The sequence below is a fragment of the Acinetobacter gyllenbergii CIP 110306 = MTCC 11365 genome, from assembly GCF_000413855.1.
Classification (GTDB): Bacteria; Pseudomonadota; Gammaproteobacteria; order Pseudomonadales; family Moraxellaceae; genus Acinetobacter; species Acinetobacter gyllenbergii.
Genome location: NZ_ATGG01000020.1, coordinates 57,672 through 173,014, shown reverse-complemented (window position 1 = coordinate 173,014; position 115,343 = coordinate 57,672). Strand labels below are relative to the sequence as shown.

Annotated in this window: 97 protein-coding genes and 2 pseudogenes (1 of these 99 only partly in view); 60 read left to right on the top strand and 39 right to left on the bottom strand. The window is 41.3% G+C overall.

Annotated features, from left to right (window positions below; genetic code table 11):
* Window positions 1–135: 135 nt before the first annotated feature.
* Window positions 136–1,623: a nicotinate phosphoribosyltransferase gene (locus tag F957_RS07185; RefSeq protein WP_016541612.1), complete on the bottom strand. Its 1,488-nt coding sequence runs from the start codon at window positions 1,621–1,623 to the stop codon at window positions 136–138.
* 26 nt (window positions 1,624–1,649) lie between these two features.
* The gene (locus tag F957_RS07190) at window positions 1,650–2,528 is read right to left on the bottom strand and encodes a phosphoribosyltransferase family protein (RefSeq protein ID WP_016541613.1); all 879 of its coding nucleotides are present in this window, start codon (window positions 2,526–2,528) and stop codon (window positions 1,650–1,652) included.
* Between the two features lie 355 nt (window positions 2,529–2,883).
* Between F957_RS07190 and F957_RS07195 the strand changes: the two genes are divergently transcribed.
* Window positions 2,884–4,059 (top strand): zinc-binding dehydrogenase, encoded by a 1,176-nt coding sequence (locus tag F957_RS07195; RefSeq protein ID WP_016541614.1) that lies wholly within the window; start codon window positions 2,884–2,886, stop codon window positions 4,057–4,059.
* Between the two features lie 72 nt (window positions 4,060–4,131).
* On the opposite strand, the gene F957_RS07200 is transcribed toward F957_RS07195, so the two are convergent.
* From F957_RS07200 to betI, 4 genes are all read right to left on the bottom strand, one after another.
* On the bottom strand, window positions 4,132–4,914 hold the full coding sequence (locus tag F957_RS07200) for a TorF family putative porin (RefSeq protein ID WP_004655495.1): 783 nt from the start codon (window positions 4,912–4,914) through the stop codon (window positions 4,132–4,134).
* Between the two features lie 65 nt (window positions 4,915–4,979).
* Window positions 4,980–6,674, bottom strand: a complete 1,695-nt coding sequence (betA, locus tag F957_RS07205; protein WP_016541615.1) for a choline dehydrogenase — start codon at window positions 6,672–6,674, stop codon at window positions 4,980–4,982.
* Window positions 6,675–6,765: 91 nt separating this feature from the next.
* On the bottom strand, window positions 6,766–8,238 hold the full coding sequence (gene betB, locus F957_RS07210) for a betaine-aldehyde dehydrogenase (RefSeq protein WP_016541616.1): 1,473 nt from the start codon (window positions 8,236–8,238) through the stop codon (window positions 6,766–6,768).
* Entirely contained in the window at window positions 8,231–8,857 is a 627-nt protein-coding gene (gene betI, locus F957_RS07215; protein WP_005239515.1) for a transcriptional regulator BetI, read from the bottom strand. Before betI ends, betB begins: the two co-directional genes overlap by 8 nt.
* Before the next feature lie 265 nt (window positions 8,858–9,122).
* Here betI and F957_RS07220 point away from each other — a divergent pair, with 265 nt between their 5' ends.
* Together F957_RS07220 and F957_RS07225 are read left to right on the top strand one after the other, a co-directional pair.
* The gene (locus F957_RS07220; protein ID WP_016541617.1) at window positions 9,123–10,733 is read left to right on the top strand and encodes a BCCT family transporter; all 1,611 of its coding nucleotides are present in this window, start codon (window positions 9,123–9,125) and stop codon (window positions 10,731–10,733) included.
* Window positions 10,734–10,850: 117 nt separating this feature from the next.
* Complete coding sequence (locus F957_RS07225) at window positions 10,851–12,911, top strand: choline transporter (RefSeq protein WP_004655484.1); 2,061 nt, start codon at window positions 10,851–10,853, stop codon at window positions 12,909–12,911.
* 51 nt (window positions 12,912–12,962) lie between these two features.
* Here the strand turns inward: F957_RS07225 and F957_RS07230 are convergent, their stop codons facing one another.
* The 3 genes from F957_RS07230 to mqo all read right to left on the bottom strand — a co-directional run bounded on the left by F957_RS07230 (window position 12,963) and on the right by mqo (window position 16,418).
* Window positions 12,963–13,418: a hypothetical protein gene (locus F957_RS07230; RefSeq protein ID WP_016660445.1), complete on the bottom strand. Its 456-nt coding sequence runs from the start codon at window positions 13,416–13,418 to the stop codon at window positions 12,963–12,965.
* Between the two features lie 38 nt (window positions 13,419–13,456).
* Window positions 13,457–14,698 (bottom strand): MFS transporter, encoded by a 1,242-nt coding sequence (locus tag F957_RS07235; RefSeq protein ID WP_016541619.1) that lies wholly within the window; start codon window positions 14,696–14,698, stop codon window positions 13,457–13,459.
* Between the two features lie 79 nt (window positions 14,699–14,777).
* Window positions 14,778–16,418, bottom strand: a complete 1,641-nt coding sequence (gene mqo / locus F957_RS07240) for a malate dehydrogenase (quinone) (protein WP_016541620.1) — start codon at window positions 16,416–16,418, stop codon at window positions 14,778–14,780.
* A gap of 332 nt (window positions 16,419–16,750) precedes the next feature.
* On the opposite strand from mqo, the gene F957_RS07245 reads away from it, so the two are divergent.
* The gene (locus F957_RS07245; protein WP_016660444.1) at window positions 16,751–18,418 is read left to right on the top strand and encodes a sialidase family protein; all 1,668 of its coding nucleotides are present in this window, start codon (window positions 16,751–16,753) and stop codon (window positions 18,416–18,418) included.
* Window positions 18,419–18,473: 55 nt separating this feature from the next.
* Here F957_RS07245 and F957_RS20865 read toward each other — a convergent pair.
* Window positions 18,474–20,703, bottom strand: a pseudogene (locus F957_RS20865) (TonB-dependent receptor).
* 412 nt (window positions 20,704–21,115) lie between these two features.
* On the opposite strand from F957_RS20865, the gene F957_RS07250 reads away from it, so the two are divergent.
* The 4 genes from F957_RS07250 to F957_RS07265 all read left to right on the top strand — a co-directional run bounded on the left by F957_RS07250 (window position 21,116) and on the right by F957_RS07265 (window position 24,922).
* Window positions 21,116–22,129 (top strand): DUF1852 domain-containing protein, encoded by a 1,014-nt coding sequence (locus tag F957_RS07250; protein WP_016541622.1) that lies wholly within the window; start codon window positions 21,116–21,118, stop codon window positions 22,127–22,129.
* Window positions 22,130–22,156: 27 nt separating this feature from the next.
* Window positions 22,157–23,185, top strand: a complete 1,029-nt coding sequence (locus F957_RS07255) for a methionine synthase (RefSeq protein WP_016541623.1) — start codon at window positions 22,157–22,159, stop codon at window positions 23,183–23,185.
* Window positions 23,186–23,272: 87 nt separating this feature from the next.
* Window positions 23,273–23,764, top strand: coding sequence for a flavin reductase (locus tag F957_RS07260; RefSeq protein WP_016541624.1), 492 nt, complete (start codon window positions 23,273–23,275; stop codon window positions 23,762–23,764).
* Window positions 23,765–24,373: 609 nt separating this feature from the next.
* Window positions 24,374–24,922, top strand: coding sequence for a TetR/AcrR family transcriptional regulator (locus F957_RS07265; RefSeq protein ID WP_016541625.1), 549 nt, complete (start codon window positions 24,374–24,376; stop codon window positions 24,920–24,922).
* An 82-nt stretch (window positions 24,923–25,004) separates the two neighbouring features.
* Here the strand turns inward: F957_RS07265 and F957_RS07270 are convergent, their stop codons facing one another.
* Window positions 25,005–25,682 carry a hypothetical protein gene (locus tag F957_RS07270; protein ID WP_016541626.1) on the bottom strand — a complete coding sequence of 226 codons (678 nt, stop codon included), beginning with the start codon at window positions 25,680–25,682 and terminating at the stop codon, window positions 25,005–25,007.
* Window positions 25,683–25,917: 235 nt separating this feature from the next.
* On the opposite strand from F957_RS07270, the gene F957_RS07275 reads away from it, so the two are divergent.
* A complete protein-coding gene (locus F957_RS07275; protein ID WP_016541627.1) occupies window positions 25,918–26,772 on the top strand; it encodes a hypothetical protein in 855 nt (284 codons plus the stop codon).
* Window positions 26,773–26,852: 80 nt separating this feature from the next.
* A pseudogene (locus tag F957_RS21935) lies at window positions 26,853–27,073 on the top strand (helix-turn-helix domain-containing protein).
* A gap of 38 nt (window positions 27,074–27,111) precedes the next feature.
* Here the strand turns inward: F957_RS21935 and F957_RS07280 are convergent.
* The 4 genes from F957_RS07280 to F957_RS07290 all read right to left on the bottom strand — a co-directional run bounded on the left by F957_RS07280 (window position 27,112) and on the right by F957_RS07290 (window position 35,658).
* A complete protein-coding gene (locus F957_RS07280; RefSeq protein ID WP_016541629.1) occupies window positions 27,112–30,873 on the bottom strand; it encodes a YobI family P-loop NTPase in 3,762 nt (1,253 codons plus the stop codon).
* 290 nt (window positions 30,874–31,163) lie between these two features.
* A complete protein-coding gene (locus tag F957_RS07285; protein ID WP_016660440.1) occupies window positions 31,164–32,447 on the bottom strand; it encodes a ribonucleotide-diphosphate reductase subunit beta in 1,284 nt (427 codons plus the stop codon).
* A 142-nt stretch (window positions 32,448–32,589) separates the two neighbouring features.
* On the bottom strand, window positions 32,590–32,721 hold the full coding sequence (locus F957_RS21240) for a hypothetical protein (RefSeq protein ID WP_004655460.1): 132 nt from the start codon (window positions 32,719–32,721) through the stop codon (window positions 32,590–32,592).
* Window positions 32,722–32,814: 93 nt separating this feature from the next.
* A complete protein-coding gene (locus F957_RS07290; protein WP_016541632.1) occupies window positions 32,815–35,658 on the bottom strand; it encodes a ribonucleoside-diphosphate reductase subunit alpha in 2,844 nt (947 codons plus the stop codon).
* Between the two features lie 544 nt (window positions 35,659–36,202).
* Here F957_RS07290 and bfmR point away from each other — a divergent pair.
* Entirely contained in the window at window positions 36,203–36,919 is a 717-nt protein-coding gene (gene bfmR / locus F957_RS07295; RefSeq protein ID WP_004655457.1) for a response regulator transcription factor BfmR, read from the top strand.
* A 105-nt stretch (window positions 36,920–37,024) separates the two neighbouring features.
* Window positions 37,025–38,665, top strand: coding sequence for a sensor histidine kinase BfmS (gene bfmS, locus F957_RS07300; protein WP_016541633.1), 1,641 nt, complete (start codon window positions 37,025–37,027; stop codon window positions 38,663–38,665).
* Between the two features lie 116 nt (window positions 38,666–38,781).
* Here bfmS and F957_RS07305 read toward each other — a convergent pair whose 3' ends face one another.
* Together F957_RS07305 and F957_RS07310 are read right to left on the bottom strand one after the other, a co-directional pair.
* A complete protein-coding gene (locus tag F957_RS07305; protein WP_004655454.1) occupies window positions 38,782–39,138 on the bottom strand; it encodes a hypothetical protein in 357 nt (118 codons plus the stop codon).
* 92 nt (window positions 39,139–39,230) lie between these two features.
* Entirely contained in the window at window positions 39,231–40,649 is a 1,419-nt protein-coding gene (locus F957_RS07310; RefSeq protein WP_016541634.1) for a GGDEF domain-containing protein, read from the bottom strand.
* A 398-nt stretch (window positions 40,650–41,047) separates the two neighbouring features.
* On the opposite strand from F957_RS07310, the gene ndhC reads away from it, so the two are divergent.
* The 17 genes from ndhC to F957_RS07395 all read left to right on the top strand — a co-directional run bounded on the left by ndhC (window position 41,048) and on the right by F957_RS07395 (window position 60,450).
* Window positions 41,048–41,599, top strand: coding sequence for an NADH-quinone oxidoreductase subunit A (gene ndhC, locus F957_RS07315; RefSeq protein ID WP_016541635.1), 552 nt, complete (start codon window positions 41,048–41,050; stop codon window positions 41,597–41,599).
* A gap of 6 nt (window positions 41,600–41,605) precedes the next feature.
* Window positions 41,606–42,283 (top strand): NuoB/complex I 20 kDa subunit family protein, encoded by a 678-nt coding sequence (locus tag F957_RS07320; RefSeq protein ID WP_004638049.1) that lies wholly within the window; start codon window positions 41,606–41,608, stop codon window positions 42,281–42,283.
* A gap of 88 nt (window positions 42,284–42,371) precedes the next feature.
* Window positions 42,372–44,159, top strand: a complete 1,788-nt coding sequence (gene nuoC, locus F957_RS07325; protein ID WP_004655448.1) for an NADH-quinone oxidoreductase subunit C/D — start codon at window positions 42,372–42,374, stop codon at window positions 44,157–44,159.
* 12 nt (window positions 44,160–44,171) lie between these two features.
* Window positions 44,172–44,681, top strand: coding sequence for an NADH-quinone oxidoreductase subunit NuoE (gene nuoE / locus F957_RS07330; RefSeq protein ID WP_016541636.1), 510 nt, complete (start codon window positions 44,172–44,174; stop codon window positions 44,679–44,681).
* On the top strand, window positions 44,678–46,003 hold the full coding sequence (gene nuoF, locus F957_RS07335) for an NADH-quinone oxidoreductase subunit NuoF (RefSeq protein WP_016541637.1): 1,326 nt from the start codon (window positions 44,678–44,680) through the stop codon (window positions 46,001–46,003). The genes nuoE and nuoF overlap by 4 nt, the downstream gene beginning before the upstream one ends.
* Window positions 46,004–46,014: 11 nt before the next feature.
* Window positions 46,015–48,699: an NADH-quinone oxidoreductase subunit NuoG gene (gene nuoG, locus F957_RS07340; protein WP_016541638.1), complete on the top strand. Its 2,685-nt coding sequence runs from the start codon at window positions 46,015–46,017 to the stop codon at window positions 48,697–48,699.
* A gap of 3 nt (window positions 48,700–48,702) precedes the next feature.
* Window positions 48,703–49,719, top strand: coding sequence for an NADH-quinone oxidoreductase subunit NuoH (gene nuoH, locus F957_RS07345; protein WP_004655440.1), 1,017 nt, complete (start codon window positions 48,703–48,705; stop codon window positions 49,717–49,719).
* 18 nt (window positions 49,720–49,737) lie between these two features.
* Window positions 49,738–50,280 carry an NADH-quinone oxidoreductase subunit NuoI gene (gene nuoI / locus F957_RS07350; RefSeq protein ID WP_016541639.1) on the top strand — a complete coding sequence of 181 codons (543 nt, stop codon included), beginning with the start codon at window positions 49,738–49,740 and terminating at the stop codon, window positions 50,278–50,280.
* On the top strand, window positions 50,280–50,798 hold the full coding sequence (gene nuoJ / locus F957_RS07355; protein ID WP_171068305.1) for an NADH-quinone oxidoreductase subunit J: 519 nt from the start codon (window positions 50,280–50,282) through the stop codon (window positions 50,796–50,798). The genes nuoI and nuoJ overlap by 1 nt, the downstream gene beginning before the upstream one ends.
* Complete coding sequence (gene nuoK / locus F957_RS07360) at window positions 50,798–51,106, top strand: NADH-quinone oxidoreductase subunit NuoK (RefSeq protein ID WP_004655436.1); 309 nt, start codon at window positions 50,798–50,800, stop codon at window positions 51,104–51,106. Before nuoJ ends, nuoK begins: the two co-directional genes overlap by 1 nt.
* A complete protein-coding gene (nuoL, locus tag F957_RS07365) occupies window positions 51,103–52,998 on the top strand; it encodes an NADH-quinone oxidoreductase subunit L (RefSeq protein WP_016541641.1) in 1,896 nt (631 codons plus the stop codon). Before nuoK ends, nuoL begins: the two co-directional genes overlap by 4 nt.
* Before the next feature lies 1 nt (window position 52,999).
* On the top strand, window positions 53,000–54,607 hold the full coding sequence (nuoM, locus tag F957_RS07370) for an NADH-quinone oxidoreductase subunit M (protein WP_016541642.1): 1,608 nt from the start codon (window positions 53,000–53,002) through the stop codon (window positions 54,605–54,607).
* Window positions 54,608–54,610: 3 nt separating this feature from the next.
* Entirely contained in the window at window positions 54,611–56,155 is a 1,545-nt protein-coding gene (nuoN, locus tag F957_RS07375; protein ID WP_016541643.1) for an NADH-quinone oxidoreductase subunit NuoN, read from the top strand.
* A 107-nt stretch (window positions 56,156–56,262) separates the two neighbouring features.
* Window positions 56,263–56,898: a uracil phosphoribosyltransferase gene (gene upp / locus F957_RS07380; protein WP_004655430.1), complete on the top strand. Its 636-nt coding sequence runs from the start codon at window positions 56,263–56,265 to the stop codon at window positions 56,896–56,898.
* A gap of 120 nt (window positions 56,899–57,018) precedes the next feature.
* Window positions 57,019–57,312, top strand: a complete 294-nt coding sequence (locus tag F957_RS07385) for a cold shock domain-containing protein (RefSeq protein ID WP_016541644.1) — start codon at window positions 57,019–57,021, stop codon at window positions 57,310–57,312.
* 113 nt (window positions 57,313–57,425) lie between these two features.
* The gene (locus F957_RS07390) at window positions 57,426–58,103 is read left to right on the top strand and encodes a cold shock domain-containing protein (RefSeq protein ID WP_016660439.1); all 678 of its coding nucleotides are present in this window, start codon (window positions 57,426–57,428) and stop codon (window positions 58,101–58,103) included.
* A gap of 211 nt (window positions 58,104–58,314) precedes the next feature.
* Window positions 58,315–60,450 carry a TonB-dependent receptor gene (locus F957_RS07395; protein ID WP_016660438.1) on the top strand — a complete coding sequence of 712 codons (2,136 nt, stop codon included), beginning with the start codon at window positions 58,315–58,317 and terminating at the stop codon, window positions 60,448–60,450.
* Between the two features lie 56 nt (window positions 60,451–60,506).
* Here the strand turns inward: F957_RS07395 and gigC are convergent, their stop codons facing one another.
* On the bottom strand, window positions 60,507–61,391 hold the full coding sequence (gene gigC, locus F957_RS07400; RefSeq protein ID WP_016541647.1) for a LysR family transcriptional regulator GigC: 885 nt from the start codon (window positions 61,389–61,391) through the stop codon (window positions 60,507–60,509).
* An 84-nt stretch (window positions 61,392–61,475) separates the two neighbouring features.
* Here gigC and F957_RS07405 point away from each other — a divergent pair, with 84 nt between their 5' ends.
* Window positions 61,476–62,237, top strand: a complete 762-nt coding sequence (locus F957_RS07405; protein WP_016541648.1) for a ferredoxin--NADP reductase — start codon at window positions 61,476–61,478, stop codon at window positions 62,235–62,237.
* Between the two features lie 55 nt (window positions 62,238–62,292).
* Window positions 62,293–62,619 (top strand): hypothetical protein, encoded by a 327-nt coding sequence (locus F957_RS07410; RefSeq protein WP_016541649.1) that lies wholly within the window; start codon window positions 62,293–62,295, stop codon window positions 62,617–62,619.
* A gap of 33 nt (window positions 62,620–62,652) precedes the next feature.
* Here F957_RS07410 and F957_RS07415 read toward each other — a convergent pair whose 3' ends face one another.
* Window positions 62,653–63,075 (bottom strand): hypothetical protein, encoded by a 423-nt coding sequence (locus F957_RS07415; protein ID WP_004655415.1) that lies wholly within the window; start codon window positions 63,073–63,075, stop codon window positions 62,653–62,655.
* Between the two features lie 204 nt (window positions 63,076–63,279).
* On the opposite strand from F957_RS07415, the gene F957_RS07420 reads away from it, so the two are divergent.
* The 3 genes from F957_RS07420 (at window position 63,280) to F957_RS07430 (ending at window position 65,696) form a co-directional block, all read left to right on the top strand.
* On the top strand, window positions 63,280–63,480 hold the full coding sequence (locus tag F957_RS07420; RefSeq protein ID WP_016541650.1) for a hypothetical protein: 201 nt from the start codon (window positions 63,280–63,282) through the stop codon (window positions 63,478–63,480).
* 228 nt (window positions 63,481–63,708) lie between these two features.
* Window positions 63,709–65,304: a mechanosensitive ion channel gene (locus F957_RS07425; RefSeq protein WP_016541651.1), complete on the top strand. Its 1,596-nt coding sequence runs from the start codon at window positions 63,709–63,711 to the stop codon at window positions 65,302–65,304.
* A 212-nt stretch (window positions 65,305–65,516) separates the two neighbouring features.
* Window positions 65,517–65,696, top strand: coding sequence for a hypothetical protein (locus F957_RS07430; protein ID WP_016541652.1), 180 nt, complete (start codon window positions 65,517–65,519; stop codon window positions 65,694–65,696).
* Between the two features lie 40 nt (window positions 65,697–65,736).
* Here F957_RS07430 and F957_RS07435 read toward each other — a convergent pair whose 3' ends face one another.
* Window positions 65,737–66,933, bottom strand: coding sequence for a BaiN/RdsA family NAD(P)/FAD-dependent oxidoreductase (locus F957_RS07435; protein ID WP_016541653.1), 1,197 nt, complete (start codon window positions 66,931–66,933; stop codon window positions 65,737–65,739).
* A gap of 140 nt (window positions 66,934–67,073) precedes the next feature.
* Between F957_RS07435 and F957_RS07440 the strand changes: the two genes are divergently transcribed.
* Entirely contained in the window at window positions 67,074–67,439 is a 366-nt protein-coding gene (locus F957_RS07440; RefSeq protein ID WP_016541654.1) for a DUF4870 family protein, read from the top strand.
* Between the two features lie 45 nt (window positions 67,440–67,484).
* Here the strand turns inward: F957_RS07440 and F957_RS07445 are convergent, their stop codons facing one another.
* From F957_RS07445 to F957_RS07460, 4 genes are all read right to left on the bottom strand, one after another.
* The gene (locus tag F957_RS07445) at window positions 67,485–68,351 is read right to left on the bottom strand and encodes a 1-aminocyclopropane-1-carboxylate deaminase/D-cysteine desulfhydrase (protein ID WP_016541655.1); all 867 of its coding nucleotides are present in this window, start codon (window positions 68,349–68,351) and stop codon (window positions 67,485–67,487) included.
* A gap of 66 nt (window positions 68,352–68,417) precedes the next feature.
* On the bottom strand, window positions 68,418–69,584 hold the full coding sequence (locus tag F957_RS07450) for an HlyD family secretion protein (protein WP_016541656.1): 1,167 nt from the start codon (window positions 69,582–69,584) through the stop codon (window positions 68,418–68,420).
* Between the two features lie 20 nt (window positions 69,585–69,604).
* Window positions 69,605–71,251, bottom strand: a complete 1,647-nt coding sequence (locus F957_RS07455; RefSeq protein ID WP_016541657.1) for an MFS transporter — start codon at window positions 71,249–71,251, stop codon at window positions 69,605–69,607.
* Window positions 71,252–71,264: 13 nt separating this feature from the next.
* Window positions 71,265–71,813, bottom strand: coding sequence for a TetR/AcrR family transcriptional regulator (locus F957_RS07460; RefSeq protein WP_016541658.1), 549 nt, complete (start codon window positions 71,811–71,813; stop codon window positions 71,265–71,267).
* A 186-nt stretch (window positions 71,814–71,999) separates the two neighbouring features.
* Here F957_RS07460 and F957_RS07465 point away from each other — a divergent pair, with 186 nt between their 5' ends.
* The 4 genes from F957_RS07465 (at window position 72,000) to F957_RS07480 (ending at window position 74,783) form a co-directional block, all read left to right on the top strand.
* Entirely contained in the window at window positions 72,000–72,677 is a 678-nt protein-coding gene (locus tag F957_RS07465; RefSeq protein ID WP_016541659.1) for a DUF1345 domain-containing protein, read from the top strand.
* Window positions 72,678–72,777: 100 nt separating this feature from the next.
* On the top strand, window positions 72,778–73,545 hold the full coding sequence (locus F957_RS07470; protein WP_016541660.1) for a class I SAM-dependent methyltransferase: 768 nt from the start codon (window positions 72,778–72,780) through the stop codon (window positions 73,543–73,545).
* Window positions 73,546–73,648: 103 nt separating this feature from the next.
* On the top strand, window positions 73,649–74,257 hold the full coding sequence (locus F957_RS07475; RefSeq protein WP_016541661.1) for a hypothetical protein: 609 nt from the start codon (window positions 73,649–73,651) through the stop codon (window positions 74,255–74,257).
* A 7-nt stretch (window positions 74,258–74,264) separates the two neighbouring features.
* Complete coding sequence (locus F957_RS07480; protein WP_016541662.1) at window positions 74,265–74,783, top strand: hypothetical protein; 519 nt, start codon at window positions 74,265–74,267, stop codon at window positions 74,781–74,783.
* A gap of 110 nt (window positions 74,784–74,893) precedes the next feature.
* Here the strand turns inward: F957_RS07480 and F957_RS07485 are convergent, their stop codons facing one another.
* On the bottom strand, window positions 74,894–76,516 hold the full coding sequence (locus F957_RS07485) for an oleate hydratase (RefSeq protein ID WP_016541663.1): 1,623 nt from the start codon (window positions 76,514–76,516) through the stop codon (window positions 74,894–74,896).
* A 400-nt stretch (window positions 76,517–76,916) separates the two neighbouring features.
* Here F957_RS07485 and F957_RS07490 point away from each other — a divergent pair, with 400 nt between their 5' ends.
* The gene (locus tag F957_RS07490) at window positions 76,917–77,498 is read left to right on the top strand and encodes a LysE family translocator (protein WP_171068304.1); all 582 of its coding nucleotides are present in this window, start codon (window positions 76,917–76,919) and stop codon (window positions 77,496–77,498) included.
* Between the two features lie 62 nt (window positions 77,499–77,560).
* Here F957_RS07490 and F957_RS07495 read toward each other — a convergent pair whose 3' ends face one another.
* The 4 genes from F957_RS07495 to metG all read right to left on the bottom strand — a co-directional run bounded on the left by F957_RS07495 (window position 77,561) and on the right by metG (window position 82,104).
* On the bottom strand, window positions 77,561–78,538 hold the full coding sequence (locus F957_RS07495; RefSeq protein ID WP_016660436.1) for an MBL fold metallo-hydrolase: 978 nt from the start codon (window positions 78,536–78,538) through the stop codon (window positions 77,561–77,563).
* A gap of 129 nt (window positions 78,539–78,667) precedes the next feature.
* Entirely contained in the window at window positions 78,668–79,357 is a 690-nt protein-coding gene (locus F957_RS07500; protein ID WP_016541665.1) for an SEL1-like repeat protein, read from the bottom strand.
* Between the two features lie 119 nt (window positions 79,358–79,476).
* Complete coding sequence (locus F957_RS07505; protein ID WP_016660435.1) at window positions 79,477–79,911, bottom strand: hypothetical protein; 435 nt, start codon at window positions 79,909–79,911, stop codon at window positions 79,477–79,479.
* Between the two features lie 135 nt (window positions 79,912–80,046).
* On the bottom strand, window positions 80,047–82,104 hold the full coding sequence (gene metG / locus F957_RS07510; RefSeq protein WP_016541666.1) for a methionine--tRNA ligase: 2,058 nt from the start codon (window positions 82,102–82,104) through the stop codon (window positions 80,047–80,049).
* A 202-nt stretch (window positions 82,105–82,306) separates the two neighbouring features.
* Here metG and F957_RS07515 point away from each other — a divergent pair, with 202 nt between their 5' ends.
* On the top strand, window positions 82,307–82,762 hold the full coding sequence (locus tag F957_RS07515; protein ID WP_016541667.1) for a hypothetical protein: 456 nt from the start codon (window positions 82,307–82,309) through the stop codon (window positions 82,760–82,762).
* Here F957_RS07515 and F957_RS07520 read toward each other — a convergent pair.
* Window positions 82,759–83,217, bottom strand: coding sequence for a hypothetical protein (locus F957_RS07520; protein WP_016660434.1), 459 nt, complete (start codon window positions 83,215–83,217; stop codon window positions 82,759–82,761). The genes F957_RS07515 and F957_RS07520 overlap by 4 nt on opposite strands.
* A gap of 73 nt (window positions 83,218–83,290) precedes the next feature.
* Window positions 83,291–83,788 (bottom strand): hypothetical protein, encoded by a 498-nt coding sequence (locus F957_RS07525; RefSeq protein WP_016541668.1) that lies wholly within the window; start codon window positions 83,786–83,788, stop codon window positions 83,291–83,293.
* Between the two features lie 109 nt (window positions 83,789–83,897).
* Here F957_RS07525 and F957_RS07530 point away from each other — a divergent pair, with 109 nt between their 5' ends.
* Window positions 83,898–84,434, top strand: coding sequence for a GNAT family N-acetyltransferase (locus tag F957_RS07530; protein ID WP_016541669.1), 537 nt, complete (start codon window positions 83,898–83,900; stop codon window positions 84,432–84,434).
* Window positions 84,435–84,623: 189 nt separating this feature from the next.
* Window positions 84,624–85,073, top strand: a complete 450-nt coding sequence (locus F957_RS07535; protein WP_016541670.1) for a hypothetical protein — start codon at window positions 84,624–84,626, stop codon at window positions 85,071–85,073.
* 94 nt (window positions 85,074–85,167) lie between these two features.
* On the opposite strand, the gene F957_RS07540 is transcribed toward F957_RS07535, so the two are convergent.
* On the bottom strand, window positions 85,168–85,848 hold the full coding sequence (locus F957_RS07540) for a hypothetical protein (RefSeq protein ID WP_016541671.1): 681 nt from the start codon (window positions 85,846–85,848) through the stop codon (window positions 85,168–85,170).
* A 265-nt stretch (window positions 85,849–86,113) separates the two neighbouring features.
* On the opposite strand from F957_RS07540, the gene apbC reads away from it, so the two are divergent.
* Both apbC and F957_RS07550 read left to right on the top strand, forming a co-directional pair.
* Window positions 86,114–87,343, top strand: a complete 1,230-nt coding sequence (apbC, locus tag F957_RS07545) for an iron-sulfur cluster carrier protein ApbC (protein WP_016541672.1) — start codon at window positions 86,114–86,116, stop codon at window positions 87,341–87,343.
* Between the two features lie 145 nt (window positions 87,344–87,488).
* Window positions 87,489–88,364 (top strand): 5'-methylthioadenosine/S-adenosylhomocysteine nucleosidase, encoded by an 876-nt coding sequence (locus F957_RS07550; protein ID WP_171068300.1) that lies wholly within the window; start codon window positions 87,489–87,491, stop codon window positions 88,362–88,364.
* Window positions 88,365–88,388: 24 nt separating this feature from the next.
* Here the strand turns inward: F957_RS07550 and F957_RS07555 are convergent, their stop codons facing one another.
* The gene (locus F957_RS07555) at window positions 88,389–88,946 is read right to left on the bottom strand and encodes a DUF2062 domain-containing protein (RefSeq protein ID WP_016541674.1); all 558 of its coding nucleotides are present in this window, start codon (window positions 88,944–88,946) and stop codon (window positions 88,389–88,391) included.
* Window positions 88,947–89,263: 317 nt separating this feature from the next.
* On the opposite strand from F957_RS07555, the gene F957_RS07560 reads away from it, so the two are divergent.
* From F957_RS07560 to F957_RS07605, 10 genes are all read left to right on the top strand, one after another.
* Window positions 89,264–89,857, top strand: a complete 594-nt coding sequence (locus tag F957_RS07560) for a LysE family translocator (protein ID WP_016541675.1) — start codon at window positions 89,264–89,266, stop codon at window positions 89,855–89,857.
* A gap of 106 nt (window positions 89,858–89,963) precedes the next feature.
* Window positions 89,964–90,533, top strand: coding sequence for a dCTP deaminase (dcd, locus tag F957_RS07565; RefSeq protein ID WP_003653416.1), 570 nt, complete (start codon window positions 89,964–89,966; stop codon window positions 90,531–90,533).
* Between the two features lie 259 nt (window positions 90,534–90,792).
* Window positions 90,793–92,184: a hypothetical protein gene (locus F957_RS07570; RefSeq protein WP_016660432.1), complete on the top strand. Its 1,392-nt coding sequence runs from the start codon at window positions 90,793–90,795 to the stop codon at window positions 92,182–92,184.
* A gap of 577 nt (window positions 92,185–92,761) precedes the next feature.
* Complete coding sequence (locus F957_RS07575; RefSeq protein ID WP_016541677.1) at window positions 92,762–94,150, top strand: hypothetical protein; 1,389 nt, start codon at window positions 92,762–92,764, stop codon at window positions 94,148–94,150.
* Window positions 94,151–94,412: 262 nt separating this feature from the next.
* A complete protein-coding gene (locus F957_RS07580; RefSeq protein WP_016541678.1) occupies window positions 94,413–95,822 on the top strand; it encodes a hypothetical protein in 1,410 nt (469 codons plus the stop codon).
* 267 nt (window positions 95,823–96,089) lie between these two features.
* Entirely contained in the window at window positions 96,090–97,499 is a 1,410-nt protein-coding gene (locus F957_RS07585; protein WP_016660431.1) for a hypothetical protein, read from the top strand.
* 247 nt (window positions 97,500–97,746) lie between these two features.
* Window positions 97,747–99,888, top strand: a complete 2,142-nt coding sequence (locus tag F957_RS07590) for a hypothetical protein (RefSeq protein WP_016660430.1) — start codon at window positions 97,747–97,749, stop codon at window positions 99,886–99,888.
* Window positions 99,889–99,901: 13 nt separating this feature from the next.
* Window positions 99,902–100,630 (top strand): DUF6160 family protein, encoded by a 729-nt coding sequence (locus F957_RS07595; RefSeq protein WP_016541681.1) that lies wholly within the window; start codon window positions 99,902–99,904, stop codon window positions 100,628–100,630.
* Window positions 100,631–100,659: 29 nt separating this feature from the next.
* On the top strand, window positions 100,660–103,083 hold the full coding sequence (locus F957_RS07600; RefSeq protein WP_016541682.1) for a DUF6160 family protein: 2,424 nt from the start codon (window positions 100,660–100,662) through the stop codon (window positions 103,081–103,083).
* 123 nt (window positions 103,084–103,206) lie between these two features.
* On the top strand, window positions 103,207–104,226 hold the full coding sequence (locus tag F957_RS07605; protein ID WP_016541683.1) for a DUF6160 family protein: 1,020 nt from the start codon (window positions 103,207–103,209) through the stop codon (window positions 104,224–104,226).
* 62 nt (window positions 104,227–104,288) lie between these two features.
* Here F957_RS07605 and F957_RS07610 read toward each other — a convergent pair whose 3' ends face one another.
* Together F957_RS07610 and F957_RS07615 are read right to left on the bottom strand one after the other, a co-directional pair.
* Window positions 104,289–105,218 (bottom strand): tRNA dihydrouridine synthase, encoded by a 930-nt coding sequence (locus F957_RS07610; RefSeq protein ID WP_016541684.1) that lies wholly within the window; start codon window positions 105,216–105,218, stop codon window positions 104,289–104,291.
* 79 nt (window positions 105,219–105,297) lie between these two features.
* On the bottom strand, window positions 105,298–106,107 hold the full coding sequence (locus F957_RS07615; protein WP_005205568.1) for a cytochrome C assembly family protein: 810 nt from the start codon (window positions 106,105–106,107) through the stop codon (window positions 105,298–105,300).
* A gap of 147 nt (window positions 106,108–106,254) precedes the next feature.
* Between F957_RS07615 and ffh the strand changes: the two genes are divergently transcribed.
* On the top strand, window positions 106,255–107,664 hold the full coding sequence (ffh, locus tag F957_RS07620) for a signal recognition particle protein (RefSeq protein ID WP_004655358.1): 1,410 nt from the start codon (window positions 106,255–106,257) through the stop codon (window positions 107,662–107,664).
* A 150-nt stretch (window positions 107,665–107,814) separates the two neighbouring features.
* Window positions 107,815–108,402, top strand: a complete 588-nt coding sequence (locus F957_RS07625) for an RBBP9/YdeN family alpha/beta hydrolase (protein ID WP_016541685.1) — start codon at window positions 107,815–107,817, stop codon at window positions 108,400–108,402.
* On the opposite strand, the gene F957_RS07630 is transcribed toward F957_RS07625, so the two are convergent.
* Together F957_RS07630 and F957_RS07635 are read right to left on the bottom strand one after the other, a co-directional pair.
* Window positions 108,372–109,115 (bottom strand): pantothenate kinase, encoded by a 744-nt coding sequence (locus tag F957_RS07630; RefSeq protein ID WP_016541686.1) that lies wholly within the window; start codon window positions 109,113–109,115, stop codon window positions 108,372–108,374. The two genes, F957_RS07625 and F957_RS07630, sit on opposite strands and share 31 nt — an antisense overlap.
* A 15-nt stretch (window positions 109,116–109,130) precedes the next feature.
* Entirely contained in the window at window positions 109,131–109,907 is a 777-nt protein-coding gene (locus F957_RS07635) for a biotin--[acetyl-CoA-carboxylase] ligase (protein ID WP_016660429.1), read from the bottom strand.
* A 6-nt stretch (window positions 109,908–109,913) separates the two neighbouring features.
* Here F957_RS07635 and F957_RS07640 point away from each other — a divergent pair, with 6 nt between their 5' ends.
* Complete coding sequence (locus F957_RS07640; protein WP_016660428.1) at window positions 109,914–110,714, top strand: sulfite exporter TauE/SafE family protein; 801 nt, start codon at window positions 109,914–109,916, stop codon at window positions 110,712–110,714.
* 6 nt (window positions 110,715–110,720) lie between these two features.
* Here the strand turns inward: F957_RS07640 and F957_RS07645 are convergent, their stop codons facing one another.
* Window positions 110,721–111,263 carry a GTP-binding protein gene (locus F957_RS07645; RefSeq protein WP_016541689.1) on the bottom strand — a complete coding sequence of 181 codons (543 nt, stop codon included), beginning with the start codon at window positions 111,261–111,263 and terminating at the stop codon, window positions 110,721–110,723.
* 14 nt (window positions 111,264–111,277) lie between these two features.
* The gene (locus F957_RS07650) at window positions 111,278–112,243 is read right to left on the bottom strand and encodes a hypothetical protein (protein WP_016541690.1); all 966 of its coding nucleotides are present in this window, start codon (window positions 112,241–112,243) and stop codon (window positions 111,278–111,280) included.
* A 353-nt stretch (window positions 112,244–112,596) separates the two neighbouring features.
* Here F957_RS07650 and F957_RS07655 point away from each other — a divergent pair, with 353 nt between their 5' ends.
* Both F957_RS07655 and smc read left to right on the top strand, forming a co-directional pair.
* Window positions 112,597–113,292, top strand: a complete 696-nt coding sequence (locus F957_RS07655) for a GntR family transcriptional regulator (protein WP_016541691.1) — start codon at window positions 112,597–112,599, stop codon at window positions 113,290–113,292.
* A gap of 10 nt (window positions 113,293–113,302) precedes the next feature.
* Window positions 113,303–115,343, top strand: partial view of a chromosome segregation protein SMC gene (gene smc / locus F957_RS07660; protein ID WP_016541692.1) — the 5' portion only. It continues 1,409 nt past the right edge of the window; the window shows 2,041 of its 3,450 coding nt (coding positions 1–2,041); the start codon lies at window positions 113,303–113,305; the stop codon falls past the right edge of the window.

The following is a 115,343-nucleotide window of genomic DNA, read 5'->3' as shown; positions in this document are numbered from 1 at the left end:
GATGGTACATCCTGAGCGAAGTTCAAAGTAATACTTTGAACTTCGTGCAAGACCGTTAAAGAGGCAGCATCCATGCCGTCTATCAATGTAGCGTAGCTGAATTTCAAATTTGAAATGAGTGATCTTGATATCGCTTTAGACCAATCTCTCCCGAATTTGATCAAGTGAGCATTCGCTTAACAATTGACCATTTTCAAATACTGTTTGTAGTGCGCCCATTTTCTCCTGTTCAAAGCTTTGTTGATCAAAGAGCTCAAAACCATTTTCAGTTTGTTCAACCCGTAACAAGCCTTTGGCTGACTTTTTAACACCTGAATCCGTTACAGGGTCTTTAAACAGTTCACGACCGACACCGTTAACCTGACCCCAAGTGGCTTTGACTGCAAAACCAAAGCTATCACGAGTCAAATAGTTATAAGTATAACTGCCGATTCCAAAGACCAGATTATTTGAAGCAAAGCCTTTGGCCTCCAAACCTTTTAAGATATTTTGGGCACGTTCTAGGGTAATCGAGTCACCATAAATCAAGCCAACTCGTTCATTCAATACCTTATAGCCTTGAACGGTTTCTGTGCCGCCGAAAATTTCCCATAAACATTGCACTGCACCTTTATAAGCAGGACTATCTCGCTCTGCATCAGGATCGCCGCAGATAATTTTCACGGGATCACCTGAGTCAGGGCGAAACACCACTTTGGCGAGTCCGAGGGCATTCGGTTGGCGTTTTAAAATCTCTGCTTTTAATTCCACGCTAAACTCGGTAATCACACGCCAAAAATCCCAAGTATCTGAAACGATACTGACTACACCGGCAGGATAAAGCTCACAGATCAGACGTCTAAAGGTCTCGATTTCACTTTCTTCACTACCCATACACATCACACTGTGTTCTGTTGCAGGTACTGAAACACCGACGACACCTGTTGCGTTGTAATATTCTTCTGCATAATCAATGGAAGCAACTGAATCTGTCCCAATAAAACTGGTTAAGTGACCCACACCCGATTGGGCAGCATCATAGATCCCACTCATTCCTCGGCTACTAAAATCATGGCCTTGAACAGCAACAAAGTCTAAAGCTGCACCTGTTTTTTCTGCATATTGAGTCAACAAACGTTTGTATTCGTAGGCAATGCTGGCGGTGGTACAGCTTTTCCATAATTCGGCACTGAGCACGGTTTCGATATAGTTGGTTAGCCAAAAGAAATTCGGGTCAGTATTGATAATCGTCAATACTGGCACTTTGATATTGACGCGGCTACCTTCTGGCAAGGCTTTAATTTTTAATGGTAAATAGCCGAGATCATGTAAAGCTTCGATGTGCTCGACAGGCACTGCACCTTCACCTAAAGCATTGTCCATACGGCGTTTATAGGCTGCGACCACTTTGGCTTTAGGTTGATTGAAGAAGCCTTCATTCCAGGTCTCAATCAAAAAGTGTTTGATAAAGCCTTGTAGGCCAAAGAACACAATCTTGTCATCAAAATCAGGCAGCATTTTGGCTAAACGTGATGAACGCGGGGTAAAGTTGGCATAGACGTATTCAGTTCCCACTGGATACTGGCGACGGTGGTCGGCTTTATAGAAATCAATTGCATTGAGTGGGTTAATTTTAATACTCATTTTTATTGGCCTCGTGCTTTAAAATCTTAATTTTGAAAATTGATAATGTTGAGTTTGATTGCTTCTGTTTGTGGCAGGCTATTGCTGGTAAAGACCTGATCGACCAAGCCATCAAATACCGCGAGACCTTTGCTAAAAATGCCATGCGTGACATATAAAATAATGTTTTGGCAGTTTAGGCCGCGTAATTGTTTGGCAATACCAATAAAGGTTGCACCACCATCGCAAATATCATCGGTGATCACAGCTGTTTTTCCTGTCAAATCAGGGCTATCCACCGCCGTTGTTCTAATTTTGCCAGTGCTTGGATCACGTTTCTTTTCACAGTGAATCACTTCAATGGCCTGTTGGCGTTGCGGATTAATACCGTTTGCAATCGCTTGGGTGCGCTGTATTGCGCCTGCATCAGGACAGATCAATACGCTATTGTCGGCGCTTAAAATCTGCATCAATGCTGGGCTTTGCTGGATAATCTCAATTGGTTCGATATTGATCACTTGTTGGAAGCGGGTATTTTTTCGTAGCAGCTCCAGAGTCACCTGACTATGGCAATCCCACACCACAATTTTCTGACGTTGCCCTGCAAAGTTTTCGCTATTGCTATTTAATAACTTGGTCATTAAATCCAATGAGAAGGCCTGACCTTGTGCACAGATACGGTCTTGACGTGCATAGGGAAAATAAGGGATTTCTACCGAAAGGTGAGTGTCTTGTTGCAACAACACATTTTCTAATAGCAGATAATCCATCACATCTGCACTGTTCTGTAGTGAAGCTTTGATCTGAGTGTCGGCTGTTAATTGGTTTAATAATTCAGGTTGTAGTTGAATATGACGCTCACCACCTGAAAACTGCAAAAACTCGATGGGAACATTCGCTTGAGCTGTCATAAGTTGAATCGTCATTTTTAGCTTCTCTTTTATAGTGGCTTAAAGCCAGTAAATATATATTGGCATAATGACACTATTGAATGCAAGGTTTAAATTTGATCGTTTTGATAAAAATCGGGCAACAATTTAGAAAAATAGACTCATCTATTTGAAGTTAAAAGAGAATAATTTTTAATCTTTTTTCAATCAATCGAGCTATCCTAAAATACATCATTTGCTGACTTTATTGCTTTGATATATTGATATTTCGGTCATAGTTTTTGACAATTATCCTTGTCAGGATTGAGTCATGTGTTGTTTGCTTGGTACAGCAACGGGTTAAAGTGCTGAAGGTGAACAATGGGAATAAAACAAAAAAGGAAAGCATTCTATGAAATCTCTGGTTTGTCATAACGCTGAGCTGAAACTGGAAGACAGTGTTCAATTGGTCCCTGCTAAAGGACAAGTCCTGCTTGAAGTGGTGCGTTGCGGTATCTGTGGTTCGGATTTACATATGCAACATCACTGTGACCATATGCATGATTTGGCAGCACGCGTCGGCTTTAATGGGGTGGCAAAATCCTCAGATAAATTGGTTTTCGGGCATGAGTTCTGTGGCAAAGTCTTGGACTATGGTCCAAAAACACGGCGTAAATTGAAAGCAGATACGTTGGTTTGTGCCATGCCATTGTTAAATGTTGATCCGCAAGGCTATGTTCCTACAGGCTTGTCACCGAGTGCTTCCGGTGGTTATGCAGAGCAAGTCTTGGTGCAATCCAGTCTGATGTTTGAAGTGCCGAATGGTCTAGATGCGGACAGTGCAGCATTGACTGAGCCAATGGCTGTTGCACTGCATGCAGTACGTCGTAGTCGAATCAAGAAAAATGAGCCAGCGATTGTGATTGGTTGTGGTCCTGTCGGTTTGGGCGTGATTATTATGCTGAAAGCGGCTGGCGTCAAAACCGTAGTGGCCAGTGATTTTTCACCGAACCGCCGTCGCTTGGCTGAGCAATGTGGTGCAGATATCTTGATTGATCCTAAACAACAGTCTCCATTTGGTAGTTGGAAAGAGCTTGGATTATTGGGCAATGTCTCTGAAGCAGTGAATATGGGGATGGGGATTTTTGACAAGGTTCAGACCTACTCATTACCTTGGGTCAATGCCATGCGCGTCGGTGATAAACTTGGAATATTGCCAAAGCGTCCAGTGATTTTTGAGTGCGTGGGTGTGGCTGGGATTATGCAGCAGATTTTGGAAGGTGCGCCGCTGTTCTCACGTATTGTTGGGGTGGGCGTGTGTATGCAAAGTGATAAAATCGAGCCTGCCTTGGCGATTAATAAGGAATTGGAAATCCAATATGTATTGGGTTATACCCCACTTGAATTCCGTGACACGCTGCATATGATTGCAGAAGGTAAAGTCGATTGTTCACCATTGATCACAGGTGTGGTCGGTTTGGAAGGGGTCGGCAATGCCTTTGAGGCGCTGCGCGATCCAGAGCAACATGCCAAGATTCTGATTGATCCAAAACGTGCAGGTACAACGATTGAACTGATCAAGCCTTAATATCCAAGATTTTTAAAAGCCGCTTTCAATGAAGCGGCTTTTTTTATGCCAGAAGACTTGATTCAGCTTGGATTAGAAGCTTTTGGTCAGTGACAAAGTTACGGTTGAATCAATTGGATTGGAGACTTTGGCGTTGGGATTGCCATTGCTGTATTGCTGATAAAAACCGTCTTTATCCCATGCTTTGCTATAGGTCAAACTGCTGGAAAGGTTATAGGGTAGCTCTTTGTTGACGGCAAAACTGGCATCTTGGAAGCTGGCAGCAGAAAAGTTTTTAATGCGTTGGTTGCCATAATGGGCATCGACTGACCAACCTTGTGTAATTGGTTGATGCCAATTGACATCCAAATACCCCGAGCCACGTGAATGCTTATTGTTGCCGACGCCTAAGGTATCCGAATTATTGCCGAAATAATCTTGGGTATAGGTAATCGCATATTTCACGCTGAGCGGGCCGTAACTGATTTCAGGAATAATTTCCCCATAATCAAAACGGGTATTGCCTGTATCCGCAGTGGTTTTTGCCCCAGGATAATAGTAATAGGCGACTTTAGTGCCGACGGTTAAATCACCAAAACTGCGGCTATAGCCAGTATATACATCCCATTCGACTGAAGCATCGCGAATAAAATGATCGCTTACGGTCGATGCCCATGTACCCGCATAAAAACCGCTGGCATGATTGTAGTCCAGTCCCCCTTGCAAGGCAGGTTTGCCCCAAGTTTGTTGAAAACCGCGTGAAACGTATTGGCTGGCCGCAGTGATATTGGCTGAGTAGGGGGAAGTGGTTTCAGTGGCGTGGGTGCTTTGAAAATAAAAAGCCAAAGGTGCAATTAAGAATAAAGTTTTTTTCATCATTTCTCCCTGAATGAAGTGGAACCCGAAGCTGAGCTTCGGGTATCCCCTGAGGAATATCTTCCTTATAGTATTGGACGTAACGGCGCTTGACGTACAGGTGCTGTACCCGCTTTGTAATAAGCCGCTTCAGAACGAGGGAGTTTTTTGCCACGGATTTGATCGGCAATTTTTTCTGCGATCATAATGGTGGTGGCATTTAAGTTGCCGGTAATGATTAGTGGCATGATGGAAGCATCGACCACACGTAAGCCTTGTACGCCATGCACTCGACCTTGGCCATCGACCACCGCCATGTCATCTTCGCCCATCTTACAGCTACATGATGGGTGGAACGCCGTTTCTGCATGGCTACGTACGAACTCATCCAGTTCTGCATCGGTCTGGATATGTTTACCTGGACTGATTTCTTCACCACGATACGGATCAAGCGCAGGCTGCGCCATGATTTCACGGGTGATACGGATTGCATCACGGAATTCACGCCAGTCCTGTTCTGTTGACATGTAGTTGAACAGAATACTTGGATGTTCAAACGGATCTTTGGATTTGAGCTTGATCCGACCACGCGAAGGCGAGCGCATTGAACCGACATGGGCTTGGAAGCCATGCTCTTTTACTGCATTACTGCCGTTGTAGTTAATCGCAACAGGTAAGAAATGATACTGGATATTCGGCCAGTCGAACTCTTCCGAACTGCGGATAAAGCCACCCGCTTCGAACTGATTGCTTGCGCCCACACCTGTGCCATTGAATAACCATTCAGCGCCAATGGCAGGCTGGTTATACCATTGCAGTGCAGGGTAGAGTGATACAGGTTGCGTGCATTGATATTGCAAATACATTTCCAAGTGGTCTTGCAGGTTCTCACCGACACCCGGCAGGTCATGTACCACATCAATATCCATCGATTTCAGGAAGGTACTTTCACCTACACCTGAGCGTTGCAAGATTTGTGGTGAGGCAATTGCTCCTGCACAGAGCAATACTTCACGTTTGGCTTGTGCCTGTTTCATATTGGCTTGGTCAGCACCAATAATATATTCCACACCGACTGCCTGTTTTTGATTAAACAAGATTTTATTGGTGGTGGCATGCGTGACGATGGTCAAATTCGGACGACCTTTGGCCATATCCAAATAACCACGCGCGGTACTTGAACGACGACCTTTTGGGGTCACGGTACGATCCATTGGGCCGAAACCTTCTTGTTGATAACCATTTAAGTCATCGGTACGTGGATAACCTGCCTGTACGCCTGCTTCAACCATGGCATGGAACAGCACATTATTGCCATTTTTAGGGGTTGCCACGGATACAGGACCTTTATCGCCATGATAGTCATTGCCGCCAATATCACGGGTTTCGGCTTTTTTATAGTAAGGTAAGCAGTCGGCGTAGCTCCAGTCTTCCAGACCTTTCATGCTTGCCCATTGGTCCAGGTCCATGGCATTACCACGGATATAGCACATGCCATTAATTAGTGAAGAACCACCGAGGCCCTTACCACGACCACATTCCATACGGCGATTGTTCATGTGGGGTTCAGGATCGGTTTCATAGGCCCAGTTATAGCGACGACCTTGTAAAGGAAAGGCCAAAGCGGCTGGCATTTGAGTCCGGAAATCTAAACGGTAGTCTGGACCACCAGCTTCCAAAAGTAAAACAGTCACGTCTTTATCTTCAGTCAGACGTGTTGCGAGCACATTTCCGGCAGATCCTGCGCCAATGATAATGTAGTCATATGCTTGAGTATTCATCGTTATCCCTTTTTCTATTCTTGAGGATGCCGAGGCAATCATGGGATTGCTCGGCATTGAGGATTAATTTTGAGGGTGAAAGCTGAGGGCATTAGAAAATGCTGTGATACTCACCCAACTCAACTTGAACGGATTTGATACGGGTGTAATGACCCAAAGTGGTTAAGCCATTTTCACGGCCAACACCAGATTGCTTGTAGCCGCCCACTGGCATTTCCGCAGGTGATTCACCCCAGGTATTGATCCAGCAGATACCAGCTTCAAGTTGATGAATCATACGATGCGCTTTAGTGATGTCTTGGGTCACCACACCTGCAGCTAAGCCAAAGGTGGTGTCATTGGCACGACGAATCACTTCTTCCTCAGTTTCATAGCTGAGAATGCTCATCACAGGACCGAAGATCTCTTCTTGCACAATCGCCATATCATCTTGGCAGTTGCTGAATACCGTCGGGAGCACATAAGCACCTTTGGCGAGATCACCTTCTGTGGCACGACCACCACCAATCAATAGTTTTGCACCTTGCTGTTTGCCTGACTCAATGAAAGACAACACTTTTTCCATATGCGGGAAGCTGGTGAGTGGACCGAAATTGGTTTGCTCAGCCATCGGATCGCCAATACGAATGCGTTTTACCCGTTCTACAACGGCGGCTTCAAAAGCCGCAAGCAGGGCTTTCGGTACAAACACGCGAGTACCATTGGTACAGACTTGGCCTGAGCTAAAGAAGTTTGCCATCACTGCGATATCCGCAGCACGGTCGAGGTTGGCATCATCACAAATAATCAGCGGTGATTTACCACCCAACTCCATGGTGACTTCTTTCAAGGTTGAACCCGCAGCGCTGGCCATCACTTTCTTGCCAGTTTCGACACCACCCGTGAACGAAATTTTTTCAATCACAGGATGTTCAGTCAGCCATTGACCGATATCACGACCCGCACCTTGAACCACGTTGAAGACGCCGTCTGGAACGCCCGCTTCCGTATAGATTTCAGCAAGTTTGAATGCGGTTAGCGGCGTAGTTTCGCTTGGTTTGAAAATCATGGCATTACCCGCAGCAAGGGCAGGGGCAGATTTCCACATTGCGATTTGAATTGGGTAGTTCCATGCCCCGATCCCAGCCACTACACCAAGGGGTTCACGACGGGTATAGAAGAAGCTTGATTCACGAAGTGGTACTTGCTCGCCTTGAATGGCAGTTGCAAGACCTGCGTAGTATTCGATGACATCGGCACCTGTCACAATATCAACAGTCGATGTTTCGCTGTAGGCCTTACCAGTATCGAGGGTTTCGAGCTGGGCAAGTTCATCATTACGTTCACGTAGGATATCAACCGCACGGCGTAGGATGCGAGAACGCTCCATCGCAGTCATGGCTGCCCAGACTTTCTGGCCTTGTTGTGCGCTTTGAACAGCCACTTCAATGTCTTGTTGTGAGGCTTGTTGAAGTGTTGCGATCACTTCACCGTTGGCAGGGTTAATGCTGTTAAATGTTTGACCACTGGTTGCTGCGACATAACGTCCGTGGATATATAACTGGTGAACTTGTGCATCACTCATTCTGTTTCTCCTGCAAAGGTTTGTTCGCAAATTGCAATTGCGTTTTTACATAATCGTAAGCAATGGAACGTGCCAACTGGCTGTCAAACTCATCATGACTGCTCAAACTGCCACGTAACCATAATCCGTCAATCAAAGCCGCCAATCCGCGGGCGGCAATGCTGGCCTGTTGTTTATCCTCTACCAACATCAAAAAATAATGCTTCAGGTTGGAGTACAGGCGTTGATCATTAATTCGTTGTAAACGTCCAAGCTCGGGCAAGTGCATACTGGCTGACCAGAAGTCTAACCAGACCCGCATGGCTTGTTTGTTGACCTGACTGATATCAAAGTTGGAATCAATAATGGCCTTGATCTGGCTTTCTGGATGCGCATCTGCTTCAGCTTTGTATTGGTCAGTTTTTTGACGCAAAACGTTGAGCATTTCCTGCATACAGGTATTGATTAGACCCTGTTTGTCACCAAAATAGTGACTCACGATACCGGTCGATAGTTCGGCCTTTTTTGCAATCTGTGCAATGGTGGTATTGGATAACCCCACTTCAGAAATTACATAAAATGCGGCGTTAATAATTTCTTCACGTCGCACATGCTCTGGTTTTACTCTACGCTTTGTCATGCTTATCCATTTCAAGCCCGGCCAAGGTGCTTTTTATTCAACATTTCTCGATGTAGAGCATCATAACATTTTTTTATCATACTTTTTATTGATTGAACGTTCAATCAATAAAAAGTATAATCTGTAAAAATCAATGAATTTTTGATTGGCAAGAATAGAAGTAGCGTAATAAATCAAAGATTCTTATGGATAAGGCGATAAGCAGAATTGAACACTTATCACATTATTTTTTAAGAAAAAAACACCAATTGCAAGGAGCAAGAACATGGTGTCAGAAAGTAATGAAGGGTCCCCATCTGAACCTATACGTTTAAATTTGTTTGTTTTTTGGAGCTCCGCAATCAGTATCGGCATTTTTGGCCTATTGTTTGTGTTGTTTCCACAGCGCAGCCAGTTCTGGTTGACCTATATACAAGGGCAGGCCAATCAATTGTTTGGTTGGTACTACATGCTGGTGATTGTGGTTTGTTTAGGTTTTGTTGCTTGGCTGGCTTTTTCACGGGTTGGGCAGATTCCATTAGGCAAAGATGACGATAAACCTGAGTTTGGCTATCTGGCTTGGGTCTCAATGCTGTTTTCGGCAGGGATCGGGATTGCACTGTTGTATTACGGTGTAGCTGAGCCTGTTGATCATTTCCTGCGACCGCCTGAAGGTCAGGGTGGCACCATACAAGCTGCGCGTGATGCCATGATGTATAGCTTTCTGCATTGGGGCATTCATGGTTGGGTGCTGTATGCCTTGCTAGGTGTGACATTGGGTTATTTTGCCTTCCGTCGAGATTTGCCGTTGGCCTTACGTTCTGCGCTGTATCCGATCTTTGGTGAGCGGATTCATGGTCTGATCGGTGACTTTGTCGATGGTTTCGGGATTTTAGCCACGGTGATTTCTCTGGTGACTAACTTGGGCATCGGGGCTTTGGTACTGGTCTCGGGTCTACATTATCTGCTTCCAGAAATTCCCAATAACCAAACCACACTGATTGCGGTGGTGTTGTTGATGATGTCAGTGGCGACCATCACCACCGTGGTCGGGATTGAAAAAGGTCTGGCGTGGTTATCTCGTATTAATCTACGATTACTCTATGCCTTATTGCTATTCGTGTTCCTGACAGGTCCAACCAATCATTTGCTCAATGGTTTGGTGCAGAACATGGGCGATTACCTCGATCATTTTCTGGCGAAAAGCTTTGACATGTATCTCTATAACAGCAAGGCGGGTGAGTGGTTAGGTTCGTGGACGGTGTTTTATTGGGCATGGTGGATCGCATGGGCACCATTCGTGGGTATGTTTATTGCGCGAATTTCCAAAGGCCGTACCATTCGCGAAGTGGTGTTGGGTGTCTGCCTGATTCCACTCGGTTTTACCTTGGCTTGGATCTCGATTTTTGGCAATACTGCAATCTATTTTATTCTGGAACAGAAGCAAAAAATCCTCGGTGACTTGGTGTTGACTGACCCTGCGTTGTCCTTATTTAAGCTTCTCGAATTTTTACCGTTCAATCCTTATATTGCTGGGATTGTTGTTGTGATTTGTTTCGTATTGTTTTTGACCCCTGTGGGTTCTGGTACACTCATGATCGCAAATCTGTCCTCGAAAGGGGGTAGCAATGAAAGTGATTCGCCGATTTGGTTGAGAATTTTCTGGTCTGTGGTGATTACCATTGTCAGTATTGGTCTGCTGTTGGCAGGGAGTTTTCACTCCATGCAAAGTGCCGTGGTGCTGTGTGGTTTACCATTTTCCGTTATTATTTTGCTGTATATGTTTGGCTTGGCCAAAGCACTAAAACAGGATCAGTTTCGTCCTACACCGCCGCAAGTGATAACGCAGGTAACTCAGTCATCACAAGCTATAACTGAAAAATCAGAAACATTGTAATTCGGGTAAATGACTTTTATTTTTCATTTTTTATTCAGACATGTCTTTTCATTGATGCAAAGGTGGAAAGACGTAGATGAATATTTTCTTTTTGTTCTCTAACTCCCTGAGGATTGTATGGCAACAGATAATCCAAGAGCGGTTGATGATTCTACATTAGCGAATAAAGACCATTTAAATCGTGTGGTCTTTTATGTTTCAGCTCTACTTATTTTAACATTTGCACTGGTTACGATTTTTTTTAATGACTTTGCCAACCACTTACTTAATGTGGTGCTGGCTTGGGTCAGTGATAAATTCAGCTGGTATTACTTGCTGGCAGCAACGCTATATCTGATCTTCGTGATCTTTATTGCCTGCTCGCGTTATGGTGATATTAAGCTCGGTCCGAAGCACTCCAAACCTGAGTTTAGCTTGCTGAGTTGGTCGGCCATGCTGTTCGCAGCGGGCATCGGCACAGACTTGATGTTCTTCTCGGTGGCTGAGCCGCTGTCTCATTATATGAATCCTCCCGTGGGCGAGGGACAGACCTATGAAGCTGCGCGTCAGGGCATGGTCTGGACGCTGTTCCACTATGGCTTAACGGGTTGGGGCATGTATGCGCTGGTCGGGATGGCCTTGGGCTATTTTAGTTATCGTTATAACTTGCCGCTGACCATTCGTTCTGCCTTATACCCAATCTTTGGGAATAAAATTGACGGACCGATTGGGCATACCGTCGATACAGCCGCAGTCATTGGTACGATCTTTGGTATCGCCACCACCTGTGGTATTGCGGTGGTGCAGATCAATTATGGTTTGCATGTACTGTTTGATGTACCTGAAAATCTATGGATTCAGATCGCCCTGATTGGTCTTGCTGTGATTGTCACGATTATTTCGGTGACGGCAGGGGTCAATAAAGGCATTAAGGTTTTATCCGAAATCAATATTTATGCCGCGATTGGCTTGATGTTGTTCGTCCTATTCCTTGGCAATACCGAATTCCTGCTCAATGCCTTGGTACAAAACTTTGGTGACTATATCAGTCGTTTCCCAAGTTTGGCCTTGGAAAGCTTTGCCTTTGACCGACCAAAAGACTGGATGAACAGTTGGACCTTGTTCTTCTGGGCATGGTGGGTCGCATGGTCGCCATTTGTGGGACTGTTCTTGGCACGTATTTCACGTGGTCGTACCATTCGTGAATTTGTCTGTGGCACCTTGATCATTCCTTTATTGTTCACGATTACGTGGTTGTCTATTTTTGGGAATAGCGCTTTATATAACGTAATTTTTGAAGGCAATACGGCACTGGCACAAACCGTTCTGACTGATCCTGCACATGGTTTTTATGACCTGTTGGCGCAATATCCAGGCTTTGCCTTTATTGCGGGGATCGCCACCATTACGGGTCTATTGTTCTATGTGACGTCTGCCGATTCAGGGGCTTTGGTACTCGGTAACTTTACTACCAAGTTCTCCAATGTCGATAATGATGCACCACGTTGGCTGAGAATCTTCTGGGCAACTGCCATTGGTTTGCTTACCGTGGCGATGTTGATGGCCAACGGGATTACTGCACTGCAAAGTGCCACCGTCATTATGGGCTTGCCGTTTAGCTTTGTGATGCTATTGGTGATGGCGGGCTTATATAAATCCTTGCGCTTAGAAGATTATCGTAAAGCCAGCCGTAGCCTGAATGCTGCACCTGTGGTCGGAAACGTGGATATTTTGAACTGGAAACAGCGTTTATCCCGTGTCATGCATCATCCAGGTAGTAGCGAGACTCAACGCATGCTCGATAGCGTGTGTAAACCTGCGGTACAAACCGTGGCGGATGAGTTGGTGAAGCGTGGCATGAATGTCGAAGTGACGCAGGGTGAAGTCGAAGAAAGCGAAAGTCTGTATCATCTTGATCTCACCATTTACATCGAAGAAGAACATAACTTCGTGTACCAGATCTGGCCGGTACGTTATATCGCGCCGACCTTTAGTGAGCGTGGTAAACGCGGCAAACAGTTCTATTACCGCTTGGAAACTTTCTTATATGAAGGTTCTCAAGACAATGACTTGGTTGGATATACCAAAGAACAGGTGATTAATGACATCTTGGATAAGTACGAGCGGCATATGACCTTCTTGCATATCAATCGTATTAGTCCTGGTAATCGTCCTTTGTACCCTGATTCGCAAGATTAATCGAGTCAATGAAAAAACCTCACGTCATGTGAGGTTTTTTTATGGGTGGACTTATAAAGCACCATATTTTTGCCATGTTTCACCAGTTTCATAGGGAGCATAATGGCTTTTCAGTTCATGCAGAGATTGGCTTTGGTAAATTGCAAAGATGATCATAATCAAAAACAGGCTGATCAACTTAATGGCGCGTTTATGTTTATATTCGCCCGCATATAAATAGAAAATACAGTAAAAAGCGATGATCAAATAGGTGCAAAATAAAGAGTGAAAGGCCAGATAGAGCAACAGTAGTGCTGTAATTGCCAGAGCAATTCGGTTTTTTAAGATGTTGGGGCGCAAGCTGAGTAGGTTCAGAATCAACAGACCCAAAGAAGTCCAGAACAGATAGGCTTGACCCCCGATAATGACAATATAGGTCGACTGTAGCCACAACAGCACTAGCCATACAAAGACGGAAAAAATAATAAATTTAGAGAGGCCTGAAGATGCGGGCAAAGTGTGTTTCATATGATATTGGTTTTTTAAATAGCTGTTTGTTTGGGGGATTAAAAACGAAACTTCAATAAATCTTTGGTTTTGATCTTGGTCAGTAGCACACAGAACAAAGACAGTGAACCGCCAATCAACATGGCTGGCACCACGCTAAAAAAGCGTGTCATCACACTGGACTGCAATGCACCCAGCTCATTGCTGGACGTGACAAAGATGCCATTAATGGCAGCGACACGACCAAGCATGTCTTTGGGTGGAATCAATTGCAGTATGGTTTGACGAATAATTATGTTGATGCTGTCACATGCCCCCATGATAATGAGAACTGCGATGGAAAAATAGAGGTGTCTGGTAACAGCAAATAACAAAGTACACAGACCAAAGCCAGTGACCGCAATGAGCATCATCTGCCACGGTCTGGATTTAGGTGGATAACGTACCAAAATCAGCAGCATGATCAAGCCACCAAATGCAGGTGCGGCGCGTAATAGACCAAAACCATCGGCACCGACATGCAAAATATCTTGGGCAAAAATGGGTAGCAGCGCGATGATGCCACCAAAGAAAACCGAGCCGAGATCGAGAAACATCGCCCAAAAAATAATTTTGGTTTTAAAAATAAATTGTAGTGCGTCTTTTAGACTTTGAGTCACCGACTCCGTTTGGATTTGAGGAAACGTGCGCTTCTGTAAGCACCATAGGGCCATACTGCCCGTAAGAAAAAGCGCCACAATCACGGCAAAGGTAATATCCAAATCCAGATGCGCCAACAGAAAACCGCCAACCACAGGTGCAAGTATACCGCAAGCTTGCCAGCACATACTGGTCCATGTCGCTGCATTGGTATACAGATGCTCGGGTACGACAAAAGGACGTAAGGAGTTAAAGCAGGGGCTATAAATACCGCGAATACAGCCAAATAAAAACAGGATACTGAAAGTCGCAATCAGTAGGACATTGGCACTGAACGTCTGGGTGTTATACAGATCAAAGCAGATCCATAAGCCAACCGATAGGGGAATGGCAAGGCTAAAACTGATTTGTAAAATACGCTGCCGATTAAAACGGTCAGCAATATAACCGCCCCATAAAGACAGAGCGAGAAAAGGTAAGAAATCCATGATCCCAACTAGGCCGAGAATGAGCGGATTTTTGGTGATTTGATAGAGATGAAAAGCCACCAGCACTTCTTGAATGAGCACCGCAAACGTTAGGCAGCATTGATTGAGGGTCAATAACCTAAAGTCACGACTGGCAAATGCAGCAAAAGCAGAGTGGGGTGCAGCAGCGGGCATAAGGTGTTATGTATAAAAGAGAGATAAAGAAAAAGGGAGGAGCGAAAACTCCTCCCATTTTCAATGGGCTAGGCGTTGCTTATTGCGCAACAGCTTCCGCTTTTTCGACTTTCTTGGCAGGAACCAAGTTTGCAGGAGTCTTATAGTTCAAGCCTAAAGTTGAACTTGAGTACTGACGGATTTGATCTAACAACGCTGGATCAGTTGAAAGGTCTTTACCATAAGAACGCACGATTTCATGTAACTTGCCATTCCATTCACCTTTAGTTTGCTCAGGGAAGGCTTTTTCAAGCAAGTTGAGCATGATGTAAGGTGAAGTTGAAGCACCCGGAGAAGCACCTAACAATGCGGTTACAGACTTGTCTTTAGACGCAAAGATTTCTGTACCAAATTGCAATTTAGCAGGTTTACCCGGCTCTTTTTTGATGATCTGAACACGTTGACCACCTTGTTGTAAATGCCAGTCTTTTGGATCAGCTTCAGGGTAGTATTTTTTCAACTCGTTGAAACGATCAGCATCAGACATTAACACTTGGCTGACCAGATACTTAACGAGATCGGCATTTTGTAGACCAATTGCAGTCATAGGCAAGACGTTGTTTTTGTTGGTCGATGCAAGCAAATCAAATTGTGAACCATTTTTCAGGAACTTGTTTGAATAGGTTGCGAATGGGCCAAACAACACATATTTTTTACCATCAATATAACGGGTATCAATATGTGGAACAGACATCGGAGGCGCACCAAGATCAGCACGGCCATAGACTTTGGCTGTATGTTTTGCAGTGATTGCTGGGTTGTCAGTTACTAGGAACTCACCGCCTACAGGGAAGCCCGCATATTGTTGTGCTTCTGGTAAGCCAGTCATTTGCAATAATTTAATTGCAGCACCGCCCGCACCAATAAATACGAAACGTGTTTTGACATGATCAACTTTGCCCGATTTCAAATCTTTGAAAGCAACAGACCAAGTGTTGTCGTCATTCTTGCTGATGCCCGTCACTTCAGTTGAAGTGCTGAGTTTAAAGTTAGGACTCTTTTCGAGGTTGTTGATCAACTGGGTCGTGATGGCACCGTAGTTCACGTCAGAACCAACGTCCATACGGGTTGCAGCCACTTTTTGTTGAGGATCACGACCGTCCATCACCAATGGTGCCCATTGTTGAATTTCAGCTTTGTCTTCACTCAATTTCATGCCCGCGAATAACGGATTTTGAACCATGGCAGCATAACGCTTTTCCATGAAGTTCACGTTATCGCCCCACACAAATGCAATGTGTGGTACAGGGTTAATGAAAGTGTTTGGTGTTTCGAGTACACCTTGTTTGACTTGGTATGCCCAGAATTGCTTGGCAATTTCAAACTGACCCGCCACATTCACAGCTTTAGAAATGTCCATTTTACCGTCTTTTTCTTCGGTATAGTTCATTTCCATAAAGCCTGAGTGACCTGTGCCCGCATTGTTAAAACCGTTTGAACTTTCTTGTGCAACAGCATCAAGACGTTCATACATGCGGATGTTCCAGTCAGGTTGTAATTCGTTGAGATAAGTACCTAACGTGGCACTCATAATCCCGCCACCGATGAGTACGACATCGACAGTAGGTTCGTTGTTGGTGGTTTTAATTGCCTTAGACGCAACTGGTCTAAAAAGAAAGGCAATTGCAATAATAATTAGTACCACGAGCAGTACTAATAAATATTTCCAAAATTTTTTCATTCAATTTACCTTAAAAATTAAATGACGCTCTATATGACAAACCAGATAGAGAGAAAGAATTTAAATGATGATACAGGCGCAATAAAGGCACATCAGCAGGGCAAGGGATTGCCTTAACACTGATGTTGAAGAAGTTAGTTCATGAATTTTACTTTAATTTAGACGGTGTTTTAGTTGTACTAGTGTTTCAAAATGTATCAATCAAGTTGATTATGATTATATTTAAGATGGTTTATTGTTAATAATTCTAGTAATGTTCACCTTTATTGGGTAGGGCGAGAGTTTTCTCATCCTTGATACATGTTGTTTCTGACATTTAAATGATTAAGTAAATGAATAAACTAAATTTAATATTGAAAAGTGGGGTGGTTTTCACCATTTGTTTGTTACTCCAGGCATGTGCTACAACGCCGCAATCAAGAGAAATGAATGCAGTGGCAAAAGATGTGTTCGCACCTGAGCAACAAGAAGAGAAATTATATCCTGTGGTCTTAAGTATCGGTTTTAATAATGGGATGAATTTTCCGTTTTTACTCGTAGAAAGTCTTACAGAAAAAACCATGATCCGGAAAAATAATAAGACCTATAAAATTGATGTTATTAATTCAGGAGTTTCACGTTCTACACTGATTTATAGTGGGAAATTACCTGCGGGGGAATATCGTGTTGTTGAGCTGAACAGCTTTATGCCGAGTGCAAATCCGATGCTGGCAGGGGCAACAAAATTTATCAATTTGGTGGATAATGAGCAAGCCAGTCAAGCCCGTACATTTAAAGTGGTTGAGAATACAACCACTGATCTTGGACGTATATTTTTGACGCATGCCAATGGTGCATATTTTTTTTCAAGATCTGAAAACTATCCATCTAATAAAAATCTAATCAATAAATTTGGAGATAAGTATCTGCAAGCGATTTATAAAGACAAGGTTTTAACAGGCTGGACTCAACCCATTACTGAGATAGAAAAACATTTTGGTAATGAAAATAAATTATTACCTTTTGGAATGCAGTGTTTTAAGGAAACACCAGACAATAGGGTGGTTGCAGCAAGTAAAATTGGTTCTATTTTTTCTTTTTCCTTAAACGATGATATCCAAGATAAAAAAGAAAAAGCCAAAATACTTCAAAGCCAAGAAGCTCTGTCTTTTGACTGCATAACCGTAAAAGAAAATCGTCATTTTGATTTTTTAGCTTATGGTGAGATGAATAATTTCTATAAGCATCAAAAAGATAGTGATACGCTAAGTCCTGTTGATACGGGTAATTTGCCTATAGGAATCATTGCCTATGTTGTGGGTAACGATCAACAAGGTTGGTATTTAGCACATATTGTGGGAACTGATCTGACTATTTATCGTAGTGATCGTTTAGAAAAGGGGGATTGGAAACCAATTTCAACAAAAAAAATATTTAATGCTTGGTTAGGGCTGAATGGTTTCTGGATGTGGGAGGATGAGCGCGGTTTTGATTATGCTGATATGTATGGAAATATTAATCGCTATGAGTATGCAAGCAAAGCATGGAGCCAAAATAAGGTACCCGATAACGCCAATATTACGCAGCTGTTTGTTAACCCAGACCAGTCCTTTAGTTTGATTACTTCTAAAGGTGGTTTTGCAGGTGTTTTTGCCAAGCAATTTAATTCAAAAGATCATGGTGCGACATGGCAAAAAATTGATAGCCCATTTAAAGTCAATATTTGGCCAGCGCAATTTTCAAAGCAAGGCGATATTTATATTGCTTCTGGACCATTTAGCTGGGGTGAGTTAGCGGTTAAAGAAGAAGCAACCCCCACATGGGAAAAACGTAAAATAATCCCGCAGAGCTATATCACGGTGCTTGATTCAGGGGCTCTTTTAAATACTTATTTTTCACCTTACTATGCCCTTGTTAATTTTTCTAAAGACAAAGGCAAGACGTGGAATCCCGTCTATTCAACCTATAGCAAAAAATTACATGAGCTACAGCAGAAACAAAATGCTTCAGCTCAAAAATAATGAATGAGCTTGAGAAAGAAACCGTCATTTATGACGGTTTCTCATTGATTCGAATTTACCATTTATGGCTATAAGACACTTTCAGCGTAATGCCATTTGCGAGTAAATGACTGGTATTGTTGCTGTTTCTCATCAGTTGGCTATACAGCGGGTAATATTGCTTGTTAAACATATTTTCGATACCGATGGTCATCGTATCTTTCTTGTTCAGTGCAAAGCTACTGAGTAAATCAGCGGTGGTATAAGATTTGACATCATAACGTCCAAAGCTATTTACGCCATTCAAACGATAATCCTCTGCGCCAAAATAAGTGGCTTGAATGCGGTTGGTCCAAGTATCTGTCGGACTATAAGAAATATAGCCTGTGACTTTTAATGGTGGGATACGGTAACCAGTCATATCTTGCTCAGTATGGGTATTTTGAGGGGTTTCGCGTCCTTTCATCCACGTCACACTCCCACCAGCACCCCAGACTTTGGCATCTTCAAGATAATCAAGGGTCGCTTCTACACCAGTCACTTTTTCTTTGGTTCGCGCAAGCACCAGTCCATTATTAAAGGATTGCACCCCCCCCCAGATCAGAAGTGGAGTGGAATACCGCTAAACTAGAACTAAAATGATTAAAATGACCATTCCAGCCAAGCTCATAATTATCCACTTTGACAGGTTCTAAGAAAGAAGAACCTAAGTCGAAACCTACCCCTGCATTACGGATGATGACACCAACATCGGGGAGTTGGAAACCCTGATTAAAGGAGGCATAAATCGAGTGTGCATCTGTAGGTGCAAAGCTGACATTGGCATTGTAAAGCCATGCGTCTGCTTTGACTTTACCGCCTTGAACCGTATAAGGATTGGCTTTGCCGAGTTGAGACAAGGGAATAAAGCTGTCAATTTTGGCATAACTGTCTTCATAACGTGTGCCGATTTCTGCTGACCATTGCTCATTGAAATGGTGCTTCAATTGCGCAAATCCACCGATACTTTGCGTGGTGAGCTCAGGTAAGTAAATCAGTTTGCCATTTTTGACAAATTCCAGACCACCTGACTGGTCATAAATTTTCGGGTCGAAGGTATCTAAGGGCATTTCACTTTTTTCACGGCTGAAATCACCGCCCCAAACCAGCGAAGTGTCGCCTAAAAACGCAAGCGGTGTATTCACGGTTAAACGGCTGCCCAGCACATTATTTTCTTGATAGACCTGATCGACTTGTCCGCCACGGGTTGCGACTTTACGCGCATCAAAGGGTGCAAAGCGGGTAAAAAAGTCACGATAATACAGTTGCGCATCGACTTTATTGCCGAAGAAATCTTGATGGCTATAGGTCAAATTGTAGATCTGATTTTCGTTTTTATTTTGGTCTTTTAATTTCAGACCTTTGATTGCCTTCGCAGGCACAGTCCCCGCTGGCAGTTGAGCCACACTTGGATCAGAGGCATAGTCCGAGTCTTGTTCAGCATTATAATAATTTGCTGCAAACTGAAGATATTGATTGTCATCCAGATGATAGCCAAATTTGCTACCGATGCTATAGGCATCGGCATCAAATAGGTCACCTTGACTGGGTTCAGGCGCAACCCGTCTGCCACGTGCATCGTATGGACTGCCAATACGTTGATAACCAAAGTCTAAGGCATAGTCGAAGTTATTCAGGCTGCCAGAGAAATATTGATGGATGTCACCACTTAAGGCATCAGTACGAAGATTGGTTAAGCCGCTTTGTAAACCAATGACTGTTTTCGCGCTCGGTTCGCCACCAGCCGCTTTGGTTGTAATCGAAATGGTCCCCCCAGCTGCACCACTGCCATAAATCGCATTACTGCCACGAATCACTTCGATACTGCTAATACTTTCAGGATCAATCGCAGAAAGCCCCCTTGAGGTATCACGGGTAAGATTCATCGGAACACCATCGACCAAGATCAGCGCATTACGACCGCGTAGGGTTTGTCCATAATCGGTAATGGTGCGACTGGAATCGGATAATCCCGGAACGACTTTTGCTAATACGGTGGCGATGTTGCCTGATGAGGCATTTTTTAACAGCTCGATTTGTTTTTCATCGAGCTTGGTGACTTGTTTGGCCGAAGAGGACAATTCATCTGCACGCGATGCCGTAATGCTAATGGTCGGCAGCACTTCGGAGGGCTGATCTTGATTGGCAACTTCAGCAGGCGTTGCTGCAAAAGATGAGTTTGAAAATAAGATAAATCCACCGATAGAGAGAAGGGGAATAAGAGGTCTGGCTTGTTTTTTTCGATTAAATACACGATCTTTTTTCATCTTCTGTCCTTTGATCTCAGCCTGAGATTGCTTTTTAATTGGTCTGAATTATAGTTGAGAATGAGAGCTATTCACAGTTTGATCAATTAATACAGCTTGCTTGTTATGTCCAGTCGATTGATTCAGCCCTTATGTAATTTTTATTGGTATCGTATTGATTTTTAATTAATTGAACTGGAGTTTTTGTCCTATGGTTTGTCTATATCCGCCCAAAATCCCCTAAGTGATATTCATCTGCAAAATTACCATCAATCGAGGATACTGAGCCATTTTCATCTCAGCAAATTTCTTAACGTGAATTTCATTCATTTTGGACTTAGATTAAATCATTTTTATTCAGCTAATGATTACGGTATAAATCACTCTATACAGAAATTCAGATTTATCTCAGAAATTAGGGTGGCGGATTAAAATGAGTAGCGCATTTAATTTTACGATCAAGAGTATTCGTTTTGATGAGAACTATTACCCATCAGAAAATACCCGTATTACAACCAACTTTGCCAATTTGGCTCGTGGTCAAAGCCGCCAAGAGAATCTGCGTAATACCCTAAAAATGATCGACAATCGTTTCAATACCTTGGCGCATTGGGATAATCCAGAAGGCGATCGTTATGCGGTCGAGCTTGAGATTATTTCTGTTGAGATGAAGGTTGAAGCGGGTACTGATAGCAATGCATTGCCTTTGATTGAAATTTTAAAAACCAATATTGTTGATCAAAAAAACAATGAGCGTATTGAAGGTATTGTGGGCAATAACTTCTCTTCTTATGTACGTGATTATGATTTCAGTGTGTTATTGCTTGAGCATAATAAAAACCAGTCTGGATTTAGCACACCAGAGAATTTCGGCGACTTACATGGCAACTTATTTAAGAGCTTTATTGAGTCAGAGACTTATAAGGCAAACTTTAAAAAACCGCCTGTGATCTGCCTCAGTGTTTCCAGCAGCAAGGTCTATCAACGTACTGAAAACCAACATCCAGTATTGGGTACGGAATATCTGCAAGATGAATATTCATTAACGGATGAGTATTTCCAGAAAATGGGCTTAAAAGTGCGTTATTTCATGCCGCCAAATAGTGTTGCGCCGTTGGCCTTCTATTTCTCTGGGGATTTATTGGCGGACTACAGCAATTTGGAATTGATCAGCACCATCAGCACCATGGAAAGTTTCCAGAAGATTTACCGTCCTGAAATTTACAATGCCAATTCAGTGGCAGGTAAATCCTATCAACCAAGTTTGAGCAACCAAGATTATTCACTGACTCGCATCGTCTATGACCGAGAAGAACGTAGTCGTTTGGCGATTGAACAAGGCAAATTTGTTGAAGAACAATTTATCAAACCTTATCAAACCATTCTGGAACAGTGGTCTGCCAGTTATGCAGCACAAAGCAACTCGCAAAAAAGTTACGCGCACTAATTTATTGAAAATATAAGGTTATTGATGATGAAAATATTATTACCAACGTCGACTGCGGGTAGCTTACCGAAACCGTCTTGGCTGGCAGAGCCTGAAAAACTTTGGTCGCCGTGGAAACTGCAAGAGCAAGGTTTGATTGAAGGTAAACAGGATGCATTGCGTTTGTCTTTGCATGAACAGCAAGTGGCAGGGATTGATATTGTCAGCGACGGCGAGCAAACCCGTCAGCACTTTGTGACAACATTTATTGAGCATTTGACAGGTGTTGATTTTGAGAAACGTGAAACGGTGCGTATCCGTAATCGTTATGATGCTAGTGTTCCGACTGTGGTCGGTGCGGTATCGCGTCAAAAGCCAGTTTTTGTGGAAGATGCCAAGTTCTTACGTCAGCAGACCAATCAACCAATCAAATGGGCGTTGCCAGGACCAATGACCATGATTGATACGTTGTATGATGCACATTATAAAAGTCGTGAAAAACTGGCGTGGGAATTTGCCAAAATCTTGAATGAAGAAGCCAAAGAGTTAGAAGCGGCGGGCGTGGATATTATCCAGTTCGATGAGCCTGCATTTAACGTGTTCTTTGATGAAGTGAATGACTGGGGTGTGGCGACTTTAGAGCGTGCGCTTGAGGGTTTGAAGTGTGAAACTGCGGTGCACATTTGCTATGGTTATGGCATTAAAGCCAATACCGACTGGAAAAAGACCCTCGGTTCAGAATGGCGTCAATATGAAGAGGCTTTTCCAAAGCTACAGCAGTCAAAACTTGATATCATCTCACTCGAATGTCACAACTCACGTGTGCCGATGGATCTAATTGAATTGATTCGCGGTAAAAAGGTGATGGTAGGTGCGATTGATGTGGCCAGCAACACGGTAGAAACACCAGAAGAAGTTGCCGATACCTTACGTAAAGCACTGCAATTTGTCGATGCTGATAAACTGTATCCATCAACCAACTGCGGTATGGCACCTTTGGCGCGTGATGTTGCGCGTGGCAAGCTGAATGCATTGAGTGCAGGTGCAGAAATTATTCGTCGAGAACTGCAAGGCTAAAATGCACTGAGGTCGAGAGGTGGAAAGGGCGAGTAGGTGCGCCCTTTGCACTATCCCCAAGCTCGGGTTTAATTGAGGAGTAGAGTGATGGTTGAAGCAACAGATTTTAGAGATGCAATGTCTTTACTTACCAGTGCGGTCAGTGTGATTACCACCACAGGTATGTCTGGTCGTTACGGCTTTACTGCATCTGCTGTATGTAGCGTCACCGATACGCCTCCGACTTTATTGGTATGCATGAATCGAGCTTCGAGTTCGCATGTGCATTTTGTCGACAATAAAATCCTGAGCGTGAATGTGTTAAGCGCAGATCATCAGCATATTTCGAAAGCCTTTTCCTCTAAATTGAGTCCAGAAGAACGTTTTAAACACGGTGCTTGGTCAGCGTTGGAAACAGGTGCGCCAGTTTTGGATGATGCCTTGGTGAATTTCGATTGCGAGATTGATCAGATTCAGGACGTGGGAACGCATACCATTTTTATTTGTCGTATTGTGGCGGTTCAACAAAGTGGACATGATCAAAGCTTGGTGTATTTTAACCGTGCTTATCACCAAGTTGGGCAGACCGAAGTCGCTTAAACCAGAGTGCTTTAAGCCGACTGGCTGATTATTAAAATACATTTATATGATAATTTAAAAATAATAAATAATTTAATTGATTGAAAAATAATAAGAAAATTAATTTGGCCCAAAGTGTAGCATTGACACCCTTAGACCCACTGATTATTCTTTAAGCGCTGGCCTACATCGCCAGCCGGTTTTGACAGACCGTTTCCTAAGTGCATTGAAAAACCTAGTTTTTTTGATGTAGACTTGTTCGTCCCTCTTTTGTAGCGGTAGGGCGAAAGGGGGACGCCTTCGGGCGTGCTGATTCTTAGGTTCAGTCTGTCAACCCTCTTTCTCCCTGCCACCATAATCTTTATGTCTTGGCAGTATTCCGAATGATTTAGGAGTTGGCCATGCACTGTCTTTATATTCTTCTCAATTAGTCTTTGACACCGTTTGATTGCCCTTAGGTTTTCAAGCGTAACTTCGTCACGACTAAAAAATCATATCAACAATAAAACTTGAGATGCGCTCAGGCCGTCTTATCGGGTCTTTGCACGCCTTTTTTTTGCTTATTGCAGCATAAATGGCCGCTTGATCTGTTTGAGCAACAACAAAAAATTATTCAATCATGGAAATGATATGCCACCTTTTGCTTTGACTTATCGTGCTTTAAAAGTCTTGGATACTTCACAAGCGTTGTTTAGCCAAGATGGTTTTCATCAGGTCGGGGTCGATCTGATTATTGATGCGTCACAAATTGCCAAAGGCACCTTTTATAAATATTTTCACTCCAAAGAGCATTTGGTTGAAATGACGTTGAGCTTGCAGAGGACGGCACTGAAGAAAGAAGTCCGTTCAATTCTCTATGCCAATAAAAACTTATCGGGGCGTGAAAGGCTGAAACGGATTTTCTTTTTACATGCCGATGTAGAAGGGATGTACCATTTATTGTTTCGGGCAGTTTTTGAAATTAAAACCCGTTATCCAAAGGCGTATGACATCGTGGTAGAGTACCGAAACTGGTTGATTCGTGAAATTTATATGTTGTTGGCAAGGACGGATATCCATACTGGAAAAGCAGATGCACAGATGTTTTTGTTTCTGGTGGATGGGGCAATGGTGCAGTTGTTGAGTGGCAATAAAGTGGATAAAGGGAAGTTGTTGGAGGGATGGTTGGTGGGGAGATAATCAACAATGATAGTTAATAAATAAAAAAGGTTGCTCTTGGCAACCTTTCTTTGTAGCATTGAATGGCATAACAGTTATTATTTTAATTTTTTTGCTTTAATACAAATTTTATAAGTTCTAACTGGTAGTTGTATCTTTGGATTTGATAGTTAACAATCATTGAACCTAAAGCAATTCCTGTAAGAAAAGCTGCGCCATACAATAATAAAGTTTGAACTATATCTCCATTATTAGAGGGCACCTTTGACAATTCTTTCCATACCGACCAGCCTAAGCCTATTAATGAAAACACAGCATATTTATCAGAGTTTCCGATAAAAGTTGAAATTCTATTATTGAGTCGAGAGCATTTTAACTGAAGCCAATCTTGCACCTCTAAAAGAGTTTCTTTTTTGTAATTCGCTAATAACTCGATTGCTTTTTTATCATGAGCAATTTCAAGTATTAACCAATCAAAACTCCTCGATTTAAATTTAAATATAGATACTAAACCAACGCCTATATCGATAATGATATACATTGTTGGTATAAATATGGTTGATATAGCAATCCATATAGCAATTTCTCTTCCTTGATCCGAAAAAGGTGATGTCTTATGCCATACAGCTAGTATAATTAATATTAAAAATAAGATGCCTGTAATAGCAGCCATATATTTATAGCCTTGTCGAGTAAGGCCTTCCCAACGAGTTTCTCTATTCTTTGCTGGTAAGGGGTCAAGTTGATTTAACAGTTCCAAAAGGGGTTTTATTTCTTGCATGATTTTCCTCAGATAGATGGTTTTTTATAAATTAAGTAAATTTGTTATTTATTACTTAATTTATGGTTATGGAATAGCAAAACTTAAAAGCGTCATAACCAAAGCATATATCTTCTTAATAGAATAAAACAGGAGTAACCGAGTGGCTAAGGTTTACTCTAGTTTTTTGGCATAAGCATTTAATTTTAAATAGATAATCATAATTTAATTATGGTTGCGTTGAGGTCGCCGCAACATGCAGACAAAAAAAAGAAGTAGACGATTAAGAAGAGATTGGATTGATGTTATTCGTACAACTATTTGGTACGCCTATATAGAAACAAACTTCTCCAATCCTACAAATTATCAGATAGAAAAGTTCTTTGAACCTGAAGCTTTTGTAAAAGATGGGAGTTATTGTTTTCATCGCAATAAATGGACAAAATATGAATTGGGAAGGCATACGCCTGGCATCGAGCTTATTTGTAAAGTAAATCAACATGTAGAAGGGACAGCAAGGATTATCAATCATGTTTTATGGGAGGCGATAAGAGGACGTAAGCCATTGAGTTGGCTCGTAGAGATTGGAGTCAACCAACTTTCTTGGGATGTTCAACGAATCATTTTTAAATCAGTGAATGATCAAAAGGAGTTAATTTCGGTTTTAGAGATAAGAAAAAACTTAAGAAGATTAGAGCGCTTAGCAAATTTGGATGCATTAGCGGCCTTGATCATTTTATTAAGAATTGCAGATGATCAAAATCAAAGAAAAATTGCTTTAAGCATAGGTCAGTCAATTTACAGAATATTATTGGTCATGTGTGTATTTTTGCCCTTAGCAAATTTTAGGTATGGATTAGCATTTTTAATCTATCTATACGTGTTTCCACTTTGCCAGAGTGAGATGAAAAAATTTGATAGTAATGATGTTGAGGAATTTTTTGATAGGTCTGGTAATTTAAATTATATTTTATTAGTGGCTGAAGATGAAAATATTATTGATTTAGAGCGTAAAGGAATCACTAGGAAAATATATACTAATTTTTTATTTGATATTCTTGATGGAAAGCGTGGGCTTAAACTTATAAAAGAATTTTCTCCCTCGTTTTAAGAGAGGGGATTTTTTATTATATTTTCTAATTCTTCTATATCCTACTTTTGGATATTTTTAATTGTAACTGGTATTGAGCTATGCGCTCAATACATGATCCAAGGTATCAAGACCTAATTAAGAAACATATAAAACTTCGCGAGTCAAAAAAGTGACTTAGGTTGAGCTTGAGCATCGTTTGAACAAACCCCAGTCTTATGTTTCTAAAGTCGAGATTTTAGAAAGACGACTTGATATGATTGAGTTATGCGACTGGTTAAGTATTTTAGAGCAAGATTTAGCTAAATTTTTAGAAAATTAGCCTATTCTTTAATTACTAATAAAGAATAGACTTTTCTCTTATTTAGTATAAAAAACTATTTTATCTTGGGCTATCTTGTATCTTTTTATTTCTTTTTTATGAATAAAACTAATTTTTTCTAGTTCAAGTGAAAGTTTACTATTTAAGTCATTTAATATAATTATATGTCTACCTACTATTGAAATTTCATTATATGGATTTTGAAGTAGTTTTAGATATTTGGAAATTTCCTCATGTTCCAAGTATTTAATCTGGTCTATAAGTAGTTCTAGATTTTTAGTGTTAGAAATTGATTTTTCAAAATAAAAGTCGAGATACTCTTGTGGAAGTTTTAAAGATAAACTTTTATATAGTTTTATAATTGATATTCTAATATTTTCAGACTTTGAAAATAGATCTATTTTTAATTTATCAATGATATTTTTTTTAAATGTATTCGTGAAATTATTAGATGCTAGTATAAGTTCAAATTCATCGTTAGATAATTCGATTTCTTCTGGTACTTTTCTGGATAAGCTATTTTGAAATGGTAATAGAAATTCTATTACCAAATTTTTAGTTTTGTTTCTCAAGTTATCTAAGTTTTCACAAGTTAGTGCTAGTACTTTATTTCTGCATAATAATAAAACCTTATCCTCTGATAATTGAGATATATCAAGATTATTGTATGTAAAATAGATAGATTTAATTAGGCATTGATATGCTGAAATATTTAAACGGTTCTCCTTTAATAAATCCCTTTGAAACTTCTTAGAAATATCACCAAGTTTATCAAAGTTCTTGGCCTCTGAAATTTTTTCCTCTATTAACTTATTGTGAACTTCTGGTGAGTTTATGTAATCAGTCATAGTTTTATCTATATTGGATTCAATAATTTCATAGTAGTGCAAAATTGAATTCCAGGTTGGAATTAATCTATAGTTTTTAATTATATGACCCCATAAGTATTTATTTTTAATTTCATTTAAATTAAAAATTTGGACTTCATTTTTTTCAATTAACCATTCTTTGTGAGAATTATCTAAATCTTCATTATTAATTAATTTGATGAAGTTGTCTGAGTTTTCACTTAGATTTCTAGATGATGAAATATACACTTCTTTGAAGAAATTACTGATTGATTGCTCTACCTGAGTTTTCAAGTAGTCTGGCGCAATGTCTTGTAAAAAACCATAAGGCTTTGAAGCAAAAATATTTTGGATTTCATCAATTTTTTGATCTTCATTATTTATACGTATAATTTGTAATATCATTTTTTCATTAAATTCAAAATATTCATTTCTACAAATTTCATTAAATATACTTACATCATTTTGATTGTTACAATCCAAATATTCGAATATTGGTTTAATAAGCTGTAGAAAGTTAAGAATTTCTTGCTCAGTACTATAGGCATCTTTGATGTATTCGATAAAATTACTTTTAGAAGACAGATAGTTTTTTAGAATGTCATCATTATTAAGTAAAGGAATATTTTCTTTTTCTAAATTTTTCAATATCAGTAGAAGACAGCTTTCGATTTTTTCGTCTGTCATTGACGTATGAATATGTTCAAAAAAAGTCTGCCAGCTTTTAACTATTTCATTAATGAATAGGGATGAGTTTTCTCCTCTATCTATATATTCGAAAATAAACTGAATTGAACGCTCATCCTGATTTGATAATAATTTGAATAAATTATTGTAATGATCGTTAAATTTATCATAGTTCTTAAGTATAAAATCAACTAAACTGAAATTGAGGATGCTTGCATGTGAAAACTGTCTAGGTGTCAAATATTTTTCTAATATTTTTTCCACATTAGTTAAAGTTAAGTCAAACTCTGAGTTGATATGGTTGATTACACGTTGTGCGTAATCTCTTTCAGTAATATTAATTACACTGTCAATAAAGAATGAAATATAGTCAGGATAGTACTCATCTATGTAACCCTCTCTAACTAAAAATTGAAGTAGAGGTGGATGTTTGTCAGATTTAAAGAATTCTTCATTTGAGTTTATAGTGAGTAACTCTTTTAGTGTATTCAGCTGAAGACTATTTTTTTTATTAACTAAGCCTTGTTTTTGCTCCAATAACTTTTCACGATTCGTTATTTCGCGATTTTTAATTCTAGTTTCTCTATCTGTATATGAGAGTGTGGCGTTTACTATATTTTCAATATTTCTAAAAGTAAACGTAATATCTTGACTATTTTTAATTTCAATATTTGTATGTCTATTATTACCTGTAATCTCTACAAACCACGCTATATTTTCTGAATTTTGAATAATGTTGAAGTTTGCATCAGTTGTGAGATTGTTGTGGTCGAGATATGTGTCTCCAATTTTAAGTTTTACTAGATAGGTAGTGCTACTAATATAAGTATAGTGATTACTTGCACCTGTAATATTGGGATATCTTTTAAGGATTTCATAAACATATAATTTTCTTAATTCTGTGATGGTTTGAATTTTTTCTAATTGGGATGCTTGGATTTTATCATCCAAAGTGATAATTTCTTGTTTAATTTTTTCTAATTTGCTAGTAATGATATTTTTCTTTTTAATTGTAAAAATTTCATATATTTCACCTTTATTAGAGTGTAGGTTTGCAAATTCAGCAGGGTAGTAGTTTTTATAAATTATTAAAGCTAATAATTTGTTTTTATTGAGATTTGGGTTGTTAAGTTTTTTTACATAAAGTTTAAACTCATTAAAAATATTTGTTACAAGTCTCATATCATCAAAATAAAGTGAGACTTGATGTAGGAAAATATCTTCAATTTCAACGTGTAGTTGACTATCACTTTCTTTGTTAATATAGTTTTTTCGAATCAAATCATAAGCATTTGTAGGGTTTATGACAGGAATAATTGGGATGATAAAATCGAAAAATTTAGATCGATCTTTATCTTTGAACATGTTATCTCTAATAGCGTATAAAAACACTATAGGACGGTTTACTTGTTTTGAATTGTTGATAAGAGTATTAAGTTCTCTTAGTCGAATAAAAACTTCTGAATTCTCAAAACGGTCTAGATCTTCAATTACGATTACATCGAAATTTGTTCTTTCAAAGAAATATAAAATTTCATCTAAGTGCTTGTTTAATATGGACTCTACTTGATCATTATTTAATGTGATTTCGGTATCTTGAAACTTTAATTTAAGTTCTTTAAGCTTTTCAATATATTTTATTCCAGTGAATAATCCAACTATGCAATACAATAAGAATAATAATGAGATAGTTTTTTGAGCTAGTTCGTCTGAACTAGCCAATATACTAAACTTATCAAAAAGAATACTTTCTGGAAAAAATATAAATAGTGTTAGAAAAGCCCATAGGAAAATAAAAAGTGTATTAGCAATTAGCTCTCTAGGTTGAACAGTTACTATTCGCTTTAGTCGGGAGCGAGGTAATGTTTTTTGATCTACAGAATAAAAGAGTTGTTGTAATATACTTTTTTCTATAGCTTCGATTTCAATTTCTTTATTATTGTCTTCAATTTCTAAATGATCTTTGAATGTTGCTAGCGATATATTTAAGTATTTCCATTGTGGATTATTTTTTTGAAAAGTTTGTAACACGCTACTTTTGCCCGAACCATATGGTCCAGTTACAGCAATGTTGTTGGTTTTCTTCTGTGATAATGCAAATCTTAGCATATCAGAATAAGCATTATCTTCATCTGCGTTAGTAATTGGTGTTAAAGATAAATATTGATGTGTAGAGGTTATTTGAGGAGCTAAATAAATTTCTTTAATTTTAGCATAAGTTATTATTATTTCATTCCAGATTTTTTTAAGTTTATCTTTTGACATTTAAATATTTACTCAAATAATAATATATTTTGAACTTGTATATATTTTATCTCTTTATTTTCTTTATATCTATCTGTAATTTATTGTTTTTATAATTGATTTATATTTGGTTACTATTTTTTTTAATAGAAACTGAACTTTTAAGACTATTTGGTTTTTTAAAAGGTCTATTTTTCTTATATAACGTAAATATTTAGAGACTAAAATTTAGGTTATATAAGAAAAATAGAGCCCTTAGGCTCTATTTTTTATCAATGACAACTTATGTGTCGCGTGACGATTCTATTGACTTACCAGCTTAACGCACCACCAGTTTGGTAATCCGTTACACGCGTTTCAAAGAAGTTCTTCTCTTTACGCAAGTCCATCATCTCAGACATCCACGCAAACGGGTTAGTTACACCAGCAAACTGCTCAGGTAAACCAAGTTGCGCTAAACGACGGTTACAGATGAACTTCAAGTACTCTTCCATCATGCTTGCGTTCATACCCAATACACCACGTGGCATGGTGTCACGCGCATATTCGATCTCAAGCATCGTGCCTTCAAGAATCATTTGAATCACTTCTTCTTGGAACTCAGCCGTCCACAAATGTGGGTTCTCGATCTTGATCTGGTTGATCATGTCGATACCGAAGTTCAAGTGCATAGACTCATCACGCAAGATGTACTGGAACTGCTCAGCAACACCGTTCATCTTGTTACGACGACCCATACTCAAGATTTGAGTAAAGCCACAGTAGAAGAAGATCCCTTCAAGAACACAATAGAACGCGATCAAGTTACGCAATAAACGTTGGTCGTTTTCAGGCGTACCTGTGTTGAAAGTAGGATCACTTAAAGATTGAGTATACTTCAAGCCCCACGATGCTTTACGCGCAACACTTGGAATCTCGCGGTACATGTTGAAGACTTCGCCTTCGTCCATACCCAAAGATTCGATACAGTATTGATAAGCATGCGTGTGAATCGCTTCTTCAAATGCTTGACGCAAGATGTACTGACGGCATTCAGGGTTGGTAATGTGACGGTAGATCGCCAATACCAAGTTGTTTGCAACCAATGAGTCCGCAGTCGAGAAGAAACCCAAAGAACGCATGATGATGGTACGCTCATCTTCAGTTAAGCCATTTTCAGACTTCCAAAGCGCGATATCATGGTTCATGTTGACTTCTTGCGGCATCCAGTGGTTTGCACACCCGTCAAGATACTTCTGCCAAGCCCACTCGTATTTAAACGGAACAAGCTGGTTTAAGTCAGCGCGACAGTTGATCATTGCTTTATCATCAACCTGTACACGCTGTGCACCCATTTCAAGCTCTTCCAAGCCAGGTGCAGCATCTAAGTGTTCTAAGGCAGCAGATGCTCGTGCCAACGAATCGGTGGGATTTGTTGATCGCACGGAATTGGTTCCAGCGGGTTGTGCAGCTGCCACGCGCGGCGATGATTGCTCTGAATCAGATACCACTTGCGTATTAACCGTTTTTTGCGTGTCGATGGACGCAGACTTGTGTTCAGGTGCAGTCGGTTTTTGCGAATCATCTTCAAAATCGTCCCAACTAAGGATAGACATATCAATTCTCTCTTCGTTGCTTTATATCTTTTATTTAGACATCTCAAGCAAGGAGATGTCCTACTATACGCTCAATTTGTGTAAGCAAAATTAAGTTTTATTGATTGAGTTTTTAAAAGTGACCAATGGACACTGACAATCCCTAAGACTTATTTTGATTACGCTGTTGTCTACGTATTTTAAAAAACGCGTAAACGAGGGGGATATAAAACACTAGAAAGGCACAAATCAGAACAATCACACCAAATTGATAATTATGACTGAGATGGAACATGATCGATGCCTCTATAGGAACCTCTCTCGCGGCGCTTTAGTCGCTCTTCACCTCTCCTAAAAGGAGAGGGAGTTTATGGAGAGAGGAATAAAATTACTGACAAGCTTCGCAGTCTGGGTTGTCAATTGAACACGCCAATGGCACTGGTGCTGCTGTCGTGAAACCATCTTCTTCAACCGCAGTTTCAGGTTTCTTCTCAGCCACAACTGCCGCTGGTGCTGCCGCAACCACAGGCGCTTCAACCGATGCTGGTTTAACTGCATTGAGTGCGCCAGTATTGATGGTTGATTTCTCAGCCGATGTTGCACCTAAAGCTCGGAGGTAATAGGTGGTTTTAAGACCACGTAACCATGCCATCTTATAGGTGATGTCAAGTTTCTTACCGTTCGCGCCAGCGATGTAAAGGTTCAATGACTGTGCTTGGTCGATCCATTTTTGACGACGTGACGCAGCATCTACGATCCAGCGAGTATCCACTTCAAATGCAGTCGCGAAGATTGCTTTTAATTCTTCAGGAATACGCGCAATCTTTTGAACTGAACCTTCGAAGTGTTTCAGGTCATTCACCATGACGGTATCCCAAAGACCACGTTCTTTTAATGCACGAACAAGGTAAGGGTTGATCACGGTGAACTCACCAGAAAGGTTCGATTTCACATACAAGTTCTGGAACGTTGGCTCAATCGATTGAGACACGCCACAAATGTTAGAGATGGTTGCAGTCGGTGCAATCGCCATCACATTTGAGTTACGCATACCGTCTTTTTGAACTTTAGTACGTAAAGTATCCCAGTCTAAACGTTGCGTGCGATCCACTTCGAACATACGCTCTGGACGAGATTTTGCAACGATTTCTAAAGAGTCGATTGGCAAGATCCCTTGATCCCACAATGAGCCTTTGAATGTTGAGTAAGCACCACGTTCAAGCGCAAGGTTGCTTGAGGTTTCGATGGCGTAGTAGCTGATCACTTCCATTGATTCATCAGCGAAATCAACCGCTGCATCTGAACCATAAGCAAGATTCATTTCATACAATGCATCTTGGAAGCCCATGATTCCCATACCCACAGGGCGGTGCTTCAAGTTTGAATTCTTCGCTTGTGGCACGGCATAGTAGTTAATGTCGATCACGTTATCGAGCATACGCACCGCAGTTTTCACTGTACGCGCAAGTTTCTCACGATCTAATACACCACCTTGAACGTGTTGTACAAGGTTGATCGAACCTAAGTTACATACCGCGATTTCATCTTGGTTGGTGTTTAAAGTGATTTCTGTACACAAGTTCGAAGAGTGAACCACGCCCACATGTTGTTGTGGTGAACGTAAGTTACATACGTCTTTGAATGTGATCCACGGGTGACCAGTTTCGAACAACATCGAAAGCATTTTGCGCCATAAGTCTTTGGCACGGACTTTCTTATGCAGCATGTTTTCTTGTTTTGCGACTGCTTCGTAGTGCGCATAACGCTCAGCGAATTCAGCACCCGTTAAATCATGCAGGTCTGGTGTTTCAGACGGGGTGAACAATGTCCACTCAGCATCTTCAAATACACGTTGCATGAACAAGTCAGGCACCCAGTTCGCTGTGTTCATGTCGTGAGTACGACGACGGTCATCACCAGTATTCTTACGCAGCTCTAGGAATTCTTCAACATCCAAGTGCCAAGTTTCGAGGTATGCACAGACTGCACCTTTACGCTTACCACCTTGGTTGACAGCAACGGCTGTATCGTTGGCAACTTTAAGGAAAGGAACCACACCTTGAGATTTACCGTTAGTGCCTTTGATATATGAGTTCAAGGCACGAACTGGTGTCCAGTCATTACCTAAACCGCCAGCCCATTTAGACAACATTGCGTTATCACGCATTGCGCCATAAATGTCGTATAGGTCATCACCGATGGTGGTCAAGTAACAGCTTGATAATTGCGGACGCAAAGTACCTGAGTTAAATAGCGTTGGTGTAGATGCCATGTAGTCGAAGCTAGACAATAAGTCATAGAATTCGATTGCACGGTCTTCTTTATTTTCTTCGTTAAGTGCCAGACCCATCGACACACGCATAAAGAATAATTGTGGTAATTCAAAACGCACGCCATTTGAATGGATGAAGTAACGGTCAAATAAAGTTTGTAGACCTAAGTAAGTGAATTGGTTTGAACGTTCTGGTTTGATCGCAGCAGCCAATTTAGCAAGGTCAAAGTTCAACAAGTCTTCAGAAAGCAGGTCAAGCTCGATCCCTTTCTTCAAGAAAGTTTCTAAAGCGTCGCCTTCCAAGGTTTCTGCTGGCAGACCTAAGAACTCGAGACCCGTGCTGACCAATTCGCTACTGAGTAAACGTGCAGTCACATAAGTATAGTTTGGCTCTTGTTCGATACGGGTACGCGTTGCCATCATCATGGTGGTCGCGATATCGCTTTCTTTTACGCCGTTGTATAAGTTCTTTACGGTTTCATCAAGGATGGCTTGAACATCAATCCCTTCTAGACCTTCACTTGCAGTTTGGATGGTTGCGGTAAGCGCATCCAAATCCAACGGTTGGAGCTGACCATTGGCATCTGTAATTTGTAGGGTAGGGTGATGGTTCGCACCAGTTTGCTGACGAGCACTTGCGCGTTGGTCACGATAAATCACATAGGCGCGGGCAACTTTTTGCTCGCCTGTGCGCATCAATGCCAATTCAACTTGGTCTTGAATCTCTTCGATATGAATCGTGCCACCAGACGGTAGGCGACGATTGAAGGTGTTCATAACCATTTCTGTCAGTTGCGTGATACGGTCATGGATACGACTTGAATCCGTACCTTGTTGACCTTCAACAGCTAAAAATGCTTTCCCAATCGCAACAGAAATTTTCTCGGCATTAAATGTCGCAATCTCACCGGTGCGCTTAATGACCTGAAGTTGGCCAGGAGTAGAAGTGATGATGCTCATGTCAGCATAGCTCCATTATCATCTATTTTTATGTTCATTGACCGTTTGAATCGAGCAAAAAGTATGCCACGATGTTTGAGGGATAAACACAATACTTAGTGGTTAAAGTTTATTTTCAACACAAGATACGGGATTTTTTGGAGTAGATCAATCCTTGACATTTTAGTAATTTTTTTTTCATGTCTTAACTGCTGAAATCACAGTCACATAGCATATCAAAGCCGTTAAAAAAGGCTTATAGATAACTCTGTGGATAACTCAAAAAACAGACACTTAAATTGTTTTGGGCGAATAAAGAAACAAATTGTTTAACATTGGCACAAAATCTATACTAAATATTCATCCTGTCGGAAAATGCATATATTTCTGAAAAATATATTAAAATTCATAATTTTAATAAAAAGATAACAAAACAGGGTAAGCGTGTATCAGTTTGGTGAACGGCTACTTGTTTACAATGTAAACGTGTGTATATTGCAAAACATAAACCAATGTATCTATCAGATTTTTATAGATGGATTCACTCAGATTTTAGGGGCAACAAATGAGCCAAGAAGAAAAGTTACCGAAGATTTTAATCGTAGAAGATGATGAGCGCTTAGCACGTTTAACACAAGAGTATTTGATTCGTAACGGTTTAGAAGTTGGAGTCGAAACTGATGGTAATCGTGCAATCCGTCGCATTATTAGCGAGCAACCAGATTTAGTGGTTCTTGATGTGATGTTACCGGGTGCAGATGGTCTGACCGTTTGTCGTGAAGTGCGTCCACATTATCATCAACCGATTCTAATGTTGACTGCACGTACAGAAGATATGGATCAGGTACTTGGTTTGGAAATGGGTGCAGACGATTACGTTGCAAAACCAGTTCAACCACGTGTGTTGCTAGCGCGTATTCGTGCTTTATTACGTCGCACTGACAAAACAGTAGAAGACGAAGTGGCACAACGTATCGAATTTGATGATCTGGTGATTGATAACGGTGGTCGTTCAGTGACTTTAAATGGTGAGTTGGTTGACTTCACTAGCGCTGAATATGACTTGTTATGGTTATTGGCGTCGAATGCAGGTCGTATCCTGTCTCGTGAAGATATTTTCGAGCGTTTACGTGGTATCGAGTACGATGGCCAAGACCGTTCGATTGATGTGCGTATTTCACGTATCCGTCCAAAAATCGGTGATGACCCAGAAAATCCAAAACGTATTAAAACTGTACGTAGTAAGGGTTATTTATTCGTTAAAGAAACCAACGGAATCTAAACACGCTAAGCCTCCTGATCTCAGGGGGCTTTTCCCTTGATAGCAAGCTCTGTGCAGCGTGGTTGTTTAGGGAGAGGTGTTCACTAGCTTGGAATTATTTACCCAATGGTAAGTCGAGTACTAAAAAACAGCATATTCTTGCGTATTTATGCTGGTTTGGTGGTTTTGGTTGTTGTGGTTGCCGCATTTTGTTATTTGCTGGTGCAGATCATTAACTATCAACGTGCGCAAGAATATCGTGAATCTCTTACTGATGGTATTTCCTATGTCATTAGTGAAGGGGTGTCTCGTCAGCCAGAAAAGCAACAAAAGTTAGATTGGATTTCCGATGCTTCTGATTTGCTGGAATTGCCGATCTACTATGTGGATGCGGAACGGGTAGAACTGTCTCGTACTGAGAAAAAACGTATTGCTGAACAAAAGTCAGTGGTTCGGTATGATGCCAATAATGGCATCGGCTATATTATTATCGGTCTAAAAGACGATCCTAAACATTTCCTCTATATCAAAGTCGACAAAATTGGCGAACGCCAAATGAAGGCGCTGCCGATTTTTGTACTGGATTATTTAATTTTTTATCCAGGGCAGGAACGGGAATATTTAGACAAAATCAAAAAACATTTCTATTACCCAATTGAAATTGCCGATATTAAAGATATCAATCTGGATTCAGAGCAGATTGGTCGTTTGCGTCAAGATCAAAGTGTGTTGCTGTATAAAGACAGTGCCACAGTACGCGGCACCACCATTTCCATTGTTTCGCCAATGCCGAATCATTCTGCACAAGTACTGATTTTAGGCCCTGTGCCGATGTTCAATTGGATGCCATTCCAGCTTTCTGCAGGCATTACCTTGTTTAGCTTGTTCTTGTTGAGCTTGGGGGTTTACGGTCTGATCTTGCCATTAGAACGTAAAATTCGTCAGGTTCGTTATGCTTTGAATAAGATGAAGTCTGGTGATTTGTCTTTGCGTGTCCCGATTGAGGGCAGCGATGAAATGGCAAACTTGGCCTCCAGTTATAACAACATGTCCGATCATATTCAGCGCCTGATTGAAGCACAGCGCGAGTTGATGCGTGCGGTATCGCATGAGCTTAGAACGCCTGTGGCGCGGATTCGTTTTGGTATGGAAATGTTGGCAGAAGAAGACGACTATAATTATCGAATTCAGCAGGTGGATATGATCGATAAGGATATTGAAGCGCTCAATACCTTGATTGATGAGATCATGACCTATGCCAAGTTGGAACAAGGTACGCCATCTTTAGATTTTGAAGACATTATCTTGGTTGAGGTACTTGACCAAGTCGCAATGGAAACCGAAGCGCTGAAGACGCAAAAAGAAATTGAATTGATTGCGCCACCATTGGCCTTGAAGGTGGATGCAGAGCGCCGTTATCTACACCGAGTGGTGCAGAATCTGGTCGGTAATGCGGTCCGTTATTGTGATCATAAGGTGCGGATCAGTGGTGGGATTCGTGCCGATGGTAATGCCTATGTCTGCGTTGAAGATGACGGGCCAGGAATTCCAGAGCAAGAGCGTAGTCGTATTTTTGAAGCTTTTGCTCGCTTGGATGATAGTCGGACCCGTGCTTCGGGCGGTTATGGTCTAGGCTTGTCGATTGTCAGCCGAATTGCTTACTGGTTCGGTGGTACCATTCAAGTCGATCAAAGTCCAAACTTGGGTGGCGCGCGCTTTATTATGACCTGGCCCGCCAAGCGTTATAAGCAAGTGATTAAGAAATAACAACCGAGTAAAAAGGAATGGTGCAGATCATTCCTTTTTTATATGCAGCAATAAAAAAGCCAAAGCGCAATGCTTTGGCTAAATCAGGTTTTTAAATGACCTTGTTTTATCGCTGCTTACTCATGAACAGATGGATCGGGTTCAATCAGGGGTTTGCCTGAGCGCAGACCTTGCAATGCATCCGCATTAAAATCAATCAGTAGGGCATTATTTTTAATATCAATTTTATAGCCTTTGATGAGTGCTTGATCTCCATTTAAAGTTTCGACTTTATAGCTGTCTGCAATATTCAAAATACTTTCTAGATTGGTTGTGGTTGCCGCAAAATCCTCTCTAAATACTTCGTAGATGTCTCTTAAATCAAAAATCGCATTATCAGCATCTGGATGTTTTCGAACATAACTTTCTATATGACGCATCAGCAGTTGTGAAAAAAAGAAATAATCCGAGTCGTGTGTGTATTCTAGATGCATGTTTTTCTCCTTTTGTGCTCATTCTAGAATACTCATCTATTCGCGCTGCTGTGTATAAAGATAATTAAAGTATTTAGCTGAATTGCAACATATTATGTCGAAATGACAACTTGGTTGCGACCCAGTCGCTTGGCTTGATACAGCGCATCATCGGCCTGTTTAAATAGTTGCTCAATTGAATGCTGATTTTCAGGTTCACAAATGCAAACACCGATACTGATTTGAATCGAAAAGGTCTGTTGCGCTGCATATTCAATCGGGGTTTGACTGATTTGCAGGCGAATTTTTTCCGCACACAGATAAGCTGTGTCGGCATCAGTATCGGTCATAAAGATGGCGAACTCTTCGCCGCCTAAACGGCCCAGCAGATCTTGTGGTCTAAGCAGGCTTTGAATGGTGTGTACACAGCTTTGCAAGGCACGATCCCCCATCTGGTGTCCATAGCTGTCATTCACCTGTTTAAAGTGGTCAATGTCGAGCATCAGAAAAGCAGTTGTTTGACCGGTGTGGGTTGCTTGTTGCTGAAACAGTTGCACCGATTGCAAAAATTGGCGTCGGGTCAGGCTGGAAGTCAGTTCATCATGGGCGATGGTGTGCTGCAGCTCTTGAATCAGCTTGGATCGTACCATATTGATACTGGAAACCGTGAGCGGGGCAATGGTCATCATAATCAGCCCAAGGCGGATTGAGATAGCATTATTTAAAAACTGTTCGGGGTAAAGCAGCAGATAGTTTTGTGAGACATGATAAATCACAAAGGCGCAGCTGATTGAGGTAATAACGGCCACTGAAAAATGACGATAGCTCAAAGCACACCAAATTAGGGCGGCAATCGGATACAGCAGTGAACCGGGGCCTGCATCGTAGTAGCCAATCGCAATCGAAAAAATGACCGCAAATAAGGGCAAGCTTTCTTGCACGGTCTGGGTTTTAAATTCTTTCAGTTGTTGTTTAAACTCGGCGAAATGCGGTGCACTGATCATCGCAGGGAGCAGTAACAAGGCATTTTGGATTTCAGCAGTAAACCAATAGCCAAAATCAGTCCAGAATGAACCGAGCGCGAATTTGGTGTTGAGTAAAGGCAGGGTCAGCGCTGCAAATGACGAGCTGGCCAAAGCGCCGATACAACAGAAACTGAATAGAAAGAGATAAAAATAACCGTGATGCAGTGAGCGGATAAAGGCATTAAATTTGATATACAGGGTCAGTGTGGTGATGACATAGAGCAAATTGGCAGAGTTCAAGCAGATATTGAGCAAGAGAGGGGTGCCTTGCAAGGCATCAGCAAGTAGATAGCCGACAATTGCCCCGATAAAGCTGATCGGGTGCCGAGTTTGTGGAAAGCGAATCAGTAAACCCAGTAACACCGAATTTGCAGGCCAAAAAGAGGCCAGAAAAGTCAGGTGTCTGGTGGCGATGCCAAGTAGGCAGCACAGCAGAATCACCCCCGCAAAGAGTAGGAATAATTGTAACAGCGAGCGTGGTTTTAATGCTGCATGAGCTTGGGGCATTCGGACATGGTTCTGTAGGGGAGAGAAGGTCGCGCTATTATATAAATTCTGCTTAAATTTTCATCATAAATTTGTATCAATGCAATGATTTAGTTCGTGCTGCAATAAATTGGGGCAGTGGCTCAAAACACGAATGTTTTTTAAGGCCTAAATAAAGAAAAAAATGATCAACATGCTGTTCTTGATTAGATAATTCGATTTTTAGGGGTGAATTAACCATGATCTTGGATATATCTGTAAATTTAAGGACAAAATCATCCGAAAGACTAAAGCGCTTCAACTAGCATGAGAAATTAGAAATCAGGTACAATTGGCGGGATTAATTTTGTGTTTGGTGTATTTGAAGGCCAATACATACATTCTTTGTTAAAAATAGGCCTGCCAGGAGTTATCCCCGCATGAGTGCCATTACTCCATACGAATGGGCAATAATTGCCTTCGTGATCGGCGTTACATTTCTTTGCGTTTTTATGCTGACAGTTCCCTTACTCCTCGGGGGTAAAGCATGGGGACGTGCAAAGCAAGAGCAGTTTGAATCAGGTGTAGTTGGTGCGGGCGGTGCTCGTATCCGCTTGTCAGCCAAGTTCTATTTAGTTGCAATTTTCTTTGTGGTTTTCGATCTAGAAGCCCTCTATCTCTACGCTTGGGCAACTTCAGTTCGTGAAGTTGGTTGGGTGGGTTTTGCAACGGCTGCCGTCTTTATTTTGGTTTTATTGATTGGTTTGATTTATGAGCTTTCTACCGGCGCACTTAACTGGGCACCTTCAGATCGTCGTAAAGCAGCTGGCGTGAAGACCAAAATCGGTTCGCCAAATATGAACATTGCAGACATTACGCGATTCAATAACATTGAAGAGTTAGTTGTCGATCCTACTGGTCATATTCCAGCACAGTCTTCTGGTCGTGTTAAATCTAAAACACCGACTACATCATTACTTGAAAAGGAGTAAGTCGGGATGAAATATACTTTAACCCGTGCGAATCCGGATGCCGATCAATATCCATTACAAGATCGTCAAATCGTCACTGATCCACTTGAGGAAGAAGTGAATAAAAGTGTGATGATGACACGTCTTGAAGATGTGTTGCATACAGCAGTGAACTGGGGGCGTAAAAACTCTTTGTGGCCATTTAACTTTGGTACATCATGCTGCTACGTTGAATATGCAACCACATTAACAGGTGTGCATGACTTGTCACGTTTTGGTGCCGAGGTAATTCGTGCTTCACCACGTCAAGCAGACTTGATGATTGTTGCAGGCACATGCTTTGTCAAAATGGCGCCTGTCATTCAACGTTTGTATGAACAAATGCTTGAGCCTAAATGGGTCATTTCAATGGGTGCTTGTGCTAACTCAGGTGGTATGTACGACATCTATTCAGTGGTTCAAGGTGTAGACAAAATTATTCCTGTTGATGTGTACATCCCAGGTTGCCCACCACGTCCAGAAGCATTAATCCAAGCATTGATGTTATTGCAAGACCAAATTCAACTTGAGCGCCGTCCACTTTCAGCGGTTATTGGTGATGATCTTCAGCCTGTGTATAAGCCAAAGATGATGCCAGAACGTGACCGTAAAAATGCGGAACGTATTGCGGTGAAAAACCTACGCTCTATGGATGAAATTAAATAATTTTAACGATGAATTTTTGACATATTTCATGATGAATATGGTCGTCGGGAAAATTGACAAAATTTGTATTAAATAGGAAGCCAAGCCAATGGCTGAAACTGACATTGCTATGCCAGAATCAACTCCAGTTGATTCACGCCCAGCATTTGCAATCGTAGAAGAGCTCAAAACCAAGTTTGGTGAGAACTTCTATGTGCAGGCGACTTTTGAAGAGTTTCCAACAGTCTGGGTTGAGCGCGCACGCGTGCAAGAAGTCCTTATGTTCCTCCGTAAAGTGGAACGTCCTTATGTGATGTTGTTTGACTTGTCAGCGGTCGATGAGCGTTTACGTGTTCACCGTGACGGTTTGCCAGCATCTGACTTTACTGTGTTCTATCACTTGTTATCGCTTGAGCGTAATAGTGATATTCGTATTAAAGTTGCATTGAATGAAAATGATTTAAGCATCCCAACCGCAACCAATATTTGGCCTAATGCCAACTGGTACGAGCGTGAAGCTTACGATATGTTTGGTATCGATTTCGCTGGGCATCCAATGCTCCGTCGTATTTTGTTGCCAACCTATTGGGAAGGTCATCCGTTACGTAAAGAATATTCTGCCCGTGCGACAGAATATACCCCGTATATGCAAGACCAAGCGAAGCAAGATTTCGAACAAGAACACTTACGCTTTGTCCCAGAAGACTGGGGTCTAAAACGCGGTAATGATGACGAAGACTTCATGTTCCTGAACTTGGGTCCGAACCATCCATCTGCGCACGGTGCGTTCCGTGTGGTGTTACAGTTGGACGGTGAAGAAGTTAAAGATTGTGTGCCTGATATCGGTTATCACCACCGCGGTGTGGAAAAGATGGCTGAACGTCAAACTTGGCATTCATTCATTCCGTATACCGATCGTGTTGACTACCTCGGTGGTTGTGCGCAAAACATGCCATATGTGATGGCTGTTGAGCAGCTTGCTGGTATTAAAGTTCCAGAGCGTGCACAAGTGATTCGTGTGATGTTGAACGAGTTATTCCGTATCAATAACCACTTATTATTCTGTGGTACAGCGATTCAGGATGCGGGCGGTATGACCCCAGTCTTCTATATGTTCGCAGACCGTCAAAAAGTCTATGACATCGTTGAAGCGATTACGGGTTACCGTATGCACCCAGCATGGTTCCGTATCGGCGGTACCGCGCATGACCTTCCAAACAACTGGCAAAAGCTAGTGAAAGAGTTGTTGGAATGGATGCCGAAACGTTTGAACGAGTACTACACTGCGGCACTTAAAAACTCAGTCTTTATCGGTCGTACTCGCAATGTTGCGCAATACGATGCGAAATCTGCGTTGGCTTGGGGTGTGACAGGTACAGGTTTACGTGCAACGGGTATTGATTTTGACGTTCGTAAATATCGTCCATACAGTGGTTATGAAAACTTCGACTTTGATATTCCAGTGGAATATGAAGGCGATGCATACGCACGTGTCTTGGTTCACTTCCGTGAAATCACTGAATCATTAAAAATCATTCAGCAGTGCTTGGACAACATGCCGTCTGGTCCATATAAAGCGGATCATCCATTGGCAGTTCCACCACCGAAAGATAAGACATTACAAGATATTGAAACCTTGATTACGCACTTCTTAAGCGTCTCTTGGGGTCCTGTAATGCCAGCGGGCGAGTCTTCATTTATGACGGAAGTGGTGAAGGGTGCGAGTACCTATTACCTCACTTCTGATAAGTCAACCATGAGCTATCGTACCCGTATTCGTACACCAACGTTCACGCATTTACAGCAAATGCCTTCAGTGATTAACGGCAGTTTGGTTTCTGACTTGATCATTTATTTGGCAACCATTGACGTGGTTATGGCTGACGTGGATCGCTAGGGGTAAACGATTATGATGATTTTGACTGATAAAAAACCACGTGTGAATGTTGAAGGAATTTTGACTGCGGACGAAATTCATGACATTGAACATCACATTGATCATTACCCATACCCACGTGCGGCTTCTTTGGATGCTTTGAAGTGTGTACAGCGCCGTAATGGTTGGGTTGATGATGCACAAATGAATGCGATTGCACAGTTGTTGAGTATGAGTGTGGCGGATCTGGAAGGTGTTGCAACTTTCTATAACCGTATCTACCGTCAACCGGTTGGTCGCCATGTGATTTTATTGTGTGACTCAATTGCATGCTTCTTGATGGGTGCAGAAACTTTGGCAGAAGCGTTCCAGCGCGAGTTGGGTATCCAGTATGGACAAACCACAGCAGATGGTCGTTTTACCTTGCTCCCAATTTGCTGTTTAGGCAACTGCGATAAAGGTCCAACTTTAATGATTGATGAAGATACGCACGGCCTCGTGGACGTGTCATCAGTTAAACAGTTATTGGAGAAGTATGTATGAATACTGAACCAAAACCAATTTATGGCGACGGTAACCCAGAAACGCATCCATTGACTTGGCGTTTGAGCAAACAAGAGTTTGTTCGTGCTGCCGATGAATACGAAGCACTAGAAGGTTATGCTGGCTTTAAAAAAGCCTTGAGCATGCCACCAAAAGATGTGCTTGAAGTCATTAAAGCTGCGACAGTCAAAGGTCGTGGTGGTGCAGGTTTCCCAGCGGGAATTAAATGGTCATTGATGGCGCCAAATGATGGTGGCCCACGCTATTTGATCTGTAATGCCGATGAAATGGAACCAGGTACCTTTAAAGACCGTTTGTTGATGGAAAAACTTCCTCATCAATTGATCGAAGGCATGCTGATTGCAGGTTATACCTTAGAAGCAACTCAAGGTTATATCTTCATTCGTGGTGAATATGTCGAAGCAGCTCAATACTTAAATGAAGCATTAGAGCAAATCCGTGCCAAAGGTTACTTGGGTGACAACATCCTTGGAACAGGCTGGAACTTTGATATGCATGTTCACACCGGCGCAGGTCGTTATATCTGTGGTGAAGAAACTGCATTGATCAACTCGCTTGAAGGTCGCCGCGCCAATCCGCGTACCAAACCGCCATTCCCGCAAGTTGCAGGGGCATGGGGTCGTCCGACGATTGTCAACAACGTTGAGACCTACAATAACTTGCCAGCAATCATGTTGCGTGGTCCTGAGTGGTATATCAATCTTTCAGCAGGTAAGTCGAAAGATCCAGGCACCAAGATTTATGGTGCATCAGGCAAAGTTAAATTCCCAGGTCTTTGGGAACTACCATTTGGTACAACTGCGCGTGAAGTGATTGAAGAACATGCGGGTGGTATGCGCGACGGTTTAACCTTGAAAGCATGGTTACCGGGTGGTGCATCAACGGATTTCTTGGCGGCTGAACACATTGATTTGCCAATGGATTCAGAGACGATCATGAAAGCAGGTTCTCGTTTAGGAACTTGTCTACTCATGGTGGTGGATGAAAGCCAATGTATGGTTTCTGCAACACGTAATTTAGAAGAATTCTTTGCGCGTGAATCATGTGGTTTCTGTACACCATGTCGTGACGGTTTACCTTGGGCAGTGAAAGCGCTTAAAGCACTGGAAACAGGCGAAGGTAAGAAAGAAGATATCGATCATTTACAAGAACTGACGCGTAAATTATGGATCGGTAAAACTTTCTGTGCTCACGCACCGGGTGCGATGGAGCCGCTTATGGGCGCACTTAAATATTTCCGTAACGAGTTTGAAGCTAAGGTTAAAACCCATGCTCCAGCTCTAGACGTAGAACAAGCTTAAGGAATTCGACTATGGCTACAATTCATGTCGATGGAAAATCGTATGAAGTCAACGGCTCAGAAAACTTGCTACAAGCATGTCTTAGCCTTGGCATCGACATCCCGTATTTTTGTTGGCACCCATCCTTAGGTTCTGTTGGTTCTTGTCGTCAATGTGCGGTGACTCAGTATGCGAATCCTGAGGACACACGTGGACGTCTGGTGATGTCATGTATGACACCTGCGACCGACAATACCTATATTTCGATTGAAGACAAAGAAGCAACGGATTTCCGTGCGTCGATTGTTGAATTCTTGATGACGAACCACCCGCACGACTGTCCAGTCTGTGAAGAAGGTGGTCACTGTCATTTACAAGATATGACCGTCATGACGCAACACGATCGTCGTCGTTATCGCTTTACCAAACGGACTCACTATAACCAAGAGTTGGGTTCGTTTATTGCGCATGAGATGAACCGTTGTATCGCGTGCTACCGTTGTGTGCGTTATTACAAAGACTATGCGGGTGGTACGGACTTTGGTGTCTATGCCAATGCGTCACGTGTCTATTTCGGTCGTCCAGAATCAGGTACTTTAGAATCTGAATTCTCAGGTAACTTGACTGAAGTGTGTCCAACAGGTGTATTTACCGACAAGACCCATTCAGCACGTTATAACCGTAAATGGGACATGCAATATGCGCCAAGCGTATGTTTCGGCTGTTCTTCAGGTTGTAACATCTCTCCGGGTGAGCGTTATGGCGAAATCCGTCGTGTTGAAAACCGTTTCAATGGTTCTGTGAACCAATACTTCCTTTGCGATAAAGGTCGTTTCGGTACAGGTTATGTGAACCGTGAAGACCGTCCACGTCAACCACAGTTCCGTAATGGTGAAACTGTTGCGACGGTGACTGTTGATCAAGCGCTTGATCAAGTGATTACTCAGCTGAAAGGCAAGAAAGTGTTAGGTATTGGTTCTCCACGCGCAAGCTTGGAATCAAACTATGCACTGCGTGAGTTGGTTGGACAAGACAACTACTCAACAGGGATGTCTCAAAAAGAGCAGAACTTGGTTGAGTTAGCGGCATCAATCATGCAAACACAGGGGATCTATAACCCGAACATGCGTGAAATTGAAAGCTATGATGCGGTGTTGATCTTGGGTGAAGACTTAACTCAAACTGCACCACGTATGGCCTTGTCTGTGCGTCAAGCTGCGAAAAACAAAGCCAAAGAAATGGCTGCTGCAACACGTACACCAGACTGGTTGGCTGAACCGGTACAACGTATCGGTCAAGATGCAAAATCCCCTATCTATATCCTTGCGGCAACGCAAACGCGTTTAGCGGATGTGGCGACAGGTGAAGTGGTTGCATCGCCTAATGACATCGCACGTTTAGGTTTTGCGGTTGCTGCTGCGGTGAAAGGTGAAGCATTGACTGGTTTGGCAGATGATGCCAAAGCCTTTGCGCAAACCATTGCGGATACTTTGAAAGCGGCGAAAAAGCCATTGATTATTTCGGGGACTAGTTTACAAGATCCTGCAATCATGGAAGCTGCTGCTCAAGTTGCGCAAAACTTAGGTGGAAATGCGGGCTTGTCATTGACTGTTCCTGAAGTGAACTCAATGGGCTTGGCATTGTTTGGCGGTTTAAGCCTAGAACAAGCATTTGCACAAGATTTTGATGCCGTGGTTGTGGTTGAAAATGACTTAACCCGTCGTTTACCTGTGGCACAAGTCAAAGCTGCATTAGATAAAGCTGAAACTGTGATCGTCTTGGATCATAGTGAAACTGAAACCTTGAAACTTGCGGATATCGTACTTTCGGCAGCAAGCTTCGCTGAAGGTGATGGTACTGTGGTGAGCCAAGAAGGCCGTGCACAACGTTTCTATCAAGTGTATGACCCAAGCTACTACAAGCCAGAATATGCGATCAAAGAATCATGGCGCTGGTTACATGCCGTTGAGACAGGTCTTAAAGGCAAAGCAGTTGATTGGACATTGTTGGATGATGTGATTGAAGACATCGTCAAGAATGTACCCGTACTTGCTGCAATTGAAGAGGTTGCGCCAGATGCGGGTTACCGTATCCACGGCTTGAAGATCGCACGTGAACCACGTCGTTACTCGGGTCGTACTGCAATTCGTGCGCCGTTATCGATTCATGAACCGAAACAGCCGACTGATCCAGATTCAGCATTGACGTTCTCGATGGAAGGTTATGTCGGAACTCAGACGGCATCTTCATTGGTACCTTTCGCATGGTCTGCGGGCTGGAACTCACCACAAGCTTGGAACAAATACCAAGATGAAGTGGGTGGTCATTTAAAAGGTGGTGATTCAGGTATCCGTCTATTCGATCGTTTAGCTAAACGTCCTGCACGTAGCTATGTTGCACCAACAGCTGTGGTGGTGAACCCTGAAAGTTTCCGTCTTGTGCCAATGCACCATATCTTTGGTTCTGGTGAATTCACTATCAAAACACCTGCAATGGAATCTCGCATTCCTGAAGCGATGTTTGCGGTGGGTGAACAAGATGCAACACGCTTAAATGTTCAAGATGGTCAACGTATTACAGTACAAGCGGGTGAGACTAGCATTAGCTTGCCAGTACAAGTCATCGAATATTTACCAACAGGTTATATCGGTTACCCAATTGGTTTAGCACCAACAGTTTCATTGGCAGAGCCTGTGTCTGTGGCGGTAGGAGTGTAATTCATGAATCAAGAAATTATACGTCAAACGCCACTTTGGGCTGAGAACTGGCCAATCGCTTATTCAGTGATTCAGGCGATTGTGATCTTGCTTGTAGTGGTTTTGGTTGCTGCTTTAATGTCATTTATTGAGCGTCGTCTCTTGGCATTATGGCAAGACCGTTATGGTCCAAACCGTGTTGGTCCTGGCGGTATGTTCCAGATTGTTGCCGACATGCTCAAGATCATGTTCAAAGAAGACTGGACACCGAAGTTTGCTGATAAGCTGACTTTCCGTTTAGCACCAGCCGTTGCGATGGCAACTGCGGTACTTTCGTTTATGGTGATCCCAGTAAGTCCTACACTGGGCGTTGCAGATATGAGTATCGGTCTATTGTTCTTTATGGCAATGGCGGGTATCGCAGTCTATGCAGTGTTATTTGGTGGTTGGGCATCGAACAACAAATACTCATTACTTGGTGGTCTTCGTTCTGCGGCTCAAACCATTTCTTATGAAGTGTTTTTGGGTATCTCGTTGATGGGTGTGGTTGCGATTGCCGGCTCATTCAACATGCGTGAAATCGTTGAAGCACAACGTGATATGTGGTTCATCATTCCTCAATTCTTAGGTTTCTTGATCTTTGTGGTTGCGGGTGTTGCGGTCACGCATCGTCATCCATTTGACCAACCTGAAGCTGAGCAAGAATTGGCGGAAGGTTACCATGTTGAATACGGTGGTATGAAGTGGGGGATGTTCTTCGTTGCGGAATACGTCAACGTCGTATTGATCTCGGCATTGATCGTGACTTTATTCTTCGGCGGATGGCTTGCACCATTTAACTTAGAAATTCCATTTGTTCCACCATTATTCTGGTTCGTGATTAAAACAGCATTCTTCGTAATGATGTTTGTCTTGGCGCGTGGTTCGTTAATGCGTCCTCGTTATGACCAAGTGATGAACTTTGGTTGGAAAGTTTGTTTGCCATTGGCGTTGGTCAACTTGTTAGTGACTGGTGCTGTGATTCTGATGAATCAGGCCTAGGACAGCAGGGAGTACAAAATGTATAAAATTCTAGCTGGATTCGGATCGATTGTACGTTCGTTGTGGATGGTGTTTAGCCATGTCACACGTAAACGTGACACGATTTTATATCCAGAAGTACCGGCTGAACAAATTGTGCCACCACGCTACCGTGGTCGTATTGTATTGACGCGTGATCCAGACGGTGAAGAGCGTTGTGTGGCATGTAACCTATGTGCGGTTGCTTGCCCAGTTGGCTGTATTTCATTACAAAAAGCGGAAAAAGAAGATGGTCGTTGGTATCCAGAATTTTTCCGTATTAACTTCTCACGCTGCATTTTCTGCGGTATGTGCGAAGAAGCATGTCCAACGACTGCCATTCAGCTGACCCCAGATTTCGAATTGGGTGAATATGTACGTCAAGACTTGGTTTATGAAAAAGAGAATTTACTCATTTCTGGACCGGGTAAATATCCTGACTACAACTTCTACCGTGTCACTGGTATGGCTGTAAGCGGCAAAGAAAAAGGTCAAGCACAGAAAGAAAGTGCACCAGTTGATGTACGGAGCTTATTACCATGATGTGGCCATTTTATTTGATGGCACTTGTGGCCATCGTTTCAACGGTTCGTGTTGTGACTAACACGAATCCGGTGCATGCACTGTTAAGTTTGATCGTTTCTCTTCTAGCGGTTGCTGGTATTTTCATGATCGTGGGTGCGCCGTTCGCGGCTGCCCTTGAGATCATCGTATATGCCGGTGCCATTATGGTCTTGTTCGTCTTCGTTGTGATGATGCTGAATCTTGGACAAGAAACCATTGAACAAGAAAGTAAATGGTTGAGTTCAGAGGCTTGGGCTTTTCCTGCACTGATGAGCTTTTTATTGGGCTTGCTTTTGGTGTGGATGCTCGGTGGCGAATACACCACAATTTCTGCGCCGATGGGAGCAGAAGTTGTAGGTCCGAAAGCTGTCGGTCAAGCACTATTTACTCACTATCTATTATTGGTAGAAGTTGCCGCGATGTTATTGCTAGCAGCACTGGTTGCAGCATTCCACTTAGGCAAACGTGAACCAGGTGCAGAAGAGGATAAAGAATAATGGGACACATCCCTTTAGAACATGGTTTGATCGTTGCAACCATCCTTTTTGCACTGGGTTTTTACGGTGTAATGGTGCGACGCAACCTTTTATTTATGCTAATGAGCCTTGAAGTAATGATGAATGCCGCGGCTTTGGCATTCGTTTTAGCGGGTAGCGTATGGGCGCAGCCAGATGGACAGATCATGTTCATCCTGATTCTGACGCTTGCTGCAGCAGAGGCATGTATCGGTCTTGCGATCGTCCTTCAGTTTTATCATCGCTTCCATCATCTGGATGTGGATGCTGCTAGTGAGATGCGCGGATGAGTACATTATATTTAACCGTTTTATTCCCGCTCATTGGTTTTATCCTGTTAGCGGCAGGGCGTAACAAACTGTCTGAAAATGTCGCTGCCATTATTGGTGTCGGTTCAGTTGGTTTATCTGCGTTATTTGCTTTAATTGCTGGCCTTGCATTTACCAGCAGTGGCCAAACCGTTTTTGTTCAACACTTATGGACATGGTTCAGTGTTGGCGGTTTTGAGCCAGGCATTAGCTTGCACCTTGATGGTTTGTCATTATTGATGACAGGCATGATCACGGGTGTTGGTTTCTTGATTCACATCTTCGCATCTTGGTATATGCGTGGTGAAGAAGATTACGCACGTTTCTTCTCTTATTTCAACCTGTTCGTTGCCAGCATGTTGTTGTTGGTACTTGGCGATAACTTGGCGTTATTGTTCTTGGGTTGGGAAGGCGTAGGTCTGTGTTCATATCTATTGATTGGTTTCTACTACTCAAACCCTGCAAATGGTTGGGCAGCAATCAAGGCATTTACCGTAACACGTGTGGGTGACGTATTTTTACTCATCGCATTGTTCTTGCTCTATCAACAGTTTGGTACGTTGAATACACAGTACATTGTTGAAAATGCAGCGACTGTGATGACGCAAAGCTCATCATTGTCGATCTGGACAGCATTGATGTTGTTCTTGGGTGCAGCAGGTAAATCAGCACAAATTCCATTACAAACTTGGTTAGCCGATGCGATGGCTGGTCCTACACCAGTTTCTGCATTGATCCACGCCGCAACAATGGTGACAGCAGGTGTTTACCTATGCTGCCGTATGTTCTCAGTGATGGAAATGGCGCCAGAAGTGATGCAATTCATTTCGATTACGGGTGCAGTGACCTTGCTGGTGGCAGGCTTTGCCGCATTGGTGCAAACTGATATCAAACGTATCTTGGCTTACTCAACCATGAGTCAGCTCGGTTATATGTTTATGGCAGTGGGTGCTGAAGCATACCAAGCTGGTTTATTCCACATGTTGGCTCATGCATTCTTCAAAGCGTTATTGTTCCTTTCTTCAGGTGCCGTAATTCTTGCATGTCACCACGAACAGAATATTTTCAAAATGGGTGGATTACGTAAAAAGATTCCATTCGTATTCTGGTGTTTCGTTATCGGTGGTGGCGCCTTAGCTGCACTTCCAATCGTGACCGTTGGCTTCTTCTCTAAAGATGCGATCTTGGGTGCAGTCTATGCACAGTCGACTATTGCAAATCTTCCGCTTTACCATACCTTGTACTGGGTAGGTGTTGCTGGTGCATTCTTAACGTCTATCTATACTTTCCGTTTAATTTGGGTGGTGTTCTTCGGCGAAGAGAAAACTCATGCGCATGCGATTCATGGCGTGACTTACTGGGCACCGCTTGCAATTCTTGCTGCGTTATCGACCGGTATCGGTTACTTCCTGCAAGCGCCAGTCGCAAAATTATTGACTGCTGCAAGCATTCCAAGTTTTGTGATTCCTGAAAGCTTAGAAGCGGCTGTTGCACATGCTGAACATTTAGCAAGTGGTGTGGCCCTTGTTGGTTTGGCTGTTGGTATCTTCTTGTTTGCCTTTGCGTATGGCGCAGTAAAATCGTTTGCTCAGACTTCTTTGGGTTCAGGCTTAGCGCATATCTGCCGTACAGCATTCGGTTTCGATGCCTTGTATGACATCGTATTTGTAAAACCTTATTTATTGATTGCGAAAATTTTAGGTCGTGATCCAGTTGACGGTTTATGGTTAGTATTGCCTGCCATTGTGAAGGGCGGGAATAGCTTTACCAGTTCGCGTCAAACCGGTTCATTACGTGAATACGCATCAAGCATGTCACTCGGTGTAGTGGTGTTATTGATGATCTTGATCGTGATTCAGGTTGTGGGGAAATAAAATGGAAAACAATTTAATTTTACCCGCACTGATTTTAGTTCCTTTCATTGCTGGTTTTATTTGTTGGTTGGTTGATAAATACGACCAACATTTACCGCGTTGGATTGCCTTGATTGGTATGCTCATTACCTTTGGTTTGGGCATTGCACTTTGGCAAAGTGGTACATATAGCTATGCTGTAGGTAGCCCAGCTCCCCAATGGGCTGCTGAATTCTACCTACCTTGGATTCAGAGTTTAGGTATTAGCATTCACTTAGCGGTGGATGGTTTATCTCTGCTTATGGTGCTGTTGACTGCCTTACTGGGTGTACTTGCAGTAGGCTGTTCATGGGGTGAGATCCAAAAGAACGTAGGTTTCTTCCACTTAAACCTCCTGTGGAGTTTAGGTGGGGTTATCGGTGTATTCTTGGCGATTGACTTATTCTTGTTCTTCTTCTTCTGGGAGATGATGCTTGTACCAATCTATTTCTTGATTGCGTTATGGGGTCATAAAGGCTCGAATGGTCGTTCACGTGTTTACGCTGCAACCAAGTTCTTCCTCTATACACAAGTTGCTGGTTTGATCATGTTGATCGGTATCTTGGGGCTGGTTGCTTATGGATACATGCATACACAAGAGATTAGTTTTAATTACTATTATCTCATGAGTATGGCGAATCACTTGGATAAAGAAGTACCAGCATTGGCATATGGCTTTATGGTGTGTATGTTCATCGGTTTTGCGGTGAAACTACCTGTCTTCCCATTACACGGCTGGTTGCCTGATGCGCATGCGCAAGCACCAACAGCGGGTTCTGTGGATTTAGCTGGTATTTTGATTAAAACAGCAGCGTATGGTTTACTTCGTTTCGTAATTCCATTCTTCCCAGCAGCGTCAGCACAGTTCGCTGATATTGCGATCATTTTGGGCTTGATTGGTATTTTCTACGGTGCATTCCTTGCGTACCAACAAACTGACATGAAACGTTTACTTGCGTACACGTCAATTTCACACATGGGTTTCATCTTACTTGCAATTTATGCAGGTAATATTCTGACTTTCCAAGGCTTAATGATCATGATGTTGGCACATGGCTTATCATCTGCTGCATTGTTCATTATGTCGGGTCAAGTCTATGAGCGTGTGCATACACGTGATTTACGCTTAATGGGCGGTCTTCGTGGTCAACTGCAATATTTGCCATTCTTCTTAATGTTCTTTGTTGCAGCGCTCGTAGGTGTACCGGGTCTAGGTAACTTTATTGGTGAATTCCTGATTCTTATGGGTTCATTCAAAGCGTATCCGACTTTCACGATTATTGCCGCAGTGAGCTTGGTGTTTGCGGGTCTTTATGGTCTGATTCTGATTCACAAAGCTTTATTTGGTGAACCGAATCCAGAACAAAAGCAGCACTACAAAACACCGTTAAAAGATCTATCTGCACGTGAAGTCAGCATTCTGATGATCTGTGTAATTGGTTTAGTTTGGTTAGGTATTTACCCACAAACTTTCTTGGATATGTCTCATTCAAGCATGCAGTGGTTGGTAAATAGTTATATGCCAGTACAAGAAGTTGTTGAAACTGTTCAACAGGCTGCAACTCAACTTGAACATGTGGAGATGCAATAAATCATGAACTTCACACTTTCTTTTTCTGAGCTTATGCCACTTGCTCCAGTGATGATTGTTGCTTTGACTGCAATCGTCGTGATGTTGTTGACAGCGATTAAACGTAATCACAACCTGATTGCGACAACTTCGGTTGTCGGTCTGAATTTAGCTGCGATTTTGATTATCTATACGATATTTAGTGGGAGTTTCATTCCATCAAATATCATGGGCATGTTTATGGTTGATCCATTTACCATGCTCTATCAATTTCTGATTCTAATTGCAGCCTTGGCTTGTTGTACTTTGTCTCATGCTTATATTGAGACCTATAAGGAAAACCGCGAAGAGCTTTATATCTTGTTACTGTGTTCAGTGACAGGGGCGATGTTATTAGTTGCGAGTACGAACTATGCATCATTCTTTATTAGCTTGGAATTAATGTCGATTCCTGTGTATGGCATGTTGGCTTATACCTATCAACGTAGTCAGTCTTTGGAAGCTGGGATTAAATATCTTGTGCTTTCGGCAACGGCTTCTGCAATGTTGCTTATGGGGATGGCCTACGTTTATGCTTATACAGGTAGCTTATCTTTTGCAGCCGAACCAAGCCGAATGTTTAATAGCTTTAGTCAGCCTGCTGTTGTGCTTGGACTTGGACTTATACTTTTTGCAGTTGGGTTTAAGCTATCATTAGCACCTTTCCATAAGTGGACACCTGATGTGTATGCTGGTGCACCTGCACCAATGGCTACATTCTTAGCAACAGTCTCTAAAGTTGCCATGATTGGCTTATTTGCTAGATATGTTTTATCTTCAGGATTTATTCTTGCCGATAGTCTAAAATTAATGGTTACCATTCTGGCTGTCGTTTCGATCGTCGTTGGTAACTTATTGGCTGTTCGTCAAGTCAATCTCAAGCGTATCCTTGCTTATTCATCGATTGCTCATTTCGGTTATCTATTGGTTGCTTTGGTTAGCGCACAAAATATTGAATTTATTCAAATTCGTGGTTTCATGACCTTTGAAACAGTCAATGTTTACATTATTACTTATGTGTTGACCACTGTTGGTGCTTTTGGTGTCGTGACATTAATGTCGAGTCCTTATAACAATAAGGATGAAGCTGGTAGTTTAGCTGAGTATCGTGGTTTGTTCTGGCGTCGTCCGATCTTGACTGCGACTTTAACCGTAATGATGTTATCGTTAGCTGGTATTCCATTAACCGCGGGCTTCATTGGTAAGTTCATGGTTGTGAAAACAGCCGTAATGGGTGCACATTGGTTCCTTGCAGCAATGGTAATTGTTGGTAGTGGTATCGGTTTATATTATTACCTGCGTGTGATGGTTGTTATGTACATGACTCCACCAGATGTGCCTCGTATTGATGCTGATGAGCATTGGGGTACACAAGTTGGTGGTATTATGGTACTCGGAGCTGCTTTATTAGTCTTTGTATTAGGTATTTATCCTGACCCAATGATTTATTTAGCTAAGTATGCAGTTTTTGCAGTTTCACCAGAGTTACAAGAGTTTATTCTTACTTTAGTGCAAAAAGGCATTTACTAAACGTGTATAACTGATAAAAAAAAGCCCTAAAGTTAGGGCTTTTTTTTATTGACGAGTAAAAAACGTTTTATAATAGAACAAGATTAACATTACCTAGGTACTCACTCGTGTCGATTCAAGAAATTCGTCATCCGCTTATTCGCCATAAACTTGGCTTGCTACGTCGTTCTGACATTAGTACCAAGAACTTTCGTGAATTAGCGCAAGAAGTCACGATGTTACTGACTTATGAAGCAACAAAGGATCTTCCTGTTGTTGATCATGAAATTGATGGGTGGGCAGGGAAAGTCTCAACTCAACGTATCGCAGGGAAGAAAATCACCATTGTACCGATTCTGCGTGCTGGTATCGGGATGCTTGAAGGCGTTCTTAGCCTGATTCCAAGTGCTAAAGTCAGCGTCTTGGGGCTGGAACGTGATGAAGCGACCTTAGAAGTACGCACTTACTACAAAAAGTTAGTGCCAGATGTTGCCAATCGTTTAGCCATGATTATTGACCCAATGCTGGCAACAGGGAACTCTTTAATTGCGGCCATTGATGTATTGAAAGCAAGTGGTTGTAAAGATATTCGTGTCATGATTTTGGTTGCTGCACCAGAAGGTATTGCCAAAGTTGAAGCTGCACATCCAGATGTCCGTATTTATACCGCATCGGTTGACCAAGGTCTGAATGCAGAAGGCTATATTGTTCCTGGTCTGGGTGATGCAGGTGACAAGATTTTTGGTAGCGTGCAAAAAGACTAATTTTACCAGACCGATAAAAAGAGACTTGATCCATCCGTAGAACCTTTCAGGGTGGATTGAAAGTCTCTTTTTTATTTCGATATACTGTAATGATTACATTGAGAACATAGGATAAATGTCATGGCACAAGAGTTCTATCAAGGAAAAATTAAGCAATATAATCCTGATAAAGGATTTGGTTTTATTGCGACATCTGAAGGCGATATCTTTTTTCATATTTCAGATTTTCCTGCGGCAGAAGGCGAGCCGAAAAGAAATGAAAAAGTGAAATTTGTGGCGCTTGAAAATGGTGGGAAGTTTAAAGCAACGCAAATTGAGCGTGTTGATGCAAATCCTGCTAAAACCAAGAAGACCAAAATTGCCAATCACAATAAGTCGATTACAACCGAGTTGTTGTCGAACTTTCGACGTTAATTGCTTAAGTTGATATTTTTCAATATTCGCACTTAGTTTAGGTACATGATAAAAGAGGCTTTTTAGCCTCTTTTTGATTAGAATAGGGGCAATATAATAAGCGTGTGTTGATGATGTTGGTTGAGGGTAAAATTAAAAAATATAATGCTGAACGGGGCTTTGGTTTTATTGAAGTCGAGGGGAAGCAAAGCGATATTTTCTTTCATATTCGTGATTTTCCTCGAGCTGGAGGGGAACCTAAGCTTGGAGAAAAACTAAAATTTTCCATGGTGCACGATACTGATAAAGGGAAATTTAAAGCTGTTCAAATTGAACGTTTGGATCTAATGCCTACGCCTATTCGCAAAAGCACTATTGTAGCGCCTCAATCAAGTACTTCTTCTAAGCAGGGAGCAATCGTTACGGTCATTGGTGTCGTAATGATTGTGATTTTGGCAGTTTTGGTTTTCCAGAAATATCAGTCTTATCTGCAATCAGAACAATTAAAAACAGTTCAATTGATAGAGCAACAAAAGCGAATTGTTGAAGAACAGCGAAAAAAGATTGGGGATTTACCTGTAGTAAAGTTGTCTGAAAAAACAGAAAGGGCGTTGCAACATGATCCAGCACGGCCTATACAAGCAGCACGCTCAACAACTGCTGTAGGTGCCCAATTTAGCTGTGATGGGCGTGAGCATTGTTCTCAAATGCATTCTTATGAGGAAGCTGTCTTCTTTTTAAGAAATTGTCCGAATACTAAGATGGATGGTGATCATGATGGCATTCCATGCGAGCGGCAATTTGGCCGATAAAGGCAAGATATACTATCCAATAACGAGGTGAGAGCTTATTTATTTGGATTCTCATGATAAGACTTTCAGATTGACTAAATGAATGGTAATTATTTTGTTAATGATTTTTATTATCATTTGTTAATTTATCTTATATACTGTGGTCAAATTTTTATCGGGGTTTGATCACGTGAAAAAGAATATCTTATTTTTATCTCTTATTGCTTTGCCAATGTTCGCGCTTGCTGATGACAGCACAGTTTTACCAACCATTACCGTAAAAGCTGATTCACAAGAAACGGATGCGACAGGCAAACTTAAAAAAGATGCCAGCTTAGGGATACTCGGTGAGAAAGCGGTATTGGATACACCCTTTAGTATCCAGTCTTATACCGAGCAGGCGATTAAAGATAAACAAGCTGACTCGATTGCGGGCATTCTTAAAAATGACCCAAGTATTCGTACCACCACCAACAGTGGCCATTTAAACGAAAACTTTATGATCCGTGGTTTTCCAGTAACATGGGAAGATGCCAATATCAATGGTTCTTATGGCATGTCACCAAGTGGTCGTACCCCGACTGATATTTTAAGCTCTGCCAGTGTACTCAAAGGGCCAAATGCGTTGATTGCAGGGATGGCCCCAGGCGGTAGTGTTGGTGGTGTGGTGATGGCAACCACCAAACGTGCCGATCGAGATTTGACCCAAGTTTCGGCCATGTATGAAGATGGCGGCTATTACAAATCAGGTTTTGATGTGGCACGCCGTTTTGGTGAAAACAAGGAGTTCGGAGCACGCGTCAGTGCGACTTATGGACAAGGTGAACACATTGTTGATGGTTTAGAAGATAAAAATACCGCAGCGGTATTGGCTCTCGACTACACCACGGATCAAGCCAAAATTAATTTTGATGCCTATACCACACGTGATAGTCGTGATGGTGGTTCACCGGCTATGATCTCTTTTTCAACGTTGAAACGTGTTTTAGCTGCGCCAGATGGCAAATTGAATTATTTTCCACATTTAGAAGGCATGCAAAGTGCCAATTACGTGGGACTATCTGGGGAATATAAGCTTTTACCGAATTTAAAAGCCTTTGCAGGTGCAGGTTTTAATGAACGTGAGTATCGTGGACATTTATTTGGGACACGTATGATTGTACGTGACCTGCCAGCCAACTCAATGGGAATGAATAATCCTGCTTTGATTGGGGCGAATGGTGATGCACTGGCACAATATTATCGTGTCGGTTCAAAGGAACATAACACGACTTTTAATGCGGGTTTAGAAGGTCAAATTTTCACGGGTGATATTTCTCATACGTTGGCATTCCGTGCGGATTATCTCAAACGTAAATACAGCCAACATAAAGGGCGGGGGGCAACAGAGGTTTATTTCCCAACCAATATTTACAATCCAAGCAATGAAGGGCATATGCCGAATACATGGCCTGAAATTATTCCTACAGCCGATGATGTATATGTCAGCTATAGTTTGAGTGATCAGATTTCCATGCTGGATGATAAGCTACAGTTCATTCTAGGCGTGCGCTATCAAGATATGAATCTAAAGGCTCTCGCGACGAATGCACCACCATTGAAAGATGATAAGTTATCTCCAAGTGTAGCCATTGTTGTGAAACCTTTTGGTGAAGAAACCTCATTCTATGCCAGCTATGTGGAAGGTTTGGTGAGAGGGGCAAGGGTAAGTGTAGAAACTGATGCGAACTATAATAAAACTTTTGCACCATTTGAAAGTAAGCAATATGAAGTGGGTGCTAAATATCAAGGCGAGCGTTGGTTACATACCTTAGCACTTTATCAAATTAAAAAGCCAAGTACGCTGACGGACTCAACCTACCGTGATCCAAATGATGCAAAAATTACCCAAATCACGACTGATGGTGCGAAGACTGAATCGAAAGGGGTTGAATACGGCTTTTCGGGTAAAGTCACTGAAGATCTGATTGTTTACGGTAACTTGGCATACATTGATACTGAATATACAAAAGCGATTTCAAGTGGTGTGAATCTTTCAGGTAAAACCATTGAGGGGACGCCTGAGTTCACAGCAGGTGTGGGTGTAGATTATCAAATCCCATTTGTTGAAGGATTAAGCGTGAATGCCTTTGCGACTTATGTTGATGAGCAATATTTAACGGCTGATAACACACTCAAGTTACCTGATTATACGCTGGTTGATTTAGGTGCGAAATATGCGACCAAACTCGGTGGGGTCAATACAACTTTCCGTGCCAATGTTGATAATGTTGCAGATAAAAAATATTGGGATGGCGTGTTTACCAGTGGCTTTACCACAGTAGGCGCAGGCCGTACCTATAAATTGGGTGTCAGCTTCGACTTCTAATCATACATGCAATAAAAAACGCTTCTGACTAGAAGCGTTTTTTATTTTCAAAACAATTAAACTTTATTTTCACAGAACTGCAAAAAGGCTTTTAAACCTGGTCCTTGATACTTTTGACGGTGCACTAACATATAGAGCGGGCGGGTTAATTGCCAGAATGGAGTATCCAAGATTACCAGCTGACCTTTCTCTTGAAGCGGTTCAATCGCGAGTCGTGACACGCAGGACATGCCTAAACCACCTGCGACAATTTTTAAGATCGCTTCATTATGCCCCAAAGTTAAACGGATATTGGCATCGGGCAGATCTTGCAAAATTGCATTATCAAACACTTCACGTGTACCTGAACCTTCCTCACGTAAAATCCATTCCACATCTAGAAAATCGGTTGGGCTGATTGGGCGATTCAGTTGTGCTAAGGGATGATCAGGCGCACAACATACAGCGAGCTCATCATCACGCCAATGGATACATTGCAGTTGAGGTAAATGACAAGAACCTTCAATCAAGGCAAGATCCAATTGGAACTGATTGACTGCTTCAATCATTTGACGGGTATTGCCCACTTGCAGTTGCAAATGTGCTTGTGGATGACGTTGTAAAAAGTCAGCCATCAAATCTGGCATTAAATAGTCACTAATCGTAAGAGTGGCACCTAAACGTAAGTCAATGCTTTGAAGTTCACCTTTAGCAGCTTGTTCAAAAGACTCACAGCGACCTAAAATTTCTAAGGCTTGTGGGAGTAAAAAACGTCCCAAATCATTGAGTTGTAATCGTTTACCTAAACGGTCAAACAGCGGTGCGCCCAGACCATCTTCTAAATCAGCTAAGGCCATACTTGCCGCACTTTGTGTGAGTCGGACAGCATCGCTCGCTTTGGTAACCGTTCCTTCCTGAGCGACCGCCACAAAAACAGCCAACTGGCGTAATGTCATGCGCATGTTAAATAGCCTTAATGTTTTGAGTATCCATCAATTATTCGATCATGCTAACATGAGCGCACTGTTTCGTGCCACGTTCTCATCATGTCAATTGAAAAATTTAGCGTAGAAAAGGTTTTATCTGTACACCGTTGGACTCATAATCTTTTTAGCTTCACCATGACCCGTCCAGCACATTTCAAATTTACCGCAGGGCAATTTGCCCGTATTGGTTTAATGGTTGAGGGAGAATTGGTGGTACGTGCCTATTCTGTGGTTTCTTCACCTTTTGATGAAACTTTAGAATTCTTTTCAATCGTTGTGCCTGATGGTGCTTTTACCTCGAATCTGCAACACCTCAAAGTTGGGGATGAGTTGTATCTGGAAAAAATTTCCTATGGCTATCTAACGCTGGCACGTTATCAGCAACCTTTACCACAAGATTTATGGTTATTGGGAACAGGGACAGGACTGGCACCGTTTTTGTCGATGTTACAAGACTTTGAAACGTGGAATAAATACCAGCAGATTAATTTGGTGTACAGCGTCCGTACGGAATCTGAGTTGGCTTATGTCGAGCGTATTCAAGAGATTGCCGACTTATTTGGCGAAGGGCATACCGGCTTTAAGTTTATTCCAATTATTACTCGTGATCCGAATGCCGCTCTGCATGATCGTTTGCCTGTTTTAATTGGCAATGGTGAATTAGAAAAAGCAGCAGGACTGTCTTTTAACCGAGACGGTAGTCATGTGATGTTATGTGGTAATCCACAAATGGTGGAAGATACCAAAGAAGCGCTGAAGCAACGTGGTCTCATTATGAATCGTCGTGGTGAAGGCAATATTGCAGTCGAGAATTATTGGTAAAGCAAATACATCATCACTTTTAGTTGTTTTAATAAGAATAAGGAAAAAGAATAGGATGGAGGAGCAAGTCGGAAAAAAGGCAATTGGCAAAGTTCCTTATATCGCTTTTTTTGTAGGAATGCTCATCATGAGCATTTTACTCATCTACAGTTATACGACGACCTCCGTTGGTGGGTGGGGCGATTTAGGTCGAAATATCATGGTCGGGCTGACCTTATTGGTTGTTGCGGCATATAGTTTATGGTTTTTTCTTTGTGCACTGTATCTTTGGGTGATTTATCATAAACAGCCCAATGTGGATGTGTCTCCGGCAAATTGGGCTATGGGTTTACATGCTTCCACCGTGATATTTATCTTGTTATTGTTTTTTTCGGGCAGTTAAACGCAATAAAATACGATGTTGTGCTTGATCGTCTTAATGTACAAACATATCCATAAATTCACGAATTTCTTGAATGGCGGTGTCGACATCGGTGGTTAACCACGTCGGTTCGAACAAGCCGATATAGTGTTCCAAGCGATCCTGTGGGACGACCAGACGTACTGGACAATCTTCTTCTAGTAGACGCCATGGCAGAATAGGCACCTCATTATCCAGAAACGGTTGTACATTGCGAATATCGACAATCATGGCATTGATACAGTCGGGCAAAGGCATCACCGAAAATTCTTCGGTACGACGACGGAAGTACTCTAAATCGCCCCATTTTAAGATATAGCTCGGCTTATTGAACTCAATAATTCCAATCAAATGTTCATCGCGTGTGTGATGTAAAAAACATTGATGGGTGACATCAGTGTCTAATTCGAGGGAGATGCTTTGTTGGCTATAGGACATAAAGCAGAACGGTTGAGAAATGAGGCGCGTATTATAGCTTATTTTAACCCATTCTAAAACCGCCTATATTTTAAACAAAAAGAAGACCAATGAAAAGTAGAGTTCTGCAACCCGTGCAACGATAGTCCGAAGCTTTTTCACACAATGCAACAGTCGGTGTTGCTAATATAAAACTTGAAAAGTAAAAGGATGAGGGCTGCTATCATGCATGATTTTAGTAAGCCACAGCCTCATGTGGCCAGCAAAGAAGAAATTACCAAAAAGAGAAGATTGCCCGTTTATATTTTGATTATGGTGGGAATCTTCCTGATTGCATTACTTGTTTATATGGTTGCTGATCATTCAGCCAATCCAACTGCTCAAGTGACAATGGCACATATGCAGTCGGCTATTCTGAATGTTTAAGCAAGCATATCTTTAGACCAAAACCTATTCATCATAAAGCTCATTGATGTGAATCAATGGGCTTTTTTGCAAAATTATGAGACCTTTTTGTTGTATTAGTGATGCCATTGATTGATTGGAAAATAGACAAAAACTAAGGTGGAAGCATCCATAAATCATGTTCTTTATTGCAGAACGTTCTTGGGTGGATGTGTATCAAGATTTAAAACACAATATAAGGATAACAACATGAATGAATTTTTTAATGACCCCTCCAATCGAGGAGGATTTGATGCAATGTATTATTGGGATCAGTTTCATCCTATTTTTGCTGCAGTTGTCATCCTATTGGTGGGATGGATTGTTGCTTTAGTGATTGCAGCAGGTGTGAAAAAATTACTGCAAAAACTTGATACCAATCATAAATTGTCTTCTGCCACAGGCCGTACCCCAAATATCGAAAATCTGGTCTCCAAACTGGTGTTCTGGTTTGTGATGATTCTTGCTGTCGTTGGCGCACTGAATGTTTTAAATATCAGTGGGGTCAGTGATCCATTCAGCAATATGGTGGGTCGTGTGTTGGCCTACATTCCGAACTTGCTGGCAGCAGTCGTGGTGGGCTTTATTGGTTGGATCGTAGCACGTTTGGTTCGTGCGGGGTTGACCAATGTGCTTGCCAGAACGGAACTGGATGAAAAGCTCAGTAATGAAGTCGGTGTCAGTTCACTCAGTACCAATATCGGTGAGATTTTTTATTGGTTGGTGTTATTACTGTTCTTACCAATTGTTTTATCTATTCTTGGTCTAACGGGCTTATTGATCCCTGTCCAGAATATGGTGAATGAAGCGATTGCTTATCTACCGAATCTGTTCATCACCGCTGTCATTATTTTCGTGGGATATATTCTGGCGAAAATTGTTCGTGGCATTGTCGAGGGACTCAGTAATAGTCTTGGTCTACAAGCACAAGCAGAAAAAGTTGGCTTATTTAAAAACTCCAATGTGGCCAAATTCTTAGGTTCATTCGTCTTTGCCATTATTATTATCACCACCTTAATTGTGGCCTTTGAAGCACTGGGTATCCAAGCGATTTCTCAACCTGCAACCGCCATGCTGAATCAAATCATGTATGCAATACCACAAATTATTGCAGCAGGTTTGATCTTGATTGTGGCCTATATCGTGTCGCGTTTTGTGGGACGTTTAGTGGCTGAATTGATTTCTGGGGCCGGGGTGGATGAAATCCCGATGAAGCTGGATTTACAACGCTTCTTGGGACAAACCCGTGTGTCTGATGTGGTTGGTTATCTCATTGTTTTCTTTACCATGTTATTTGCGGTTTCAGAAGCGGCAAACCGACTTGGCTTAGAGCAGGTCAGTGTACTGATTGCGATGTTTATCCAGTTCGGTGCCAGTATCTTGCTTGGTGCTGTGATTCTGGTGATCGGCTTCTGGTTGGCCAATGTGGTTGCCAATATTGTTCAACGTGGTGAATACAACAGCTCACGCTGGTTGGCGAATCTGGTCCGTATTCTCATTATGGGCTTAGTGATTGCAATGGGCTTAAAAGCCATGGGCATTGCGGATTCGATTGTGAATTTGGCTTTCGGTTTAACACTTGGCTCAGTTGCTGTGGCGTTTGCCTTGGCCTTTGGTTTAGGTGGACGACAACCTGCGGAACGTTTACTCAGCGATTTGCTGGATAAAGCCAAAGCTGAAGCAAAACAACCGAATCCTTTACATAAGGAAGAAGTTACGCCAACAAATCCTGTGAGTCCAACGGCACCAACATCCACCAATACAGTCAATCCGACGCCACCAACACCGCCGTATTCGGATGAATAGAAAAAATAATCTTTGATTTTTTTGATCAATTCGACCACTCTAAGCAGGGTGGTCGTTTTGTTTGTATCAGCGCTATTGAGTGTTATTTGGGATTGTAATCGGGTGTTTTAAGCGGGTTCAAAGGCTTTAATGAAAAAATTTGACCTCAAAAGCAATTCATTTATCGCTCAAGTATCAATAGTCTCTAAATAAAAAGTCGATAGGAGAATGAAATGAAGAGGCCAAATCGAGTATTCGCACCGATTATTATTGCAGGGATTACGGTTGGATTCTTGGCGAGTGCTTATAAGTTTGTGGTTGCTAAATCAAACTCTTCGAAAGAGAAAAGTATTGAAAGTACGCAGCACATCACAACTTCAGAAGCGGCAAATTCTTCCGAGCAACGTAACTGAAGCGGGCTATACCGAATTAAGCCCGCAGTATGAGATTGCATTAAACGAATTGAGCTGCGGCTTGCGCAGAAGACCATGCCCACTGAAAGTTATAGCCGCCTAAGTGTCCCGTTACATCGAGTACTTCACCGATAAAATAGAGGCCTTTCTGTTTTTTACTTTCCATGGTTTTGGAAGAGACTTCGCTGGTGTCTACCCCACCGAGCGTGACTTCGGCAGTACGATAGCCTTCCGTGCCTGATGGTTTTACCGTAAAGGCATGCAATTGCGCCGCAATATGTTCGAGCTGTACATCACTGAGGTTGCCAATTGGCGTTTCACTTTGTTCTGCCCAAATCAGTTGCTGTAATTCAAGTACGATACTTTTGGCGGTAAATTCACTGATTAAGGTGCGTAGTAGAACTTTAGGCTGTGACTTTTTCTTATCTTTAAAAAATTGTGCAAAGTCTTGGCTTGGGAAGAAATCAATTTTAAAGCTTTCCCCAACATGCCAGTAGTTCGAAAGTTGCAGTGAGCTTGGACCACTGAGACCACGATGGGTAAACAGCAAAGCTTCGGTAAATTGATGACGATCGTTGACCAAAGTGGCATCTAAGGCATTGCCACTCAAGCGGGTGGTGACTTCTTTAAACTGGTCTGAGAAGGTGAAGGGAACCAGACCTGCACGAGTTGGGAAGACATGGTGTCCGAACTGTTGTGCCAGTTCATAACCAAAACCTGAGCCACCAAGCGTGGGAATGGATAAACCGCCAGTTGCCACCACCAAAGACTCACAGTGATACGTCCCTTGACTGGTTTCAATGATAAAACTTGAATCCGCCTGAGCCTTCACTTGTTGTACTTCACAGTGGGTTTGAATCTGAACCCGTTTGGCTTTGTCACATTCTGCAAGTAAAAGTTCCAGAATTTCTTTTGAGCCTTTGAGGGTGAATAATTGCCCGTGTTTGCGTTCTTCATACTCAATGCCGTATTCACAGACCAAACCGATAAAGTCCCAGTTGGTATAACGGGTTAAGGCTGAGATGACGAAATGCGGGTTTTCAGACAGATAATTGGCCGGTTCGACCTCCAGATTGGTAAAGTTACATTTACCACCACCTGACATCAAAATCTTTTTGCCGACTTTATTGGCCTTTTCCAATACTACAACCGAGCGCCCACGTTTGCCTGCTTCTGCAGCCAACATCAAGCCCGATGCACCAGCACCTAAAACAACAACATCAACTTGATGAACCATGGGGAAATACTCAAGGGAGGAAAAGCGGGCAATTATAAAAGATTTAAAGCCTTTTGAGTATGTCGATTGTTTGATTAAAAAATATACTTTTAAAATCAAAGCATGTTATAAAATTGGTCTCAATAAAGGGGATAACAATAATGAATGATAAGACTTTTTTAGAAGACACACCGCCGAATCAGCAAGATTCACTCAGACAATATACCTTAATTATATATGGGCTTTATGCGGCCAGTATTTTTGTGGGATTGACCAGTATTGCTGCGATTATTATGAATTATATGAAACGCGATGAAGTTAAAGGAACATGGTTGGCCAGTCATTTTGAATGGCAAATCAAAACCTTTTGGATCACGCTCATTGCTGCAATTATTGGATTTATCTTGTCTTTTGTACTCATTGGTATTCCGATTCTATTTGCGGCATCAATCTGGTTTATTTATCGTATTGTCAAAGGTTTAGTGGTGTTTATGGACAATAAGCCGATTGGTGATGGCTGGTTTTAAGCACTTGATTCGGTCAAATAAAAAAGTCACTTGAGGGTGACTTTTTTATTTTAAGCGACCTTGTAAACCACCGGTATGGATTGCCAAAATACGGCTATTTTCAGGAAAATACGGCTGTTGGATTAAATCGAATAGCCCCATCATCATCTTTGCGGTATAGACTTGTTCCAAAGGAATTGCATATTGTTGCTCAAAATGTTGCATAAATTGCAGGAGTTCGGTTGTGGTTTTGGCATAACCTCCACAACAATAAGCATCGGTTAAAGACCAATTACTTTTCTTGGTCCACTGTTGAATATCCTGTTTTAGGAAGTCGCCTTTCAATGCAGAAAAGCCCAAAATCTGTTGTTGTTCTGAACTGCTTTCAATTAAGCCCGCAATAGTGCCACCTGTTCCAACTGCACAACAAATCACATCATAATTCTTTCGATCATCTTCGCTTAAAATTTCCTGTGTTCCTTGCAGTGCAAGTGCATTGCTGCCACCTTCTGGAACAATAAAGGCTTGAGGATATTGCAGTTGTAGTTGTTGTATATACTCAGCCTCATGACGCAGACGATACTCGGCTCGGCTGACAAAATGTAGTTGCATGCCAAAATCTTGTGCTGTCTGTAGGGTAGGGTTTAAGTCACGGGTCGCAAGTTCTTCACCTCGGATCAGGCCAATACTTTCAAAGCCAAAGCGCTGGGCGGCATAGGCAGTTGCGGCAATATGATTGGAGAATGCGCCACCAAATGTGAGGACTTGGGTCAAACCTTGTTGCTGTGCTGCAAGCAGGTTGTATTTTAGCTTATAAAATTTATTGCCTGAAATCTGTGGATGAATCAGGTCTAAACGCTTAATCGTCAGTTGAACCGAACTGGGCAACGCTAATGTTTGATAGGGGGGAGGAAAAGCAATGTGATCAAACATTTTCGAACAAGAGAAATGGATTTGATCACATTGTAAATGGATTTGATTGAGAATGTCAGTCTTGCATTAGGAGTCGGTGTCCACAGAGCTAATTACCGACATCCCAGGACGTAAGTTTTCGATACCTTTTTGATTCGGATCAATGGCGATACGGACTGAAATCCGTTGCACCACCTTGGTGAAGTTACCTGTGGCATTGTCAGGTTTGAGCACGCTGAATTCTGAACCTGCCGCAGGGGAAATCTGCTCAACATGTCCGGTAAATTTCTGATGATTCATCGCATCGACAGTGAAATAAGCTTTTTGCCCGATTTTCATATTGGCAATTTGGGTTTCCTTAAAGTTGGCAATCACCCAAGTCTGTGTTGGAATCAGATAAAGCAACTGAGTTCCTGCCGCAACATATTGACCGACGCGTGGATTAACCTCACCTAATTGTCCATCCAATGGGGCAACAATGGTGCTGTAGTCCTTGGTGGTATTGGCTTGGTCGAGTTGTGCCTGTGCACTATTCACTTGTGCTTTTAAACCTGTCTGCGCCACTTGTGCCGTTTTTAAGGCTTCTTGTGCCACCAAGATATTGGCTTCGGCCTGTTTCAGTAAGGCGTGATTATTTTGGGCATCTGCCGCGGCTTTGTCTTGTTCAGATTTAGATGCAGCACCGCTATCTCCCAATTGCTGGTAGCGTTTCAGCTGTGCCACAGATAAATCATATTGTGCTTTGACCTGATCCAGCTTGGCCTGTGCCGCGACAACATCAGCCTGACGTTGTGCAATGGCTTGGGTTTGATTGGCAAGACTGTTTTCTGCCTGTTCGACACCAGATGCTGCCTGTGTGACCTTTTGATCATAGGTGGTGGCATCAATATGCATCAACACTTGACCTTGTTTGACTTGGTCAAAGTCTTTGACCAGCACATCTTTGATATAGCCATTGATCTGTGAAGACAAGATAGTGGTTTTGCCTTTCACATAGCTATTGTCGGTTTGTTCAACCGCTGTATGAAATGGACCAATGCGCCACGCCCATAAGATAATGGTGATACCCACCAATAATACCAATAGCATCCACCACAGGGTCGAGCGTTTGGTCTTGATTAGCTTACTGGTCGGCGGAGGAGGCGGTGGTGGCATTTGTGCCACAGTTTCAGGCGCCTTTGCTACTGGCGTTGTTTCATTTTGCTCCGTGGTTCGAGCATTATTCTCTTCGGGTTTATCTTGTTCTGACATCATCTTTTCTCAATCAAAAAGGATTAACTGGCTGCTTGCAGATTTTTGCGGGTTTTGTATTTATTGCGTGCGTATTTAAATAAGCCCCATAGCAGTAACACCACTGCAAAAATACCGTTCAATACGATCACATCGTTATAGGCACGGACTTGCGCTTCACGGGTGACCACTTTATTCAGGTTCTGCAAGGCTTGGTTGTTTTGCAGCACAGGGTCATTGGTATTGATCATGGCACTATGCTGATAGGCTTGTAAACGCTGTGCAACAATCGGATCGGTGGGATCCAGATTGCTATTGATTTCCACTTTATAATCATAGGTATGGCGTTGCTGATAGGTGTTGAAGAAGGATGAGCCGACCAAACCACCAAAGTTCTGTGTCGCTGAAAACAGCACAATAAAGGTCACCACATATTGTGGACCACGTTGTAAGGTGCGCATAAAACCCATCAGCAACAGCGGGCCGATAAAGACCCCACCTGCAAAGCTGACTAAGAATTGACTGCGATAGAAGTTAGCAGGGCGCACATCACTGGTCAGGTGATAATCCAAGGCGCAGGCAATTAAAATCAGGATTTCAGCAAGGAATAAATTTAAAATTAAACGTTCGCGATGGAAGGTCAGCGCGCTGAATACTGAACCTGCAATGGTGCCACAAAAGATCACCACATAAAGCGGTACAAATTGATCAGGGCCCATCCCCATGGTCTTGAGGAAATTAACTGCGGCATAACTTTGCTCTGACATGAGCAAACGTAAGGCAAAGGCACTGACTACAAAACTGAGTAAATCACCTGCCGCTAACCAACGGGTCATAATCAGTGGGTTGCTGCGGTAATGTTCGTAAGTAAGTCCTAATACAATCAAGCAAAAACCGACAATTAAGGTATAAGCCAGCCAAGGGCTATTGAACCACCATAAAATAGGCCCTTGGGTCAGTACGATACACAAACAAGCAAAACCAGGGGCGAGCAAGGCAAAGGTAAAAAAGTCCTGCTTCTCAAAGACCTCTAAGCGTAAGCTGCGAGGCAGTTTTAATGCCACCACCATGGCAAAACAGCAAATTGCCAAACCCAATTCAAAGGTATAAATCACATCCCACTGATTGGCGCTAAGTAGAAAAGGCGAGATGATCCAAGCCAAAGGTAGACCAAGTTGCTGAAAGCCGAAAGCCAAATAAATCCCTTTGGCCATATCTGCCTTACCAAAAGCTTGCATGGTGTAATACATCCCCAGCGAACTCAGTGGTGCAGCAGCCAGACCTGCAATGAAACGTACAAATAAGGCCATTTCATAGGTTTTGACAAAGATATGCAGAATCAGTACACCAATAAAAACCAGCAAACCGATTTCAGAAAACAGGCGTAAGCCATATTGTTGCCGTGCTTTGAATAAGATGAGGTTGGAACTGACATTGGCCATCACATAGGCTGCAGGTAGCCATGCTGCCTGTGATGGGGTCAGGCCATACTCACCTTGGAAAATCGGCAAATTCGCAACGATAAAACCATTACTTAAACTGGCTGCAATACATATAAACAGACCAATAACGAAGTAAGCAAGACGTTTTGGTCTGGCATGGGCAATTGCAGCAGGCGAGCCGGGTAAGGTTGGGCGCTCATCGGCAGACCAATCTGGAGGTGTCTCAAGATAGCGAGGGCTTTTATCCATGTTATTTCCCGAACTAAACTTTAATGCCGTTTAATAATAATTCTATTGCTCGTTTGGCTAAGCGCACTTGATCAGAGGTATGATGTCCTTGAAATGAAGACCCCAAGATCGCCGTGATCATTCCGAAATCTTGTGGAGTAAGATCAGGACGACAAAGCTGATGTTGTATGGCTTGATCAATCAGTGGCTGTAATGCTTTATCGCGTCTTTGATAAATGTTTAGCATGATTGGGTCTTGCCGATCAATAATACGCCAGTAATCAATCAGTACAACTAAATGCGGCAGTTGTTCGATATGACCTTCAATCAAACGAATAAAACCATCATTAAATGCCAGTAAAGCCTGCGACCGTTGTTCTAAACGTGTAATCGCTCGTTCCAACAAGGCAGCCACCAGCGCTTTACGATCTGCAAAATTACGATAAAACGTTGCACGTCCCACGCCCGCATGATCAATGATGGCTTGTAATGGCACATGAACCCCTTGCCTGCGGAAGATTTCTTCGGCGGCATTGAGGAGTTCATCACGATTATGCGCTGCCAATTGCTGACGTTTTGCCATGACCTAAATTTCTTGGGAGATATAGGGTGAATTAAACGGACATTTTTGTCCGAAGTAAATATGTCGAGAAACTTTATTTTGTTTAATTTCGGTAAAATCGCAGTTCTGAGTGATTTTTCTAAGGCAATACAGTGTTAAAAAATAAGGGTAAATTACTCATGCATAAAAAATACAAATAGGTGAAATATGCAAGGATTCATCCATCGTTTAGTGAAAGGAATCAAGTATCGACCATATTTGTCTGCGACTTTTTTTTTGGGATTGTTGATTTACGGGGCTTTGCATCTGTTCACGCAATGGCATTGGGCAACCTGCTTGCAACTTGGTTGGAATATTGCGATTTGGCTGTATTTATTTCTGACCTTGAAAATGATGTGGCACTTGGACGCCACCCATATTTTACAACGTGCCAAACAGCAGGATGAAGGCAAGTGGATGATCTTGACTGTGGTACTGATCGCTATTGTGATTTGTTTTATTTCGATTGTGGTGCAGTTGGGACATGTCCCCAAAGATCAACCCATTTTAAAAACAGTACTCATTTTACTGACCATCGGCACGATTTTCTCGACATGGTTATTACTGCATACTTTATTTGCCATTCATTATGCACATGATTACTACCTTGCCAAAAGTCGTCATCAAGATGCAGGTCTAGATTTTCCGAAAACCGATCAACCAGATTATCTGGATTTTATCTATTTCAGTTATATCATTGGTACTTCTGCACAAACCGCGGATGTCTCGATTACCAGCTCAGAGCTTCGACATCTGAATATTTTTCATTGTGTGTTGGCCTTTATTTTCAATACCGTAATTTTGGCGGTGGCGATCAATGTGGCGGCCAGTTTGATTGGTCTTTAATTGATAACTTATTTTTATTAATTTTTATAAAATTAATCATTTTTATTTTTGGTTGTTGTTGGTTATTTTGAATTTAGACCGACAACGCAAGGATAAGAACATGAGTACCCAGCATCAAGTCAATCAACAGCAATATCAAGATAAATCTCAAGCCTATTTAAACAGTAGTGTTCATGCACAAGGGATTGAGTTTGCAAAAATGCAGCACTTGATCCAGTCACAGCAATTGAAAAAAGTGTTGGATTTAGGTTGTGGTGGTGGCCATGTCAGCTATCAAATTGCACCCTTTACCGATCAAGTGACGGCTTATGATTTAACGCCGTCAATGCTTGAATTGGTGGCACAGCAGGCCAAGCAAAAGGGCTTTGATCATGTCAAGGCTGTGCAAGGTGCAGCAGAGAGTTTAGCTTTTGCCGATCAAAGCTTTGATTGTGTGATTACGCGCTATTCAGCACATCATTGGCAAAATGTGGCACAGGCGATGGCGGAAATTCGCCGTGTATTGGTGCCGCAAGGCAAGGTGATTATTGTCGATATTTTAGGGCACTTAAATCCCGTGATGGATACCTTCTTTCAGACCATTGAAACGATTCGAGATCCAAGCCATGTACGCAATTATAGTTTACAGGAGTGGATACGCTTTGCTGAATATGCAGGTTTTCGGGTTGAGACTGTTGAAAAGCAATATTTAGATCTAGAGTTCAAGAGTTGGACGGAGCGAATGCAAACTCCTGAATATGCAGTCCAGACTATACGGGATTTACAGCAAAAGGCAGCTGATCAAGTTCAACAATATTATCGTATTCAAGCAGATGGTTCGTTTAGCAGTGAAGTGTTGTATTTGGTACTTTCAGCCTCATGTGAATGAGGCGAGCAATAAAACATTGAATTCCCAATTTATTCTAAGCAGAATAAGCTGTCTATCTTGTGGCACTTAGACCACGGCTTAAATCAATTGGGTATATTATAAAATGACAAGTAGATTAATTTTAGCAATCAGTGTGCTCTGTTGTAGTAGCACGCTATGGGCTAAAGCAGAAGTTTTGGCCCAAGCGGGTGAGGTCAAAATTATTAAACGAAACTGTAATGTAAAAACCGATGCCTGTGACTATATCAAAGTCTATAAAGGTCAAGAAAAGGTCTTAATATCGCAATGGAATAAGACGGCAAGAGCCTATCAATTCACCCCAAAACGGATTGGTTTTCAGTTGGGTGCAACTGGCAATCCGCATATCCTCACGGTGTATGATCAAGATAACAAGCAGCAGGAATTCTTTGAATTATTAAAAATGTCACCCGATCAAAAGTGCTTTGTGACCAAACAGCAATTGGACAAAGAACATGACAAAGTGGTGTTTTACCGGCTACCTGAACTCAAGCCTTATCTCAGCATCAGTAAAAAGGATCCAAAGTTTAGCGAGATGGGACAGATTGGCTATTCCACCTTCTTTGATGAGAGCGATGCTTCGTTTAATTTTGGCTATGATGCAGAAGAAGACGGAGAGAAATACTTTCAGGAGATCAAGGTCGAAAATCCATGTAGTTTAAAACCAAAAATCATTAAACAAGGTGATGAGTAAAATCAAAATGATGAAGCAAAATAAGATGTTGAAATGGGTACTTGCTGCTACGGTATTGGTCGCTACACAGACTGCTTTTGCTGCGGAAAACGTCAAGAAAACACGTTATGGGCAAGTTCAAATTAAAGTCAGCCCTGAGACTGGACAAGAAACGCTATATTTTAATCATAAAATGGTGTTGCCAAAAATTGAGGGCAATAACGGTCTGTCAATTGAAGGCATTTATAAACTACACATGGATGATGTGGTTTTGGTGCAAGACATTGGCGGCAGTGGTTGTCCGATCCAACTGAATTTTGTGAAAATCAGCCCGAATCAGAAAGTGACGGTTTCGCCTGTTTTTGGTTCATGTTCGGATCTCATCAAGGTTTCAGCGAAGCCGAATCAAATTATCGTGAGCATGCCTGACTTTATGGGGGCACCAGAAAGTGAGGAGCAAGAACGTAAAGTTGCTCAGAAGAAAATGATTTATAGCTATGATGGAAAATTACTGAAAGAAAATGGCAAGCTGCTGCTGCAAGAATAAGCGCACTATTCAGCAAATTTGACTGAATTTTTGCTCATAGATCTAAGAGCTGATCAGGAGGATGAAGTAGATCATCAAGATCTACTTCATTTTTAGCCTTTCAAAATGATTTAGTGAAACACGGTTTCTAAGGCTTTTAAACCGACTTTGGGATCGAGCAAGCCGTTATAGATTTCTGGAACTTCACGATCTACACCTAAAAGCTGATAAATGGCAAGCATGGCGCCACGAATTGAATATTCCACGGTAAACACCACATCATCCTCGAGTTCCACAAATTGGCCCAAGAAGGCAAAATTAACGGCATTTTCTGGAATCAGTAAGGGACGGTCGCCCGCTTTACGACAGGCAAACAGGGCAGAGGCATAGGGCATCATCACCGTGGTTATATCACTATGCGCCAGTACATGATCCAAGATATCGTCGAATCCGAGTTGCTGAATTAACTCAATCACAATCTCTTGTCCAGTGGCTTCACTCATGGGTTTTTTGATGTAATCACCGATGTGGTCAATTTCGAAACCATAGCCCCACAAGGTAAATTTACCTGCAGGTAAATCGGCAAAATGCGGCTGTGCAGGCACCACGATGGATAAATGCCAGCCTGATTCAAACCATGTCATTAGTGCGCCTGTTCCCGGTTCATTGCCTGTGTATTCGATGATACGTTTCAGCAAGACATCATCATGCAGCGTCAGGGTAAAGGACTTCCATTTATGTTCATCAATATTGCCATTAAAGGTCATTGGGCGACCAAAATCAGGTGCTTTTTGTGCAAGGGTTTCCCATAAGCGCCAGCCATGATCCTGTCGATCACGGATTAGGGCAGGCACATCATTCTGACCGCCATAACGTGAATCTGCTGTAATCGAACCTAAAGTGAAAAGTGCCAAATCATGTTCACCCAATACAATCTGTTCCGTGCCTTCTGGCAGGTTGAGATACAATTTGCTTGCCTTACGCTCTTTACTCTGCTCGTCTTCAACAAAATCAGCGTCAGTGACATAAGTACCAAAACGGACATCTACGCCTTGTTCGACCAGCCAACGTTGTAAGGGATAAATCATCGAATCATATTGGTTGTATTTGGTACGCTTAACCCCTGCCAAGGTATGGATACGAGGTAATTCTTGAATAAAGCGTAAGAAATAACGACGCAATTCTGCTGCACTATGCCATTTCTGAAAGGCAAAGGTGGTGCGCCACATCCGCCAGAAATTGCTTTGGAAAAATGCATCATCAAAAAACTCATCAATACGCCGGCTGCCAATCCGTTCTTCTTTGAGTGCCAGCAGGCGTAGCATCTGTGCACGATTCAAGGTGGATAAACCAAGCTTTTCGGCTTCTACAATCACATGGTTCGCATCAATTAAACGGGCTTGGGCATGGGTTTTAATTTTTTCATTAAAATCGCGACATTCCTCACGGACAGAAATATTGGGATCTTCCAGTGAAGGGATGCTAGAGAATAGATCCCATGTGCAGAGATAGGTTTCATCGGTCAGCATTCGTCCGCCTCGCGTCACCCAAGCATGATTGGGATTGAGTGGGTTATGTCCACCATCCATTGAACCACCTGAAACCTCAAGCTCTTCTAAAATATGAATGTTTTGGGCGGGTACTTTGGCGTCACGAATGGCAAAGGCTGCCGCCGCCATGCCGGCAATACCGCCGCCAATGATCCAGAGATGTGATTGTGAAGGGTCTAATTTTTTCAGTTTTTTGCTTTGCATCTAATGTGCCTCGGTTATCGTTATTGATGAAAATGAATTTAATCCATAATTTTATTATGGGATTTAAGTTGCTAAAAATAAATGAAAGTTACATTAAAATGGATGACAAATTTTGATCATAAAATTAGTTTTATAGAAAAATCGGATACTTGATTTATGGCGGAGATGAATATGCTATTTTTAAGTGTTTGATATTCATTATAAATTGAGTCTTTGCTCTAGTTTGTTGCCTTCTAATCAGATGACATCGCTTGAAGCTCTCAAAAATTGCTGAGATTAGTCAAAATTTTTATATCTTCTCGCTCTACTTTTTCAGTAAAATTAATATTTGAAAATTATTCTAATCTAGAGGTTTCACTTGGAATCGTTATTGATTTTAGGCTCAATTGCTTTGGCGTTAATGTTGGGTGCAATTAGCCCCGGCCCTACCTTTATTTATGTGGCTAAAAACTCAATTGCGATTTCTCGTAAGCATGGACTGTTTACCGCCTTGGGAACAGGGACGGGTGCAGCTTTATTTGGTTTGCTTGCGGTCATGGGCTTGCAAGCGATTCTATTGGCGGTGCCTTCTGCCTATATCGCGCTAAAAATATTTGGTGGTCTGTACTTGCTTTGGCTGGCCTATAAAATTATCAAACATGCCAAAGAACCGATGGAAGCAGTCAATGGCACTGTGAATCAGATGAGTTATGCACAAGCCTTTCGTTTAGGGCTGATTACTCAGCTCAGTAATCCAAAGATTGCGATTATTCTGGCCAGTATTTTTACCGCCTTATTACCGAAAGAGATTCCAAGTTATTACTATGTGGTATTGCCAATGCTGTGCTTCTTTATTGATGCAGGTTGGTACTCGCTGGTTGCAGTGGCGCTGTCAGCAGAAGGCCCACGTAAAGTTTATTTAAAGTCTAAATCGATATTTGATCGCATCGCGGGTGGTGTCATGACCTTACTGGGATTAAAGCTGATCTTTGGCATGAAATGATGCAGCAGAAAAAAGCGACCGAGAAGGTCGCTTTTTTATTGCCTAGAATCAGCTTGTTCAGCTTAATCTTTAAAATGTACAGGAATCCATTGATAGCTCTTTCCATTAGCAGAATAAATATGCCCAATCCCCGGAAAAGGTAAATGCGGAGCTGCAATGGTTTGTCCATTCTTGGCAAAATCAGCAAATTGTTTTAAGCGTGTAGCAATCGCTTTTTTCGGATCAATATCATATTCGATCGCAGTTTCAGGTTGATCAAATTGCACAGTATGTGAATGCACGATATCTCCAATAAACACCACGCTTTCGCCCTTAGTTTTTAATTCATAGCTAAAGTGACCGGGCGTATGTCCCGCCGTGTTAATGACTTTAAAGCCTTGAATCTCATCACCGAGTTTATAAGTTTTAAAGCGTTGCTTGGCTTGGTAAGGCGCAATCGCCTGCTTAATGTGCTTAACCGTTCCTTCATAACCCGCTTGTTGGTCTTTTGGAAGCTTAGCGGCCTGTTTTGGATCGAGCCAGTAATTGGCTTCATCACTAGAAACGTACACGGTTGCATTGGGGAAGTTGGCAATCCCATCTTTACTGATGCCACAGACATGGTCGGGGTGTAAATGGGTGAGTAAAATAGTATTGACCTGTTCAGGTTTGTAGCCCGAAGCCTCGAGGTTTTTTAGAATCGAGCCTAAATGTGCACCAAAACAACTGGCAGCACCGCTATCTACGAGTACCAATGATTTTCCAGTATTGACGAGGAAAGCATTGATGGAAGTCTGTACGCCTTTATCCTGATCGGCGTAGTATTTCTTTAAGATTTGCTGGACGTGTTGCTGTGAAATATCTTTAAACAAGCTGGGTGACATAAAGTTGGTGCCATCGAGCAGGGCGGTAATTTGTACGTCACCGATTTGGTGTTGATAGTAGCCTGCAACCTGTTTTTGTTGTTCAATGATCGGCAACGTTTTGCTGGTTTCTGCATGGCTGAGTAAAGGAAAGCCGCTCAAGAATGAGATAGAAAGGAGGAGGGCTGTTTTTTTCATAGAATCATTAAATTTATTAGAGAAAAACTTTTTTACCATGAATTCAAATAAAATTGGGTGTTTGAGCGCAGAAAAAAATCCGCTTTTGTAAGCGGATTTTATCGGATGTTCTCGTCTTAGGGTATGGCCTTACTGCTGGGTTAGCTTGGAAAAATCCACCATTTCAAACTCTTCAAGATCACAATTTGCCAGTGCACATTTCTGCTCAGTATAGGCCGCCTCACCTAAATTCTGTTTGGCCTTATTTGCCCAAAACTCAGCTTTTTTGGCATTTTGCTGCTCAACTGGTAGTCGAAATCCATATTCATCTGCAAGTGTCATTTGTGCAGCAACAGAACCTTGCTGTCCTGCTTTTTCGAGCAAGGGGATGTATTGTTCAGTACTTGAATAGTATTGCGCCAGCAAATAACTTGCATAAGCATCCTTTTGATTGGAAAGCTTTTGAATTGGCTTAATATCGATTTGTTCTTTTAATGCTGAATCCTGTGAAAATAAAGCAAATTCTAAAAGTGCAACGGATGCACTTAGGTCTCCTTGTTTGATGTAGCGATTCATCTGCTCTAAAAATAAGTTTTGTTGCTGATCGATATATTCTTTTGCCTTTTCCTCATTGTTTTGTGAAAGTAGCTGTTTTAATGTGGGATCAACTTTTATATTGGGGTTTTCATCATCCGATTGGAATAACGTATTGAATGTCAGTTGAATTTGATCTTTGGCTTGCTGCACTTGAGGACTAAATTGAGATTGGGTTTCCTGAGCTAAGGCGATTTGAAAAGAAAAAATGCTGAAAAAGAAGACGGTGATTATTCTCTGGAACATGTTTTACCTAATGTATTTATCGTTCATTTAATATTTTGGTTGAATTATAGAAATAAAAAAAGGGCCTCCGAAGATGGTTTCTCAAAAAATATGCTTTAATCAAAAAATATAATTTTTAATTATTTCTTACAAAAAGGTTGAATAAATTCATAAATTTCATAGCATATTTTTTCTTCAATTAATCTAATGCCACAAGCTAAAAAATAAATATATATAGAAACACTTAAAAACATAGCTGCTTCTTGCAAATGATTGTTAAATGAAAAAATACTTGCTGAAAATAAAAAACCGCTAACACAAAGAAAACCATTTTTTAATGAAAAAATAGTAAAAAATATTTTTTCTAATCTATTATTTTTGTTGTTTCGAACTTTTTTTATCAATGAGTAGATGAAAAAGGAAATAGCGAAAACAAAAAATAGGTCGGATTTAAGCCCAAAGAAAATAGCGATATTTGATATTGAACTATGAGAGGAAAAACATATTATATAAACTCCACATAGTACAAGGCCTATAAGCAGGAGTATTAAATCAGAGCGATCTGTTCTAATCATTAGCTTTCATTATCTTCTTAAAAATTGTTATTAATAAGCTATTAGTTTTGAACGAATAGCTCCAGTAATTTTTTGTTATTAAAAATAAAAACCCCTACATCAGTAGAGGCTTTCCATCATCTTAAATTTAAAACCTTAAGACACTTTATCGCCTGGTTTCGCGCCAGATTCAGGTGAAATCACCCAAACCCCTTCGCCATTACCTGCTGCAAGTACCATACCGTTAGAAATACCAAAACGCATTTTACGTGGCGCAAGGTTGGCGACCATCACCACCAATTTGTCTTTTAGATCTTCTGGCTGATAAAACTCACGAATACCACTAAACACATTACGCGGTTCAGCTTCACCGACATCCAAAGTTAGTTGTAGCAATTTATCAGAACCTTCAACTGTTGCAGCTTCTAATACTTTTGCTACACGAAGATCAATTTTCATGAAATCTTCAATACCAATGATTTCAGCTTCACCTACTTTTGGTTCAGGCTTTTTCTCGGCTTTCTTGTCTTTTTTCTTCTCTGCTTTTGGCGCTTCTGCCGCCGCAGCTAAAGAATCTTTAGATGCGTCCACCATTGCAGCCACAGCTTTGGCATCAACACGTTGCATTAATGGCTGGAATTGCGCAATTTCATGTCCAACTAAAATTTGCTGACGTGATGCAAAGTCGAAGCTTTCAAGCTGTAAGAAGGCTTGAACTTGTGCGGCAAGTGTTGGTAAGACTGGCGCCAAGTAAATCGCAAGTTGACGGAATAAGTTAATACCCACCGAGCATACATCATGAACTTGTTGTTCCTGACCTTCTTGCTTGGCAAGTGCCCACGGTTTTTTCTCATCAATGTACTGATTGGCACGGTCAGCCAACGCCATGATTTCACGGATTGCAGCTGAGAATTCACGTGCTTCATAAGCCTGTGCGATTGAATCACCTGCATCAATAAAGCTTTGAACCAGTTCCGATTCTGCACATGTATCCGACAACGTATTATTGAAGTTGGTGTTAATGAATTTTGCACAACGGCTGGCAATATTCACCACCTTACCGACAAGGTCAGAATTCACTTTTTGAACGAAGTCATCTAGGTTTAAATCTGAATCTTCAACTTTGTCAGACAGCTTAGACGCAAAGTAGTAGCGTAAATATTCAGGATTTAAATGTTCTAAATAGGTTTCAGCTTTAATAAAGGTACCGCGAGACTTCGACATCTTCTGACCATTCACGGTCAAGAAACCATTCACAAATAAACCTGATGGGGTGCGGTAGTTAGCACCTTCAAGCATTGCAGGCCAGAACAGCGCATGAAAGTAAACGATGTCTTTACCAATGAAGTGATAGACTTCTTTATCGCTGTCTTTTTTCCAGAAATCATCAAAGCTTAGATCTGGGCGTTTAGTTTTGATGTAGTTTTCAAAACTCGACATATAACCAATCGGTGCATCGACCCAAACGTAGAAATATTTGTTTGGCGCATCTGGAATTTCAAAACCAAAATAAGGTGCGTCACGCGAAATATCCCAGTCCGACAAACCCGCCTCAAACCATTCGTCTAGTTTGTTGGCAATCGAAACAGGTAAACGACCTTGGTCACGGGTCCATTTCTGTAAGTATTCTGAGAAATTCGGAAGTTTAAAGAAGTAGTGATCTGATGATTTTTCAACAGGGGTCGCACCGCTCAAGGTTGAGCGTGGATTTTCTAATTCGGTGGCGTTATACGTTGTACCACATACTTCACAAGCATCGCCGTATTGATCTTCCGCTTTACATTTCGGGCATGTGCCTTTAATGAAACGGTCAGACAGGAACATGCCTTTTTCAGGGTCGAACAGCTGGCTAACAGGACGAATGGCAATATTGCCTGCTTCACGGTTTTTAATATAGATTTCTTCTGAACGTGCTTTGTTCTCATCACTATTGGTTGAATCATAGTGATCGAAATGTACGCCAAAACCATCAAAGTCACGAATATGTTCTTTCTGAACATTGGCAATTTGTTGTTCTGGGCTGATGCCATTGGCCTCAGCGCGTAGCATGATTGCTGTACCGTGAGCATCATCCGCACATACATAAGTCACATCATGGCCCATTGCACGCATCGCACGAACCCAAATATCTGCTTGGATATAACCGAGTAAGTGACCCATATGGATAGGACCATTGGCATAAGGTAGGGCATTGGTGACTAAAATTTTACGCACGGATATTGTTCTCTCATTCGTATTTGCAAGGCAGATGATTTTACATGACTTGGCCCCGACTTGCACAAGGGATTCAGTGAAATCTTTTCAAGCCTCGTTTTTAATTATTCTAGAACTTCATTAAAGCTTCACTTGCACTTCAATCAAAACACATTTCCTTTATTGATAATGGCTGCATGGTCAATAAATAAAGGAAACAATAATGAGATCTTGGCATTTGCTTTGTGCATCTTTCTGCGCAAGTGTGACATCAGTTTTTAGTTTTGTGATTCCGTATTGTTTGTTCTTAAACTTTCAACAAAACCATTTATTGCATGTGGTCAGCAATGCAATGCAAGTGATGCTGTATCTCACCCCATTTCTCGTCGTGCTTGCTTTTATCTTCTACGTCATTGTTCTATCAGTATTGAAATTACCCAGCAAAATTTTTGATTTGGTGCAGTTCTTTAAAGTCAGTCTGGTCTTCTTTTCAGGGTGGATGTGCTTAGTATTGATAATTTTATTTGAAGATCAGGTCAAGGGCTTTGATTTTGAAACATTGGCCATGAGTCTTTTCATTTTTGTTGCAGTTTTGCCCGTACTTGCAGTGGGTTGTATCAGTGCCAATTGTTGTTATGTGTTGATGTGCAAGAAACAGTATAAAAGTGCTTTTAGTTAAGTACTTTTAATTAACTGAAGCTTTTTTGTTTCGTGGTAGAAATAAACGCCGTAGCTTTTGAGTTTAGTTTGATGTCCATTCATGGTGAAATAACCTGAACAGGGTACTTGCGATTGTCTCTCTGTATTCTCAGTAAAGCCGATCCAAGCTTGGACACTAAATATAAATGTACGATCATCTTTCATTGTAAATTCATCAAAATAGATTGCATCGCACCAGAATGTATTTTGACTAAAATCTATTTTAGAAAATTTCCAGCAACTTAAAAAAGCAATAAAGCTTTCTAAGTCTTCGCGTTGTTTATATGTTTTGAATTGAAGAATAGTATGGGCAATATCACGCTCTATAGCCAAGACTCTACGTTGAATTCTTCTTTTGCTGGAGTAAACATAGTTTGACCACTTTGCATACCTTTCATTTTCTTGTTTTTGCAGTATAAGTTCTTCTTTATTCATATTCGATGTTGAGTGGTTTTATCTATGAGTTTTTTGATTGTTGAGTTGAGAAAAAAGTATGCATCCCGAAGGATTACATACTCTGCATTTGTTTGACGGTCTCACTATGCTTTGAATTTTTTCTTAAAGAGATAATCTTTCCTTTAGATAGGAAATGAATGTGATAGCTCTTTAAGCCACCCGTTTTCGGATCAAGGGTAATTTCAGCAAACATTGGTGTCTGCCAAAGTTCATCACTGCCCAAAGTTCCTAACCAAGCCTGTGCTTTTAGTGCCACCGTAAATTCATCTTTGCACTCAAGCTCAGTAATACTGAGTTCACTGCACCAATGTTCAGTTTTAGGAAATTCAGCTTTAGAAAATTTCCAGCAGATGGTCAGCGCCAGACTACTTTCAACAGGTGCTTTATCGTCACTTTGCTGATCAATAACTGGAATTAACTGTTCAGCCAGATCCTTTTCAAACGAAAGAATCATGTTCTGGATTCTTCTTTTACTTGAAAGAATGTAGTTCAAGCGTTTTTCTTGGGCTTGAAGTTCCTGCTGAATTTCTAAAAGTTCATTTTCATTCATATTAGGTAATTCTGACAACGAGGTCTATGATTGAGATATTGCGGAAGTATATCCGAACTATCTCCTTATATTGTTAATAGTTTTTAATACAAATTTATTGGTTGTAAAAATGATCGAAACAGCCCGACTACGTTTAAGACAGTGGCAAGCAGAGGACTATGCTTCCTTTGCCGCAATGGGTACTCATCCACAGGTGATGGAATATTTTCCTAAACTCCTGACTCGAGCAGAAAGTGATGCGATGATTGATAAAATGAAATCAATTATCGACACGCAAGGCTGGGGTTTTTGGGCGGTTGAATTAAAACATAACCAGAAATTTATTGGTTTTACTGGTTTACATGATCAACCGACACAATTTTCATTTTCACCGTGTGTGGAAATTGGATGGCGACTCGATCAGGCTTATTGGGGACAAGGTTATGCACCAGAAGCGGCTCAAGCGGCACTTGCATTTGCTTTTGATCAATTGAAACTGGAGAAAGTGGTTGCCTTTACCACTTTGGAAAATGCTAAATCACAAGCTGTGATGCGAAAATTAAAGATGCAAAAAGTGTCTGAGTTTCAACATCCCGCTTTAGCGATGGAGCATCCTTTAAGTTGGCATGTACTGTATGAAATTTTAAGACATGATTTTATTGAATAAATAGGATGTTATTCATTTATATGATTTTTATATCTGAAAATGAATAGCTTTAACAATCCGCAATTAATTGAATCTTCCTGTATCCCATTTGTTTCAATTTGCAGCAATGGGCAAAAAAAAACTCCAAACACGGTATAACTAAGGTTGATCCAAACAATATGTTTTTTACCTATAGAGTGAGGAAATACCATGACAAACGAAAAACTTGATGAATTAAAAGACCAAGCAGCAGAATTGGGTAATGACTTAAAATACAAAGCAAAAGAAGCTCAGTTACAAGGTGAAAAAGCAGTTGATGACTTAAAGCATTCCGCAGAGGAATTAAAGTTAAAAGGCGAAAAAGCCCTTGATGACCTCAAGAAAGATGTTTCTGAGCAAAATGCTGAAGGTAAAGAGGCGGTTTCAAATAAAGTGGATGATCTTAAGGCCAAACTTGAAGATACCCAACACGCAGTTCAAGACAAGTTTGATCACTTTAAAGAAGAAGCTGGTCATAAATTAGATGATGCCAAAGCCAAAGCTGCTGAATTGAAAGATGAAGCGGCTGCCAAATTTGATGATCTAAAAGCTCAAGCCAGTCATAAGCTGGATGATTTAAAGAAAGCTGCAACGGATACTATCAATAAATTCAAAGGTTAAGCTTGCTAACCGAAGGATTGACTAAAGATATTCCTCAAACATATGTAAGGTATGTTTGAGGATTTTTATTTGAATCTTTTATAATTGTTGTCTATCAGGCCGTGCAAATGAATCGAACGGGTTGATTGATGGACATATCGGTATATTGTTGGCGTTCTAGATCGAAAATTTTATAAAAGGGCTGAGTGCGTTTTTGATCAGGAAAAAGCTGATTCATTAATGATTTTTCTAAGACTGGCTGAGTCTGTTGCTGGTGTATTTTGCCTTCTTTATCTATGTAGAGTTTTACATTCAATCTGAAAGATTCACCTTCTAATGGAACACTTTTTTGTAAAAGCAAACAGGCCATTTCAGTTAAGGAAGACGGTGAGGCAACCCGTCGAATACGTTGTGTAACAGCTTGATCTTGCATGGAAATAAAAGAATAAACTTGCTCATAGTTTGAGAACAGGCGTCTGTTCGTGTGATCACGCTGTTCTGCCGAGGTCTCCTGAGTAGGTAAATCCTCTGGCTTTATCTGTTGCGCAAGCGCTAAGGCATGGCGATTAAGTATGTCTGAATTGCTTGCTTTGAATAGTTGAATCTTTAATCCGTTTTTTTCTGGGCTAATTCGAATCGAGACCTTAATTTCCGATGACGCAGCTTGATCTTTGTGCTTATTTACCACAATTTCTGTTTGTGGCGGCAATTGATAAACAGCACGATGAATCGATTCTTGGGCAAATAGCGGGAAGCAAGCAAATAAACTACATATCACTAAATAATATCGTGTCATTAAACCCTCCCAAGTTAAGCATAAGCATCATGTGGCACAGCATATGATAAAAGAACAATCTGGTATTTTTTTATCATCGGCATGATTAGCTTAACAATATAACCCGATCCTGTGACAAGTATCAGTTGCTGCAGATTGAAATTTAAAGCAGAAAAGTTGCTATAAAAAATGAGCAATTATCTGTTTTGATATGAGCGTCCATTCTTCAATACTGCTAAACTAGCCAAACTCAGTGAAATGTTGATCTGTTTTTGGAGTAAACAAAATGTCGTGGCTTTCTTCCTTAAAATCTGTTTTTTCACCAGCACAAGAAGTGAAGGAAGACGAGATTCAAACAGTTCTACAAAGTTATGTACTGCCACATTCAGACAATGCGCTGAAAGATCGTATCAGCCAAGTCAATGTACAAGGTCGTATTTTACAACTTACTGTGAATACCTTTCCTGAAGAAAAAGATCATTTACAGCAAATCCATGATGAACTGGCCGAAGCTTTGGAAAAGTGTGGTATCCAAGAATTAAACTTACATATTATTCAACAAAAACATGCGGCACATGGTGAGGCTGGCCATAGTTGCTCATCTAAGCCAAAAGCAGGAAATAGCAATTTACCCCCTGTGATGGATGCTTCTCCTCAAGCAGAAGCTGATCCGAACAATCCACCGATTCAAAAAGCGGCACCACAACAACGCGATGTAGCAGCACATCCACGTATTCAAAATGTGATTGTGGTTTCATCTGGTAAAGGTGGAGTAGGTAAATCAACCACCACGGTGAATCTGGCACTTGCATTGCAACAACTCGGTCTAAAAGTCGGTGTGTTGGATGCCGATATTTATGGTCCAAGCATTCCAACCATGTTGGGTAATGCCGGTAGAACGCCACAGATTGAAAATGAGCACTTCGTACCTTTAGATGCGTATGGCATGGCGGTACTGTCGATTGGGCATTTAATTGGTGCCCACAATACACCTGTGGCATGGCGTGGCCCGAAAGCAACAGGTGCATTGATGCAGTTATTCAATCAGACTTTATGGCCTGATCTAGATGTACTGGTGATTGATATGCCACCCGGTACAGGCGATATCCAACTGACTCTGGCACAACGTATTCCTGTGACGGGTGCAGTGATTGTGACCACACCACAAAATGTGGCGTTAATGGATGCAACCAAGGGTATTGAATTATTCAATAAAGTGAATATTCCAGTACTTGGTGTGATTGAAAATATGTCCACGCATATCTGTTCAAATTGCGGTCATGAAGAGCAGATTTTTGGGACAGGCGGTGGTGATCTGTTATCTGAGCAATATCATATTCCTTTACTTGGTCATCTACCTTTAGATGCTAAAATCCGTGAACATGCAGATAAAGGCACACCAAGTGTGATCGCAAAGGATGCAGCCGCAGACAGCTATCTCAATATTGCACAAGCCGTGTTGCAACAAATGGAGAAGTTACCAAAACGCCAGAAAGACGATAAACGTATTTTCTAAGTACACAGAAAACCCAACATGCTGATGTTGGGTTTTTGCTTTCTAAAGCAAATCACTTTTTATTTAGTCCATTTCAAAACTCACCTTAACAGCAAAGTAGGTACGTTACTTGCTTTGTATAGGGTTTCTTTTTTAAGACAGGTTAATGATGCAAGTTAAATATTTTATCGGTATCGCCAGTTTATGTACGGCTCTATTTTTAGGGGCATGTAATGGTGATGGCAATTCAAATTCGACTCAACCTCAAGAACAAGCGAAATTACAGCCGATTGTGATCCAAGGTGCATTACCAGTTGAATCAGAGCGAATGGCATCAAAACTAGACAATGTGACTGTAGAAACTATCGGCGGCTGGAAATTCTGGAAAGGCACTTATAAAGGCTATCCAATGGTGGTGTCTAAAACCCGTATGGGCATGAGCAACTCGGCCGCAGCGACTGCCATTGCAATTCAGCATTATCAACCGATTGCGATTATCAATCAGGGTACTTCGGGTGGTCATGATCCAGACTTAAAGGTATTTGATATTGTACTGGGCAAATACACCACCAATATTGGTGCATTTAAAACCCCAAATAAGCCAATTGGCGGTGGTTCTAATTCACTGGAGTGGAATGAAGCCTTTGATGTCTTACCAGAAGATGAGTCTGATCCAGAACCGATTGCGATTCGTAAATTCGAAGGGGATAAGGAGTTACTGGTCGCTGCCTATAAAGCTAAAGTGCATTACAGCAAAGGACAAGTCGTTGAAGGCACTATCGGTTCAGCAGATACCTGGAATAATGAACTGGATCGTATCAACTTTTTCCATACCAAATACGGAACTTCTGTAGAGGAAATGGAAGCAGCATCGGTGGCGCAAATCGCGCAACAGTTCAAAGTACCATTCCTTGGGGTGCGTATCTTATCGAATAATATTACCAATAATGGTGCCTATGACCCTGCAACAGGCGAAGCGTGTCAGGACTATGCGCTTGAGGTGGCTGAGCAATATATGAAGGCGAAAGCAGACGCTAAATAATGAATGTGATCGAGAAAAAATCATTTAAATGGTTTCTTCTCGCTGTTGTTTTTCTCGTTTGCGCCAGCTGCGAATCACGATCCAGCGCCACAGCAGGTGAGTCGCTAAATAAAATAAAATGGCAAATAAAACAGCTTCAATCATTAGGCCAGAAACTAAGATCTTGGCCAAACTAAAATCAATATGACCATGCCCAAAGTTCTTAATCCAGTTTAAAATCTGATGTAACACTCCAAGCAACATCTCTTTATTGATCATATTGACGTGATAAATTTTGCTCCCAAACCAAAAGCCCAAATAAAGAATTGGCACCACGGTAAACGGATTGGTGAGCCATGCCATACAGAGGCCAATCGGCAAGTTCACTTCAAAAAATAACACCGTTAAAATAATGAATAAACTATGAAATGGAACAGGCAAAATTCCCCAAAAGGTGCCTATAAACATGGCTTTTGCAATTGAGCGACGATTCACATACCAAAGCAATGGATTCAAGGCACGGTCACCAAAAATTTTCATCAGCTTTAAGCTCGCGACTTTCTCTGATGAAGGCAGCCACTTGTGAAAGAATTGCTTAGGCATAAACGCGGAAATAAACCCAATTGAACAGATAAACAGGAAATTGTATAGAAAATAACACGATTTACTTAGTGAAAACTTAAAATACTGACAGACATTATTGCACTAATCATAGGCCTCCGATGAATAGCTTACATTTCTTGTATTTTAAATAGACGGTTTTTATGCTGTGACTGTTGAGTAGAGTCAACTTGTAATTTATAAAACATAGTTAAAACAGTTGTTTATATTGTTTTTGGTCATAACTGTTTACAGTTATTTTTTTGCTATGGTTTGTGAATTGGATTAATCTGAAAAATATCTTCTAGTGAGGTCATTCAATGATTTCATGGTTCTTTATTGGTTTAGTCATTACCATTTTGCTGACTCCTGGCCCTACCAACACCTTATTGGCATCTTCTGGTATTCAGGTGGGCTTGCGTCGATCTTTATTATTGATTCCAGCGGAAGCGGTTGGCTATATCATTGCAATTAGTGCATGGGGAATGTTGATTGGTAAAGTGTCTGCCACCTTACCAGCTTTACCGATTTTTCTGAAATTATTAAGTGCGGGTTATATCGTCTTTCTTGCGATTAAATTATGGCGCACTGCCAACCAAGAAGTGGCTTTAAATCAACCGACCATTCGACCTAGAGAGTTGTTATGTGCAACCTTGCTTAATCCAAAAGCATTGTTATTTGCTTCAGCGATATTTCCCGTTGCTGCATGGAAAAGCCAAGAGATTTACATGGCACATATGAGTACTTTTGTCGGCTTGATTTTGCCCATTGCATTATTTTGGATTTCTGTCGGTGCAATGTTAGCAACCAATAAAGTTGCATGGTTATCTCAATCAAAATTACAGCGCACTGCGTCTGTCGTTCTGATGGCTTTTGCCATTCCGATTAGCTATTCAGCATTAATCAATTTATAACTTTGGCAGCGTTATCCCTATAACAGGATAGTGCTGTTGTTTTCATTGATACCATTTTACGTTAAAGTACTCGCCAATTATTAACTTCGTCTATGGATAAAAAGTCATGGCAATAAAATCTGATCGTTGGATTCGTGAAATGAGCGAAAAACACGGCATGATTGAACCTTATGCAGAGAATCAAGTTCGTTTTGATGAAAACGGAGAAAAGTTGATTTCTTATGGGGTATCGAGCTATGGCTACGATGTCCGTTGTGCACGTGAATTTAAAGTGTTCACTAATGTTCATTCAGCAATTGTTGACCCGAAAAATTTCGATGACAAAAGCTTTATCGATATCGAATCTGATGTATGTATCATTCCGCCGAACTCATTTGCTTTGGCGCGTACGATTGAGTACTTCCGTATTCCACGTAATGTTTTAACTGTTTGCTTAGGTAAGTCGACTTATGCGCGTTGCGGGATTATCGTGAACGTAACGCCGTTAGAGCCTGAGTGGGAAGGTCACGTTACCCTAGAGTTCTCAAATACAACCAATTTGCCAGCGCGTATTTATGCGGGTGAAGGTGTTGCACAGATGTTGTTCTTTGAAAGCGACGAAGTGTGTGAAACCTCATATAAAGATCGTGGCGGTAAATATCAAGGTCAAACAGGTGTGACTTTACCGAAAACTTAATAACGATACATAAAAAAAGCTCACTCTGTGAAAACAGGGTGAGCTTTTTTATGTGATCTGTTTAAACAAATACAATATTTATGGCCTAATTTGTTAAGTTAAATTAAACTTGTATTTAATAATAATTAAAATATAATTAAAAAACGATTTGTTTTTATACCAGCTCACAGCGTGTAAATAGATTAGAACCCTGTCTGTGGTTGATATAAGACATTATAAAAATAAACAAATATGGATGTTTTAAACACGGAGGTCGGTCATGCGACAGTTTAAATCTCTTCATCTAGCAATGCTTTTGTTCAGCAGTTCGTGCTTAAATTTTGCATATGCCACGACGAGTACATTGAAAAGTATGACGGATAGTGAGCTGTCTGAAGCAGCGGGACAGGCATTACTGAGTATGTCTTATATTTCACCCACTGATTTAGCCAATAAAGAAGCACAACGCATCGGTGGAGATAATAGCATTGGTTTCTATAAGCTCGGTTTGGAAGCCGAAATGGAACTTAATGTAAATATTAAAAGCCTTCAATTGGGATGTGGTGGTGTCAATGGAGCAGGTGGCTGTGATATTGATATTGATTATATTAGTCTGAGTGGTTTAGGCAATTCGGCGACTTCAAATACAGATAGCGCCGCTGATCGTGCTGCCCGTGTAGGTTCATCCGCCGTGTTAAGCAATCCATTTATTGAATTTGCAATTAAAAATCCCGATAAAGCCTCAACTCGACAAGTTGTAGGCTTAAACTCAAGTGCTGAAAAGGCATTGGGTTTAGTTACGTTTGGGCTGGAAAATGGCCCTGAAAAGAGTGGAATTAATTCACTCAGTGGCTATATGGAAATTGCTGCAACCACTGGTGTTGCCAATGTCAATGGTTTTGGAAACAGTCAAGTGGCGGGAGAAGCGGATAGAGGCACTTTGAATCAGTCAGATGGCTATAACTCAATTACAGGCAAAATTTGTTCTACACCTTTACTCTGCATACCTACGATTGATTTTGAAACCACATCCTATACACTCAATCTTCGAGATAAAGCCACAGGAAGTAATATTTTAAAAGGTGATTTAGCAATAGGGCAACAAGCGATTACAGGCAAACGTATTAACACTGCAAATTTGGCGGCGACTGCGAAAGTGCGGGATATTGATTTAAGCGGTAATATTGTGGCACGAGCCATTGGATTGAACCTAGATAAACAGGTGACAGGTACGATTCAGAACTTGCTGGTTGATGCGGCAATTAGTGAAAATCTCGGTTATTTCCATAAAGCAGATTTAAATGGAACCGCTGCTTCGCTTTCTTTACAGTCCCAAAATATTCAATGGACGAATAACAAATCAGTGTCTCAAAATGGTTGGTGGTTAGAGTTTAGTAATCCAATGGATATTGGCTTCATTGAACCTGTGTTTAATGTAGATATCCCTAAAGCCACGTTAAATGAAGCGCTGGGACAAGTGTCTCAGTATTTGAATGATCACCCGATTGATTGTGGGGCATTGGGCGCGTTAAATTGTCTTTTGGGTGATACCGTTCCAGTCGGTACCGTGAATTTAATCAATGCAACTCGGCCACAGATGGGCTTAACCGATTTGCAATTGGCGACTCAAAACTTTACGCCAAACTGTTATGGCACTTTAAAATTCTGCTAGTTTTATATTGAGTAGTAAAAAGCAGCTTAGGCTGCTTTTTACTTATATATTTTAATATGTTAACTCTAGGTTATAAATTTTATAAAAAATCTAATTGCTTGGAGTGGTCTGCTTGGGGGATATAAGACTTTAAGCTTGATTGTTAATTTTCAGCGCTATTCTGCATCATTCATCATTTCTTCCCAAATATCCTATTGGATATTTTCAAAACAGGCCCACAAAGCTTTGTGCATGCGTGTATTCAGATGAAGTATTTTATAAATCGTCTTGATTATTGTTTGATCTAAGTGTTGGTGAATGGCACTGCAATTATTTACCTCAAATTCTTTCATTTTTTTATTTTTCTTTAGGCTTAATGATCTATTTGATATTTATTACTATTATTTTTTCTGTGACAAATCTTTACCTTTATGGGCTATTTCTGTCATGAATTGTATATTATTTAACACTTTTCGGGTTTATAGTGAAAGTGGATATAGGGTTGATTATTAGTTTACTAATTCTTTGTCTACTCAGTTAGTGCGATGCAAAAAATTGTTTGGAACTAATATCTAGAATTAAAAAAAGGATTTTTTAAATGAAAAATAAAGGTTTATCCATAATTTTTTTAGGGATGGTCGGAGTTTTTGTTAATCCTGCATATGCGACGACGAGCACCTTGAAAAGTATGACGGATAGTGAGCTGTCTGCAACAACTGGGCAGGCCTTAATGAGCTTGTCTTATATATCACCCACAGATTTAGCCAATAAAGAGGCGCAACGTGCAGGTGGTGATAAAACCATCGGCTTCTATAAATTAGGATTAGAAGCTGAAATGGAACTCAATGTGAATATTAAAAAGCTTCAATTGGGCTGTGGTGGCGTCAATGGGACGGGTGGTTGTGATATTGACATTGATTATCTGAGTTTGAGTGGTTTAGGTAATTCAGCGACATCCAATACAGATAGCGATGCAGACCGAGCAGCGCGTGCAGGCTCATCTGCAGTACTTACCAATCCATTTATTGAATTTGCTATTAAAAATCCAGATAAAGCTTCAACTCGTCAAGTGGTCGGTCTTAATTTAAGTGCAGAAAAGGCATTGGGTTTAATTACCTTTGGTCTGGAAAATGGGGCTACCAAAACGGGTATTAATTCACTCAGTGGCTATATGGAAATTGCTGCAACTACAGGGCTTGCCAATGTCAATGGTTTTGGTGACAGCTTAGTGGCAGGAGAGGCTGGAAAAAGTACTTTGAATCAATCAGACGGTTATGATCCAATTACAGGTAAGGTATGTAGTTTGCCTTTACTTTGTGTACCTACGATTAATTTTACAACCAATTCTTATGCACTTAATCTTCGAGATAAAGCCACAGGAAGTAATATCTTAAAAGGTGATTTAACTTTAGGACAGCAGGCAATTACAGGAAAACGTATTAGTACTGCAAATTTAACGGCGACTGCAAAAGTACGTGATATTGATCTGAGTGGGAATATTGTGGCAAATGCAATTGGGTTAAATCTGGATAGACAGGTCACTGGTACGATTCAGAATTTGCTGGTTGATGTGGCGATTAGTGAAAATCTCGGTTATTTCCATAAAGCAGATTTGAACGGTACCGCTGCGTCATTATCGTTACAGTCTCAAAATATTCAATGGACGAATAACAAATCAGTGTCTCAAAATGGTTGGTGGTTAGAGTTTAGTAATCCTATTGATATCGGATTTATTCAACCAACTTTAAATGTCGATATTCCTAAAGCAACACTGAATGAAGCTTTTGCGCAAGTCTCTAAATATTTGAATGATAACCCAATTAACTGTGGTACCTTTGGGGTGTTAAACTGTCTTTTTGGTGATACTATTCCAACAGGTACAGTCAATTTAGTTAATGCAACACGACCACAAATGGGCTTAACAGATTTACAGTTAGCGACTCAGAACTTTACGCCAAACTGTTATGGCACATTAAAGTTCTGTTAGTGTAATTTAAATAAAATGAAAGCGGCTTAGGCTGCTTTTTTATTTTTTTAAGAAAAATAATATGATGATTTGACCTTTATTAAATTGAAATTAATTTACCTTTATAGGTCATTTTATCGGATTTTGTTTATTATTTAACAATATTTTAGTTTATATTGTGATGACTTTAAGATCATAAAATGAAACTGAAGCATTTTAATAAGCGAATCTTTTAGGGGTAAGCATCTTATTTAAATGCTAAGGATTTAAATGGATTTCTATAATGAAAAATAAACATTTATCTATATTTTTTTTGGGAACTATTGGTCTGTGCTTAAATTCAGCATATGCCGCGTCTAATACAATGCAAAGTATGACCGATAGTGAGCTGTCTGCAACAACAGGGCAGGCATTAATGAGTTTGTCGTATATTTCCCCGAATGATCTTGCAAATCAAGAAACACATCGTCTTGGTGGGGATAAAAGCATAGGGTTCTATAAACTCGGTTTAGAAGCTGAAATGGAACTCAATGTAAATATTAAAAAACTTCAATTGGGCTGTGGTGGTGTCAATGGGCCAGGTGGTTGTGACATCGATATTGATTATCTTAGCCTCAGCGGTTTAGGTAATTCAGCGACCTCAAACTCGGATAGCGCGGCAGATCGTGCGGCTCGTGCAGGTTCATCTGCGGTATTAACCAATCCATTTATTGAATTTGCAATTAAGAATCCAGATAAAGCATCTACACGTCAGGTGGTCGGGCTGAATTTAAGTGCTGAAAAAGCATTGGGATTGATTACATTTGGTCTAGAGAATGGTGCTCAAAAGAGTGGCATTAACTCACTCAGCGGCTATATGCAAATCGCAGCAACTACGGGTATTGCCAATGTAAATGGCTTCGGTACAAGTCTTGTTTCAGGAGAGGCTGGTAAAGGAACATTAAAGCAGTCGGATGGATATGATGCCATTTCTGGTGAAGTCTGTTGTACCTTGGTTGGTCTAGGTAATATTCCATTTACCACAACCAACTACAACTTAAATTTACGAGATAAAGCCAGCGGTAGTAATACTTTAAAAGGTGATTTGATTTTAGGGCAGCAACCGATTGAAGGTAAGCGAATTACCAATGCACCATTAAAAGCGACAGCGTATGTTCGCGATATTTCCTTGACTGGAACAATTGATGCGACTGCTAGAGCTCTTGGTTTTATTAATGTGCCGCTAACTGGAAAAAATGTTACTGGTACAATTGAAAACTTAACAGTTGATGTGGCGATCAATGAGAATTTGGGTTATTTCCATAAAGCAAGCTTGAATGGGACTGCCGCATCTTTATCACTCCAGTCTCAAAATATCCAATGGACCAATAATAACTCTATTTCTCAAAGTGGTTGGTGGTTGGAATTTACTAATCCAATTGATATTGGATTTATTGAACCCGCTCTCTCTGTGGATATTCCTAAAGCAACATTGAATGAGGCCTTTAGGCAGGTCAGTGCATTTTTAAAAACGAAAGAAGGGCGAATTCAGTGTGGAGATAATTTAGCAAGCGAATGTCTATTTGGCAGTGATATTCCAGTTGGGACTGTCGATCTTCAGTATGCGACACGTCCGCAAATGGGGTTAACCGATTTAGAGTTAGCCACCCAGAAATTTACACCTAACTGTTATGGTACATTGAAGTTTTGCTAAAGTTTTTGATGAATTCGCAAGGCAGCTTCGGCTGCTTTTTTATTTTCCTATTAGAAAAGTCCTGTCCTTGTTTATCATCTACTGCATTGAAATCAATTTACCTTTATGGGTCATTTTTATCGGATTGTGTTTATGGTTTAACAAAAATTTAGTTTATATTAAGCTGAGTTATTGAATGGCATCGGATGAAGCCATTACGTTTTTATAAGTCATCTTATGGGGATAAGAGTCTTATTTAAACTTTCAGGATTTAAAAGGATTTTGAGAATGAAAAGTAGAGGTTTAGCTATATTCCTTATGGGAACTATCGGCTTGTGCTTAAATTCAGCCTATGCCGCTTCCAATACAATGCAAAGTATGACGGATAGTGAATTGTCTGCAACAACTGGGCAGGCTTTAATGAGTTTGTCTTATGTTTCACCAACAGATTTGGCAAATAAAGAATCACATCGTTTGGGTGGAGATAAAAGTATAGGGTTCTATAAGCTCGGTTTAGAAGCTGAGATGGAGCTCAATGTAAATATTAAAAAGCTTCAGTTGGGTTGTGGCGGTGTTAATGGGCCAGGTGGTTGTGACATCGATATTGATTATCTGAGTCTGAGTGGTTTAGGTAATTCTGCGACATCAAATTCAGATAGTGCGGCAGATCGTGCGGCTCGTGCGGGTTCATCTGCGGTATTAACCAACCCATTTATTGAGTTTGCAATTAAGAATCCAGATAAAGCATCGACTCGTCAGGTGGTTGGGCTGAATTTAAGTGCTGAAAAAGCATTGGGATTGATTACTTTTGGCTTAGAGAATGGCTCACAAAAGAGTGGTATTAATTCACTCAGCGGTTATATGCAGATTGCACCGACTACAGGCATAGCCAATGTGAATGGTTTTGGCAATAGTCTAGTCTCCGGAGAAGCTGGTAAAGGGACATTAAAACAAACAGATGGCTATGATCCAATTTCAGGAGAGGTATGTTGTACATTGTTTGGTTCAGGTAATATCCCATTTACAACAACCAACTATAACTTAAATTTGCGAGATAAAGTCAGCGGTAGTAATACCCTAAAAGGAGATTTAATTTTAGGACAGCAAGAGATTACAGGAAAACGTATTACCAATGCGCCACTAACAGCGACAGCCAAGGTTCGAGATATTGCTTTGACTGGAACCATTGATGCAAATGCGACCGCGCTTGGTTTTATTAATGTTCCTTTAACTGGAAAAAACGTTACAGGGACCATTCAAAACTTAATGGTTGACGTGGCGATCAATGAGGATTTGGGTTATTTCCATAAAGCAAACCTGAATGGGACTGCGGCATCTTTATCGCTCCAATCTCAAAATATCCAATGGACCAGTAACAATTCTATTTCCCAGAATGGTTGGTGGTTGGAATTTACCAACCCAATTGATATTGGATTTATTGAGCCTGCTCTCTCTGTGGATATTCCGAAAGCAACATTGAATGAGGCCTTTAGGCAGGTCAGTGCATTTTTGAAAACGGACCAAGGTCGAATTTTCTGTGGAAATAATTTAGCGAGTGATTGTTTATTTGGTAGTGATATCCCTGTGGGTACAGTCAATTTAATCAATGCGACACGCCCACAAATGGGGTTAACCGATTTAGAGTTAGCCACCCAGAAATTTACGCCTAACTGTTATGGTTCACTGAAGTTTTGCTAAGCTTTATGCTTGCGATATAAAGCAGCTTAGGCTGCTCTATATTTATGCGCTTATCGGAAAAATGTAACATTTAGCCAGTTTGTTTTGCATTTGTGTAATTATTCGGCATAATAAATTCTGTGATGAGATAGACATGATTCGTCTATATTTTGAGTGATGCTAGGAAGCAGCGTTTAAAAATCACTCAGAGGGATGAAAGAAAAAATATAATGTAGGTGCGGAGCACTAGGTAATTAGGAAGGTCAAGATGGCTATACTCCAGATGGATTCATTTCAAAAGACGGTTTTAGCGAGCCTGATAGGACTATGTGTCAGTCAGTCTGCTTTTGCATTGCAAGAAATCTCAGATGAAGGTCTAAGCCAAACGATCGGTGAGGGCATTGCCTTACTTCCTCAGAATACTTATATGATTTTTCAGGGTGAAAAAGCGACGACGACGAGTGCGGACTTACTCAATCGACAATTAGATACGGGTTATATTAATTATGTACCTGTAGGGCCACTCTCACTGACCGCAACGGATACCAATAAGAGTGGAGGCGTAGATGCTGGAGATCGAGCTGTCGGTAAGGCCGACTTATTTTTATATGGTTTAGCGGTTTCCGCTTCGAATTCAGCACGTACAACCAATAATAATGAACGCGTCGGTTTAAATACTACTGGAAATGCAATTAATGCGATTAGTAGTTGGGGAACCGCAAGTAATCCATGGCTGTTAAAAGTTCAATCTGAAGCGAATATCCCAACGTTTACACCAGACGTTATTACGTCGAATGGAACTACGCCCAATACAGATACGGGTGTAGTGACCTATATGGCTTTGGAAGCACCACTCTATGAATATTATAATGACAATACGAGTGGTACAGGTGCGCCTACTGTAATTAAGACAGGAGCCGATCCTGTTGGTGCCAGTGCTTATAACTTAAAGTTAGGTTTATGGGCCGATGCCTTTGTGCGTAATCCTAATAAAACTGATGGCGCATCGGATCAGTTTCAATATGGCAATAGTGTGGGGCAAGTTGGTACAGATATTGATGCCAATCGCGCTAACCGTCTGCGTTTGCAGGGAATCTGGAATGGTTTTAGTTTAAATGGTAGTAACTTAAAGGTTTTTCAAACTTTAAATGGTGCTGGAAATACAGGAGGATTGAGTCCGTTTTATAACAATACATTGGGCTTGTCAGGTGTATTTCGTTTTAACAGCGGTGATGGTTCGAATTTAAAAGCGGGTATGACGATGAATGCCCCAACATCAACAAAAACAGATACGTTGCCAACACTTCCCGCAGGTCAAACCTGTACTGCTTGTGGCTCTGGGTCTGATATCTGGACAGCACGTTATAGCCCTGATCAAACGAGTAATCCGGGTTCGACAGGCGTCGTTCAATATCGTATTCGTAGTCAAACGACAAAAATTACTTCAACAGGTAACTGGACCGCACCAACGGGTCTAAATGATCGCGTACTACGTTTGAGTACGAGAGAAACAACAGATACGAATAATTTGGCGACACCTGCGATTCAAGGCGGTAGTGCACCTACTTTCGATGCAAATGAAGGCATTTTCATTTATAACTTAAATACCAACCTTGTTTTGGGGAACTTATACCAACCTGTAATTTTGGGTTCAGATGGTAAGAACTTTAGTTTGGAAGTTGCTCGAATTCCAAATAAAGAAAGTATTTATAAGAAAATTTATACCGATTATTCAGGTTTAGATCAAAGTTATAAAGGGTCAACCTGTAATGTATACCAGTGTGGTAGTAATATTAGCTTAGGTGGGAAAACCTATCAGGGTTCTAATGCAACTCACAGTAGTATTAGTATCGGAACGGTATATAGTGATGATGCAGGGAAAACACTTCAGGCATTTAAAGGAAATAGTACACAAGACGCCGTTGGTATTTCTTTTGGCTCTTTGAGTACTGGGGCGGTATCGAAAGACCAGTATTTCTATCAATTGCAAAATCAACAACGCACAAGTGTGAGCTGTAGCGGCTTATTTTGTAGTGGCTACCGTTGGCAATATCGAACCAGTAGTGGATCAACAACAGGAAGTAATGGGGATTATGGTTTACGCTTTGACTCAACCAATGGGGTAAATTGGGTCGATATTGATAGTACCTCTCTCTATAATCCAACCACAGCCAATACGGGCTATACTCGACAAGATAATGGCAATACCAATTCAAAATTTGTTGTTCCAACAACTGCCGGAGCATTACCGAATGCTCGTTTTGAAGATGGGAAGTGGTATACAACAAAACCAAATGCAGACATTAATACGTATAAGCTAAATACAGCTTCGCCAATGAACAATATGGGTTCAGCTGTGATTGATGGTGTATTGATTCAGCACCTTAAAATTACGACTACTGGGCTATAAAGGGAGTAATACGATGAAAAAAATCTCAACTTTACTTCTTTTATTAATGGCGACATGGACTCATGCTGAGTTAGAAGTTTTGGATAATGATGCTCTTCAAGCTGTTGAAGGGCAGGCAGGGGCAGATCTATCCTTGAAGCTGTCTTTGAACCAAGTTTATAACACGACAACTGGAAAGTATGAGTTTGATAATGGTTTGGGTGGCGTTTGTGCAAATTTAGCCTTTTGCCATCTTGGACTTTCTGTAAATAAGCGTTTTGTTAGAAATGGCAATCAACCTGTCAGTGATCCAACGCAAGCGAATCCCGCCAATAAAGTTTGGTTAGTCTTTAAAGGAATACAAGGGACCATCGATTTGCAAAAATTAGGTTTGGATGGCTTCGATTTAATTTACAATGATGACGGTGGTGCGGCAAAAACTAAACCAGCAATGCAATTAAGCATGGATGCGACAAAACCTATTTTAATCCGAAACTTTGGTTTCAATGCGCTTGCCATCGAGCAAGATGATTTTACCAGTTATTATGACAGTAATGGAAAACTAGTCGAAGGCTCTAATCCGACCACGCCACCAACAAGTGGATATGGTTATTTAAAAGCACCAACATATGCTGCTGATCATCCTTCTGTTTATGATCGTAATAAAGAAACAGGGTTTATGGGACTGAAAATGAATGGCAATTTAGCAATACAAGGAAATGTCATGATGTTTTCTTGTGATGCAAGTCATCCACGGTGCTAACCAAGTCTACTTTTCAAAGGATTGAAGTGATGAAAAATAAAAAATTAAATCATCGGACCATAAGTTTTGCTCTTAATGCTTTGGCTGCAAGTATTTTTTTCATTAGTCATTCTGCTTATGCATTACAAGCATTGGATGACAGTGCAATGCGCAGTGTAAATGGGCAAGACGGTGTCCATATTGAAACAACCTACGACAATATTAATGTCGATCAATTCTTTTGGCAGGACAATGCGGGTCGTGGAAGCGCAGATGCTGCTGGTACAACATTAAAAGCCGTTGCGAATAATTTTAAAATACAAAAAAATGCTTTAGGCGATCAGCTCGGTACAAATTATAAACTCAATACAGGCAGCAATGGCAATAAAACAGGTCTGGATATAGAGCTATCATCTAATCCCTCATTAATTACAATTGATTCATTCCAGATTTGTGATACCAACCGTTGCAGTAGTGATATTGGTAATTTAGCAATTCAAACAACCTCACCTTTAGATTTAAAGTTTAAGACCACAGATGGTTTATTTAGTAAAAATAGCCAAACATCTTTGGAGCTTGGCTTAAAAAATGCAACCGTCTATTTAGGACAGACTTCAAACAGTCAGCTCAATCAATTAATTTTGAAGAACTTTAACTTTAATTTTTTGGGTAAAGGTGTGATGTTTGTCGATGCCGTGGAAGGTATTAAGTTACAAACAAATAATGCATTGTTGAGTGGCGGCGCTGCAAATGCTTCATTAACTCAAACACCAAATAACGATTATGGCTATGTAGACTTTACCCGTGTTAAAGATACAGGTGCTGTGACTGCAGGTACATATTCTGATGCAGGAGTAGCAACAAACTCAGGCTTAAACCTAGAGATTATGTTGAATAAAAATGTAAACCCTAGCTCTCCTTACACACTTGATTCAACCAATACGCCATTGAATCAACAGGCTGCACCCAATAACAAAGCTCAAGGACTTATTCGAGTTGGCGCAAATGGACGTATGGTCAATGGTTCTTTACAGGTACGTGGTTTAAATGCAAATAATGCAGCGAATCCGACTTATGGGACCAATTATGGTAATCCAAATAATACCAATATTTTAGGTAAGACGACCGATAATAAAGCAATCATGGGAGACACGGGTATCGCTTTCCGTATGAAAGCTGAATTCACCAAAGATGGTGACTCCATGTTGGGAAGTGATGGTAAAGCCACGACTTTAGAAATTGGTGGGGCTGGATTAAATACCTATGGTTTTGAATTCGGTAACTTAACTGGTTTACAGCTCGGTACACGAGGTTCTTTTGATACAGGCAATGTTTATATCAATTTAGTTGATGCTAAATCTGTATTTTTACCAGCGAATTATGTGTTTCAAACATCTAAGTTTGGTAATGGTAGTTTCTTGACTCAAGATTCTGATTATATTCAGAATATTCATAAAGAGACAGGGGCGAACAATCCATTTAGTTTATTAATGGCAATCCGTGGTGCCGAGTTCCAAGCGATTTCAAGACGAGGGCGTTTTACCAATAGTGCTACGAGTAATCCTCAAGGTGGTTATGCGCCAATTAATGAACATACAGATAATAATTGGGGACTGGCTTTACCTTTTTATAATCTCAATGCCAACATGGCGATGTATGGCACGCGAATTAATGCAAATGAAGCCTTTTATTTTGACAAAAATGGCTTAAAAAAGGCTGTTGCAGACAGTGGGACTACACCACGGTTAGGTTTTTCATTGGGGATGAGCACTACTGGGGTCGATCGTGATGCCAGTTATAAAGCATTAGGGAACAAAACCACTTCAATTTTAGTGATTGATGGTGCGAAGAATTATTATATGGGACTGCGTAACATTGACATGTTATTGAAAGGAACTGGCAGTATTGGTCTAGAAAATGGCAGTTTTAACGCAACACTTAAGGATATGTTGATTGTTATGGCGGCGGAAGTCGCTGCTGGATATTTACCTGGCGCAAGTTATAGTGGTGGTGTTGCTCCGAGTAATAATTTTGCTTTAAGTAGTGATGTATTATTTGGTTTAAAACTTCGTGTCGGTGGCGATATGAATCTTTCTCTTATTCCGAATAACGAATATAAAACTGATGGTACAGGCAACGCACTAAATATTGTGGGTGATCTAAAACTTAATGCAGCAAGCAATAATACGATTCAAATTAGTGATCCTGTGGATGGTTCAACCTTAGGTTTAGACAATATACAAGGTGATATTGCTTTTAATAATGCAATTCAAATTAATCGAAATAGCGCTGGCGAAGGTGTGGCAAGTTTTAATGCAGGACTGACATTTAACCCGAATCGGACCACTGATGGTGTGTTTAGAACCAGAGATATTAACCTTTATTCTCCATCGGGCAGTGCTCAACGGTTAGGTGAAATGGCAATTACAGGTGGACGTTTGACCAGTCAATTTTCTATTATGCCTCGAAATTAGGCGCTAGCAGTTGATAAAAGCATTCAGTTCCACTTGTCTACTTGCTAAGAAAGTGATTGTGCTTGAAAAAGGTTATGCTAAGCTATAGTACATATTTTAAACATTTGTCTACGGATGAGGACAATGAATAAAAACAAAAAATTTGGATGTTTGTCATTATTACTGTTGAGTCCTTTATCAATGGCAATGCAGCCTATGGATGATCAAAGTCTTTCGGCTATGACAGGGCAGGATGGTTTAACGATTGGTGTCCAAGCAAATATTCAATTCGATCAAATGGCCATTATCGATAATGATGGCTTATCCTACGGCGGTTATACCGCACCGTCTTATACCAATCGTGCAGGTTTGGTGATTGCTGGTGTTGCAGGACAATCGACAGCAGCTCCTGTCAAAGTGACAGGTTTGAATGGTAGCGCTGAGACTACTTTAGGTCTTAGAGCTGCGATTGATACGGACGCTGGTACTGCTTCCCGAGGTGGTGCATTTGCCAATATTGCATTGGCTTTTAATAACAACGTAACAGGGCTTCGAATTTCTCCTTTATCGATTTATACCGCTGGTTCTTCATCCCTCTCTAATTTGAATGGCAGCACTTATACGCGCAATACGATTTTTAATTCAGGCACATTACTTAAAAGTGATGTAAAAGAGTTACTCCGTGTGGGTGGAATTGATATTGTTTTTGCTTCGAATAAGCCAACCATGAATATTCAGATGGGTGCATCTCCACAAGGACATATGGTGATGTTTGATGGAGCCATTGAGTCGATCTGTGGCACGGGTACGGGCTGTAATATTATGTTGGTGTCGGATTATGCAACATCTGGTGACTCGACGACTGCACCCGTTGGCGCAAGCTTTAATTTCAAATTGACCGGAAATAATGGGAATCCCTTTGGTTTAAAAGGCTTCTATGCTGGAATTTATGGTCCTACTGGGACGACGGATAAAGGTGGCGTAATTTTCGGAAATACCGGAACAAGTAATAAATTTGACTTACAGCTCAACAATGTTTTGTTAGGTACGAATAATGCTCAACAAGCAGGGACATTTAATAACTTACCTAATGCTTCGATTGGAAATATTGGCATGACAGGTGCATCAATAACCAATTTAAAAATGAAAGTCAGTGGAATGTAGCGACTAAATTCATTAAAAAAGCGGCCTCGGCCGCTTTTTTAATGAAGAGGTATGAACAACAATCAGCTTTGTTTTAAATACTGAATGATTTCATCAAGCTGTTTGATTTTTTTCACTTGTCCCCATAAGGCTTGTGCTTCTGGATAAGCTTTGGTCATCATCCCTAGCCATTGTTTATAACGTCCCACCATACCAATTTCAGTCTTGTATTGGCCGCTTAAGAAACGTAGTTGTAAGTCAACCAAATCTGACCAAGACAAAAGCGCCTGATCCATATTTTGGCGGATACACAGGGTTAAATCAGGGGTGGTGACTGCTCCACGTCCAATCATCAAATCTTGGCAATGTGATTGTGCTAAACAGGCTTTAGCATCGGCATTGTTCCAGATCTCGCCGTTGGCGATCACATTGATGTTTAAGGCTTCTGTAATGGGCTGAATTTTTTCCCAATAGGCAGGTGGGGTATAACCATCAGCTTTGGTCCGCGCATGTACAGTGAGCCAGCTTGCACCTGCGTCTTCAATCGCATGGGCATTATCTAGCGTATGATTTTCATCAAGGTAGCCCAAACGCATTTTGGCTGAAACAGGAATATGCGCAGGCACAGCATCGCGTACCGCTTTTACCAGTAGATGTACGGTTTCAGGCTCATCCAATAAAACAGAACCGCCGCGATGGCGATTGACTGTTTTGGCTGGACAACCGAAATTTAGATCAATAGCTGGTGCGCCCAGTTCTACGACTTTGGCAGCATTGGCAGCGAGCATATTGGGGTTGTTGCCAAGAAACTGTACATGTACAGGTGTACCTGCTGCAGTTTTACCCCCATTTTTCAGTTCTGGACAAAAGCTATCGTAGATATGATCTGGCAGGATGCTATCGGTAATACGGATAAACTCAGTCACGCACCAATCAAAACTGCCAACATGAGTGAGCACATCACGCATGATCGGATCAGTCAGACCTTCCATTGGGGCGAGTACAAGTTTCACGATTTATTACCTAGCGAAGCGAAAACAGCGTTATACGCATTTTAAGATAGGCTGTCTAGTTTTTATTAAAATGTAAAAACTAGCGCCCTAAAATCATTTCTAATACAAATTTACTGCCCATAAAACCAATGGCAAGCAGGACAAAACCAGTAATGGTAAAACGAATGGCTTTGCGTCCACGCCAGCCGAATTTGTAATGTCCTATGAGCAAGGCGCCATATAGGAACCATGAAATAATACTAAAGGCGGTTTTATGTGCCAGATGCTGGGCAAAAAAGTTATCAATGGTAAAGAAACCAAACAACAAGGCTGCTGTCAGCAGACCAAAACCTGTGATAATCAAGTCAAATAGCAGGGATTCCATCACTTGGAAGGGCGGCAATAAGTTGACCCAGATCCGTCGTTTTTGTTTCTTTTTTAGTTCTCGATCTTGGAACCATAACAATACCGCATGAATGGTGGCCATCAGTAGCACTGCATAAGCAGATAGCGAAAGAATGATGTGTAAATCTAAGCCCAAGCTATGCTGTTCAATAATTTGATTGGGTTGGCTAAAGGCAAAGCCCAAGATTAGGCCAAAGGCAGCAACAGGTGTACCGATCAGGTTCAATGGCAGAATTGGGCGGATCAGGCTCAAAATCAAACTCAGCGCTAACATCAGCCCTGAAGTAAATGACATCAGGTTAAAGACATCATAGTTCACCCCAATTGGCGTCATCATGTCTTGGTAGAGCACAGTACTATGCAGTACCAAGCCTAATCCAACCATCAGACCATAACACCAAAGATTTGGACTACGTTTTGACATCAATCGAATAAATAAATACCAAAATGAACTGGTATAGGCGATGAGTGCCAAAATTGTGTAAACCAAGGGGAGACTGATCATGTCAAACCTTTTTTAGGAGGATGAATAATATTCACCATATAAGATATAAATTCGCTTCGAACTACAGTATCCTATAGCATCTTACGCATAAATTTTCTATTTTAAGAAAGATTTTTTTGCAACTAGCCATTTTAAGCGGATTTCGCAATGTTTGATACCTTAACAGAACGACTCACACAGAGTTTAAGAAATGTTACTGGCTCAGGGCAGCTGACCGAAGACAATATTAAAGATACCCTACGTGAAGTACGTATGGCGCTTCTTGAAGCCGATGTGGCGTTACCTGTAACTCGTGAATTTATCGCGAAGGTGAAGGAAGAAGCGCTCGGTCAAGAGGTCATGACTCAGCTTTCTCCTGGTCAGGCATTTGTAAAGATTGTCTATGATGAACTCACCAAGATGATGGGTGAGGCAAATGAGACACTAGATTTAAGCGCAAAGCCACCTGTTGTTGTCCTACTTGCGGGTTTGCAGGGTGCGGGTAAAACCACAACAGCTGCAAAATTAGCGCGTTTCTTAAAAGAACGTCAAAAGAAAAAAGTCATGACTGTTTCTGCTGACGTATATCGTCCAGCAGCGATCAAGCAGTTAGAAACCGTATCCAATGAAGTGGGTGTGGGTTTTATTGCTTCAGAAGCAACTGAAAAGCCAATTGATATTGTCAATCGTGCCATTGAGCAGGCAAAAATCCAGTTTGCTGATGTCTTGATTGTCGATACTGCAGGCCGTCTACATGTCGATGAAGACATGATGGACGAGATTAAAGAATTACATGCTGCGGTGAAGCCGACTGAGACGCTATTCGTCGTTGATGCGATGACAGGTCAGGATGCTGCCAATACAGCAAAAGCATTTAACGATGCTTTAGCTTTAACCGGTGTGATTCTGACCAAAACGGATGGTGATGCGCGCGGTGGTGCAGCACTTTCTGTTCGTGCCATCACAGGCAAACCAATCAAGTTCTTGGGGATTGGTGAAAAGCTAGATGCACTTGAGCCATTCCATCCAGATCGTGTTGCACAACGTATTTTGGGTATGGGTGACGTCCTTTCTTTGGTCGAAGAAGTTGAACGCAAAATCGACAAAGAAAAAGCCGAAAAAATGGCGAAGAAATTGCAGAAAGGCGGAACCTTCAACTTTGAAGATATGCTGATGCAATTTGAGCAAATGAGCAAAATGGGCGGCATGATGGGCTTCTTGGACAAGTTGCCGGGGATGAGCAATGCGGGCATTCAGGATGCAATTGAAAAAGCCAACCCTGAAAAGCAAGTGAAGCGTATGGAAGCCATCATTCAGTCGATGACGATCAAAGAGCGTCGTAATCCTGATTTGATGAATCCGAGCCGTAAAAAACGTATCGCAGCAGGTTGTGGTATGGATGTAGCTGAGGTCAATAAGTTGATCAAGCAACAAGCACAAATGGCGAAGATGATGAAGAAATTCGCCAATCCATCAGGTATGAGCAAAATGTTGAAATCATTAGGCAATATGCAAAAGCAATTTGGTGGCGGTGGAAATATGGGCCCTTTATTTGGCAGCAATGACCAGAAAAAGTAAGTTCTAAACTTCCTAAAAAGGCGCGTGATGCGCCTTTTTTAATGCGGGTGTGTTGTATAAATTTAATACAAAACATCAACATTCAAGGTGCTTTAAAAAGAAGAAAATTAAAAATAAGTCTATGTTTTACATTGAAAAGTAGTGTTAAATATGTCACATAATTCAAAAAATAGCGTATTTATTCTGCATTGTGAAAATGCTGATCCAGAACAGCATTGGTATGCATGGTTAGAACAACAACTGAAAAGTGAGGATGTTTTCGTTGAACGGGTTTTTCTTGCGGATGCCAATCATCCTGAAGCAGAGATTTGGCAAACTTGCTTGGATGCACAGCTCAAGGGACTAAATGAACAGAGTATTGTGGTGGCACATGGCTTATCTTGTGTGGCTGTGGCTCGATTTCTCGCCAAACGACTCAAGCAGCATGCCGTAAAAGCAGGCATTTTTATTGCCGGTTTTCATGATCCTATTTCAAAACATCCTGAGTTCAACAGTTTTCTTGAACACTCCCATTTTGAAAGTGGTTTATTGCGTGTCAATATTCAAAGACGTCTGGTGTTCTTTTCTACTAATGATCCAGTGGTTCCTGTACCACTCACCTTTAAATTTTCAAATTTACTCAATGCCCAACTGATTGAGGTGGCTCAAGCTGGGCATTTTCGTACAGAAGATGGGTTTAGTGAGTTCCCTCAATTATTGCAAGTTGTTCAAACCTTGCTGAAAGCTGAGTTTAGTTGAACATAATGGCGCAAGCCTTTGAGTAATAAATCAGATTCAACTTGAGGTTGATAGTGGCTAAGGAATTTTGCAAATAAGCTCGCATCGCCACCAGTCAAAATCAGCTTCTTCGGCGATTGTTGCATAATTTGATCAATGCTGCTGATCAAGCCGAGCAAGATGCCGTGATGTACTGCATCCACTGTGTTATGGCCAGGTTTTAAATTATCAAAAGCAGAGTCTGGAATTTTAATGCCTTTGGTATTTTGAATCAGCGAATCTCGTTGTAGATATAAATTTGGCAGAATATAGCCGCCCAGATGTTGCAATCCTTCGACCAGATCAATGGTCAGGGCAGTGCCACAGCCAATCACACAAAAGTTTTCATTGGGTTTTGCCATGGCGAGGACTTGCAACCAACGGTCAATCCCGAGTTGGCTTGGCACATCATAGCCGCAGTGCAGTCCCGCATATTCAGCATGCACTTTGGCAAAAATAATTGGAATATCCAAAATGTCGAGAATCATGTGAATACGTTGATTATTTTCCGAATCCAAAACCGAAGAAATGCCGACACGACTTAAATTCTGATGACGAAAGTGCTGAATCAAACCGAGCAATAAATCGGCAGGTGACTGTAGGTGTAACTCGGCAGCATGTTCAATCACTTGATCATGTGCGGTGATCCAGTATTTTAAGCGGGTATTACCAATATCCAGCCATAAACTTTTCATTGCATCATCACTCTTTTAAATCGAGGCAAGACGTAAACGGCCTTGATAGAATTGTTGAAGCTGATCGGTTTTGATCAACACCGCACCGTCATTGGAAATCCCTTGAAATAGCCCCTGAACTTTACCGAGGGTATGTTCAAATTCGACCTGTTGATTCAACCAAATTGCATGATGGTTAAAACGTTCAGCTAAATTATAACTGCCATGTTCGAACCATTGTGCTGCTTGTTGAATTGCGGTGTAAAGTTCCGCAATCAGGGTTAAACGATCTACATGGGCTAAACCGAGCATGGCTAAAGAGGTGATCGGTTGGTCTGCATTTTCAACAGGGGGAGTACTTAGATTCATCCCTACACCGACAATGGCTTGATTGGGTGAAAGTGGTTCTACCAAGATTCCGCCCCATTTCCCCTGAGGGCTGTATAAATCATTGGGCCATTTGACCTGTAAGTTCAAGCCATGCAAGCTAGGCATCTGTAAGATATTTAACGCAACTTCAAGCGCTAAGCGACCATCCAGTGCTGTATTGGTTTGGATCAGTGTGCTTAAATAAATGTTGCCCTCAGGAGAGGCCCATTGTCGCTGGTGCTGACCACGACCTTGGGTTTGCTGTGCACTACAGACCAATCCTGTGGTCATCCCTTTTTGTGCAATTTCACGCATATCATCATTGGTCGATGTTGTGGTTGTTTTAAGCAGCACCACTTCTGGAAATTGATTTTTTGCGTTCAATAATTGCTGAAGCTGGCGGGTTGCGAAATCATCCATCATTTTTACAAGTAGAGTGGTCATGTGTTTATGGAGTTAATCATATATTTGCTGATTGGCGCAATTGCTGGATTTGCTGCGGGGCTATTTGGTGTGGGCGGTGGTCTAATTATTGTGCCGATTTTATATATTGTGTTCACTCAAATGAATTATGACCCCAATGTCATTATGCATATTGCAGTTGGAACATCCTTAGCAACCATTATTGTGACCTCGATTAGTTCGGTGATGGCACATCATAAAAAAGGGGCAGTGTTGTGGCCCGTATTTCGTAATTTGGCACCGGGCTTGGTGTTGGGTTCATTCCTCGGTGCTGGGGTGGCTGATTTGATGTCAGGGCAGCATTTACAGTTGGTGATAGGTGTCTTCGCCGTCTGGATGGCTTATAAGATGTTTAGAGGGGCAAATGCGGTGGTTGATCCAAATCGTCATCTTCCTTCAGCAGCGTTACAACTTGCTGCGGGTGGTGGCATTGGGGTGGCATCCGCGATTTTTGGTATTGGGGGGGGCAGCCTTACAGTACCTTATCTCAATCGTCATGGCGTGGTCATGCAAAAGGCAGTGGCAACTTCGGCTGCCTGTGGTTTACCCATTGCAGTGGCGGGGGCATTAGGCTTTATGTGGTTTGGTGCCAAAGAGCAGATTGAAGTGCCGAACACGATTGGTTATGTGCATATCTATGCTTTCTTGGGCATCAGTGTGATGAGCTTTATCACCGCAAAATTTGGTGCCAAAGTGGCACATCGTCTGTCACCAGCCATGCTAAAAAAATGTTTTGCAGGCCTATTGGTGGTGGTTGGCAGTTACTTTATTTATAAAGGTTTGCTCTAATCCGTTTTAGTGAGTGAGACCATAATGTACTTCAATGGTGGCAATCAAGGTTTCGACCAGAAGAAGTACATCATCTTGCTGACGTGCATCAATAAAGAATAGTGGGTAATTCAGTTCTTTGGCGGCCAGCCAGTCACGATACATGGATAAGGTGCGTTCTGGCATACGATCAATATGGGTAATTGCAATCACAATATTATGACTAAAGGGCTGAAAGGCCTGAAGATATTGCTCTAAATCTAATAAAGGGTTTTCGGCAGCGTGATCAATCATGACAATAGTGCCGATTGCACCTTTACAAATCACTGCCCAAATAAAATCGAAGCGATCTTGCCCGGGTGTGCCATATAAACCGACCTTGAGCCCGTCCTCCAAAGTCAGTTCGCCATAATCAATCCCAACAGTGGTCAGTAACTTGTCATGTGATTCGGTATCGGTGTTCAGTGCTTCGGTACTGAGGACTTCAATTTCAGATAATGCTTTGATTGCCGAGGATTTACCTGAACCCATGGTGCCACCGAAGACAATTTTATATTGATGTAAAATCATAGGGATGACCTTAATTAAAAGCCTAAACGATGGCGTAAGCGACCAAATAGTTTTTTCATAAAATGTTGTTCTGTTTCGCTTTGCTGAGTTTGCGGGCGATATTTTGCCTGTTGATCTTTAATCAATGTGCCACACTCTGCACCCAAACACGCCGCAACAAAGTGTCTGACCTTTTGTTCGGGCAGATTGAGTTGTTGTGCAACCATACTGATTTGCGCACCTTGGGCAAAACAAGCAGACATCCGTAAGATATCTTGGCGATCAAGCTTGTTTTTGGGTTGCGGCCAGAACTGCAGATAAAAACTCGAGGCAGAGGCGGGACATAATCCTTCAAAGTTCATGGAGGTCCAGAGTAAATGCCAGAGCCATTGTTTTAAGTCTTGCTGCGGTGCATCTAAAGTCCAATGCAGATCATTTTGTGTGGCATAGGTGTAGTTCAGGCTTGGGTCGGTTTGAAAAGAGTCAAATTCAGCATGTTGCCATAGCCATTGATTGCGTGGATCGGCAATGGCGAGTAGTCCTTGGTTATCAAACAGCTGAATCTTGCCATTTTTCGGATTCTGGATTTCTTGTAATACTTCTTTAATTTGTTTGCGCTGAAAGGTCGGAGTATCTTCAGTTTCGATATTTTCTGAGCTTTGATTTAAGCGTTCATTTAGATGAAGGCTGAGCCAGTGATGCAATGAATGGAGATGGTTCAAGGGCAGAAATAAGGTGTCATCTTCAATGGCGCTATTTTTATCAAGGTCATTGGCAATTTTCAGCACATTGATTTTATTGTTTTGCAGCAAGCTTTTAATATTGGGGGAATCAAAAAATAGCTGATTGATCATGAGGATATCCAGCTGCGGCTCGGCAATATTGCTCCAATTGATTTGGACATGATGTGGCACAGCCGTTTCAACCTGTTGTTTTAACTCATTCAAGGTTCTGAGACTGAGCCCAAAAATAGCAATATTGACCGCTTGATGAACACCCATGTTATGACTCATCTATATGTGTACTGAGTAATTCAGTAGGAGAATTAAAAGTGCGATATTTTTAATGAAAATATTATTTTTTGTGACTTGTATCAATTAAAAGGCGATGAAAGAAAATCTTTTCAGATGTGTGGTTAAGTTTTACTTGAGTACATAAATATTTGATATTCAAAATAGAAAAACTAACTTTTTAGTACATATTGAGAATCATATTGCGATTTTTTAGCGCAATTGGCTTAAAAAGCAATAAAATTGTCAGACAATGATATAGAATTTATAGGGCGAGATCAGTTAAAACAAAAAAGCGCAAACAGCATTGTATCAATGCGTATAACAAAGATAGCGAGGGACTCATGAATCTCGAAGAGGCTGATAGTCTTTCTGAACAGATTGCAAAGTATATTAGTGAACAAATTATTAGTGGTGAGCTGGTTGAAGGCGAACGCATTCAAGAGTTGCGCATTGCCAAAGAATTAGATGTCAGTCGTGGCTCGGTTCGTGAGGCACTGTTGTTACTGGAACGGACTTATTTAATTGAAATTTTTCCGCGTCGTGGCGCGATTGTCTCTGAAATGTCAGCACAACAAGTCAAAGCTTTATTCGACACCAATGTGATGGTGCTTGGGCATATTGTGCAGCGGATTAGTGAAACGTGGCGAGTCAATGAAGCAGAACAACTACAAACTTTATTGGATCAACTGGTCGAATTTGTTCGCGCAGGCGATATCGAAAAATTTTACGATGCCATCTTTAAATATCTGGCAGAACAGCATGACATGGTGGCGAATCCTTATTTGATGCAATTTTATAAAGAACTGTTGCCGTCGTTACGCCGTAGTTATTTTTTGACCTTGAATACTTCGCGTCGAGAGCTCCAAGAATCATTTACCCTATTCAAGTTGGTGATTGATGCTATTTTGATCCGAAAATCACAACAAGCTGCTTTATTTATGGAAGATTTTTGTCGACACTTGCGCAACCTTGTGTTGGAATCTCTGACACGTATGAAACAGATTGAATTGGCTTGGGCTAGACGCTCACGCCGCTAGTTAGGGCAGTATGCGTTTAAGCAGTTTAAAACTTTCAGGCTTTAAATCTTTCGCCGATAGTACAACATTACATTTTAAGGCCAACCGTACTGCGGTGGTTGGGCCGAACGGTTGTGGTAAATCAAATGTCATTGATGCGATTCGCTGGGTGATGGGCGAGTCCAACGCACGCCAGTTGCGTGGCGGCAGTATGCAGGATGTTATTTTTACCGGGACCGCCAAACGCAAACCAGTTGGGGTTGCCAGTGTCGAACTGCGTTTTGATAATACTTATGGCAAACTCGGTGGCGCTTATAATGCCTATAGCGAGCTGGCCGTCCGCCGCCAAGTCACGCGTGAAGGTAAATCTGAATATTTCCTGAATGGCACCCGTTGCCGTCGCCGTGATATTACCGATATTTTCTTGGGCACAGGTTTAGGGCCACGTTCTTATGCGGTGATTGAACAGGGCATGATTAACCGTCTGGTTGATGCCAAGCCAGAAGAAATGCGTGTGTTTATTGAAGAAGCGGCAGGAGTGTCCCGTTATCAGGCACGCCGTCGTGAAACCTTACAGCATTTAGAGCATACTGAACAGAATCTGGCACGTTTAGACGATATTGCGGCTGAACTAAAATCTCAACTCCGCAGCTTGAAGCGCCAGTCTGAAGCTGCAATTCAATACAAGACCTTAGAAGGGCAGATTCGAACTTTAAAAATTGAAATCCTTTCGTTCCAAGCCAATCAAAGTCAGAAATTACAGCAAGAATATACCGTTGAAATGACGGCATTGGGCGAAAACTTTAAACTGGTTCGTTCTGAGTCACAGACCATTGAGCACGATCTTGAAGCCACTAGTGCTTTATTTCAGCGTTTAATTCAACAGTCTTCACCGTTGCAGCATGAGTGGCAACAGGCTGAGAAAAAGCTGTCTGAATTAAAAATGACTTTGGAACAAAAACAGAGTTTATTTCAACAAAACAGTACCAGCTTGCTGCAACTTGAACAGCAGAAAGTACAAACCAAAGAGCGTCTGCAACTCTCTGAATTACAGGTTGAAACCTTAAGCACTCAATTTGATGAGCAAAATGAAAGCTTACTTGCCTTAGAGCAGCAGACACAAACGGCTGAGCAAAATTTTACTGATGTTCAGGCACAGCACAAGCAAGCACAACAGCAATTTGATCAACTGAAAACTCAAGTCGATCAGCAACAACAAAAAAAGTTGCAGATGGCGGCGCAAATTGAACAGCTCGGTAAGAACGTGCTGCGGATTGAGCAGCAAAAGCAGACCTTGCAAACGCAAACCACTCAGATTCGTGCTCAGGTTCAGGATGATGAACAGGTGCAGTTACAACAATTGCAACAACAACTGCAACAGGAAATTATTGCGTTAGAAACTGCGATTGAGCAATTACAGCAGGATGTTCAAACACAGCAAGATCAACAACAGTCGAACAAAACGGATCTGCAAAGCCTGAAAACAGAAATTCAGGTTTTATTGGCTGAACAAAAGAACTTAAATCAGCTCGTCGCAAAACAAAGTCCGAAGCATGATCAAAATGCAGTTCGATTGATGCAAAGCCTACGTTTAAGCGCTCAAGCTAAAGCGCATGCAAGCATTATTGAGAAGTTCTTAGCCAAATGGTTACAAGCGCAGTTGATTGAGAATGGGCAAGCCTTCCAAGAGGGTATCTCACGACAGTTAAAATCATCACCACAGCAGCCTATTCAAGTTGCAGAGCTGACCTGTTTGAGTGAATGGATCGAGGCGCCACAATCTTCTTTATGGGCCAATGTCGCCGTTGCAGAAGATTTAACCACAGCTTTGCGATCTCAAGTGGATCTCCAGCACGCACAATCCATTTTAACGCTGGATGGTTATCATGTCGGCTCAGACTGGGTGATTGCACTGCACTATGATGAAGACAGTCAAACTGCGCAGGGCATGCTCAGTCATCAAGTCCGTTTAGAGGAAATTGAACAGCAACTGGCACAGCAACAACCACAGCTGGATAACTTGGAACATCAGTTTTCTCAACAGCAGGAAATGTTGCAACAGCAGCAACAGC

Coding starts and splice junctions, on each gene's coding strand:
- F957_RS07390 (WP_016660439.1), top strand. CDS start 57,426: ATGTTGGTTGAGGGTAAAATTAAAAAATATAATGCTGAACGGGGCTTT.
- F957_RS07455 (WP_016541657.1), bottom strand. CDS start 71,251: ATGGATAAAAGCCCTCGCTATCTTGAGACACCTCCAGATTGGTCTGCC.
- F957_RS07605 (WP_016541683.1), top strand. CDS start 103,207: ATGAATAAAAACAAAAAATTTGGATGTTTGTCATTATTACTGTTGAGT.
- F957_RS07650 (WP_016541690.1), bottom strand. CDS start 112,243: ATGGGTGTTCATCAAGCGGTCAATATTGCTATTTTTGGGCTCAGTCTC.
- F957_RS07225 (WP_004655484.1), top strand. CDS start 10,851: ATGGCAACAGATAATCCAAGAGCGGTTGATGATTCTACATTAGCGAAT.
- F957_RS07200 (WP_004655495.1), bottom strand. CDS start 4,914: ATGAAAAAAACTTTATTCTTAATTGCACCTTTGGCTTTTTATTTTCAA.
- F957_RS07570 (WP_016660432.1), top strand. CDS start 90,793: ATGCGACAGTTTAAATCTCTTCATCTAGCAATGCTTTTGTTCAGCAGT.
- F957_RS07505 (WP_016660435.1), bottom strand. CDS start 79,911: ATGATTAGAACAGATCGCTCTGATTTAATACTCCTGCTTATAGGCCTT.
- F957_RS07440 (WP_016541654.1), top strand. CDS start 67,074: ATGAATGATAAGACTTTTTTAGAAGACACACCGCCGAATCAGCAAGAT.
- F957_RS07320 (WP_004638049.1), top strand. CDS start 41,606: ATGAAATATACTTTAACCCGTGCGAATCCGGATGCCGATCAATATCCA.
- nuoK (WP_004655436.1), top strand. CDS start 50,798: ATGGGACACATCCCTTTAGAACATGGTTTGATCGTTGCAACCATCCTT.
- F957_RS07470 (WP_016541660.1), top strand. CDS start 72,778: ATGAGTACCCAGCATCAAGTCAATCAACAGCAATATCAAGATAAATCT.
- F957_RS07490 (WP_171068304.1), top strand. CDS start 76,917: ATGTTGGGTGCAATTAGCCCCGGCCCTACCTTTATTTATGTGGCTAAA.
- betB (WP_016541616.1), bottom strand. CDS start 8,238: ATGAGTGATGCACAAGTTCACCAGTTATATATCCACGGACGTTATGTC.
- ndhC (WP_016541635.1), top strand. CDS start 41,048: ATGAGTGCCATTACTCCATACGAATGGGCAATAATTGCCTTCGTGATC.
- apbC (WP_016541672.1), top strand. CDS start 86,114: ATGTCGTGGCTTTCTTCCTTAAAATCTGTTTTTTCACCAGCACAAGAA.
- F957_RS07195 (WP_016541614.1), top strand. CDS start 2,884: ATGAAATCTCTGGTTTGTCATAACGCTGAGCTGAAACTGGAAGACAGT.
- F957_RS07640 (WP_016660428.1), top strand. CDS start 109,914: ATGGAGTTAATCATATATTTGCTGATTGGCGCAATTGCTGGATTTGCT.
- F957_RS07245 (WP_016660444.1), top strand. CDS start 16,751: ATGAATAAACTAAATTTAATATTGAAAAGTGGGGTGGTTTTCACCATT.
- F957_RS07425 (WP_016541651.1), top strand. CDS start 63,709: ATGAATGAATTTTTTAATGACCCCTCCAATCGAGGAGGATTTGATGCA.
- F957_RS07600 (WP_016541682.1), top strand. CDS start 100,660: ATGAAAAATAAAAAATTAAATCATCGGACCATAAGTTTTGCTCTTAAT.
- F957_RS07520 (WP_016660434.1), bottom strand. CDS start 83,217: ATGAATAAAGAAGAACTTATACTGCAAAAACAAGAAAATGAAAGGTAT.
- F957_RS07550 (WP_171068300.1), top strand. CDS start 87,489: ATGATGCAAGTTAAATATTTTATCGGTATCGCCAGTTTATGTACGGCT.
- F957_RS07475 (WP_016541661.1), top strand. CDS start 73,649: ATGACAAGTAGATTAATTTTAGCAATCAGTGTGCTCTGTTGTAGTAGC.
- F957_RS07415 (WP_004655415.1), bottom strand. CDS start 63,075: ATGTCCTATAGCCAACAAAGCATCTCCCTCGAATTAGACACTGATGTC.
- F957_RS07285 (WP_016660440.1), bottom strand. CDS start 32,447: ATGTCTATCCTTAGTTGGGACGATTTTGAAGATGATTCGCAAAAACCG.
- F957_RS07460 (WP_016541658.1), bottom strand. CDS start 71,813: ATGGCAAAACGTCAGCAATTGGCAGCGCATAATCGTGATGAACTCCTC.
- F957_RS07385 (WP_016541644.1), top strand. CDS start 57,019: ATGGCACAAGAGTTCTATCAAGGAAAAATTAAGCAATATAATCCTGAT.
- dcd (WP_003653416.1), top strand. CDS start 89,964: ATGGCAATAAAATCTGATCGTTGGATTCGTGAAATGAGCGAAAAACAC.
- F957_RS07585 (WP_016660431.1), top strand. CDS start 96,090: ATGAAAAGTAGAGGTTTAGCTATATTCCTTATGGGAACTATCGGCTTG.
- F957_RS07595 (WP_016541681.1), top strand. CDS start 99,902: ATGAAAAAAATCTCAACTTTACTTCTTTTATTAATGGCGACATGGACT.
- F957_RS07485 (WP_016541663.1), bottom strand. CDS start 76,516: ATGCAAAGCAAAAAACTGAAAAAATTAGACCCTTCACAATCACATCTC.
- betI (WP_005239515.1), bottom strand. CDS start 8,857: ATGACAAAGCGTAGAGTAAAACCAGAGCATGTGCGACGTGAAGAAATT.
- F957_RS07645 (WP_016541689.1), bottom strand. CDS start 111,263: ATGATTTTACATCAATATAAAATTGTCTTCGGTGGCACCATGGGTTCA.
- F957_RS07500 (WP_016541665.1), bottom strand. CDS start 79,357: ATGTTCCAGAGAATAATCACCGTCTTCTTTTTCAGCATTTTTTCTTTT.
- F957_RS07580 (WP_016541678.1), top strand. CDS start 94,413: ATGAAAAATAAACATTTATCTATATTTTTTTTGGGAACTATTGGTCTG.
- F957_RS07305 (WP_004655454.1), bottom strand. CDS start 39,138: ATGCATCTAGAATACACACACGACTCGGATTATTTCTTTTTTTCACAA.
- F957_RS07410 (WP_016541649.1), top strand. CDS start 62,293: ATGGAGGAGCAAGTCGGAAAAAAGGCAATTGGCAAAGTTCCTTATATC.
- F957_RS07450 (WP_016541656.1), bottom strand. CDS start 69,584: ATGATGTCAGAACAAGATAAACCCGAAGAGAATAATGCTCGAACCACG.
- F957_RS07435 (WP_016541653.1), bottom strand. CDS start 66,933: ATGGTTCATCAAGTTGATGTTGTTGTTTTAGGTGCTGGTGCATCGGGC.
- nuoH (WP_004655440.1), top strand. CDS start 48,703: ATGAATCAAGAAATTATACGTCAAACGCCACTTTGGGCTGAGAACTGG.
- nuoC (WP_004655448.1), top strand. CDS start 42,372: ATGGCTGAAACTGACATTGCTATGCCAGAATCAACTCCAGTTGATTCA.
- F957_RS07630 (WP_016541686.1), bottom strand. CDS start 109,115: ATGAAAAGTTTATGGCTGGATATTGGTAATACCCGCTTAAAATACTGG.
- F957_RS07655 (WP_016541691.1), top strand. CDS start 112,597: ATGAATCTCGAAGAGGCTGATAGTCTTTCTGAACAGATTGCAAAGTAT.
- F957_RS07280 (WP_016541629.1), bottom strand. CDS start 30,873: ATGTCAAAAGATAAACTTAAAAAAATCTGGAATGAAATAATAATAACT.
- F957_RS07615 (WP_005205568.1), bottom strand. CDS start 106,107: ATGATCAGTCTCCCCTTGGTTTACACAATTTTGGCACTCATCGCCTAT.
- bfmS (WP_016541633.1), top strand. CDS start 37,025: ATGGTAAGTCGAGTACTAAAAAACAGCATATTCTTGCGTATTTATGCT.
- F957_RS07635 (WP_016660429.1), bottom strand. CDS start 109,907: ATGACCACTCTACTTGTAAAAATGATGGATGATTTCGCAACCCGCCAG.
- nuoG (WP_016541638.1), top strand. CDS start 46,015: ATGGCTACAATTCATGTCGATGGAAAATCGTATGAAGTCAACGGCTCA.
- F957_RS07465 (WP_016541659.1), top strand. CDS start 72,000: ATGCAAGGATTCATCCATCGTTTAGTGAAAGGAATCAAGTATCGACCA.
- F957_RS07525 (WP_016541668.1), bottom strand. CDS start 83,788: ATGAATGAAAATGAACTTTTAGAAATTCAGCAGGAACTTCAAGCCCAA.
- F957_RS07265 (WP_016541625.1), top strand. CDS start 24,374: ATGCCACCTTTTGCTTTGACTTATCGTGCTTTAAAAGTCTTGGATACT.
- F957_RS21240 (WP_004655460.1), bottom strand. CDS start 32,721: ATGTTCCATCTCAGTCATAATTATCAATTTGGTGTGATTGTTCTGATT.
- F957_RS07190 (WP_016541613.1), bottom strand. CDS start 2,528: ATGACGATTCAACTTATGACAGCTCAAGCGAATGTTCCCATCGAGTTT.
- F957_RS07480 (WP_016541662.1), top strand. CDS start 74,265: ATGATGAAGCAAAATAAGATGTTGAAATGGGTACTTGCTGCTACGGTA.
- nuoM (WP_016541642.1), top strand. CDS start 53,000: ATGGAAAACAATTTAATTTTACCCGCACTGATTTTAGTTCCTTTCATT.
- F957_RS07220 (WP_016541617.1), top strand. CDS start 9,123: ATGGTGTCAGAAAGTAATGAAGGGTCCCCATCTGAACCTATACGTTTA.
- F957_RS07405 (WP_016541648.1), top strand. CDS start 61,476: ATGTCAATTGAAAAATTTAGCGTAGAAAAGGTTTTATCTGTACACCGT.
- betA (WP_016541615.1), bottom strand. CDS start 6,674: ATGAATACTCAAGCATATGACTACATTATCATTGGCGCAGGATCTGCC.
- nuoF (WP_016541637.1), top strand. CDS start 44,678: ATGAATACTGAACCAAAACCAATTTATGGCGACGGTAACCCAGAAACG.
- F957_RS07250 (WP_016541622.1), top strand. CDS start 21,116: ATGAGTAGCGCATTTAATTTTACGATCAAGAGTATTCGTTTTGATGAG.
- F957_RS07575 (WP_016541677.1), top strand. CDS start 92,762: ATGAAAAATAAAGGTTTATCCATAATTTTTTTAGGGATGGTCGGAGTT.
- F957_RS07560 (WP_016541675.1), top strand. CDS start 89,264: ATGATTTCATGGTTCTTTATTGGTTTAGTCATTACCATTTTGCTGACT.
- F957_RS07275 (WP_016541627.1), top strand. CDS start 25,918: ATGCAGACAAAAAAAAGAAGTAGACGATTAAGAAGAGATTGGATTGAT.
- nuoJ (WP_171068305.1), top strand. CDS start 50,280: ATGTGGCCATTTTATTTGATGGCACTTGTGGCCATCGTTTCAACGGTT.
- nuoN (WP_016541643.1), top strand. CDS start 54,611: ATGAACTTCACACTTTCTTTTTCTGAGCTTATGCCACTTGCTCCAGTG.
- F957_RS07515 (WP_016541667.1), top strand. CDS start 82,307: ATGAGATCTTGGCATTTGCTTTGTGCATCTTTCTGCGCAAGTGTGACA.
- F957_RS07260 (WP_016541624.1), top strand. CDS start 23,273: ATGGTTGAAGCAACAGATTTTAGAGATGCAATGTCTTTACTTACCAGT.
- F957_RS07535 (WP_016541670.1), top strand. CDS start 84,624: ATGACAAACGAAAAACTTGATGAATTAAAAGACCAAGCAGCAGAATTG.
- F957_RS07625 (WP_016541685.1), top strand. CDS start 107,815: ATGTCACATAATTCAAAAAATAGCGTATTTATTCTGCATTGTGAAAAT.
- F957_RS07430 (WP_016541652.1), top strand. CDS start 65,517: ATGAAGAGGCCAAATCGAGTATTCGCACCGATTATTATTGCAGGGATT.
- mqo (WP_016541620.1), bottom strand. CDS start 16,418: ATGAAAAAATTTTGGAAATATTTATTAGTACTGCTCGTGGTACTAATT.
- nuoI (WP_016541639.1), top strand. CDS start 49,738: ATGTATAAAATTCTAGCTGGATTCGGATCGATTGTACGTTCGTTGTGG.
- F957_RS07420 (WP_016541650.1), top strand. CDS start 63,280: ATGCATGATTTTAGTAAGCCACAGCCTCATGTGGCCAGCAAAGAAGAA.
- F957_RS07530 (WP_016541669.1), top strand. CDS start 83,898: ATGATCGAAACAGCCCGACTACGTTTAAGACAGTGGCAAGCAGAGGAC.
- F957_RS07590 (WP_016660430.1), top strand. CDS start 97,747: ATGGCTATACTCCAGATGGATTCATTTCAAAAGACGGTTTTAGCGAGC.
- F957_RS07445 (WP_016541655.1), bottom strand. CDS start 68,351: ATGTTTGATCACATTGCTTTTCCTCCCCCCTATCAAACATTAGCGTTG.
- F957_RS07540 (WP_016541671.1), bottom strand. CDS start 85,848: ATGACACGATATTATTTAGTGATATGTAGTTTATTTGCTTGCTTCCCG.
- F957_RS07290 (WP_016541632.1), bottom strand. CDS start 35,658: ATGAGCATCATCACTTCTACTCCTGGCCAACTTCAGGTCATTAAGCGC.
- F957_RS07185 (WP_016541612.1), bottom strand. CDS start 1,623: ATGAGTATTAAAATTAACCCACTCAATGCAATTGATTTCTATAAAGCC.
- bfmR (WP_004655457.1), top strand. CDS start 36,203: ATGAGCCAAGAAGAAAAGTTACCGAAGATTTTAATCGTAGAAGATGAT.
- F957_RS07270 (WP_016541626.1), bottom strand. CDS start 25,682: ATGCAAGAAATAAAACCCCTTTTGGAACTGTTAAATCAACTTGACCCC.
- ffh (WP_004655358.1), top strand. CDS start 106,255: ATGTTTGATACCTTAACAGAACGACTCACACAGAGTTTAAGAAATGTT.
- gigC (WP_016541647.1), bottom strand. CDS start 61,391: ATGCGCATGACATTACGCCAGTTGGCTGTTTTTGTGGCGGTCGCTCAG.
- F957_RS07310 (WP_016541634.1), bottom strand. CDS start 40,649: ATGCCCCAAGCTCATGCAGCATTAAAACCACGCTCGCTGTTACAATTA.
- nuoL (WP_016541641.1), top strand. CDS start 51,103: ATGAGTACATTATATTTAACCGTTTTATTCCCGCTCATTGGTTTTATC.
- F957_RS07235 (WP_016541619.1), bottom strand. CDS start 14,698: ATGCCCGCTGCTGCACCCCACTCTGCTTTTGCTGCATTTGCCAGTCGT.
- F957_RS07395 (WP_016660438.1), top strand. CDS start 58,315: ATGTTCGCGCTTGCTGATGACAGCACAGTTTTACCAACCATTACCGTA.
- F957_RS07555 (WP_016541674.1), bottom strand. CDS start 88,946: ATGCCTAAGCAATTCTTTCACAAGTGGCTGCCTTCATCAGAGAAAGTC.
- nuoE (WP_016541636.1), top strand. CDS start 44,172: ATGATGATTTTGACTGATAAAAAACCACGTGTGAATGTTGAAGGAATT.
- F957_RS07495 (WP_016660436.1), bottom strand. CDS start 78,538: ATGAAAAAAACAGCCCTCCTCCTTTCTATCTCATTCTTGAGCGGCTTT.
- F957_RS07255 (WP_016541623.1), top strand. CDS start 22,157: ATGAAAATATTATTACCAACGTCGACTGCGGGTAGCTTACCGAAACCG.
- F957_RS07230 (WP_016660445.1), bottom strand. CDS start 13,418: ATGAAACACACTTTGCCCGCATCTTCAGGCCTCTCTAAATTTATTATT.